Annotated in this window: 84 protein-coding genes (2 of these 84 only partly in view); 31 read left to right on the plus strand and 53 right to left on the minus strand. The window is 49.8% G+C overall.

Annotated elements, in window-relative coordinates; genetic code table 11:
- On the plus strand, positions 1 to 476 hold the end of the coding sequence (locus tag ACTJJJ_RS21905) for a DEAD/DEAH box helicase (protein ID WP_440703030.1). It extends 859 nt beyond the left edge of the window; only the last 476 of its 1,335 coding nucleotides appear in the window; its start codon lies off the left edge, out of view; it ends in the stop codon at positions 474 to 476.
- Between the two features lie 53 nt (positions 477 to 529).
- The gene (locus ACTJJJ_RS21910; protein ID WP_440703031.1) at positions 530 to 2,320 is read left to right on the plus strand and encodes an ABC transporter ATP-binding protein; all 1,791 of its coding nucleotides are present in this window, start codon (positions 530 to 532) and stop codon (positions 2,318 to 2,320) included.
- Between the two features lie 260 nt (positions 2,321 to 2,580).
- Here ACTJJJ_RS21910 and hemA read toward each other — a convergent pair whose 3' ends face one another.
- Positions 2,581 to 3,840 carry a glutamyl-tRNA reductase gene (gene hemA / locus ACTJJJ_RS21915; protein ID WP_440703032.1) on the minus strand — a complete coding sequence of 420 codons (1,260 nt, stop codon included), beginning with the start codon at positions 3,838 to 3,840 and terminating at the stop codon, positions 2,581 to 2,583.
- 273 nt (positions 3,841 to 4,113) lie between these two features.
- Here hemA and ACTJJJ_RS21920 point away from each other — a divergent pair, with 273 nt between their 5' ends.
- A complete protein-coding gene (locus ACTJJJ_RS21920) occupies positions 4,114 to 5,397 on the plus strand; it encodes a sensor histidine kinase (protein ID WP_440703033.1) in 1,284 nt (427 codons plus the stop codon).
- A 4-nt stretch (positions 5,398 to 5,401) separates the two neighbouring features.
- On the opposite strand, the gene ACTJJJ_RS21925 is transcribed toward ACTJJJ_RS21920, so the two are convergent.
- A complete protein-coding gene (locus ACTJJJ_RS21925; RefSeq protein ID WP_440703034.1) occupies positions 5,402 to 5,953 on the minus strand; it encodes a hypothetical protein in 552 nt (183 codons plus the stop codon).
- A gap of 51 nt (positions 5,954 to 6,004) precedes the next feature.
- On the opposite strand from ACTJJJ_RS21925, the gene ACTJJJ_RS21930 reads away from it, so the two are divergent.
- From ACTJJJ_RS21930 to gloA2, 5 genes are all read left to right on the plus strand, one after another.
- On the plus strand, positions 6,005 to 7,060 hold the full coding sequence (locus ACTJJJ_RS21930; RefSeq protein ID WP_440703478.1) for a LuxE/PaaK family acyltransferase: 1,056 nt from the start codon (positions 6,005 to 6,007) through the stop codon (positions 7,058 to 7,060).
- 227 nt (positions 7,061 to 7,287) lie between these two features.
- The gene (locus tag ACTJJJ_RS21935; protein ID WP_426295776.1) at positions 7,288 to 7,887 is read left to right on the plus strand and encodes a gluconate 2-dehydrogenase subunit 3 family protein; all 600 of its coding nucleotides are present in this window, start codon (positions 7,288 to 7,290) and stop codon (positions 7,885 to 7,887) included.
- A 64-nt stretch (positions 7,888 to 7,951) separates the two neighbouring features.
- The gene (locus ACTJJJ_RS21940; RefSeq protein ID WP_188935636.1) at positions 7,952 to 9,670 is read left to right on the plus strand and encodes a GMC family oxidoreductase; all 1,719 of its coding nucleotides are present in this window, start codon (positions 7,952 to 7,954) and stop codon (positions 9,668 to 9,670) included.
- Between the two features lie 126 nt (positions 9,671 to 9,796).
- Positions 9,797 to 11,002 (plus strand): acyltransferase family protein, encoded by a 1,206-nt coding sequence (locus ACTJJJ_RS21945; protein ID WP_440703035.1) that lies wholly within the window; start codon positions 9,797 to 9,799, stop codon positions 11,000 to 11,002.
- Between the two features lie 41 nt (positions 11,003 to 11,043).
- Positions 11,044 to 11,433 carry an SMU1112c/YaeR family gloxylase I-like metalloprotein gene (gene gloA2 / locus ACTJJJ_RS21950; RefSeq protein WP_188935638.1) on the plus strand — a complete coding sequence of 130 codons (390 nt, stop codon included), beginning with the start codon at positions 11,044 to 11,046 and terminating at the stop codon, positions 11,431 to 11,433.
- A gap of 15 nt (positions 11,434 to 11,448) precedes the next feature.
- Here the strand turns inward: gloA2 and ACTJJJ_RS21955 are convergent, their stop codons facing one another.
- Positions 11,449 to 11,931, minus strand: coding sequence for a hypothetical protein (locus tag ACTJJJ_RS21955; protein WP_188935640.1), 483 nt, complete (start codon positions 11,929 to 11,931; stop codon positions 11,449 to 11,451).
- A 350-nt stretch (positions 11,932 to 12,281) separates the two neighbouring features.
- Here ACTJJJ_RS21955 and ACTJJJ_RS21960 point away from each other — a divergent pair, with 350 nt between their 5' ends.
- From ACTJJJ_RS21960 to ACTJJJ_RS21975, 4 genes are all read left to right on the plus strand, one after another.
- Positions 12,282 to 14,573, plus strand: a complete 2,292-nt coding sequence (locus ACTJJJ_RS21960; protein ID WP_440703036.1) for a peptidylprolyl isomerase — start codon at positions 12,282 to 12,284, stop codon at positions 14,571 to 14,573.
- A 94-nt stretch (positions 14,574 to 14,667) separates the two neighbouring features.
- Complete coding sequence (locus tag ACTJJJ_RS21965; RefSeq protein ID WP_188935643.1) at positions 14,668 to 16,041, plus strand: peptidylprolyl isomerase; 1,374 nt, start codon at positions 14,668 to 14,670, stop codon at positions 16,039 to 16,041.
- A 56-nt stretch (positions 16,042 to 16,097) separates the two neighbouring features.
- Positions 16,098 to 17,060: an AAA family ATPase gene (locus ACTJJJ_RS21970; RefSeq protein WP_188935645.1), complete on the plus strand. Its 963-nt coding sequence runs from the start codon at positions 16,098 to 16,100 to the stop codon at positions 17,058 to 17,060.
- 111 nt (positions 17,061 to 17,171) lie between these two features.
- Positions 17,172 to 18,767, plus strand: a complete 1,596-nt coding sequence (locus ACTJJJ_RS21975) for an aldehyde dehydrogenase (NADP(+)) (RefSeq protein WP_440703037.1) — start codon at positions 17,172 to 17,174, stop codon at positions 18,765 to 18,767.
- Here the strand turns inward: ACTJJJ_RS21975 and truA are convergent.
- A complete protein-coding gene (truA, locus tag ACTJJJ_RS21980) occupies positions 18,757 to 19,506 on the minus strand; it encodes a tRNA pseudouridine(38-40) synthase TruA (RefSeq protein ID WP_188935649.1) in 750 nt (249 codons plus the stop codon). The two genes, ACTJJJ_RS21975 and truA, sit on opposite strands and share 11 nt — an antisense overlap.
- Before the next feature lie 104 nt (positions 19,507 to 19,610).
- Between truA and ACTJJJ_RS21985 the strand changes: the two genes are divergently transcribed.
- Positions 19,611 to 21,281, plus strand: coding sequence for a glutamine--tRNA ligase/YqeY domain fusion protein (locus ACTJJJ_RS21985; protein ID WP_440703038.1), 1,671 nt, complete (start codon positions 19,611 to 19,613; stop codon positions 21,279 to 21,281).
- A gap of 277 nt (positions 21,282 to 21,558) precedes the next feature.
- Here ACTJJJ_RS21985 and ACTJJJ_RS21990 read toward each other — a convergent pair whose 3' ends face one another.
- Positions 21,559 to 21,786 (minus strand): hypothetical protein, encoded by a 228-nt coding sequence (locus tag ACTJJJ_RS21990; RefSeq protein WP_440703039.1) that lies wholly within the window; start codon positions 21,784 to 21,786, stop codon positions 21,559 to 21,561.
- 174 nt (positions 21,787 to 21,960) lie between these two features.
- On the opposite strand from ACTJJJ_RS21990, the gene ACTJJJ_RS21995 reads away from it, so the two are divergent.
- Entirely contained in the window at positions 21,961 to 22,485 is a 525-nt protein-coding gene (locus ACTJJJ_RS21995) for a ferritin (protein ID WP_188935655.1), read from the plus strand.
- Positions 22,486 to 22,537: 52 nt separating this feature from the next.
- Here the strand turns inward: ACTJJJ_RS21995 and ACTJJJ_RS22000 are convergent, their stop codons facing one another.
- Positions 22,538 to 23,131 carry an HPP family protein gene (locus ACTJJJ_RS22000; protein WP_229222995.1) on the minus strand — a complete coding sequence of 198 codons (594 nt, stop codon included), beginning with the start codon at positions 23,129 to 23,131 and terminating at the stop codon, positions 22,538 to 22,540.
- 245 nt (positions 23,132 to 23,376) lie between these two features.
- Here ACTJJJ_RS22000 and ACTJJJ_RS22005 point away from each other — a divergent pair, with 245 nt between their 5' ends.
- Positions 23,377 to 25,617, plus strand: a complete 2,241-nt coding sequence (locus ACTJJJ_RS22005; protein WP_188935656.1) for an FUSC family protein — start codon at positions 23,377 to 23,379, stop codon at positions 25,615 to 25,617.
- 1 nt (position 25,618) lies between these two features.
- Positions 25,619 to 25,828 (plus strand): YwbE family protein, encoded by a 210-nt coding sequence (locus ACTJJJ_RS22010; RefSeq protein WP_188935657.1) that lies wholly within the window; start codon positions 25,619 to 25,621, stop codon positions 25,826 to 25,828.
- Here the strand turns inward: ACTJJJ_RS22010 and ACTJJJ_RS22015 are convergent.
- Complete coding sequence (locus tag ACTJJJ_RS22015; RefSeq protein ID WP_229222795.1) at positions 25,809 to 26,159, minus strand: DUF1801 domain-containing protein; 351 nt, start codon at positions 26,157 to 26,159, stop codon at positions 25,809 to 25,811. The genes ACTJJJ_RS22010 and ACTJJJ_RS22015 overlap by 20 nt on opposite strands.
- Before the next feature lie 52 nt (positions 26,160 to 26,211).
- On the opposite strand from ACTJJJ_RS22015, the gene ACTJJJ_RS22020 reads away from it, so the two are divergent.
- Entirely contained in the window at positions 26,212 to 27,084 is an 873-nt protein-coding gene (locus ACTJJJ_RS22020) for a DMT family transporter (protein WP_440703040.1), read from the plus strand.
- On the opposite strand, the gene ACTJJJ_RS22025 is transcribed toward ACTJJJ_RS22020, so the two are convergent.
- The 3 genes from ACTJJJ_RS22025 to ACTJJJ_RS22035 all read right to left on the minus strand — a co-directional run bounded on the left by ACTJJJ_RS22025 (position 27,081) and on the right by ACTJJJ_RS22035 (position 32,646).
- Complete coding sequence (locus ACTJJJ_RS22025; protein WP_440703041.1) at positions 27,081 to 29,543, minus strand: PAS domain-containing sensor histidine kinase; 2,463 nt, start codon at positions 29,541 to 29,543, stop codon at positions 27,081 to 27,083. The genes ACTJJJ_RS22020 and ACTJJJ_RS22025 overlap by 4 nt on opposite strands.
- Positions 29,544 to 29,592: 49 nt before the next feature.
- Complete coding sequence (locus ACTJJJ_RS22030) at positions 29,593 to 30,042, minus strand: response regulator (protein WP_188935664.1); 450 nt, start codon at positions 30,040 to 30,042, stop codon at positions 29,593 to 29,595.
- Between the two features lie 138 nt (positions 30,043 to 30,180).
- Positions 30,181 to 32,646 carry a TonB-dependent receptor domain-containing protein gene (locus ACTJJJ_RS22035; RefSeq protein WP_440703042.1) on the minus strand — a complete coding sequence of 822 codons (2,466 nt, stop codon included), beginning with the start codon at positions 32,644 to 32,646 and terminating at the stop codon, positions 30,181 to 30,183.
- Positions 32,647 to 32,844: 198 nt separating this feature from the next.
- On the opposite strand from ACTJJJ_RS22035, the gene ACTJJJ_RS22040 reads away from it, so the two are divergent.
- The 3 genes from ACTJJJ_RS22040 to ACTJJJ_RS22050 all read left to right on the plus strand — a co-directional run bounded on the left by ACTJJJ_RS22040 (position 32,845) and on the right by ACTJJJ_RS22050 (position 36,329).
- Entirely contained in the window at positions 32,845 to 34,173 is a 1,329-nt protein-coding gene (locus ACTJJJ_RS22040; protein WP_440703043.1) for an MATE family efflux transporter, read from the plus strand.
- 112 nt (positions 34,174 to 34,285) lie between these two features.
- Positions 34,286 to 35,911 carry an NADP-dependent glyceraldehyde-3-phosphate dehydrogenase gene (locus tag ACTJJJ_RS22045; RefSeq protein ID WP_440703044.1) on the plus strand — a complete coding sequence of 542 codons (1,626 nt, stop codon included), beginning with the start codon at positions 34,286 to 34,288 and terminating at the stop codon, positions 35,909 to 35,911.
- A gap of 247 nt (positions 35,912 to 36,158) precedes the next feature.
- On the plus strand, positions 36,159 to 36,329 hold the full coding sequence (locus ACTJJJ_RS22050; protein WP_440703045.1) for a hypothetical protein: 171 nt from the start codon (positions 36,159 to 36,161) through the stop codon (positions 36,327 to 36,329).
- A 65-nt stretch (positions 36,330 to 36,394) separates the two neighbouring features.
- Here ACTJJJ_RS22050 and ACTJJJ_RS22055 read toward each other — a convergent pair whose 3' ends face one another.
- Genes ACTJJJ_RS22055 through ACTJJJ_RS22080 form a run of 6 tightly spaced genes read right to left on the minus strand, consistent with a single transcriptional unit; the run spans position 36,395 to position 47,670 of the window.
- Positions 36,395 to 37,135 carry a thioredoxin domain-containing protein gene (locus ACTJJJ_RS22055; protein WP_188935670.1) on the minus strand — a complete coding sequence of 247 codons (741 nt, stop codon included), beginning with the start codon at positions 37,133 to 37,135 and terminating at the stop codon, positions 36,395 to 36,397.
- Between the two features lie 58 nt (positions 37,136 to 37,193).
- Positions 37,194 to 39,017 carry a sulfatase-like hydrolase/transferase gene (locus ACTJJJ_RS22060; protein ID WP_440703046.1) on the minus strand — a complete coding sequence of 608 codons (1,824 nt, stop codon included), beginning with the start codon at positions 39,015 to 39,017 and terminating at the stop codon, positions 37,194 to 37,196.
- Positions 39,018 to 39,039: 22 nt separating this feature from the next.
- Complete coding sequence (locus ACTJJJ_RS22065) at positions 39,040 to 41,349, minus strand: arylsulfatase (protein ID WP_426295789.1); 2,310 nt, start codon at positions 41,347 to 41,349, stop codon at positions 39,040 to 39,042.
- A 41-nt stretch (positions 41,350 to 41,390) separates the two neighbouring features.
- Positions 41,391 to 42,980 carry an arylsulfatase gene (locus ACTJJJ_RS22070; RefSeq protein WP_440703047.1) on the minus strand — a complete coding sequence of 530 codons (1,590 nt, stop codon included), beginning with the start codon at positions 42,978 to 42,980 and terminating at the stop codon, positions 41,391 to 41,393.
- Between the two features lie 35 nt (positions 42,981 to 43,015).
- Positions 43,016 to 44,584 carry a RagB/SusD family nutrient uptake outer membrane protein gene (locus tag ACTJJJ_RS22075; RefSeq protein WP_440703048.1) on the minus strand — a complete coding sequence of 523 codons (1,569 nt, stop codon included), beginning with the start codon at positions 44,582 to 44,584 and terminating at the stop codon, positions 43,016 to 43,018.
- Positions 44,585 to 44,610: 26 nt separating this feature from the next.
- Entirely contained in the window at positions 44,611 to 47,670 is a 3,060-nt protein-coding gene (locus tag ACTJJJ_RS22080; protein ID WP_188935680.1) for a SusC/RagA family TonB-linked outer membrane protein, read from the minus strand.
- 17 nt (positions 47,671 to 47,687) lie between these two features.
- On the opposite strand from ACTJJJ_RS22080, the gene ACTJJJ_RS22085 reads away from it, so the two are divergent.
- A complete protein-coding gene (locus tag ACTJJJ_RS22085; protein ID WP_188935682.1) occupies positions 47,688 to 47,873 on the plus strand; it encodes a hypothetical protein in 186 nt (61 codons plus the stop codon).
- 295 nt (positions 47,874 to 48,168) lie between these two features.
- Here the strand turns inward: ACTJJJ_RS22085 and ACTJJJ_RS22090 are convergent, their stop codons facing one another.
- Entirely contained in the window at positions 48,169 to 50,202 is a 2,034-nt protein-coding gene (locus ACTJJJ_RS22090; protein ID WP_188935688.1) for a PAS domain-containing sensor histidine kinase, read from the minus strand.
- Between the two features lie 190 nt (positions 50,203 to 50,392).
- Between ACTJJJ_RS22090 and ACTJJJ_RS22095 the strand changes: the two genes are divergently transcribed.
- The 4 genes from ACTJJJ_RS22095 to ACTJJJ_RS22110 all read left to right on the plus strand — a co-directional run bounded on the left by ACTJJJ_RS22095 (position 50,393) and on the right by ACTJJJ_RS22110 (position 57,573).
- Entirely contained in the window at positions 50,393 to 52,750 is a 2,358-nt protein-coding gene (locus ACTJJJ_RS22095; protein WP_440703049.1) for a PAS domain-containing protein, read from the plus strand.
- Between the two features lie 497 nt (positions 52,751 to 53,247).
- Positions 53,248 to 55,167 (plus strand): tail fiber domain-containing protein, encoded by a 1,920-nt coding sequence (locus tag ACTJJJ_RS22100; RefSeq protein WP_440703050.1) that lies wholly within the window; start codon positions 53,248 to 53,250, stop codon positions 55,165 to 55,167.
- Complete coding sequence (locus ACTJJJ_RS22105; RefSeq protein ID WP_440703051.1) at positions 55,164 to 55,859, plus strand: T9SS type A sorting domain-containing protein; 696 nt, start codon at positions 55,164 to 55,166, stop codon at positions 55,857 to 55,859. The genes ACTJJJ_RS22100 and ACTJJJ_RS22105 overlap by 4 nt, the downstream gene beginning before the upstream one ends.
- Before the next feature lie 157 nt (positions 55,860 to 56,016).
- The gene (locus ACTJJJ_RS22110) at positions 56,017 to 57,573 is read left to right on the plus strand and encodes a tail fiber domain-containing protein (RefSeq protein ID WP_440703052.1); all 1,557 of its coding nucleotides are present in this window, start codon (positions 56,017 to 56,019) and stop codon (positions 57,571 to 57,573) included.
- 78 nt (positions 57,574 to 57,651) lie between these two features.
- Here the strand turns inward: ACTJJJ_RS22110 and ACTJJJ_RS22115 are convergent, their stop codons facing one another.
- The 3 genes from ACTJJJ_RS22115 to ACTJJJ_RS22125 all read right to left on the minus strand — a co-directional run bounded on the left by ACTJJJ_RS22115 (position 57,652) and on the right by ACTJJJ_RS22125 (position 61,666).
- On the minus strand, positions 57,652 to 58,281 hold the full coding sequence (locus ACTJJJ_RS22115; RefSeq protein WP_440703053.1) for a hypothetical protein: 630 nt from the start codon (positions 58,279 to 58,281) through the stop codon (positions 57,652 to 57,654).
- 108 nt (positions 58,282 to 58,389) lie between these two features.
- On the minus strand, positions 58,390 to 58,974 hold the full coding sequence (locus tag ACTJJJ_RS22120; protein WP_440703054.1) for a Crp/Fnr family transcriptional regulator: 585 nt from the start codon (positions 58,972 to 58,974) through the stop codon (positions 58,390 to 58,392).
- Between the two features lie 115 nt (positions 58,975 to 59,089).
- On the minus strand, positions 59,090 to 61,666 hold the full coding sequence (locus tag ACTJJJ_RS22125) for a galactose oxidase (RefSeq protein WP_440703055.1): 2,577 nt from the start codon (positions 61,664 to 61,666) through the stop codon (positions 59,090 to 59,092).
- Between the two features lie 298 nt (positions 61,667 to 61,964).
- Between ACTJJJ_RS22125 and ACTJJJ_RS22130 the strand changes: the two genes are divergently transcribed.
- Complete coding sequence (locus ACTJJJ_RS22130) at positions 61,965 to 64,181, plus strand: GH92 family glycosyl hydrolase (protein ID WP_440703056.1); 2,217 nt, start codon at positions 61,965 to 61,967, stop codon at positions 64,179 to 64,181.
- A 45-nt stretch (positions 64,182 to 64,226) separates the two neighbouring features.
- On the opposite strand, the gene ACTJJJ_RS22135 is transcribed toward ACTJJJ_RS22130, so the two are convergent.
- Complete coding sequence (locus ACTJJJ_RS22135) at positions 64,227 to 65,243, minus strand: AraC family transcriptional regulator (protein WP_188935709.1); 1,017 nt, start codon at positions 65,241 to 65,243, stop codon at positions 64,227 to 64,229.
- Positions 65,244 to 65,463: 220 nt separating this feature from the next.
- Between ACTJJJ_RS22135 and ACTJJJ_RS22140 the strand changes: the two genes are divergently transcribed.
- Positions 65,464 to 66,099, plus strand: a complete 636-nt coding sequence (locus tag ACTJJJ_RS22140; protein WP_440703057.1) for a response regulator transcription factor — start codon at positions 65,464 to 65,466, stop codon at positions 66,097 to 66,099.
- On the opposite strand, the gene ACTJJJ_RS22145 is transcribed toward ACTJJJ_RS22140, so the two are convergent.
- Positions 66,086 to 69,199: an ATP-binding protein gene (locus ACTJJJ_RS22145; RefSeq protein ID WP_440703058.1), complete on the minus strand. Its 3,114-nt coding sequence runs from the start codon at positions 69,197 to 69,199 to the stop codon at positions 66,086 to 66,088. The two genes, ACTJJJ_RS22140 and ACTJJJ_RS22145, sit on opposite strands and share 14 nt — an antisense overlap.
- A gap of 405 nt (positions 69,200 to 69,604) precedes the next feature.
- Here ACTJJJ_RS22145 and ACTJJJ_RS22150 point away from each other — a divergent pair, with 405 nt between their 5' ends.
- Entirely contained in the window at positions 69,605 to 70,234 is a 630-nt protein-coding gene (locus ACTJJJ_RS22150) for a response regulator (RefSeq protein WP_440703059.1), read from the plus strand.
- A gap of 19 nt (positions 70,235 to 70,253) precedes the next feature.
- On the opposite strand, the gene ACTJJJ_RS22155 is transcribed toward ACTJJJ_RS22150, so the two are convergent.
- From ACTJJJ_RS22155 to ACTJJJ_RS22165, 3 genes are all read right to left on the minus strand, one after another.
- Positions 70,254 to 71,531 (minus strand): aminotransferase class V-fold PLP-dependent enzyme, encoded by a 1,278-nt coding sequence (locus ACTJJJ_RS22155; protein ID WP_440703060.1) that lies wholly within the window; start codon positions 71,529 to 71,531, stop codon positions 70,254 to 70,256.
- A 203-nt stretch (positions 71,532 to 71,734) separates the two neighbouring features.
- Positions 71,735 to 73,492 carry a response regulator gene (locus tag ACTJJJ_RS22160; RefSeq protein ID WP_426295804.1) on the minus strand — a complete coding sequence of 586 codons (1,758 nt, stop codon included), beginning with the start codon at positions 73,490 to 73,492 and terminating at the stop codon, positions 71,735 to 71,737.
- A gap of 103 nt (positions 73,493 to 73,595) precedes the next feature.
- Positions 73,596 to 74,024 carry a response regulator gene (locus tag ACTJJJ_RS22165; RefSeq protein ID WP_440703061.1) on the minus strand — a complete coding sequence of 143 codons (429 nt, stop codon included), beginning with the start codon at positions 74,022 to 74,024 and terminating at the stop codon, positions 73,596 to 73,598.
- Positions 74,025 to 74,397: 373 nt separating this feature from the next.
- Here ACTJJJ_RS22165 and ACTJJJ_RS22170 point away from each other — a divergent pair, with 373 nt between their 5' ends.
- Positions 74,398 to 74,919: a DUF4142 domain-containing protein gene (locus tag ACTJJJ_RS22170; protein WP_440703062.1), complete on the plus strand. Its 522-nt coding sequence runs from the start codon at positions 74,398 to 74,400 to the stop codon at positions 74,917 to 74,919.
- Positions 74,920 to 74,927: 8 nt separating this feature from the next.
- Here ACTJJJ_RS22170 and ACTJJJ_RS22175 read toward each other — a convergent pair whose 3' ends face one another.
- From ACTJJJ_RS22175 to ACTJJJ_RS22300, 26 genes are all read right to left on the minus strand, one after another.
- On the minus strand, positions 74,928 to 78,719 hold the full coding sequence (locus ACTJJJ_RS22175; RefSeq protein WP_440703063.1) for a metallophosphoesterase: 3,792 nt from the start codon (positions 78,717 to 78,719) through the stop codon (positions 74,928 to 74,930).
- An 18-nt stretch (positions 78,720 to 78,737) separates the two neighbouring features.
- Positions 78,738 to 79,604 carry an SdiA-regulated domain-containing protein gene (locus ACTJJJ_RS22180; protein ID WP_426295807.1) on the minus strand — a complete coding sequence of 289 codons (867 nt, stop codon included), beginning with the start codon at positions 79,602 to 79,604 and terminating at the stop codon, positions 78,738 to 78,740.
- Positions 79,604 to 81,640, minus strand: coding sequence for a polyphosphate kinase 1 (gene ppk1 / locus ACTJJJ_RS22185; protein WP_426295808.1), 2,037 nt, complete (start codon positions 81,638 to 81,640; stop codon positions 79,604 to 79,606). The genes ACTJJJ_RS22180 and ppk1 overlap by 1 nt, the downstream gene beginning before the upstream one ends.
- 12 nt (positions 81,641 to 81,652) lie before the next feature.
- A complete protein-coding gene (locus ACTJJJ_RS22190) occupies positions 81,653 to 82,945 on the minus strand; it encodes a Pycsar system effector family protein (protein ID WP_426295809.1) in 1,293 nt (430 codons plus the stop codon).
- A gap of 24 nt (positions 82,946 to 82,969) precedes the next feature.
- Positions 82,970 to 85,366, minus strand: coding sequence for a GAF domain-containing protein (locus tag ACTJJJ_RS22195; RefSeq protein ID WP_188935731.1), 2,397 nt, complete (start codon positions 85,364 to 85,366; stop codon positions 82,970 to 82,972).
- A gap of 105 nt (positions 85,367 to 85,471) precedes the next feature.
- Positions 85,472 to 86,749 carry an NAD(P)/FAD-dependent oxidoreductase gene (locus tag ACTJJJ_RS22200; RefSeq protein ID WP_188935733.1) on the minus strand — a complete coding sequence of 426 codons (1,278 nt, stop codon included), beginning with the start codon at positions 86,747 to 86,749 and terminating at the stop codon, positions 85,472 to 85,474.
- Positions 86,750 to 86,852: 103 nt separating this feature from the next.
- Entirely contained in the window at positions 86,853 to 87,581 is a 729-nt protein-coding gene (locus ACTJJJ_RS22205) for a methyltransferase family protein (protein WP_440703064.1), read from the minus strand.
- Positions 87,578 to 88,327, minus strand: coding sequence for a carboxy-S-adenosyl-L-methionine synthase CmoA (cmoA, locus tag ACTJJJ_RS22210; protein ID WP_426295811.1), 750 nt, complete (start codon positions 88,325 to 88,327; stop codon positions 87,578 to 87,580). Before cmoA ends, ACTJJJ_RS22205 begins: the two co-directional genes overlap by 4 nt.
- Positions 88,328 to 88,342: 15 nt before the next feature.
- The gene (locus ACTJJJ_RS22215) at positions 88,343 to 88,981 is read right to left on the minus strand and encodes a sterol desaturase family protein (RefSeq protein ID WP_188935740.1); all 639 of its coding nucleotides are present in this window, start codon (positions 88,979 to 88,981) and stop codon (positions 88,343 to 88,345) included.
- Between the two features lies 1 nt (position 88,982).
- Positions 88,983 to 89,552, minus strand: coding sequence for a DUF4833 domain-containing protein (locus ACTJJJ_RS22220; RefSeq protein WP_188935742.1), 570 nt, complete (start codon positions 89,550 to 89,552; stop codon positions 88,983 to 88,985).
- A 21-nt stretch (positions 89,553 to 89,573) separates the two neighbouring features.
- On the minus strand, positions 89,574 to 90,479 hold the full coding sequence (locus ACTJJJ_RS22225) for a PfkB family carbohydrate kinase (protein WP_188935744.1): 906 nt from the start codon (positions 90,477 to 90,479) through the stop codon (positions 89,574 to 89,576).
- Between the two features lie 49 nt (positions 90,480 to 90,528).
- Positions 90,529 to 91,236 carry an HAD family hydrolase gene (locus tag ACTJJJ_RS22230; protein ID WP_188935746.1) on the minus strand — a complete coding sequence of 236 codons (708 nt, stop codon included), beginning with the start codon at positions 91,234 to 91,236 and terminating at the stop codon, positions 90,529 to 90,531.
- Between the two features lie 104 nt (positions 91,237 to 91,340).
- Positions 91,341 to 92,339: a lysylphosphatidylglycerol synthase transmembrane domain-containing protein gene (locus ACTJJJ_RS22235; protein ID WP_440703065.1), complete on the minus strand. Its 999-nt coding sequence runs from the start codon at positions 92,337 to 92,339 to the stop codon at positions 91,341 to 91,343.
- A gap of 22 nt (positions 92,340 to 92,361) precedes the next feature.
- Positions 92,362 to 93,321, minus strand: a complete 960-nt coding sequence (locus tag ACTJJJ_RS22240) for a CDP-alcohol phosphatidyltransferase family protein (RefSeq protein ID WP_188935750.1) — start codon at positions 93,319 to 93,321, stop codon at positions 92,362 to 92,364.
- The gene (locus ACTJJJ_RS22245) at positions 93,321 to 94,190 is read right to left on the minus strand and encodes a hypothetical protein (protein WP_188935752.1); all 870 of its coding nucleotides are present in this window, start codon (positions 94,188 to 94,190) and stop codon (positions 93,321 to 93,323) included. Before ACTJJJ_RS22245 ends, ACTJJJ_RS22240 begins: the two co-directional genes overlap by 1 nt.
- Before the next feature lie 78 nt (positions 94,191 to 94,268).
- Complete coding sequence (locus tag ACTJJJ_RS22250) at positions 94,269 to 94,982, minus strand: nucleotidyltransferase family protein (RefSeq protein ID WP_188935754.1); 714 nt, start codon at positions 94,980 to 94,982, stop codon at positions 94,269 to 94,271.
- Positions 94,983 to 95,009: 27 nt separating this feature from the next.
- Positions 95,010 to 97,580, minus strand: coding sequence for a DUF5686 and carboxypeptidase-like regulatory domain-containing protein (locus ACTJJJ_RS22255; RefSeq protein ID WP_188935756.1), 2,571 nt, complete (start codon positions 97,578 to 97,580; stop codon positions 95,010 to 95,012).
- 112 nt (positions 97,581 to 97,692) lie between these two features.
- Positions 97,693 to 98,703: an NAD-dependent epimerase/dehydratase family protein gene (locus ACTJJJ_RS22260; protein ID WP_440703066.1), complete on the minus strand. Its 1,011-nt coding sequence runs from the start codon at positions 98,701 to 98,703 to the stop codon at positions 97,693 to 97,695.
- Positions 98,700 to 99,821, minus strand: coding sequence for a hypothetical protein (locus ACTJJJ_RS22265; RefSeq protein ID WP_188935760.1), 1,122 nt, complete (start codon positions 99,819 to 99,821; stop codon positions 98,700 to 98,702). The genes ACTJJJ_RS22260 and ACTJJJ_RS22265 overlap by 4 nt, the downstream gene beginning before the upstream one ends.
- Entirely contained in the window at positions 99,818 to 101,029 is a 1,212-nt protein-coding gene (gene spt / locus ACTJJJ_RS22270; protein ID WP_188935762.1) for a serine palmitoyltransferase, read from the minus strand. Before spt ends, ACTJJJ_RS22265 begins: the two co-directional genes overlap by 4 nt.
- 450 nt (positions 101,030 to 101,479) lie before the next feature.
- Positions 101,480 to 104,626 (minus strand): efflux RND transporter permease subunit, encoded by a 3,147-nt coding sequence (locus ACTJJJ_RS22275; RefSeq protein WP_440703067.1) that lies wholly within the window; start codon positions 104,624 to 104,626, stop codon positions 101,480 to 101,482.
- Between the two features lie 19 nt (positions 104,627 to 104,645).
- Positions 104,646 to 105,695, minus strand: coding sequence for an efflux RND transporter periplasmic adaptor subunit (locus tag ACTJJJ_RS22280; protein WP_188935766.1), 1,050 nt, complete (start codon positions 105,693 to 105,695; stop codon positions 104,646 to 104,648).
- A gap of 170 nt (positions 105,696 to 105,865) precedes the next feature.
- Positions 105,866 to 107,182 (minus strand): TolC family protein, encoded by a 1,317-nt coding sequence (locus ACTJJJ_RS22285; RefSeq protein WP_440703068.1) that lies wholly within the window; start codon positions 107,180 to 107,182, stop codon positions 105,866 to 105,868.
- 56 nt (positions 107,183 to 107,238) lie between these two features.
- Complete coding sequence (locus ACTJJJ_RS22290) at positions 107,239 to 107,850, minus strand: TetR/AcrR family transcriptional regulator (protein WP_188935770.1); 612 nt, start codon at positions 107,848 to 107,850, stop codon at positions 107,239 to 107,241.
- A 175-nt stretch (positions 107,851 to 108,025) separates the two neighbouring features.
- On the minus strand, positions 108,026 to 109,015 hold the full coding sequence (locus ACTJJJ_RS22295; RefSeq protein WP_188935771.1) for an FAD:protein FMN transferase: 990 nt from the start codon (positions 109,013 to 109,015) through the stop codon (positions 108,026 to 108,028).
- 150 nt (positions 109,016 to 109,165) lie between these two features.
- Entirely contained in the window at positions 109,166 to 109,354 is a 189-nt protein-coding gene (locus ACTJJJ_RS22300) for a hypothetical protein (RefSeq protein WP_188935772.1), read from the minus strand.
- 420 nt (positions 109,355 to 109,774) lie between these two features.
- Here ACTJJJ_RS22300 and ACTJJJ_RS22305 point away from each other — a divergent pair, with 420 nt between their 5' ends.
- Positions 109,775 to 111,349: an amidase gene (locus ACTJJJ_RS22305; protein WP_440703069.1), complete on the plus strand. Its 1,575-nt coding sequence runs from the start codon at positions 109,775 to 109,777 to the stop codon at positions 111,347 to 111,349.
- A 6-nt stretch (positions 111,350 to 111,355) separates the two neighbouring features.
- On the opposite strand, the gene ACTJJJ_RS22310 is transcribed toward ACTJJJ_RS22305, so the two are convergent.
- Positions 111,356 to 112,813, minus strand: a complete 1,458-nt coding sequence (locus tag ACTJJJ_RS22310) for a hypothetical protein (RefSeq protein ID WP_188935775.1) — start codon at positions 112,811 to 112,813, stop codon at positions 111,356 to 111,358.
- Positions 112,814 to 113,087: 274 nt separating this feature from the next.
- On the opposite strand from ACTJJJ_RS22310, the gene ACTJJJ_RS22315 reads away from it, so the two are divergent.
- Positions 113,088 to 114,803, plus strand: coding sequence for a hypothetical protein (locus ACTJJJ_RS22315; protein ID WP_440703070.1), 1,716 nt, complete (start codon positions 113,088 to 113,090; stop codon positions 114,801 to 114,803).
- A 64-nt stretch (positions 114,804 to 114,867) separates the two neighbouring features.
- On the opposite strand, the gene ACTJJJ_RS22320 is transcribed toward ACTJJJ_RS22315, so the two are convergent.
- On the minus strand, positions 114,868 to 115,343 hold the 3' portion of the coding sequence (locus ACTJJJ_RS22320) for an alpha/beta hydrolase (RefSeq protein ID WP_440703071.1). The gene runs 310 nt beyond the window's last position; only the last 476 of its 786 coding nucleotides appear in the window; its start codon lies beyond the right edge, outside the window; its stop codon occupies positions 114,868 to 114,870.

The following is a 115,343-nucleotide window of genomic DNA, read 5'->3' on the forward strand; positions in this document are numbered from 1 at the left end:
GGCAGTTCCATTCGGGCAATTACCGCATCCTGATCGCCACCGACATTATCGCCCGGGGGCTCGATGTGGCGGAAGTTTCGCACGTATTCAATTTCGACATTCCCGAAGTCCCGGAAAACTACATTCACAGAATCGGGCGTACGGGACGCGCCGACCAGAAAGGCATTGCCATTTCCTTTATTACTGAACGTGAAAAGCCATTTCAGCAGGAGATCGAGGAACTGATGGATTTCGAAATACCCATCCTTCCATTGCCCGAAGATTTGAAAGTCTCCGAAGTGCTGCTGCCCGACGAGGAGCCTAAAATTTTCATGAAAAACATCGAGCTAAAACGTCCTAAACGTGAGGACGTGGGGCCGGCGTTTCATGAGAAGAAGGCTAAAAACCAGAAGGTTAATGTCCGTCGAGACCATGCCAAAGAAAAAATGGCCAAATACGGCCGGCCGATCAAGCGCTCGGGAAAGAAAAGTAAGTAATCGTCAATTGCCAGATATTCAAATCATTTTGCGGGATTTCTTGTTGAACCTGCATGAATATCTGGCAAATCTTTCAAAGGCTACGACCTTTCGTCAAGCCGTACCACCGGCAAATCGCATTTGCATTATTCCTTACCTTACTCGGTGCCGTTACGGCACAGGTAAACCCCTGGGTGCTCCGCTACACCGTCGACACCGTGCAGTCGATGCTCAACAAGCATTGGGGCATTCAACAAGGCAAGGAGCTGCTTCTTCAGATCACCGCGATACTTTTCCTTAAAGAGATCGTCAACACGTTCATCGTTTTCGGACAGCGGTATTTCGGGGAAAAAATCCGGATCAAAGTTTCCAGCGACCTCGCACAGAATGCTATTAACCGCATCCTGACTTATAATCTGGCATTTTTCAGCGATAATGAGAACCAGAAAGGCAAGCTGCAAACCCGTATCGACCGGGGCGTGGAGAGCCTCACGAAACTGATCCAGAACTTCTTTATCGACATTCTGCCATTGTTTGCCAACGCGGTCGTGGCATTAGGCATTATGTTCTCTGCCAATTTCTACGTCGGCTGCATAGCGCTGGCTATTCTGCCGGTTTATTTCTGGATAAGTTTTAAGCAGGCCGGCGAGTTGCAGGGCGTAAGGCGCAAGCTGAAACGGCAACGCGAGAATAAAAGCAGCGGGCTCATCAACCTCATCGAATCGGTGATCGTGATCAAGTCCTTTGTCCGCGAGAAGCTGGAAGGCGAAAAGCAGTACCGCCTGCAAATGGAGCTGATGGATTCGCAGCTCAAAACGCGGAAAACCAACTTTACCTACGACGGTATCAAGAGCTTTATCGAGCAAATCGGCGTGGTACTGATCATCATTCTCACGGCTTACCTCGTGCTCGACCAGCAAATGTCGATCGGCGCCATCATGTTCCATATCCTGTTATTTAACAATGTGTCCGCCCCTATTCGCCAGCTACACCGGATTTACGACGAGATGAATGACGCGCTTACCTATTCGGAAGGATTCTTTGACATCCTGGATGCCAGTGAATCGGTGGAAAGCAGCGGAAAAACGGTGAAAGACCCGTTTCGCGGTGACTATATCCTACGCAATGTGTCATTCGCCTATCCCAATGGCACCAAAGCGCTTTTCGGGATCGATATAGAGATCAAATCCGGGCAAACGACTGCATTGGTCGGGCTCTCGGGTGCCGGCAAAAGTACGCTTATCAATCTGCTCGTGGGTTTTTATGCGCAGGATTCCGGTGAGATCATGCTCGACGACCAACCGCTAAAATCATATGATCTGCCGTTATTGAGGAATGCGATCGGAATGGTGCTGCAAAAGAACCACATTTTTAAAGGCTCCATCGCGGAGAATATCCGTTACGGAAAGCCGGACGCCACCTGGGAGGAGCTCGTGGAATCGGCCCGGAGCGCCTACCTGCACGATCAGATCATGGAACTACCCGGCGGGTATGAGACGGACGCGCAGCTGCTTTCCGGTGGCCAGCAACAGCGCATTGCCATTGCACGCCTTTTTCTTAAAAATCCACCCATTATCTTCCTCGACGAACCCACCGCCAGCCTCGACGCCATCGCCACCGAGCAGATTAAGAACAGCCTGGATGCGATCAAGAAGAACCGGACGGTCGTAATCATTTCACACAGCCTGGCACAGATTCTCGACTCCGATCAGATCTATGTCATGAAAAAAGGGCAGATCGTCGAATCCGGCAAACATGAAGATCTGTATGAGCAAAATGGTGTTTACAGGCAGATATTCAACGCTTCTGCCCGAAGCCTGAACCTCGGCAAAATGCTCGAAACCATGAGCAGGGAGCAGGATTAGAAAAATAAAAATATTTTTTCGTTTCAATGATCTGAAGCGATCTCTCAATCGTATGTGGTTGCAAGATGAAGAACAACCGATCCTGGCCTACGCGTAGTTTGCGCTACGCCGCGGTCGGAATTGACGATACAATTTAATTATTGTGGAGGGTAAGGTAATACATAGAGAGGGTGGCAAATGCCACCCTCTCTTTTTTGTGTACATAAAAAAACTCCCAGGCCAGGCCTGGGAGCTAGATATTGGAAGAGGTCTATGTGATATTAATGTTTTTCTGTCTCTTTTTCAAGGTTAAACAAGTCGTTCAACACGTCGATCAGCGTTTCGGCTTCTCCTCTTTTACACGCCGCTTTTAGTTGGAGAACAGGCAGTTTGAGGATCTTCTGCATCATACTGGTGGTAATGCGTTCCACTTTTTCCAGCTCCGATTCGGTGAGGTTCTTCGTAAAACGGGTCAACTCTTCCTTGCGGATCTGTTCCAGCGCGCCTTTCAGCTTTTGGATCGTTGGCGAAACGATCATCTCGCGTGACCAGTCGTTGAATTCAACCACCGCTTCGTTAATGATCTCTTCTACGTGCGGTACGGAATCGAGCCTGCGCTGCAGTGCTTCATCAACTTTCGAGCGGATCGAGTCGATCGTGTAAAGCATTACGCCCGGAACTTCTTCCACTTCCGGCGATACGCTGCGCGGTACGGAGAGGTCGATGAAATATTTGAAAGACATGCCGCGGAGGCGCACCATCATTTCCTTGGTAAAGAAAGGTTCTTCACGCTGGATGGACGATACGATAATGTCGGCACGCGAAATTTCGGATTCAATATCAGCAAAATCCGCCACCCGAAATCCCAGCTCAGCACCGAGCGCTTCGGCTTTGCTGCGGGTCCTGTTCACCAGCGTTACTTCCGCATCGGTGTTCTGGGATAGGTTACGGCATACATCCGTTCCGATCTCGCCAAGGCCCACCACAAGGATTTTGGGGTTTGGCATCAGCCCTTCGAGCAGCTCGACGGCCGCATAAGAAACGGAAGCAGCGCCATCGCGGAAGAAAGTCTCCTGCGCTACACGTTTGTTTGCAAAAAATATCGTGTGAAGCAGGCGGTGCAAAAACGGCCCGGCCATATTCAGGTCGGCCGACCATTGATATGCATGCTTGATTTGATTCGGGATCTGCATATCCCCTACCACCTGCGACTGCAACCCTGTGGCTACGTGGAACAAGTGCTGGACAGCCGCATTGCCTTCGGCGAATTGTTCGAAATATGCTTTGAAACCTTCTACATCCTCAACCCCTTTTTCGATCAGCAAAAGCTTGATAATGTCTTCGTTAAGATCGTTGGCGGCGGAGTAATAGATTTCGGTGCGGTTGCAGGTAGAGACGGCAAGAACGTCGGAGATATCGAAAAAATCTTTCAGACGCAGCATAATGCCCTTTGCTTCCGCCTCATTCAATGCAAGCTGTTCCCTGATAGCAAGAGGGGCATTCCGATGTGATAAACTGACTGACTTGAACTGGTTATACATCACTTTGTCTAATTCGATTCACAAAAATACTGTACAAAAATCATAATATGAATGTGGAACTATGACCGTTCACTTATTTAGAAAGCATTTAAATAAAACTGTCGTAAGTCATACAAATTTCACACCGCGAAGGCATTCAAAACATGATTTTGGTCATATCCCGAACTGATCGGAGACGGTGATGAAAAACGGTCATGAAGCCACTAAGGTCAAATTATTTACGTTATTTGTAGACTATAACATTAACATCGGGCATATTGTGCCCGACCCTGAATGATCAGCGAAACCCCAAATGAAAAACCACGTTTCAAGCTGCACCCCGTAGCCATCCTGAACAGCCAGCGTCTGCGTCGTTCATTGATGGACACTTACGACCAGAAAAGCTTCTACAAATACGTGATCGGGATCATCCTGCTCATCCTGAGTATCGGTTCGCTCTTTTATACGGATAAACTGGTGCAAGAGCTTGAAGAAAGGGAAGAAAGGGAAGTGCAGCTCTATGCGGAAGGTCTGCGTTACGTCGTGAACAGCCCGCTGGATGAGAATTTCAATGTGATTTATCAGGTTATCGAGGATGCTGTAAATTTCTATCAGATACCGGCCATTTATGTCGACGAAAACAATATCCCCAACCCGAACAAGAACATTAAATTCCCGGTTAAAATAAGCCGGCAGGAACGTGAGCGCATTATCCAGGAAAGGCTGGAAGAAATGAAACTCGAACACCCGCCTATTCCGGTGGAAATTGGCAAAGGGCGGTCCGGAAAAATTTATTACAGCAACTCCTTCCTGCTTACACAGCTTCGTTACTACCCATTTTTACAGCTTTCGGTGATGCTGCTGATCGGCTACCTGGCCTATCTCGCATTCAGTTCGGCACGAAAAGCGGAACAGAACCGCGTCTGGGTGGGTCTGGCGAAAGAAACGGCCCACCAACTGGGCACACCGCTTTCGTCACTCATGGCCTGGGTCGAGTATTTTCGCAGCGACCCGTCGATAGACCCGTCGATCGCCGAAGAAATTGAAAAGGATGTGATACGGCTGGAAATGATCACGACACGCTTTTCCAACATCGGGTCCGTTCCGACATTGCGGCAGGAGCCTCTCGCGGTGATTGTAGCCAACTTCATCAGTTACCTCGAAAGACGGGTTTCTTCCAAGGTGAAATTTGAAGTCCATAACCAACTCGCCGAAGAGCAAACCGCGCTGTTGAACAAGAACCTGTTTGAATGGGTGATCGAGAATATCTGTAAGAATGCGGTGGATGCCATGGGCGGCATCGGGGAAATCCACGTTACGCTGCAAGCGCCCCCGCGTGCGAAGGAAATCTGGATCGACATTGCCGATACCGGCAAGGGTATGACCAAGGCGCAGGCCAGCAAGATCTTCAATCCGGGTTTCAGCACCAAAAAACGGGGATGGGGCCTGGGACTAACGCTGGCAAAACGGATTATCGAAAATTACCACGCCGGCAAGCTGTTCGTAAAAAACTCTGAGGTGGGAAAAGGAACGACATTCAGGATTATCCTGAATGCCGATATTGTAGAAGAATCTTAAAAAGCTATTTCCAGAGTGGTACACTCACCACATCCGTCTCAACCGTCTGGTTGCTGATGTGGAATGCACGATCGATAATGCGGATTTTGAATTTCATTTTCGTTGGAACAGCAGTTCCCAATCTCCGGAAACGTGCATTCAAATCCAGTTTCCCCTTGATAGGACCCGACTTCCCGTCCGTTTTAAGCAGCGGGAAAAACTTAAATCTGTCACCAGGCAAAATAGACTCAGACCAGGTGCTATCCTTATTCTGTGTCATTGTAACCAGCTCATAGTTGCCTTCCAGATTCCAGCCCGGCACATTCCGGTATTTTCTTGTAAAGGTCGAATCCTGCACATTCGCATTAGACGCACCAAGATCGCCGTCGCCGTCTTCGAAATCAATCGTAATAGTTACAACTTCGGTTTCCTGTGGAACGCCAAGAACAGAGTCCATCCTCGTCTCCTGCGAGATGCCATTATAATATATTGTTGGGGTATCGCTGAAATCGGGAATGTCGACACAGCCTGTCGATGCAGCCGCCAATAGTATGAACAAGGAAACTTTCAGCTTCATATGAGTTCTATTTTTAACTTTGCTTTTTTAGTATCTACGAAAGTAAGCGGATTGGAACTTCAAAACAATAAAACCATTGCCGAAATACGGGCAGGCCTGCGGGAACAGATCGTAACCGTCGAACCGGTCGATTTTGAGCCGCTTGCGCTCAGGGTTTTCCGTTTTCAGGCCGAATACAATCCTGTTTACAAGGAATATATCCGGCACCTGGGCGTCGATCCCACGCGGATTACCGCACTGACCGAAATCCCTTTCCTTCCAATCCAGTTTTTTAAAAATCATCGCGTCGCTACGGGGCATTCTTCGGACGCGCATGTAGTGTTTCAGAGCAGCGGAACTACCGGACAGGCCACAAGTCACCACCATCTTTACGACGAACCGCTTTACAAAGCTATTTCCTATCGTATTTTCCAGCATACCTATGGCGACCTGAACCACTTTCATATTCTCGCCCTGCTACCTTCATACCTTGAACGAAACAACTCTTCACTGGTGTATATGATGCAACATTTTATTGAGGAGAGCGAATCGGAATATTCGGGTTTTTACCTTAATAATGCCGGTGAAATGCTGCACCGCCTGCACCACCTTGCTGAGAACCCCGACGGAAAGGGCGTTCTGTTACTGGGCGTTACATTCGCCCTGCTGGACCTGGCGGAGAGCAGCTTCGATCTTTCGTTCCTGCAAAAAATCGAACACTTTACCGTTATGGATACCGGTGGAATGAAGGGGCGCCGCACGGAGTTGCTGCGGGAAGAGGTACACGACATGCTGACGGCAAGTTTTGGCGTGCCTGTGATCCACTCCGAATATGGAATGACGGAACTGCTTTCGCAAGGATATTCACAAGGGAATGGCCTGTTCAATCCCGGGCATTCGATGCGCATTCTGCTACGCGATATCAACGATCCGTTTGCGGTCAGCGATCACAACCTGGGTTCGTCCAAAACCGGCGGGATCAACGTGGTCGACCTGGCCAATCTGGATACCTGTTCGTTCATTGAGACGCAGGACCTGGGAAGGTTTGGAGAAAAACCCGGCACATTTTATGTGATGGGGCGTTTCGACAACTCGGATATCCGCGGCTGCAATTTAATGGTAATCTAAGTCGTTCAAATGTCCAGATTCGCAAATAACGATCGGTTACATTTTAATGTAAATTTAATCCCTTAAAGTGCGCTCTTAAATAGCCTGATACAGCGCTGGGCCCTATATAGAATCATTCTAACCAACTAACGAGTCAGAATATTTCCTAAATTAGCAGGCTATTCAAAATTGCATTTATCAAATGTAGAATTACACTTTGGATTGTTAACCTATATTAAGTATATCAGATGAAAAGACGTGATGCCCTTGGTCGTGTGGCACTATTAATGGGTGGCACACTCTCCGCGCCCACCATGCTGGCTTTTCTGGAAGGCTGTAAGTCTTCTACGGAAACTGCCTCAGCGATGACCTTTCCGTTCTCCGCGGACCGCAAGGCACTTGTTTCGGAAGTGGCTGAAATTATCATTCCCAAAACAGACACCCCGGGCGCAAAGGATGCCAAAGTGGGTGAGTTTATTGAAATGATGCTGAAAGACTGCTATGAGGCCAAAGATCAGGAAAGCTTTAACAAGGGTTTGGCAGAGTTAGAGAAGAAGGATTTCCTGAAAGCGAAGCCAGAAGAGCAAACCAAGATCCTGAAAGAAATGGAGGCCAATGCAAAAGAAGAGCTTTCCAAAGCAGGTGAAGAGAAGAAGAAATATACTGAGGCAGGCAAGGAATATACCGACGCCGGTGTGCCGTTTTTCCGTCTGATGAAGGAATTGACGTTGTTGGGTTACTTCACGTCCGAGCCAGGAGCTACCCAGGCGCTGGAATACGTCGCCGTTCCCGGTCGCTACGACGGTTGCATCGACCTGAAACCGGGCCAGAAAAACTGGGCAATGTAATCCCAAAATATTCAAGTAAGTGGCTGCCAAGGCCATATTTAAAAAAATTTGAAGCATATTCATCATGAATCTGAACATAAAAGCAACAAAACAAGCCACTTATGACGCGATAGTGGTTGGTTCGGGCATAAGCGGCGGATGGGCCGCAAAAGAGCTGACAGAGAAAGGCTTGAAAGTCCTGATGCTCGAAAGAGGCCGGGATATCAAGCATATTGTCGATTATAAAACTGCCACCCTCGCCCCCTGGGAACTCGAACACCGCGGCCGGGTAACCACAGTGGCAAAAGAAGAATACTGGGCTGGTATGCGCACAGGCTATACCGCCAACGAAGAGCACCGCTACCTCTTCGAAAATGACAAAGAAAATCCATACGAAGAAACACGGAAATTCGACTGGATCCGTGCATACCACGTAGGGGGCCGCTCCCTGCTGTGGGGTCGCCAGAGCTACCGCCTGAACGCCGCCGACTTCGAAGCAAACGGCAAAGAAGGCATCGGCGTAGACTGGCCGATCCGCTATGCCGACATCGCGCCGTGGTACGACTACGTGGAGAAATTCGCGGGTATCAGTGGTGCCAAAGATGGCCTGGATGTGCTGCCCGACGGCAATTACCTGCCTCCCATGCAAATGAACTGCGTGGAAAAGCACGTAAAAGGCGAGGTGGAGAAGAAATTTGCAGGCCGCCACATCATCATGGGCCGTGCTGCGCACCTTACCCAGCCGCAGGCATTCCATACCGAGCTCGGACGGGCGGCGTGCCAGTTCCGTAACATGTGTATGCGCGGATGTCCGTACGGAGGCTATTTCAGCACGCAGGCAGCTACGTTGCCCGCAGCGCAGAGAACCGGCAACCTCACATTACTCCCGGATACGATTGTTTCGGAAGTAATTTTCGACGACAAGCTGAATAAAGCAACCGGCGTGCGCGTGATCAACCAGAATACGCTCGAAACGAAGGAGTATTTTGCTAAAATCATCTTTATGAATGCTTCTGCTATCGCTTCTTCGTCGATCCTGATGAACTCGAAATCGAAGCGCTTCCCGAATGGATTGGGTAACGACAGCGACCAGCTGGGACGTAACATTATGGACCACCACCTGGCAGTAGGCGCAAGAGGCGATGTGGATGGTTTTGAAGACAAATACTATTTCGGACGCCGTGCGAACGGTATTTATATTCCACGTTATCGCAACTGGGGCAACGACAAGCGCGATTACGTACGCGGATTTGGCTACCAGGGTGGTGCGAGCCGCGAAAGCTGGGGCCGTGGCGTAGGAACAGACGGTTTCGGTGCCGACTTCAAAAAGGAAATCTCACAACCGGGCGGCTGGACCATGAATATCGGTGGTTTCGGTGAAATGATCCCTGACGAGAAAAACCGTTTCACATTGCACCCGACGAGAAAAGACAAATGGGGATTGCCCGTTGTCGTTTTCGATGCGGCTTATGGTGATAATGAGAAGAAAATGCGTCAGGACATGATGAACGACGCTGCTGAAATGCTTGAAGCAGCCGGCCTCAAAAATGTGACTCCTTATAATGACGAATCGAAACACCCGGGTATCGGCATCCACGAAATGGGTACTGCCCGTATGGGTAACGATCCTAAAACGTCCGTACTGAACAAGCACAACCAGGTTTGGGGTGCTGAGAACGTATATGTTACCGACGGATCGTTCATGACCTCGGCTTCCTGCGTGAACCCGTCGCTGACCTACATGGCGATGACCGCGCGCGCGGCAGACCACGCTGTGAAGGAGCTTAAAAAGATGAATGTATAACGGATTCCGATCCGAATTGCAATAAAAACCTCGCAGGTAAATCCTGCGGGGTTTTTTCTTTTTGGAAGTAACCCATTCCGGCTATTTATTAGTATTGCCTAAAAACATTTCCTAAACCGCCTTATTTTGAGAGAAACCACTACCCTGCCGCCTCAACGAGTCTCGTCTGTCGACGCCTACCGTGGATTTGTGATGTTCCTGATGATGGCCGAAGTATTGCGGTTCAGCAGAGTTGCCGAGGCATTCCCGGACAGCGCTTTCTGGGCGTTCATGGATTTTCACCAGAGCCACGTGCCCTGGGTAGGCTGTTCGTTACACGATTTGATCCAACCTTCATTTTCCTTTCTGGTAGGTGTGGCATTACCCTATTCGATGGCAAGCCGCGCAAGCAAAAGCGAATCGGTTTCGATGATGTGGCTGCACACGATCCGGCGGTCGCTGATACTTGTGTTCCTGGGCATTTTCTTGCGCTCAATGCACTCAGAGCAAACCAATTTTACATTCGAAGACACCCTGACGCAAATCGGCCTCGGCTACCCAATCCTTTTTGCACTGGGATTTGCTTCCGAAAAGATCCAACGGGACGCGCTAGCCTGGGGCGCATTGGGTGTCATTCTGATCGGTTACGCGGCCGCATTTGCCTTGTACCCGCTCCCTGCCCTCGATTTCGACTGGTCGCAGACCGGTACTACCGCCGACTGGGAACATAACCTTAAAGGTTTCGCAGCGCATTGGAACAAAAATACCAATGCAGCCTGGGCATTCGACCGCTGGTTCCTGAACCTCTTCCCGCGCGAAAAGCCGTTCGAGTTCAATGGTGGCGGTTACAGCACGTTGAGCTTTATCCCTACACTCGGGACGATGATACTAGGTTTGATCGCCGGGAAATGGCTGAAATCGGCGACGTCGTATGCGTGGTTGCTGAAACGGTTTGTCGTAACTTCCGCTATACTTTTGATACTGGCACTACTGCTCCATTTCACGGGCCTTAACCCGATCGTGAAACGCATTTGGACGCCGGCATGGACACTTTTCAGCGGTGGCTGCGCATTTTTGCTACTTGCCGCATTCTATTTTGTGGTGGATGTAAAAGAAAACAAATCCTGGTTCTTCCCGCTGATCGTGATCGGGACCAACTCCATTGCGGCCTACATCATCGCCGACGGCTTTGGCAGCTTCATTCGTGGATCGTTTAAAATACATTTGGGGCAGCATTACGACGCCGTTTTTGGGGATGGTTATGCATCGCTGATCAGTGGTGCGCTGATCCTCCTGGTCGAATGGCTGATCCTGCGGTGGATGTACAAAAAGAAGATTTTTATCAAGATATGACTTGTGCACCTATCTTTGGGCATATTCTCAACTATTCTCACATGCTGAAACTGCAAGCTGTACATCATATCGCAATCATTTGCTCCGACTACCCGAAGTCGAAACAATTTTATACAGAGATTCTTGGATTTAATATTGACAGGGAAGTTTTCCGGGATGCGCGGGATTCGTACAAGCTCGACCTTTCGCTGAATGGTCAATACATCATCGAATTATTCTCGTTTCCGTCGCCGCCCGCACGCGTATCGCGCCCGGAAGCTTGCGGGCTCAGGCATATTGCATTCCAGGTAGATAATGTAGAAGAAGCGATCGCCGATTTAAATGCAAAGGACATTTATCCCGAACCGGTTCGGATCGACGAATTTACAGGCAAAAAGTTCACCTTCTTCGCAGATCCCGACGACCTGCCTATTGAATTATATGAAATTTAAGAAAAAAGTTGAAGGTCAGGCTGCCGCCGTAAGACCGTAGCTGCGGTGGGTACCCGATTCGAGCTTACAAAGCATTTCGTAAAACTCCGACGTACGCGTAAGGTGCTCATCCATGAGGCGTTGCGCCTCGGGTTCCCGATCGAGATAATGGCGAAGCGATTTGTAAAGTTGTAGCGTGGCCGCTTCAATTTTTTTGAGGCACGAAGCAACTTCTTCCTTGCCATTCGCATTTTCAAGCAATTGCAAGGAAGCATGCGAAGCGATCTGATTTTGATCTGCTAGCTCCTTGTCGTTGAGAAAACATTTGAAATAATCGTATACAGCACGGATTTCCTTCTGAAAGAGGACTGCGCTTACATGTCCCTGGCTGAGCACACGCCTGAACGGTCCCATACCATCTTTTTTCAATGCTTCCAGATACAGAACTTCCCGTTTCTTCTGCTCATTCCATAACGCCCTGATCATCAGAATGAACTCATTTCCTTTGCTCTCCTCCATATGCCGTAAAAGTTAAAGCGTTGTAGAAAAACTTCTCAAAAAATTGTACCCGAATTGGGGTCAAAGCCTCCTTTTAATGGTATTTAAACACTAATTCTTTTTTAAATCACAGAAATTGTTTATTAAACTTTTTTCAAAATATCAGGCACAATTTCGAACGCATTTTGTGGGCAAATTTCGCCATAGCTGTGTGCGGCGAGATGGGGAAATGGGGACTGACCAAACCACATACCTGCGGGCATTTTTTTGTCCTGACAAGAAAGCGGCTAACTTTGCTGGCTTTACAATATTTGAGCGCTATCGCGGTTTTTTTACTTAGCATCAGCGAAAGCCTAATACAAATTCTGAATATGTCCAAAATACAGTTCCATATTGGCCTCATTACGATTTCACTTGTCAGCGCGTGTAAAACCGCGGCCCCGCCCAAGCAAACGGTAGCCGAAACACAGCCGCTGCTCGAAATTGGAAAGGAGCAATTTTCAATCGATGATTATCAGGATTCCTACAATAAAAACAAGTTTGCATCCGATTCGACCAAAGCGCTAAGCCCTGAAGAATACCTCCCACTTTATACCGACCTGAAAATCAAGGTACTTCAAGCCAAATCAGAGGGAAAAGATACCACGCTGGATTACCGTGAAGAAATTGCTTCTTACCGCGATCAGCTGGCGAAAAACCATTTGGTAGATAAAGATTTAGTAGAAAAACTGACCAACGAGGCCTATAATCGTCTGAAACAGGAAGTTAGAGCATCGCATATCCTGGTTGGCGTCTCGGAAGACGCCTCACCTGCAGACACGCTCGAAGCTTACCGGGCAGCGATTGCCCTCCGTGGGCGCCTTGAAGAAGGTACTGATTTTGCCGATATGGCCGCACGTTTCTCGAAAGATCCGGCTGCGAAGACTACAAAGGGCGATTTGGGTTACTTTACGGCGTTCCAGACGCTCTATCCCATCGAAACAGCTGCTTACGCATTGCCTGTGGGCAAAGTATCGCAGCCCGTCAGAACAAAAGCGGGCTACCACCTCATCAAAGTCAACGACCGCCGCACCAACAGGGGCATGGTCCGCGTGGCGCATATCATGGTGAAAGTGGATACCGCCGGTACGCCGGCTCAGAAGGAATCGGCCAGGGCGCGAATCGAAGCGGCTTATACGCAATTACAGAACGGCACGGAGTGGAATATGGTGGTTGAAAAATATTCCGACGACCGCGAATCGAGAAAGAATGGGGGATTGCTGCCGATGTTCGGTACAGGCCAGATGGTGCCTGAGATCGAGGAAGCAGCATTTGCGTTGACCCGTCCTCAATCCTATTCCCAGCCGATACTGACCATGTACGGATGGCACATTATCCGCCTGGTCGAAAAACGTCCGATCGAAACGCTGGCGAATATGGCCCCGTCGCTCCGCAAAAAGGTAGTGACCGATTCACGCAGCAAAGTCATCGAGCAAGCTAACGCAAAGCGGCTACGGGCAAAATATGCCGTGCAGGAAGCCGCCGACCAATGGCAGCAAGTAGCCACACTGGCCGATAGTACACTCCGGACAGGGAAATGGGACTACCAACGGGCCGTTTCAGCTGATTGGTCGACAATTACGCTGTTCCGGATCGAGCAGCAGCCTTACGACGCTTTGTCATTTCTGAATTACGTCAAACGCAAACAGCAGCCCCGCCCGAAAGACGCATCGCCAGCCGTTGTTTTCAACCGTTTTTACAGCGATTACGTCACCGAATCGCTGGTGGAATATGAAAAAGAGCATTTAGAAGAGACCAATCCGGAGTTCCGCGGCCTGATGAACGAAATCCGCGAAGGCGTACTCCTTTCGCAGATTATGGAAGAGCAGGTTTGGCAGCGTTCACTTTCCGACTCCACCGGGCAGCGTGCCTTTTACGAGCGAAACAAGGAGCGTTACAACTACCCCGAGCGTGCATTCGCCACCGTCGTAGCGGCAAAAGACACGCAAACTTTGAACAGCGTAAAAAAAACGCTGGCAAGCAGCCCCTATAAACTGGAAAGAAAATCGAAGGAGCTGCTGTTCCAGGTAAATTCCGCAGAAATAGGCAACCAGCAGCTGGAAGCGCTGAATGACCTTTATATTATCATGGAAAAAAACGCAGATTATGTCGTTGAAATAGCCGGGTACCGCTCCGCCGACGAGCCGGAAATCATCTCGTCAACCCGCGCCCGCAATGTTGTGAAATATTTAAATGCACGAAACATCCCAATTCTGCGTATCATAGAAAAAGACTACGGTTCTTTCAGGCAATCGGCCGAGCCGGAGCGCAACCGCAGGGTAGCCTTCCAGTTTTACAGCCAGTCGAAAAGCGATGTGGAAAAGGTTTATAATACCGATGCTCCCGGGACAGTCACGATCCGCGAAGGCTATTTCCCGAAAACCGATGCGTTGTTCGCCGGTTTTAAATGGCAGGCTGGCGAGCAGACGGCAAACGGCAACGGAAGTTTCCTATGGGCGAATGTGGTGAGAATAGACCCGCCCCGCCCGAAAACTTTCCCGGAAGCGCGGGGAACGGTGATTAACGATTACCAAAAAGAGCTGGAAAAGCAGTGGCTTGCCAGGTTACAGGGAAAATTCCCGGTCAAAGTCAATGCACAGGAATTAGAAAAAATTAAGCGTTAGCCGTATTTTAGCATTTGTAAATCGAATCTGTTTCATTTTTAGGAGTTTAATTCAATAAAACCCGCAATAATCCAAATCAGCATACAAGGAAAATATGAAAGTAAATAAATGGATCGGGGCTCATTTGATAGCCGCTTTCATGCTCTTGATCAGCGTGATAAGCTACGGACAAGGTCAGCAGGGAGTGAGCCTGGACAAAATCATCGCGAGGGTCGATAATCACTACATCCTGAATTCGGAGCTGGAAGACATGTACAACCAGTACAAAGCCGAGGGAAGGACGGCGCCTGAAAAATGCCAGTTGCTTGAATCCCTGATCATCAACAAAATGCTGCTCGCGAAAGCGGAAATCGACTCCGTGTCCGTGGAGGACAAGGAAGTCGACGGAGAGCTGAATGGGAAGATGAACTACATGATCCAGCGCTTCGGTTCAGAAAAGAACATTGTTGAAGCCTATGGAAAAAGCATTGAAAACCTGAAAAACGAGCTTCGTCAGCAGGTTAAGGAGCAAAAAATCGTTGAGAAAATGCAGCGCACGATCTCGGGCAATGTAAAGATTACACCGGCGGAGGTCCGTAAATTCTTTAATGGCATCCCCAAAGACAGCTTACCTTACATTCCTTCGGAAGTGGAAGTTGGCCATATCGTCAAAAAAGGAACGGTTACGCGCGAGCAAAAAGAAAAACTGAGGCAGCAATTGCTGGAACTTAAAGCGCGGGCTGAAAAAGGGGAAGATTTCGCCATGCTGGCGCAGATTTATTCGGAGGATTTGGGTTCGGCCAAAATTGGCGGTGACCTGGGTTTTGCGAAACGCGGTGCGATGGTACCCGAGTTCGAAGGTGCTGCACTGGCACTGAAACCCGGGGAAATGTCCGGAATCGTAGAATCGCAATTCGGCTTTCACCTTATTAAACTTATCGAAACAAGAGGTGCGGAATACCACGCCAGGCACATCCTCCTTCGCCCCGATTACAATAAGGGCACAGACATGACCCAGGCAACGCGCGCGCTCGACAGTCTCCGTACGCTTATTAAGAGTGATACATTGAAATTTGCCAAAGCAGCCCTCAATAACTCCGACGACAAAGAAACTGCCGAATCCGGAGGCCTTATCCAGGACAGAAGCACAGGACAGTCGAAACTGACACTCGACGCCTCCATGGACCCGGCGCTATATTTTGCGATCGATACCATGAAAGTAGGCGATTTGAGTATGCCCGTTTCGTACCGTCTGGAAGACGGGAGCAGCGCCATGCGTATCCTTTGGTACAAAAGCAAATCGGAACCGCATACCGCTAACCTCCGCGACGACTACGAGAAATTGTCTCAAATCGTACTAAGCAACAAACGGAACAATGCGCTGGAAGAGTGGTTCAAAAAAGCGCAAGGCGACGTTTATATCAGCATCGAACCCGAATACAGAAATTGTAAAGTACTTGGGCTGACCGCCAACGCCGACGATTTATAGCGGTAAAACTGCGGTAATCATTGCTTTTAACGAGTAGGAATCTAACCAAACATAACGTGAAGTATTCATCGGACGTAGAAGCTGCCGAAGCTATGAAAGTAGCTTATGATAAAATCCGGAGTGAGATCGGGAAAGTGATTATCGGACAGGATGAAGTTGTTAAAAGACTGCTCACCGCCATTTTCTGCCAGGGACACTGCTTACTGGTAGGGGTTCCGGGGCTCGCGAAAACGCTTCTGATCCAAACCATTGCTTCTTCTCTCGACCTGAATTTCAACCGGATCCAGTTCACGCCCGATTTGATGCCTTCCGATATTCTTGGCTCGGAAACGCTCGATCAGAACCGCAATTTCAAATTCATCAAGGGGCCGATTTTCGCTAATATCATCCTTGCCGATGAAATCAACCGGACACCGCCCAAGACGCAATCGGCGTTGCTGGAAGCGATGCAAGAGTATTCGGTGACCATTGCCGGTGCGAAACACCCGCTCGACAGGCCTTTTTTCGTGCTCGCCACCCAAAACCCGATCGAACAGGAAGGCACTTATCCCCTGCCGGAAGCACAACTCGACCGTTTCATGTTCATGATCCAGCTCGATTATCCTTCGTACGCAGAGGAGGTCAATATTGTAAAGAGTACCACCACGGATGTTCGCTACGAGGTCACAAAAGTGATCAGCTCCGAAGAGATCACGGATTTCCAGCACCTCGTGCGACGCGTGCCGGTAACCGACCATGTGATCGAATATGCGGTAAAACTGGTGCATAAAACCCGCCCGAATGGCAGTCTCGCAATTAAGGATACCAACGACTACCTCGAATGGGGTGCTGGTCCGCGGGCTTCTCAGGCATTAATCCTCTCTGCAAAATGCAATGCATTGCTTTCGGGGAAATATTCGCCGGATATCGAAGACGTGAAAGCAGTTGCCTCGCCGGTTTTACGCCACCGCATCATCCGCAACTTCAAGGCCGAGGCCGAAGGTATTTCGGTGGACGACATTATCGGGAGACTGCTTTAAAGCATCTTTCCGGTCAGTAAGAATTTACGATTTTAATATGATGGGTTTGTGTCGTTCGCGGATGGCACAAACTTTTGTTTTATAGGCAAATCAATTATTCACATCATCATCATGGCGACGATTCTAGGCAAAAACTTCATAGGCTACGCTTTATCGGCTGAAAGCGAAAGGCAATTCAAGGCTTATGTCCCGGCAACAGACAGTTACCTTCCTGAAACTTTCCAATGCGCGACCGTTGAGGAAGTAAATAAAACAATGGAACTTGCTGAAAAAGCATTCGACAACTATTCACAAGTGCCGCCAGCGGAACGCGCCGCATTCCTCATCGCCATTACCGAAGAAATACTCGGATTAGGTGACCAGCTGCTCGAACGAGCCAGCCAGGAAACGGGCCTACCCATTGCCCGGCTGCAAGGCGAACGCGCCCGCACCGTCAACCAGCTGACGCAATTTGCGGAACTTTTGCGGGAAGGTTCGTGGGTGGAAGCTTCCATCGACACCGCCCTACCGGACCGCTCGCCGGCTCCAAAACCCGATATCCGCAAAATGCTGGTCCCGATCGGGCCGGTGATCGTATTTGGTTCAAGCAATTTCCCATTTGCCTATTCGGTGGCCGGGGTGGATCCCGGGCCTGCATTAGCTGCCGGTAACCCGGTCATCGTAAAGGCCCACCCCGCACACCCGGGCGTGAGCGATCTGACCGCACAGGCGATCGTACGCGCGGCCCAACGCACAGGCATGCCCGACGGCACGTTTTCCATGCTTTATGACGATGGATTCGAAGTCGGCACCGCATTAGTGAAGCATCCGGCCAGCAAGGCTGTCGGGTTTACAGGCTCATACCGGGGCGGGATGGCACTGTACCGGCTTGTGCAGGAGCGTGAAGAGCCTATCCCGGTATTTGCCGAAATGGGCAGCGTAAACCCGATCGTGGTTTTGCCCGAATATCTGAAAAACAATGCCGTTCAACTCGGTAAAACGCTGGCCAGCTCAGTGAGCCTCGGCGCCGGACAGTTCTGCACAAATCCGGGGTTAGTATTTACTACAAAAACAGAAGGACTGGAAGCATTTCAGGATTCCTATAAAAACGAAATCCTGCGCACGCCTTCGGCCACCATGCTGACGGCGGGGATTTGTAAAACCTATTCCAAATTGCGCGGAGAAGCGTTGGAGCAACCGGAAGTTTCAGCATTGGCTATTTCGGAAATCCATTCGGAAGCCCAAAACCAGGCAGAGGCGTCCATCGCGTTGGTTTCGGGCAAAAACTTTATTGCCAATCCAAAATTGCATGAAGAAGTTTTCGGGCCGTTCTCGCTGCTGATTGTCTGTGATAATACCGATGAATTATACGACGCTGTGTCGCATTTGAAAGGCCAGCTCACAGCCACATTGATCGCGGAAGAAGCGGAAGTAGCACAATACCCAAAAATCGTGCGGCAACTGGCCAAAATATCCGGCCGTTTTATCATGAACGGCGTGCCTACCGGCGTCGAAGTTTGCCCGTCCATTCACCACGGCGGGCCGTTCCCGGCTACGGCAGATTCCAAATTTACATCGGTGGGAAGACATTCAATTCTGCGGTTCGTACGGCCGCAATCCTTTCAGAACTGGCCGGATTCGCTCCTACCCGACGAATTGAAGAACAGCAACCCGCTGGGTATATTCAGACTGGTCGACAACGTCCAGACCAGGGAAGCTATTCACTAAACAGCGATTCGGGATAACCTACTTCCACAAGAAACAAACCTTCCGCCGGGGCCTGGGCTCCGGCGTTTTTTCTGTTACGCGAAAGGATTACCTGTTCAAAATCATCGACCGTGATTTTATGACGACCTACTTCCAGCATCGTTCCGACCAAAGCTCGTACCATTCCGCGCAAAAAGCGATTCGCCTTGACATGGAACACGAGCATGTTACCCGATTCCACCCAGCGCGACTCGGTGATCGTACAGCGGAAGTTATTTACGTTCGTGTGAATCTTACTGAAACTTTCAAAATCGTTATGGATCAGCAGCAACGCCGCCGCTTCATTCATACGGGCTACATCCAGGTTTCGCCGCATTTGAGTGGCCAAATCGAACAGGAAGGGATTTTTTTGATAGGTAATGCGGTATTCATATTTTCGGTGAGTGGCCACAAACCTTGAATGCACCTCATCACCTACCCGGATAATCCGTTGAATCGCTACATCTTTGGGAACCAGGGCATTCAGTTTATAAACCAGCAGTTCGGCATCCGCAATTGCTTCCGGCAAATCAAAATGGGCAAATTGTTGTTCTGCATGAACACCCGCGTCGGTGCGGCTGCTACCCGTGAGCTCGACGGGCATTCTCAGGATTTTAGCAAGGGCTTCTTCCAGCACCTGCTGGACGCCCAAGGCATTGTTCTGCTTTTGCCAGCCGTTATAGGCCGTACCGCGATAATTGAATTCTAGGAAATAGCGCATTTTGCAAAATTAAGCCAAACCTCGGGATTTACGATTTCGCACAGCCGATTGCGGAATTTGCGGGAAGAAGGTTAACTTTGAAAATTGGAAAATTTCATTTTAGTATGATTACGGAAGAGAAAAAAGAAGAGAAAAGCCTGAATTTTATCGAGGAGATTATTGACGCTGACCTGCAATCAGGAAAATATACCCAGATTATTACACGCTTTCCACCCGAACCTAATGGCTACCTGCATATTGGGCATGCTACAAGCATTTGCCTGAATTTCGGGCTAACCAAGCGGTTTCCGGGTTATACCAATCTGCGATTTGACGATACCAATCCGGTGACGGAAGACACCGAATACGTTGAAAATATAAAGAATGACATCCGCTGGCTGGGTTACGAATGGGAAAACGAGAACTATGCTTCCGACTATTTCGATACCCTCTACGGTTACGCGGTCACGCTGATCAACGAAGGACTGGCTTATGTGGACGACTCAACTTCGGAGGAAATTGCGGCACTAAAAGGAACGCCTACCGAGCCGGGTAAGGACAGCCCTTACCGCAACCGCACCGTTGAGGAAAATCTTGCACTTTTCGAACAAATGAAAAGCGGAGCATTTCCCGATGGCAGCCGTACCTTACGTGCGAAAATCGACATGGCGCACATCAATATGCTCATGCGCGATCCGATCTTGTACCGCATTAAACATGCGCATCACCACCGCACCGGCAACAAATGGTGCATTTACCCGATGTACGACTTCGCGCACGGGCAAAGCGACGCCATCGAAACTGTTTCACATTCGATTTGTACGCTGGAATTCGCACCGCACCGTGAACTGTACGACTGGCTGATCGCGAAATTGGGTATTTACCCATCGCATCAATACGAATTCGCACGCCGGAACCTCAACTATACTGTTACCAGCAAGCGTAAATTGCTCCAACTGGTTCAAGAAAATCATGTAAGCGGCTGGGACGACCCACGCATGCCGACGATCAGCGGGATGCGCAGAAGAGGTTACACGGCATTCAGCATCCGTGATTTCTGCGACCGCATCGGCATTGCCAAACGGGAGAATATGGTAGATGTAGGTCTGCTTGAATTCTGCGTTCGTGAGGACCTCAATAAAAAAGCATTACGCCGAATGGTCGTGCTCGATCCGCTGAAAGTGGTCATTACCAACTTCCCGGATGGCGTTACGGAAATGTGCCACAGTGAAAACAACCCTGAAGATATTTCGACCGGGAACCGCGATATTCCTTTCTCCCGTGAGATTTTTATTGAAAAAGAAGATTTCATGGAGGTACCTTCGAAGAAGTACTTCCGCCTCGCTCCCGGTAAAATGGTCCGTCTGAAAGGCGCATACATTATCCAATGCGATGATGTAGTGAAAGATGCAAACGGCGAAATCACCGAAGTGCACTGTACTTACATTGAAAACAGCAAAAGCGGGCAGGACACGACGGGCATTAATGTGAAAGGGACATTGCACTGGGTTTCCGCACAACACGCTGTGGAAATCGAAGTGCGGCTTTATGACCGCCTCTTCTCTGTCGAGGACCCATCGTCTGAAGAAGGTGATTTCAAAGACTACCTCAATGCGGATTCATTGCACGTCATAACCGGCTATGCAGAACCTGCATTGCTGGAAGCGCAAGAAGGCGAATCGTTCCAGTTCCTGAGAAAAGGCTATTTTGCCAAAGACCCGGATAGTACCGGGGAAAAGCTGGTCTTCAACCGGACATCGACTCTCCGGGATAACTGGACAAAAACAGCCAATTAATCAATTGCAGCATTCTGCATTTCCACCTGCCAAAAAAGATTTTCCTAGTATCAATCTTCAAAAATTTGATCTTTTTGCCGTCGACTTAAGTCGACGGCAATTGATTGGCATTGGAGCAAAAAATCTATTTAATTAGATTGCTTACAAATAAACTTGCTTGGCAAAAAGTTTGAATCTATCTTTGTGTAACAATTTCCACGATTCAAATTCCTTGCCGTCAGTGAATACCCAGAATGAATTGTTCAGTACCGCCAAAGGTTATAGCGTACAGTGTGATTTAACTTCCCGTATTGTCCTTCACTTTGGCGAAATCAAAGCTCCCTTTAAGATCCTCGATTTCCTGAATTTCCGCCGGTTTATCAACAGCATCGATATCCACAGCAAAATCTTCGATCTGTCGGATGAGTCTGACTATGAATTCGTTGAGGCTCCTCAACTCAATATCGGCCACAGGATGACGCTCTGTGAAGTGATCCAGCTGCGTGAACTTGTCAACGGAACGCACTTCGCGATTGAGCTCAATTCTATGCTACACCAGGTTCTCTATACAGAACAAGAATTAGTCTAAATTACTCATTCAGACTATATTAGACCGTTTCCAAATTTCTAAAACGATTTGGAATCATGAACTTTCGCATGATATTTGCACTTGTTAATACACGAATAAACAAGCAAAATCATGAAAGACTTACTAAGAGCACGTACTTCCCTCAAAGAGGAGATAGAAATACTTTTGAACAACCAGGTGAAGATGGAAGCAGAAGCTTCTGCCAAATATCTCGCTATGGCTTCATGGTGTGACCGCAACGGTTTCAAAAACAGCGCTAAGTACTTCCTTCATCAGTCCGACGAAGAACGCGGCCACATGCTGAAAATCTTCAATTACCTGATGACAGTGGGCGGCACGGCGATTTCTCCTGAGGTCTCAGGCGTAAAACAGGAATATCCTACGTTCAAAAGCGTATTTGAAACAGCGCTTCAAAGCGAGATCGCGGTAACGCAGTCGATCAACCGCATTGTTACTGCAGCGCGCAGAGAAGAAGATTACGCGACTGAAAACTTCCTGCAATGGTTCGTGAGCGAGCAAATTGAAGAAGAAGACAATGCACGCCGCGCGATCGAGCTTTTCGATGTAATTGGCGAAGATGGAACAGGTTTGTACGTGATCGACAAAGCGATCGGCAAAATCGGTTCTGAAGAATAATACAAGGCCTTACCTTAAAAAAAGCTGCCCGAAAGAGCGGCTTTTTTTGTTTTTAAACCCTGGTGAAATACCTCCGTTCCCACACCTTGTACCAGTTTTTGTTGGCAGGATACTTGCGGTGCGCCGCAAAACGGTTCACCATGACGGCCACAAAAAGCAGGATCAGCACGCCACTGAGTACGGGGCTTATTACATACATATAGCCAAGGGCTTTGATCTTTTCGGAGCCAATGTTGGCGATCAGCGCGGTAGCACCGCCCGGAGGATGCAATGTTTTGGTTACCTGCATCAGCACAATGGATACCGAAACTGCAAAAGCGGACGACAGCCAGACCTGGTCGGGCAGAAACTTATGGACCGTCACGCCTACGAGCGCGCATACGACGTGCCCGCCTATGAGGTTACGCGGCTGTGCCAGCGGGCTATTCACGATGCCGTAAATGAGTACCGAGGAGGCGCCGAAGGAACCAATAAGGAATAGTGAGTCGGAATCCGTGAATTGTTTGTCGTTGAGCAGGCCAATGAGGCCGATACCGAGGAATGAACCGAGAAAAGTCCAGAAATGGTCTTTGAAATCAATTAGTGTCTCTTTGTAGACGACGTAACGGACCAATCTTGCGTTACGCTTAATCCTTTTTCTCAAAATATGGAAACTTTTGGTGGAAGTTGCATTGAAAATAGAACTATAACGGGATAGCGATGGTTCGTAAGTCAGGGGAACAATCCAAATTTTCTGTGGTTCCCCTATCCTAATCCCTTCCAAATATACAAAAAACAGCCCAGCCCGAACGGATAAGCGCCCCGGGGCAGGCAATAAATTTTGGTACGCCTTTTGTTGGGTTGCGAAATTTAAAATAGTAGTATTGCAATAGCACACCGTGATTTCATTCCATGAATTACCTCGACGAGTTCAAAAAGTTTATTTCCAGCCATTATCTGTCGACTGGTGTGCGTCTAACCCTAGGGACGATCATCCCTAGCCTCATTTTTCATCATTACGGCATATTAAGCGATTGGATCGCGTTCCCGCTCGGTACGCTGCTGATCGGCGGCACAGATAATCCGGGGCCTTATCACCGGCGGCGCAATGCATTGCTTGTCGCCATTGCCACCTGCTTTCTCGTCGCCTGCATAACCGGTTATCTGCGGCATTTTCATTTTATTATTTTTCTTGAAATCATCGTATTCGGAATGTTTTTCTCGCTGGTTGGCGTATATGGTAACCGCGTGAACAGCATCGGCCTCATTTCATTGCTCGTTTTTGTATTTAACATTGATGACCATCTCAGCGGAGACATGGTTTTCCGTACCGCGGCGATATTCTCTGCCGGCGGGATCTGGTATTTCATATTATTTATGGTTTTGCAAAAACTCCTGCCCTACAAACTCATCCAGCAGCTTTTGGGAGAGAACTTTGTGGAATTGGGCAAACTGCTTTCGATCAAAGCCGACTATTACTTTGCCAAACCCGATTACGACGAGCTTTTCAACCGGATGGTACACCAGCAGGTGATTCTCCGCGAAAACCATGAAAACCTGCGCGAAATCCTTTTTAAAACGCGGGAAATCGTCACCGAATCGACTACGAAAAGCCGGATATTAATGCTGATGTTCCTCGACAGCATCGACCTTTTCGAACGAATACTGAATTCACAGCAGAACTACGCCAACTTGCACCGTGCTTTCGACCACACGAAGGTGCTGCGGCTATTCGGCACTTACATTACCTGGCTGGCCGCCGAAATACAGCAGATTGGCCTGGCCGTGCAAAGCGGCTACGCCTCGCACCCACGCCATGACCTCGACGAGGCGTTCAATAAATGTCAGCGCGCGTTCGAACGCATGCGGGAACATAAGATGAACCACGATAATATGGAGGACTTCATCATGCTCCGACAGATCCTCAACAGCTTGCAGGACGTCACCGAGCGCGTTAAGAAGCTTCACAGAGCGACCAAATACGAAGCCGACGTCAGCAAGGATTACAAACTGACCGTGGAAGCGGAAGATTTCACTCCCAAACAAGACTATCATCCGCGCATCCTGCTCGACAACCTTTCCTTAAAATCGAGCCACTTCCGGCATGCGGTACGGGTAACGCTCGGGTTGCTGGCGGGATACATTGCCTCGCTGTTTTTCGCCGTCGGGCATGGTTACTGGATATTGCTGACGATCGCCGTGATCCTGAAACCGGCATTCAGTATTACCAAGCAACGGAATATTCACAGGATTGGCGGGACAATCCTGGGTGTGACCGTCGGGTTTCTCTTCTTATATCTCATTGATGAAAGCACGCCTTTGTTCATCCTGATGATGGTCTCGATGATCCTGGCATACAGCTTCCTGAAAATCAACTATTTCGTGGCGTCCACCAGTATCACGCTGTATGTGATCCTCTCGTTCCATTTCCTTAATCCCCAGCATGTCACAGCCGTTTTGCAGGACCGGGTGGTGGATACAGTGATCGGTTCGCTGATAGCCTACATCATTTCTTCCTACGTTTTGCCGGTGTGGGAGCATTCGCAAATCAAACAATATATGAAAGAGGCGCTGGATGCAAACCGGAAGTATTTTGATATTGTCGCCGCTAAATTCACCGGAAAACAGCTGGATATCAACGAATTGAAGCTATTGAGAAAGAATGCGATCATCGCGATGGCTAACCTTTCGGATAACTTTCAAAAGATGCTTTCCGAGCCGAAGCGCCAGCAGATGAATATGGAGGAATACCATCAGTTCGTCGCGACGAGTCACATGCTTACCTCCTATATTGCCTCGCTCTCGACATACGCGCAGACTTTGGAATACGTGGAATTTTCAGTTGAATTTGAAATGATGATTCGGCAGATCGACCGGCAATTGCAGGCGGCCACGGACATTATTGATGGAAAAACCGGCAACAGCCTGGAAATCGTTCGGGAGTCGCTGCCGCAAAACCAGCGACTCGTCGAATTACTCGCCGATCGCAAGAAACAGATCAAAGAGCTGGGCATTGAAAAGGCTGATCAATCTCCGGTACGCAAAATGCTGTCGGATCTGAAAACCATCAATGGACTGTTTGAATTGATCAGCACCATTTCAATCGACGAAATCAAAATCCTTCAAAAAATTAAAACCGCCAAAGCAGCTTAGCATGTCTTCATTATCAGGAACAGAAAGAAAAAATATCACTCCCGGGCTCGCCGTCTCGATCGTGCTGAAAAAAGACCAGCGCAGTGGAAAACTGACTGAGGGTATTGTAAAAGACATTTTGACGAAGGCCCCTGTGCACACGCATGGCATTAAAGTTCGGCTGGAATCCGGCGATATCGGCCGCGTGAAGGTTATCGAAGCCGAAGATTAGCCCTGGCTTTTTCCAGTATTTCGTGAATGGTTTCGAGCGGCAGGTCTTCGGCCGGGTTTATGAGCAGGATTTTCATGCGCGAACGTTTTTCAGCGAGCAGCAACGGATGTTCCAGCAGGTAGCCATCCACAATGCCGAGGTACGGCGTGCCTGTTTTTTTCTCCTCCCACAAATAGCAAAGCCGTTTCGGGCCGAGTTTGTAAAAAGGCATCTTATATTGCCAATCTTCTCGTATTTGTGGATCAAAAGAAAGTACCAGATGCCGTAATGCCAGCAGGCAGCTCCGGGCCGGCTCGGGCTTTTCCATGAAATAACGGTCGATCTCGCGCAATGCCCCGTCGGGTTTAAGTGATTCCTTATCTTTGCCTCAATTTATCCGATTTATGTCAAATCCCCGCATTAACCTGATTATCGGGATCATCAGCATCAGTATTTTCCCCGTGCTTGTTAAATGGGCACCGGTATCGGGCATTACTTCCGCATTTTACCGCATGCTCCTGGGATTGCTATTTTTGTTCCCTTATGTGTTGTTTCGTAGGAAATTCACATTCCCCACCGGCGCACTTTGGCTTCCTATTGTGCTTTGCGGCATTATTTTCGCGACCGATATTGCCGTATGGAACCTCTCCATACATTACTCCAATGCAACACAAGCCACCCTGCTGACAAACCTATCGCCCGTATGGGTGGGCGTAGGAACCTTTTTGTTTTTGCCTGACAAACCCGGCCCCCGTTTCTGGCTTGGCACGTTGGTCGCGCTTACCGGGATGGTGATTCTGATAGGCCTGGACACATTTACGTCCATGCGGCTCGACCTCGGTTTCGCCCTGGCAATGCTTTCCGGTATTCTTTACGCCTCCTACATGCTGATCAGTAAAACGGTTTTGGACAAGATCGATATTGTCAGTTTTATGACGGTCAGCATGGCGGTGTCAAGCATTTACCTGTTTGCAATATGCCTCATTTTCGACCAGCCTATCTGGCATTTCGAACCGGTGATCTGGGGTGTTTTTGTGATTCAGGGATTGGTCTGTCAGCTGGTTGGCTGGTTGACGATCAGTTCGGCGGTGAAACAAATGGATGCGAAAAGCGTTTCACTCAGCCTTTTGAGCCAGGCGGTTGTAACGGGGCTTTTCGCATGGATGTTTATTGGAGAAAAAATAACTGCTCAAATGATCGGCGGAGGTGTCGTTATCCTGATCGGCATTGCCATTACTTACACGGGCCGAAAGAAAGCGTCGGCCACTACAAGCTAGCTTCCTGTCGCAAAAGGCAGATAAATAATGAACGTCGATCCAATTCCCGGCCTTCCGACAGCGTCGATCAGCCCTTTATGGTTCTCCACGATTTTTTTGCAGATCGCCAGCCCGATCCCGGTGCCTTCATAAGAAGAGCGGTTGTGCAGCCTTTGGAATACCTGAAAAATACGGTCCTTAAATTGCGGGTCGAACCCTATTCCATTGTCGGTAAATGAAATATATTGATAATGCCGGGCCGCATTGGCGCCGGCAAGCGGTATGGCCGCACCGTGCACTTCTCCCGAACGGATTTCGATGACCGGCGCCCTGTCCGGGCCTGTAAATTTCAGGGCATTGGCGATGAGATTCATAAAAAGCTGCTCGAATTGGTAGACAATAACGTCCCGAACAGGCAGTAAATCGCTTGTAATGATAGCATTTTCCGCCTGAATCGTATCGCACAGTTGTTCTTTTACATTTTGCAGTACCTGGTTCAGATCGGTACTTTCGAAGTGCTTTTCGGCAACATTGGCCCGCGAAAAAGCCAGTAAGTCCACGATCAGCTGTTGCATGCGCGTAGACGACGCCTGCATGCGGTTGAAATAATCCTTCCCCCGTTCCGAGAGATTGGCATTCTCCGTTTCGAGAATGCGCGTAGCGAACGTCTGGATCTTCCTTAACGGCTCCTGCAAATCATGGCTGGCCACATACGCGAATTGTGCAAGCTCCATATTCGTACGGATCAGCTCATTATTAGCGACTATCAATTGCTGCGTCCTTTCCTGCACTTTCGTTTCCAGCTGATCGATAAACAGCCGGTTGTCGTGAATATCAAGGCTCGTCCCTACCCACATTTCGATCGCGCCATTCGCGTTGTACTGCGGAATGGCCCGGCATTGGTACCACCGGTATTCGCCATCGAAGCGTTTCAAACGGTGTTCAAACATGAAGTCGGTGCCTTCCTTAATTGCCTCGTTCCAGAGAAGCTGGCTTTCTTCCTGGTCGTCGGGGTGCACGAGTTGCAGCCAGCCGCTCCGTTCTATCTCTTCGCCCGTATGCCCGGAGTAGTTGGTCATCGACCGGTTGAAATAATTGAGGTTACCATTCGCATCGGCCGTCCACACAAACTGCGGCAGGGAATCGGCCAGCGTCCGGAATTTATCTTCAATGGTTTTCAGCGCGAGTTCCGACTCCTTACGGTCGGTAATGTCCATCATTGTCCCGAGCATTCGCTGCGGCACGTGCGCTTCGTCGAAAAGCACCTTTCCTTGCGTCCGAATCCAGTGTACCGATTGGTCGCGGTGGATAATCCGCGCTTCGTAAACATAAACACCTGTTTGGAGCGCGGCCTGAAATGCCCTTTCCACAATGGCCTGGCGGTCCTCGGGATGTACCTGATCCCGCATTTCGCGATGGCTCAGCACTGCGGTTTCATCATAACCGAAAATCACTGCCAGCCTACCCGAATGAATGATTTGTCCTGTTTTTATATTCAAATCCCAGGTTGCCAGGCGTGTTCCTTCCGTTGCTAACGAAAGCCGGTCGGCCGCCTCGGCAAACTGCTGTCGTAATGTAACCTTGTCCGTAACATCGCTCGCCGACACCATAATACCCGAAACACTGCCGTCTACCTCGAAAATAGGCGCATATTGAAAGTCGAGATAATGCCTTTTCAAACCGCCAGGGCCGTCGACGTAGGTAACAGCCTCATTTCCGCGGTGGATCCTGGCAGTTTGGTAAACTTCATTCAAAAGTCCGATGAACTTCTGCTCTTCCAGTTCGGGAAAAATGTCGATAAGCCTTCTTCCGACCACCTCGTCGAGGCTACGCCGCCAGATATTGAGCATGCTTTCATTCGCGATGCTGATCACCAGTTCCGGACCTTTGAGAATGGCCTTTGCAAACTGCGATTGTGTGACAAGGTTTCGAAAATGGTTCTCGCTCCGTTGGAGTGCCTGTTTGGACAAAACCTGCTGAGTGACCTCGGTAGCCACCACAATAATGCCCGATGCATTGCCGGGATTATCGTCAAAAAGCGGTTGATAAACGAAGTTGAAATAGCAAATCTGAGGCCGCCCGAATCGCCGCAGCGTTACTTCGAACTCGTTGCCATGATAGGCAATGCCCGTATGGAAAACGTTGAGAAGTATCGGTTCGACATGTTCCCGCACCTCGGGAAGGCTTGCAAAAAGCGATTTCCCCACGAGTTGTTCCTCGGTGCGGTCGACAATGTGCAGGTAGGCATCATTGGCCATCTCCACCACAAAATCGTCGCCGCGGAGGATGATCATCCCCACGGGCGCCTGTTTTACGGTATTTCTGAATTTACTTTCACCATCGGGCGGCAAGCCGTCGAGCGCCGAACCGTCGGGCGCCGAGTTGTTGACAGCCGTGCGTGCGGGCGCTGGATTCACCTCATTGGAGTGAATGGCACCATTTTCAGAAGTCTGCTGATAGGATTGCTTCGACTTGTCCACCTGTTTTCAAGAAGATACTTTCAAAAATAAGCGGGCAAGTCGTGAGAAGTCAATATTGATAATGAAAGTTTTCCCGGGCTGGCGTCCAGCTATGCTTGGTCCAGTCAATATCAAGAATTTGCTTGATAGCCTGCTTCAATTTGGGAAACGACCCCGGTTTACGGATGAAAAAGTTGGCACCTTTTTCATGCACTTTCCTAACCATTTCCTCCTGGCCGGTCGTGGAGAAAATCACGATCGGAATATGCTCCCAAGCCTTGGTTTTTCGGATATAGTCCAGGCATTCGAAACCATTTTTCCGGGGCATATTCAAATCCAGGAAAATAACGTCCGGCGGAGGTGGCACTGTTTTTTCCATCAGGTCAATCAACTCAACGCCGTCGCTCGCTGTCAAGAGCTCCGCCGAAGTGCTTACTTCCCTGAGCGCGTCCTCAAACAACAGGCAATCATCCTCATCGTCGTCGGCCAGGAAAATAGATTTATTTGGTTTTGTGCTCATAGCCCGAATTTTAGTAGTCATGAAATAACATAAAGGTTGGTCAATACTTTCAACCTGTTCGAGGTACGGTAGCAATCAATCCCTTGGTAGGAGTATACAAGTTAGGCAATAAAAGCCGTAAACTAAATTTAATTCACATTAAAATTCACCCTCCAAGCTCTCCTTCGGTTTCTTTTTGGCCTGATGCAGACGATAGTTCAAAGTAAGGTTAATCTGCCTTAAACGCCCCTGAGAGCTGTTACGGGCGTAAAAATTAGCTCCTTCGGTGATCGACCTGAACTTCCTTGAATTGAATACGTCTACTACCGTGAGCGTCAGCGTGCCATTTCCCTTCAGAATGTCCCTTGTTGCGGCCAGATCGAGCGTCGACAGTGCTTTTCTGCGGCCTTGCGGGGTCTGCTGAGGCGCTTCATAATTACCTCTCAGCTGCACATCGGTATTTTTCCAAAGGGTAAACCGCGACATCGCACGCACAAACCAGCTGTAAGTATCGCTCTGGAACTCTTCATCCACTCCGGTCCCATCCGTGATCGCGCGGAAGAAGTTGGCGCTGCCGTCGAGCTTCCACCAGGGATACGGGTTGAACGAGCCGGCAAATTCGGCTCCGTAGGCATCCTCCGTTCCAAGGTTTTCCGGCCGGGTGTAAGAGCTGCCGTCGTCCTGTACCGAACGAATGCTGATGATCTTGCCGTTGGTGTGGCGATAGTAAATGGAAGAAGTCAGCGAGCCTTTGTTCAGGTATTTGATGTGCCCGAGCTCAAATGCATTGGTAAACTCCGGGTTCAGATCGGGGTTACCGCTCCAATAATTGCGGTTATCGCTGTAAGTAGCAAACGGGGTCAGGTCGTTATACTGCGGCCTGCGGACGCGGCGGCTATAACTCAGCTGCAATGCATTCTGCTTGGCAAAATCATAGGTAATATGCACGCTGGGGAAGAGGTTGGCGTACTTGCGTGCATTTACTTCATTAGTAGTCCTCAATGTAGTGGTAACACCCGTCCATTCAGCGCGAACGCCGCCCTGATAGGAAAACCTGCCGGTTTTGTTGCCGATCATTCCGTACAAGGCATTGATGTTTTCCTCGTAAAGAAAATCGTTGGTAAGCCCGGGCAAGGTCGTCCAGCCGCCGTCGCTGGTTTGCTGGGTCACGGTGTAATCGTTGGTCATATCCCGCGAGCTGCTCCGCCCGCCGGCCTCGATCTTACCGTCTTTCCCGAACGGATGCACGTAATCGGCCTGGAAAAGCAGCTGTTTCTCCGTTTCATAGTTTACGGCACGCTGCAACAGCGGCGGGATGCCCGACGGGCTGCCGTCCGGTTTGTACACATTCTCGTGGTAATACTGGTCCGAATCTTCCCAGTTATCGAGGTAGCGCACATCGGCGGTAAACTCCTGCCCCTTTCGGTTGAAAGTTTTTTTGTAGGTCAATGCATACTCCGAGTTCGGTTCCGTTTCGGTTTCGTCCTGGGTCCGCCGGGTGTAGCTCGTCATGTTGTTGAGGTTCGACAGATAGTCGCGGTAATTCAGTGTCGAAAACCGCTTGCCTTTGCTCGTGCGCCAGGTGTACGCGCCCGTGAGGACGTTTTTGGCATTGAAATAATAATCGATACCGCCCCTCGCGCTGTTGGCCATCCCTTTCAGGTTACTTTTCATATCGCGCTCCATGATGAAGGTCGAATCGTTGCGGTACAGCTCCTGGTACACAAAATTCCTACCCGGCGTATTCCGGTACGACATCGTATAGTTGATGAAGAAATTGAGGTTTTTCTTCCGGTAGTTCACATTCGCTGCGCCGCCGAAATTGGTAGGATGACCGGTAATAATGTCGAAAGAGCCGTTAATACCCTCTTTTCGCTCCTTTTTTAACACAATATTGATTACGCCGCCCATCCCCTCGGCCTCATACCGCGCCGATGGATTGGTAATGATCTCCACCCGTTCGATCATGCTGCCCTGCAACTGCGCCAGCCCGCTGGCACCTTTAATGCTGACCAACCCGGAAGGTTTGCCGTCGATGAGAATGCGTACATTGCCGCTACCTCTCAAACTGACATTCCCCTCCACATCTACGGCGACCGAAGGCACATTGGTAAGAATATCAACCGCGCTGCCGCCCGCATTCGCGAGATCTTTGCCGACATTGAATATCTTTTTATCCAACGACAATTCCATCGAGCTTTTCTCCGCCTGGACAGTCACCTCGTCGAGCGTTTTGGCCGAAGCCGCCACTTTTATAGAGCCTAAATCCAGCGGTGAATTGGCAGCACTCACTTTTATGTTAGTAGTGTAATTTGGTTTATAACCTATGAATTCGGACAGTGCATAATAGGTACCGGCCGAGATGTCCACAATGAAACCGCCCGTCTCGTCTGTGATCGCTCCCGAGACAAACGAGCTGTCGGCCGTTTTGAAAAGCCGGATGCTCGCATAACCCAGCGGCGCGTTGCTCGCACCGTCGATAATCTTGCCTGTAACCTTCAATTTCCCACTATTCTGTGCCTGGACCGGCACCATTGCCAACATCCCGAGAACCCATACCAACCCCACAAAACCACGCGACTTCCCCTGACGAAAGCCCTTCTTCAAACTGCTTCTGATAGCCATTATGCTGTTGTAATATTTTCTCAAATCCTTTAAAAGTTGCTACCCATACAAACCCTTTTACCCCGCTATTTTACTCTACCATAATGATATATTAATCTGTCATCATACAAGGTTAAAATGAACTTTCCGGCGGCAGAAGGTCCAGGGCTCCGGCGGTTTTTTGTACCTTTGCAGTCTTTTTGCATATCCACACAAGCCATGAAAAGCGAAGCATCACAAACTTTAAGATTAGCATTTCCCATTATCATCGGAGAACTGGCCCAAATGGCCCTCCACCTCATCGACAGCGCGATGGTCGGTGCGATCAGTTATAAACAACTGGCCGCCGCCGCATTGGTTATCAATGCGATGAACATCCCGTTCGTGATCGGGATCGGCATGACGATCTCGGTTTCCCAAATGGTATCCCTGGCCAACGGCCGCCGCGACGCGCAGCAGGTTTCACATTACCTGTTCAACGGATTCTGCCTTTGCACACTTACGGCGCTGGCTATTTCCATTACATTGCTTTTTGGTAAAGATTATCTGCGTAACCTCGGCCAGGATCCCGAGGTAGTGGAGCTGGCTATCCCGTTCATGCGGCTTATGGGTCTTTCCATTATCCCCATGCTGCTTTTCATGACCTTGAAGCAATTCGCCGACGGGCTGGAACATACACGCACAGCGATGATCTTCTCATTGGCCGGTATGCCTGTCAATATTTTGCTCAACTGGCTGCTCATTTACGGCAACTGGGGCTTCCCGCGCCTGGAACTCGAAGGTGCCGGCTGGGCGACACTCATTACCCGCAGCATGATGTTCCTTGCACTGCTTTTTGTGATTTTAAGACACAAAACTTTTGAAAAATACATCGCCGTAGGTCGCAACCAATGGTATTTCAGATGGCAAACCTGGCGCGAACTGTTGCATATCGGTGTCCCCAGCAGCTTGCAGATCGGTATGGAAGCGGGTGCATTTGCGGTATCGGGCATTATCATCGGAACCCTGGGCGCGGTGGCGCAGGCGGCGCACCAGATCGCGTTGAGCAGCGCGTCCTTCACCTTCATGGTATCGATGGGCCTCGCGCAGGCGGGTTCCATACGCGTGAGCAACGCGCTCGGGCGCAGCGACTGGGCGAAGATTTTTGTGATCGGCAAAAGTACATTGGTCACCGCATTGATCTACGGCACGATCTGCGCGATCACATTCGGTCTTTTGCGTAACCACTTACCTATCGCATTCAACGACAACACCGAAGTGGTCTCATTGGCCGCTTTGCTGCTCCTTTTCGCCGCCGTCTTCCAGATTTCGGATAGTACGCAGGCGATCGGCGCGGGGTTGTTAAGGGGTATTAAAGATGTAAAAACGCCTACGATCCTGATCGGCATCGCCTATTGGGTAATCGGTATCCCGGTGGGGTACACGCTCGCATTCCATTTCGGAATGGGAGCGAAGGGCATGTGGCTGGGATTAATCCTGGGATTAACGATGGCTTCGATCTTCCTGATGACGCGTTTCTTCAAAATGACAAGAAGAAATCAGGTTTAGATAAAACTTCGTCAAAATCCGACTTGTTGATAAGGATATAATTGCGAAACTTCGTCATTATCCAAGTGCGCGTTTTTTTATAATCAATTCTTATCCACAAAAATCTGATTCAATGGATTTCAATTCCACGTTAAGGAGCATCTTTGTTGAAGAAAAAGACATTCCTGCGGAGTTCAGCCTGCCATCCCTGATCCACCAGCGCGAGTACCTTTGCAATGGCGAAATGAAGACCTGGGACGGGCCGTTCCATGAAGTTTTCTCGCCGATTGCCGTGCAAACAGCCAACGGCCTCGAACGCAAGCTCATCGGAAGCTACCCCTTATGCACCGCTTCCGAAGCATCGGAAGCGCTGGATGCAGCCGTAGCTGCCTACAACAGCGGCCGCGGCGAATGGCCTACGATGGGTGTTGCCGAGCGCATCCACTGCGTTGAGCAATTCACAGGCCGGATGATCGAGAAAAAGGACATTATCGTTAAGCTCATCATGTGGGAAATCGGTAAATCATTTGCCGACTCCGTTAAAGAATTCGATCGTACCGTTGAATACATTTACGCCACCATCGACTCACTCAAAAACCTCGATCGCGATTCGTCCGGTTTCGACATTGTCGACGGCATTGCAGCGCAGGTAAGACGCTCTCCGCTGGGCGTGGTATTGTGCATGGGACCGTTCAACTATCCCCTCAACGAAACTTTCACGACCCTGATCCCCGCACTGATCATGGGCAACACATTGCTTTTCAAACCGCCGAAATTCGGTACGCTGCTGCATTACCCGTTGCAGGAAGCCTTCCGCGACTGTTTCCCGAAAGGCGTCGTGAACGTGATTTACGGCCGCGGTAATGCCATCGTTCCTGGATTGATGCAATCGGGCAAAATCAATGTGCTGACGCTCATCGGTTCCAGCAAAGTGGCGAATGAATTGAAAAAATCCCACCCGAAAGTGAACCGTCTGCGCGCGGTACTCGGTCTGGATGCTAAGAATGCGGCCATCGTTACGCCTGAGGCTGATCTCGACCTTGCTGTCAAAGAGATCATCACCGGATCATTGTCGTTTAATGGTCAGCGTTGTACGGCTTTGAAAATCATCTGGGTACACCGCACCGTGGCCGATGCATTCCTGGAAAAATTTAGCGCGGCTGTTGCCGAACTGAAATTTGGAATGCCGTGGGAGAAAGGTGTAGCGCTTACCCCGCTGCCTGAAACCAATAAAATCGAATACCTCAACGACTGCATCGCCGACGCGGAAGCGCACGGTGCGAAGGTGGTCAACGAAAACGGGGGCAAATCGGAAGGCTCGTTCTTCTACCCGGCCGTCGTCTACCCGGTCAACAGCAAAATGAAGCTGTACCATGAAGAGCAGTTCGGGCCAATCGTGCCTGTGGTACCGTTCGACGATCTCGAAGAAACCATCGAATTCCTCATCGACTCGACCCATGGCCAGCAGGTCAGCATTTTCAGTAACAATGCCGAAGAAGTCGCCTCGCTGATAGACCCGTTGGTAAACCAGGTAAGCCGTGTGAACATTAATACCCAATGCCAGCGTGGCCCGGACGTATTCCCTTTCACCGGCCGCAAGGACAGCGCCGAAGGCACCCTTTCCGTCCCCGACGCCATCCGCGCCTTCTCAATCCGCTCCCTGGTAGCCTTCAAAATGAACGCCGCCAACAAGCAGCTGATCAACGAAATCGTGCATGAGGACACCTCGAATTTTTTGAGTACGAAGTTTATATTCTAAGTTTTTTGCATTCGTTTTAATGCATTTCGCCCATTCGGTATTCCGGATGGGCGTTTTTTTGTGCCGGAGGATCACCGGTGTTTAAATTTGGAATAGACAATTTGTAGAAGTGTGCTTTGGGTTGTATTTAAGCACGCTAATTGCATGAACAAAGACATTTACCAATTCCGCTGCTCTTTGTCTTTCCAGGGATATGTTGATCGAAAATCAGTTCTGTATGAAGACTTTTATGGAAAAGCCAGAATGAATGGAAAGTGAAGACTGGATTGAAGCAATTCTCAGAGATAAAGAGAAATTCATCAGGGATGTAAAAAACTCACCAGCTGTGATCAGAAAGAATCGCGAAGCCGCTGAGATGTTATCAAAACTCAAACCACCTTTTCCCTGGGATGATGACTATGTTCAGAAGAAGGACTAAGAAATAATTGTCCGAAGTAAATCAGCCGCATCACGTAATAGTATGCGGCTGATTTACCCGCAATATCACAAATTCGCCTCCGCCAGCACCCTTTCAATCTCCCCTTTCGGCGTAACGCCGCTTTTCTTCCAAACTACCTGGTTGCCGCGGTAAAGAATCAGCGTCGGCAATGCAGTCACGCCCAGCTCTTTGGTAAGCGCTTTATTTTCGTAAGCTTCGATATTGATTACTTTCACCGAGCTGGCTTGCTCGTGTTTGATAGAATCCACAATGGGTGCCAGCCGCTTGCACGAGCCGCAATAGCGTGAGCCGAAATCAACCAGCACAAGTTTGTCGGATTTCAAAGAAGCCTGGTAGTCGCCCAGCGAAAGGCCCGGGCCGACGGTGGACACAACGGGTTTACCCAAACCGATCCATTTGCTCAATCCGCCCGGCAGTTCGGTGACGTCCTTAAAACCATTGTCGCGCAGGTCTTTGGCAAGTTTGCCGCTGCGACCATTGGCGATGGAATAGATGAAAGTCGGCTTGCTTTTGTCGAGCCTGGCGATGGCTTTAGAGAAGTCGGCTTCGTTGGCGACGCTAAAACTGGTTGCGCCTTCTAGATGGTTCTGCGCATACTCTTCCGGTAAGCGTGCATCCAAAATCTGAGCATTCTTGCCCGCTTTGGCCAGCCGGGCTTCAAATTCCTCGAAAGAAACGAGGTCACGTTTTGCGGTGTTCTGGGCATTTGGTCCGGTTTGTGCAACCAGGGCGGTATGTGCGGCAAGCAACCATACCAATGCGAAAAAACGTTTAAAAGTTTTCATTGAAACTGGGTTTAAAAGTGATTACTGCTTTCGGTGGTTGGCCTCGGCTATCGACTTTTTATTTTGCGTTCTTGTAGTTTTGGAGCAGCACCTTCGCTGCACGAATGTCATAATCGAACATTTCCGGTTTCTGTCCTGCAATCCGCTCCGCATTAGGAACGGCCGGTGCAGCATCTTTGCCCGTCAGATCGAGGATATTCAGGGCTTGTAGGCGAGCATACGGATTGTCGCTTTTCAAGGCATCCGTCAGCGCGACGACGGCCCCGGGCTTGTCGGCGCCTGTCACATACAATGCTTCGGCGGCAGCAATTCGCACGGCAACTTCCGGGTCCTTCAATGCTTTTTGCAATGCATCCCCACCCGACGCGGCTTTTAGTACCGTGAGGCCCGTGGCCGCCCAGTAGCGCACCGACGGGTCTCCGTCTCCCAGCGCTTTGATCAACGCCTGCGTGTGGCCGGGATTTCGGGAGGAAGCAATGTCTGCGGTAGCGGCAATTTTCTCGAAATTATACTTGCCACCTCTGGCATAATCATACAAAGGTGTCGTTTTGGCAATTTCATAGATGATCGCTTCGGGAATAAATCCGACGTCTTTATAGCTCGCGGTCCACTGTTTATTGGCCTTACGCAACCGTTCCAGTTCCTTCCTGTATTTCGGGTCCCCGGCCAGATTATGAATGTTGTGCGGATCGGCATCGACGTCGAAAAGCTCTTCTGCCGGCTTCTGCTCCCAGAATTTGGATTGCACCGCATTCAGTTCCCCCGCTTTGTAAAGATCTTCCCAGGATTTCACCGATGGTGCCCGCCAGAGGTATTCGAGATACTGGCCATAGATTTTATTTGGCAGATAATTCCGGATGTATCGAAACTTCTTGTCCCGTACCGAACGCGACATATCGATCCGTTCATCCATTCTTCCCCTGAATCCGAACGCATATTGCGGCTCCGGCTTCTGTTGTTTGCCCAAAAACGCGCCTCCCTGCATATAATCAGGCACTTTAATATCGACCAGACTCAAAACAGTTGGCGCGAAATCCAGGAAAGTCACCAACCTATCCGACACACTACCCTGTTTTTGATTTGCCAAATGCGCATACTTTGGCGGCAAATGCACGATCAGCGGCACGTGCAGACCCGATTCATACATAAACCGCTTGCTGCGCGCCAGCACGCCGCCGTTGTCGGCATAGTAAAATACAATAGTGTTGTCAGCAAGTCCTTCGTCTTTCAACTCCTGCAACAGTTTTCCAAACTGCCGGTCCATTTCTTCCAGCTTGTCGTAATACTGCGCCCAATCGTGTTTCAGCTCGGGCGTCGCAGGATGGTAAGGCGGCAACGGCACTTTCTCCGGATCGTGCTTTAATGCGGGCAATGGCTCGTGCAGTGAGCTTTCATGCGATACATTCAGATTAAATACTGCGAAAAAAGGCTGCCCCGGCTTGCGGTTTTTATAAGTCGCCTTGTTACTCGATTCGTCCCAGGCGTCGAGCTGGTCCGTCGTATTGTAATCCTTTTTAGCATTATTGGTCGTGTAGTACCCGGCCTCACGCAGGTATTTTGGGAAAAACTTCACGAAAGCGGGTGACGGGTACGTGCTGCGCATATGCTCGGTGCCGAGGGAGGGCGGGTACATGCCTGTAATGAGCGTATTACGCGAGGGCGCGCACACGGGAGCGGTCGAGAAGGCATTTTTGTACCGGATACTCCCGGTGGCGAACTGGTCCAGGTTGGGCGTCGTCGCGAACTTGTCGCCATAGCTGCCGAGCAGAATGGTGTTGTCCTCGCTTACGATCCAGAGGATGTTAGGACGGTCCTGTGCGATCACCGGATGTAATGCGATAGTCCATATCGCCCAAAGGATTTTGCGGGTCAGTTGTATCATTACCGTGATAATTACTTCACTACTATTTCGCGCCTAAAACCGCCTGCTGTGTCGGTGCGAGATCAATAGTGACCTTGTTGATTTTGCCTGTGAATGCAAAAGGCACTTTGTAAGTATCGCCTACCGGCGTCAGGTCGTCGAAGCCGACATTCACGCCCTCGTGCAGGTATAATGCATCCGAAGTTCTGGTGAGCGTTCCTTCCCCTACCTTCGCATTATTAACATACAAACTCACCACACCGCCTCCGTTCTCATCATATTGCACGCTGGCTTTCAGCTCGACTTTCCCGTCCGGCAAAGTAGCACTGGAAGAGCTCACTACATATTTGTTGCCATCGCCGACGGCATACACAAATTGCAGTTTCTGGTTTTGGATAAAAAAGCTCAAACCACCGGCCGCACCGCCTCTCGACAATAACACACCCTCCGTTTCAACACCCGACAATACCGCATCGGCGACGATCGAGAATGAACGTTTCAACGCAAACGGGCTGGCCACGTCGATGATCGTCGATTGACCGGGGTAAAGAACAACTTTATCCACATTGTTGTAGGCAGTAGGCAATGTAAACGGCTCGGTGCCATCCTTCAACGGGTACACATTGTATTTCAAAGCCTCGCTATCAAACAATGCTTTCAGCTCCTTCAACTTGGCCGGATTGGCAGTAGCGAGGTCATTGGTTTCGTTGAAATCGTCGGTCAGGTTATAGAGCTCCCATTTGTCTTTCTCAAAATCCTGTCCCTTCACGTGCAGCGATCCGGCTTTCCAGCCATCCTTATAAATCGAGCGGGAGCCGCGGATTTCATAGTATTGAACAGTGTGACGGCTTTTAGCACCCGCGTCGTTAAGGCTGTAAGCAAGACTCGTCCCTTCGATGGCGTCTTGTTTAATGCCGTTCAGCACCACCGGTGCCTTGATGTTCAGCAGTTCCAAAGTAGTAGGCAAAATGTCCGAAACGTGGCCATATTGGTTACGGATGCCACCTTTTTCCTTGATTCCTTTTGGATAAAAGACAATCAACGGGTTATGCGTACCGCCTTCCGAATTTGCATCCTGCTTCCAATGGCGAAACGGTACGTTGGTAGCCGCAGCCCAGCCAAGTGGGTAATTCACTTTCGAAAACTCGGTGCCGATCAGGTCGATCTGCTCGATGTTCTTTTTCAAACGCTCCTCCTCCGAAACGCCGGCGCCGAAATTGTTTACAGTTCCAACGAAGGTACCTTCCTTGCTGGCCCCATTGTCTCCTACCGACACGATTACGACCGTATTATCCAGCTCTCCCGACTCGCGGATATGATTGATAACCCTTCCGATTTCATAGTCGGTGTATTCCAAAAAGCCCGCGTAGGTTTCCATAAACCTTGCGTACAGCTTTTTCTCCTCGGCGCCCAGCGAGTTCCAGTCTTTCACACCCGGGTTACGCGGCGGCACTTTCGCCGTCTTCGGAACAACACCCAACCTGATCTGATTGGCCAGAACCTGCTCCCGGTAAGCGTCCCATCCCGCATCGAATTTCCCTTTATACTTATCCGACCATTTTTTAGCTACCTGATGCGGCGCATGCCCTGCACCGGTTGCTACATACAGGAAGAACGGTTTATCCGGATTACCCGATTTCTGGCTTGCCAAATAGCTGATAGCCCTGTCGGCGATCAGTTCGTTGAAATGCTTACCATCCTGGCGGTCCGGTTCACGGTGCGTGCCTTCCCAAAGCTCAGGATGCCATTGATCGATGCTGCCTCTCGATGGAAAACCATAGAATTGCTCAAATCCGCGACCAGTAGGCCAGCGGTTGAATGGTCCTGCGGGCGTGAGATCGGCCAGCGGCGTGATATGCCATTTGCCCAACGCAAACGTGTTGTAGCCGTTATCTTTCAGGATTTCGGCAATGGTGCCTTTCTCAAAAGGAATGAGCGCGTCGTAACCGGGTGTACCAATAGCGGTTTCCGGAAAAAGTCCCATATGCGCCGAATGCTGATTACGGCCTGTAAGCAATGCTGCACGCGTAGGCGCGCAGATGGCCGTGGTGTGGAAATTGGTGTACCGCAACCCATTGTTGGCGAGGCTGTCAAGCGTAGGCGTGTTGATCAGCCCGCCAAAAGTACTGATCGCTCCGTAACCGATGTCGTCCAGCAGGATCCAGACGACGTTCGGCGAGCCTTTCGCTGCCTTTTTCTTCTCCGGCCACGATTGCTGCGTCTCAGCCACCGTTTTCCCGATTTTGCCCTGGTAAGCGGGTGTCGGCGCATACTGTGCGTTCACACCGCTGGCAGCGAGCACAGCCAATGCACCCAGCGATAATTTATTCCACGGACGATATATTTTTCCCATGATAAACTGTTTTTGAATGTGTTTTAATCAATATCAAATTCCTATTTGATCGTATTCCAATCCACTACACCCACTTTCGCTGCCCATTCGAGGTATTCTTTTTCCAATTCCTTTACTTTCGCCGGATAACGGTTGGCGAGGTTATGATTTTCGCTGCGATCGGTTTTGAGATCGTACAACTCCCACGGCTGCCCGATCTCGGCGACGAGCTTCCAGTCCGACTTTCGCACGGCACGGCTGCCTTCGTGTTCCCAGAAAAGGGTTTTGGATTGTGTAGCCTGCGGGTTTTGAAATAATGGTGATAATGAACTGCCGGCCAGCGGCGTAAGCTTTTCATTTGCAAATGTTTCAGGATAGCGAACGCCCGCCAAGTCGAGCATTGTCGGCATGATGTCGGTAATGTGGCCAACCTGCGTGCTTAATGTGTTTGCCCTTATTTTTCCGGGAAACCAGGCGATGAATGGCGAGGCAATGCCGCCTTCATGGGTATTCTTTTTGAAAAGCTTAAAGGGCGTATTGCTCGCATTACCCCAGGGCGGGTCGTAGCTGTCTATAGAATGTGCTGATCCGGGTTCTCCTGTTTTTTGCGTAACATAATCCCATTCGCGGACGGTATCACCGCTTCCGCCGTTGTCCGAAACGAATATAACGAGCGTGTTCCGGTCGCGGCCGATGGCTTTCACTTTGTCGAGTACCTGCCCGATGCATTGGTCCATCCGGTCGATCATCGCGGCGTAAATGGCCATACGGGCATCCCATTTGTCCTTTTCCGCCTCTGGTAATGCATTCCATTCAGGTGCCTTTTCGTAGCGCGGCGAGAGTTTCCATTCTTTTTGAATAATACCCAAAGAAACCAGCTTCCGGTATCGCGCTTCGCGCAATGCGTCCCAGCCTTGCAGGTACTTACCTTTGTAACGGGCAATGTCTTCCGGCAACGCCTGGATTGGCCAATGCGGAGCGTTGTAGGCCAGGTATAAAAAGAAAGGATTTGGCTGGCCCTTAATGCGGTCGATCGACTGGACCGCAAAATCGGTAATGGCTTGTGTGAGATAGCGTGAAGTATCGTACCGCTGTATTTCGCGGCCATTCAACTGAAAGGCTACTTTCCGACCGTCGTTGTAAAGTGCCTCGGAGTTGAAGTAACTGCTTCCATTGTTTTGCAGGGTAAACGACTGGTCGAAACCACGGTTCACAGCCCAGGCCGACGGTACCAGCCCCACGTGCCATTTACCTGAGGCAATGGTGTTATATCCCGCGGTTTTGAGCAACTGGGCAATGGTAACGCTGTTTTTACTCAAATAACCCTGATACGCGGGCGTGCCCTTGTCCTGCACCATGTCGCCCACGCCTGCCTCGTGCGGGTAAAGGCCCGTGAGTAAGGCCGCGCGCGAGGGGCAGCAGCGGCCGCTGTTGTAGAATTGGGTAATGCGCAGGCCTTCCTGTGCCAGCCTGTCGAGATGCGGAGTGTGTATTTCGGAGCCAAAGCTCCCTAGATCCGAAAAACCCATATCGTCGGCCAGTATCAGCAAGATATTGGGCTTTCCGGACGCTTGTTGCGCAAGCGCAGGCGCCGGCGCAAAAACCGCCAGCGCCCCTGCAATGCCTATCCAAAAGGAAGCTTTTTTATTCATTCAATTTTCAATACCAACAGATTACAAATTCGGTGTTACTGCCAAAGCGGGTTTTGTTTCAGCAATGAATTGTTGTCGATCTCCGATTGCGGGATCGGGAAATAGACGTGCTTCGGAGCCGCATTGGTTTTGCCCACTTTCTGCTGATTGGCCACGAAAGTGCTGTTATATGCCGCGTCGCGCTGACGGATCAGGTCAAACCAGCGCTGGTACTCGTAGGTGAGTTCCAAACGGCGATCGAGGTATACGGAGTCGCGGAACTGGTCTTTGCTCAGGCCGGCAGTCAAATCAGGCAATCCTGCGCGTTTACGGACTTTGTTCAGTGATTTGTATGCCTTTTGTGTCGGGCCGTTCGCCTCGTTTTCTGCCTCTGCGTGGATCAAAAGCAACTCTGCATAGCGGATAATGGGTACATTAGCAGCCGACTGGTTGGTAACCGCCGTCGACGCGGGATCGGCCCATTTGTTCCAGAATGGCGTCGAATCGTTCGGTACCGCGGTATTCGCGATCGGCAATGCATATTTACGGCCGTTAGAAGGGCTGGTGAAGCTTCTAACGAACGTCACATCACGACGTTTATCGCCCGGTTTGAACAATTTGTAAATACTGAAAAACTTGTCTGTCCCCTGCGTGTAATAGCGCACCATGTGCGCGTAGTTGCCATTCAGACCCGGCACACCCGACAGGATCGCCCGGGGCCATTCGTTGTTGCCCTGCGCCAACGAGTTTGATTTGAACTGCGCCGAGAAAATATGCTCCTTGTTGTTCTTGAATGCAGGCAGAAAAACCTCGGCATAGTTGGCGACCAGATCGTAACCGTAATTACCGGTGCCACCATCCGCAGCCGACAATGCTTCTTCCGCCTTGTTCACCGCCGACTGGTATTTCGCACTCACTTTCAGCGGCAAAGAGGCTTGTGTGAGGTACACTTTCGCCAGCAGCGCCTTGGCCGCTCCCGCTGTCGCGCGCCCCACATTGGGCGACGCATACGTGGCAGGGAGCACCGCTGCGGCTTCGGTGAGGTCTTTCTCGATCTGCTCGTAAACGTCTGCCGAAGGAGATTTGGCAATGGCATAGTCAGCCGCATTGACATACTTCTGATATTCGAGAATCAGCGGAATGTCACCATAGAGGCGTACGAGGTTGAAATAATACAATGCACGCAGGAACTTGGTTTCTCCGAGCAAGCGGGTCTTCAATGCCTCGTCAAACTGGATGGCAGGTACTTTTTCCAATACCACATTCGCTTTTTTGATAGCTGCATAATGCTGTTGCCAGAGCTCATAAATACGCAGGTTGGTCGACGAATGTGCCAGTACCGACAGCGAGCGCACGTCGGGGTTGGTAGCGCCTGGTCCCGGGTCCTCGTCATCACCAGCCATGTTCATACCAGTGTTGAAAAGTGTATTATAAGGTGTCTGGATCGACGATCCGCCTGAATTCAGGAAGAAATACACCGCATTGACCGCGTTAACCGCATCAGCCTGCGTTTTGTAATACTGGTCTTCCGACAAAAATGCTTCGGGTTCCTCTTTCAGGAATTCCTCGCACGAGAGCGAAGCAAATGCCGTGAAACCCAACAGAATATATTTAAATGCTTTCATTTCAATCGATTTTGGAATGGTGGTTATCAGAATGTGAGGGACAGACCCACCTGGTAAGATTTGTTATTCGGATACACGCCCTGGTCAACACCCTTGTTGATCAGCGACTGGCCGTTCAGGCTGACCTCGGGATCGAAGCCGGTGTATTTCGTCCAAGTTTTTGGGTTTTGCGCCGATACGTACAGACGGAGGTTCTCAATGCGCAGTTTCGAAAGCAGCTCTTTCGGGAATGTGTAGCCGAATGAGAGGTTTTTCAGACGATAGTAAGTCGCATCTTCGATAAAACGGTCCGAAATCGTGATCGCGGGATCCTGGTAGGCCGCTTTCACGTCGGTATTGGTGTTGGTTGGCGTCCAGCGGTTGAGCAACACATCCGAGCCATTCACATAGCCGGTACCCAATTCGAGGTTAGCGCGGTTGGCATTGTACAATTTACCGCCGAGCGAAGCCTGGAAGAAAATGGTCAGGTCAAAACCTTTGTAATTGAATGTGTTGGTGATACCGCCTGTCAACGCGGGCTGGTTTTTAATCACCACGCGGTCGCCCGCCTGTGTGATCACGCCATCACCGTTGATATCCTTATACTTCTGCCCGCCCGGACTTTTGTTTTGCTGCGGGGTCAATGGCGCGTCGCCTTCCTGGATAATGCCGTCGGTTTTGTATACGATGAACGAGCCGAGCGGATAACCTACTTTGGCAATAGACGGGTTGGAAATCACCGGAATGATCTGGTCCACACCGTCGCCGAGGCTTAGGATTTTGTTCGTGTTTTTGGAAACAATAAAGATGGTGTTCCATTTGAATGCACCTTCTGTGTTTCTTGAATTGATATACAACTCAATACCCTGGTTGGAAACGGCACCGATGTTCTGGTAAACTACGGAAGCTTGGCCGTTATAAAAATCCGACAGACCGGAAGTACCGGGTACAGTGCGGGTCAGGAGCAAGTCAGTGGTTTTCTTGTAGTAGTAATCAGCGATAATGTTAATGCGGTTTTTGAACAAACCGAGATCCACCCCAAAATCTGTCTGGAATGTTTTTTCCCAGCCAAGATTCGGGTTAGGAACGGTATTCGGTGCGAAACCGGAAACGGTCGTGTTCGAGAAGTTGTAGCGGAAATAGGCCAGCTGCGACAGCGATTGGTACGCAGGAATGTTCTGATTACCAGTTTGCCCGGCGCTTAATCTGAGTTTCAAAAGGCTGATCTTTTTGAAACGCTGGAAGAATTTCTCTTCATTCACATTCCAGCCGATAGCTGCCGACGGGAAATAACCCCATTTGTTGCCGCTACCGAATTTGGAGGAACCATCCGCACGCAATGTGAGTGTGAACAGGTAACGCTCGTCGAAAATATAGTTGACACGGCCGAGGTACGAAGCCAGCGACCATTTGTTGGCCAGTGAGCGCGGCGCTATGCTGGTGATACCAGTCGCGAGGTTGTTATACTCAAATGCATCCGTTGCGAAACCCGCGGCTTCGGCAATAGCACCTTTGGTTTGGGAAACCTGCGCGGTAAAACCTGCCACTGCATTGATTTTGTTCTTTTCGTTAAACTCCTTGTCGTAGCTAATCGTGTTCTCGTTCAGCCAGTTGGCCGTAAAAACGGAACCTACGATAGCGTCCCCGCTCAATGCCTGCCCCTCCGAAGTCGTACTTGGCAGATAGCGGTTCTGCTTGTTACCCACCACGTCGGCTCCGATGAGCACTTTGGCTTTCAAGCCATCCGCAATGGTGTATTCCCCCGAGACATTTCCAAGGAAACGGTTGGTAATGGTTTCGTTCAGCTGGTTGTACAATGAGTTGATCGGGTTTTGCAATGCCGACTCAAACGGACTGTTCACCACAAAAGTGCCATTGTCCTGATAAATAGGCAACGAAGGCGGCGTTTGCAGGAGGTTTCCTACAATGGCACTCGGTGCTACATTAGCTTTGGTATTACTCGCATTCAGACTGGTAAAAATGCGGAGTCGGTCGCTGTATTGATGATCCAGGTTAATGCGGGCCGAGAAGCGGCGGAAGTCGGTATTTTGCAGGATACCATTCTGTTTGAAATAGTTACCTGAGATCGCAAGCTTGGTTTTATCTGATCCCGAAAGAATGGAAAGGTTGTGGCTCTGGATGGAAGCGCTGCGGAATGCGGCGTCCTGCCAGTCGGTACCCACGCCGGTAGTATCCAGCGAATAGCCCGAAATCGTGGGAATCGAAGCCGTTTTACCGGAATTGGCTGCCGCATCTTTCCGCAGTTGCCACCATTGCGCTGCATTCAGCAAAGGTATAGTCCGGAGCACTTTTTGTGAACCGTAGTAGGCGTCATAGTTAATGGATGACTTGTTTTTCGAACCGCTTTTGGTGGTGATAATGACTACCCCATTCGCGCCGCGTGAGCCGTAAATCGCTGTTGCCGAAGCATCCTTCAAAACGTCGATATTCTCGATATCAGCCGTGTTAATGGAAGAAAGCGGATTGATTTTCGAACCATCGGTTACACCCGCGTCGGTAAGGCCGTAGTCGTTATTGACAGGGAAACCATCGATTACATACAATGGGTCGCTACCCGCGGTAATGGAGTTGTTCCCGCGAATCTGCACGCTTACGCCCCCACCCGGCTGCCCGGATGTCTGCGTTACCACTGCGCCTGCGACGGAACCTTGTAAAAGGCGCTCCACAGACGCTACGGGCTGGCTTTTGATCTCGATAGGCACCGAAGCGACGGAACCCGTAATGTCTTTCCGTTTCTGCTCGCCGTAACCAACCACGACCACCTCGTCGAGCAGGTTAGCGGTTTTCAAAACGATTTCTACGGCTTCGGAAGGTTGTTCGTAAATCTCGATTTCCTGCTGCTGGAAACCTGTAATGCTGATTTGCAATGTAAAAGGGAACTCTTTGGCCGGCGGAATGCTGAACTTCCCGTCGATATCCGTCAAAGCGTATTTGGTGGAACCTTTCTCGACTACCGTCGCGCCGGGCAATCCCTGCCCCGATTCGTCTTTTACCACGCCCGTAATGGCGTCCTGTGCCACAGCACGGTAAAAACCTGTGAATACCAAGCCCGTCAGCAAGAACAGGCGGAATAGATGTTTGATCATTATTTGTGGTAAATAAAATGGATAATCTAGGCACAAGAGGGCTTACCTTCATGCATATACGTAACAGCAAGCAGACGGTGCTTGGCCATACGGATGCGCGGGAAGTTTCTGATCTGCATACGCCTAATATGCCGATCAGCAGGGTTACTGAATATTCAGGATATCGTCAGGGGGTCAACAACAGGAACAGCACAGAACTGTGAAACGAGGACAATTAGAAACCACCATGCTCTCGGGCATCCCCGAAAATTGGATTAGAAGTACATCTTTCGCTTTCATAGGTACGATACGAATTTTGGACAAATGCTTTTTGCCGGACTGGTGGTTAATCAGGCAAAGTCATTTTATATAGTCTATAAATATGATAGACAAAGTAAACTTATTGAAAATTAAAACGCAAGGGTTTTGAAAGAGAAACTTTCAGGGCGGCAGTATTTAATGCCAGATTATCAGATTATTACAATCCCAACATCGACATATCCAACTTTTTGGACTATTTCAATACTGCGCAAGGGTTGTCGGGATATAAACATGGAAGACGGAGCCTACACCGGGCTTACCTTCGGCCAGAATGTAGCCATGGTGGTTCTGTGCTATTTTCTTGCAAATAGCGAGACCAATGCCGGTACCTTCATATTCATTTTTGCCATGAAGCCTTTGAAAAAGGTCGAATATGCGGTTTTCATAACGCTGGTCGAACCCTATCCCGTTGTCGATAACGCTGAGCCGGCAAAAAGGCCCCTGCCCATTCTCATCTTGAACGATTTCGTGTGTTACACGCACAACGGGCCTCCTGTCGGGACTGCTGTATTTAATGCCGTTGCCGATGAGGTTCTGCAATAGCTGGTGAAACTGAACGGGAATCACCGGCAAAACCGGCAGTTGTTCTACCTCCACCGTTGCGTCTTTCTCTGTAATGAGCTCTTCCAGATCGCTTCTTACTTCATCCACAATGCTGGTAATATCAACCTCCACGAATTTGAAATTAACCCCGCTCGTCCCCGAATAGCTCAGCAACGCCTCTATCAACTTTTGCATCCGTACAGACGCGGCGATAATGCGTGCGAAATAGTCCTTAGTACTTTCGGAAAAATGCTGTGCTTCCTTTTCCATGATCCTGCTGCTGAACGCACGGATCTTCCGGAGCGGCTCCTGCAAATCGTGCGAGGCTACGTAGCTGAACGAAGCCAGTTCTTCGTTGTTCCGGCGCAGCTCCATGTTCTTTTTATGCAGGGCATCGCTGAGTTCACCATCTTTGGTCACGTCCTGCAATGCCCCGATCATCAAGTGATTCTCCCCCTCCTGGATGAAATTTCCGCTGAGCCTGAAATGTCGAACGTCGCCATTTCTGGCAATAACCCGGTAGGTGTTCTGAACGATCACCTTCGTTTCATAAGCCCGGATACCGTCGCGGATCGCCTGGTGCCGGTCATCCGGATGAAGAAATGACAGAAACTGCTCAAAAGACGGGTTGAATTCCTGGGGTTGGTAGCCGATCAGCCTGTAAAGATTATCGGAGCATTCGAGCTCGTTCGTCGTCACATTCCACGCATAGCTGCCTATATTGGCATTTTCCTCGGAATGTTTGAAAATCGAATTCTGTATTTTGAGCTGCCGGTTCAGGTCTTTGAGTTTCAGATCGGATTTGAGCTCTTCGGAGATATTCCTGGTCGTAACCGTCACGCTGTCTTCCAGCTTTTCGATGGAGGCGTCGAACCAATAGATATCCCCATTCCGTCTGACATCGACCTGATAGTTGTCCGGGCATCCCGTTGTCACACATTTTACCAGCTTTTCAAACACACCATTCCTAAAAATACCCGGATACACCTCGCGGCAGGTTTTTCCGGCAATGCCCGTCCCGTGTGTAGTGCGGCCGCCCGATGCGTCCTCATTAGAATACACAATACGGAAGTCCATGATTTTTCCCGCCGGGTTTCGTATGGGTTTGTAGGACGCGATGCTGTTCCCGGCCGTGTTAAGGATCGATTGCAGAAATTGCTCCGAATGTTTCAACTGCCGTGTCCGCTCCTCTACCTGCGTCTCCAACTGTTCGGAAAACATAATCTGGTCGTGAATATCCATGCAGCCTCCCACATAACCGATGAAAGTACCGGTTGTCGTGTAGCGCGGTACGCCTTTGTCGGAGATCCATCGGTATTGGCCGTCGTGCCTGCGCAAGCGGTAATCCATGCTGAACTCCTTGCGTGCGTCGAAATGTGAAACATAAATGGCAAGGCATCTGTCGAAGTCATCAGGATGGACCCCTTCGGCCCAGCCATTACCGACCTCCTGCTCCATGCTGCGGCCGGTAAAATCGAGCCAGCCTTTGTTGAAGAAATAGCAGAGCTTGTCGGGGCCGGAAAGCCAGATCAGCACGGGGGCCGTATCGGCAATGGCGCGGAAACGCCCTTCCATCTCCTCTATGTATGCGAGTGTGTCGCCCCCGCCGGTGTGCCCCAGCCGGGCCTTGTCCAATTCCGCTTCAAGTTCTTCAATGCGCTGTCGCAACGCATCCGTTTCTGCGTTCATATAAAGGTTTTCGCCATTTCAATACCCACCAATTTACGCGGGAGACGGCAAAATACCAACACATCCAGCACCACGGCTAAAAAAGTTTTCGGAATAATCGATTTCTGAAAAGAGTTGGCAAAATTGTTTTATCGTTTTTGAGATTCGGAAATTGTTTTAATTTTATACGAATTAATTCTATACTTCCAACATGCAATCCAAGTTCTCCGCCAAATCGCTCGATATGGTCATCGCCGGTATCAATGCCGGGCTATGGGACTGGGAATTCAAAACGGACAAACAAGTTTGGTCGGACCGCTTTTTCGAGCTTTTGGGATACGAGCCAGACGAAATACCTGCTGGATATAAACCATTTACCGAAATACTGGTTCATCCGGACGACAAACAGATTGTAGCTGACGCCATCCGCGAGCAGTTTGAAAACAATGTCCCCTACCTTGTTCATGTAAGGCTCAAAACCAAAAACAATGGCTACCGTTACTTCGAATGCCGCGGAAATGTGCGATTTGAGAACGGCAAACCCGAACGAATGGTAGGCTCTGTGAGCGACATTCATGACGATATCATGCAACAAGAGCAGCCGGGCAGGCTGGACGGCGTCTTACAAGACCTTACACAACGAAAAATTGTCGAAGAAAAGCTCAGTGTGATATTCCAGTATTCCACCGACGCCCATTTACTGCTGGATGAAACCGGCATTGTGGACTGCAACGAGGCGGCCGTAAAAATGCTGTTATGCAAGAATAAAAGTGAGTTGCTCTCCATCCACCCGGCCCGCTTTTCACCGGAATTCCAGCCCGACGGTCGGCGTTCGTCGGAAAAATCGGTGGAAATGGACCGGCTCGCCTATGAAAACGGCTACAACCGCTTCGAATGGATCCATCGGCGAATGGATGGCGAAGAATTCCCTGTGGAAGTCACGCTCAATCCGGTGATGATCAGCAACAAGAAGGTGCTGCTTGTGGTGTGGCATGATATTACCCATCGGAAACGGGCCGAAGAACTGATTCGCCGCAACGAGGCCATGCTCGCCGAATCGCAGCAGCTCACGCACAGCGGGAGTTGGGAAGCCGACCTGCTGACTGGCCAGAACTATTGGTCCGACGAAGCATTCCGCATTTTTGGCCTCGAACCCGGCAGCCCCGGGCCGCAAACCGAGCTCTTTTCGAGCATGATCCACCCCGAAGATCTGCCGCTGTACAAAGCGCACATCCGCGACGCGATTAACCACCTTGAACCCGCCAGTTTCGACCTCCGTATCGTGCTCCCCGACGGTCGGGTGAAATTCATTCATGCCATTGGAAAACCATTTACCGACGCCAGCGGCAGGGTAACCAAACTCTACGGGGCGATCATGGACATCGACGAGCAGAAGAAAACGGAACAGGAACTTATCAAGGCCAAGGAGCAGGCCGAAATGGCGGGCATTGCCAAGACGCAGTTCCTTTCCACGATGAGTCACGAGATACGGACACCTATGAACGCAGTGATCGGGTTCACCCATTTGCTGCTGCAACAGGACCCGAAGCCGGAACAGATGGAGTATCTCAATATCCTTAAATTTTCCGCCGAAAACCTGTTGGCGCTGATCAACGACATCCTTGATTTCAGCAAGATTGAAGCCGGAAAGATTGAATTTGAGGAAGTGGATTTCAACGTCCTCTCACTGCTTGAAAACATTCGCTCCGGTGTCCTGCAAAAAGCCAATGAAAAGGGCATTATGCTGAAACTGAACGTGGGAAGCGACGTCAATATCACGGTTGTTGGCGATCCCACCCGGCTGGGCCAGATCCTGACCAACCTCGTCAGCAATGCCGTAAAATTCACTGAAAGCGGCAAAGTGACCATTTCGGCTTCTGTTTCAAAGCAGTCGGACGAACACATCACGATCGATTTCCGGGTAGAGGATACTGGTATTGGTATCCCGCCTGACAAACTCGAAAATATCTTCGATAGCTTTACCCAGGCCACTTCAGATACCACCCGCAAATACGGGGGTTCGGGCCTCGGCCTGACGATCACGAAACGGCTGCTCGAACTGCAACAAAGCAAAATTCAGGTCGAGAGCGAACCCGGCAAAGGGTCGGCGTTCTATTTCAGCCTATCCTTTCCCGTCAGCAAAAAGCACCTCACCGAACAAGGCAACGGCACGCCTGCTAACCAGTTCAACCTGAGAGGTATGAAGCTACTGATCGTGGAAGACAACAATATCAATGTCCTGCTGATGAAGAACTTTATGAAACAGTGGGAGATAGAATACGACCTTGCCGAAAACGGTCTGGTAGCGCTCGAAAAAGTGCAAGCCCATGATTATGACCTCGTGCTCATGGACCTCCAGATGCCCGAAATGGATGGCTACGAAGCCACGCGGCACATCCGCCAGCTACCCGGGAAGAAGTATCAGCATCTGCCCATTATCGCGCTTACCGCTTCGGCTATGATGGACATTAAGGATATTGCATTTACAGTGGGCATGAACGATTATATCAGTAAGCCGTTTTCGCCGGCGGAGTTATACGCGAAGATTGCCTCCTACCGGAAGAAGTGAGATTTCCGGATACAGAATCCGCTACCCCGGCTTTCGCCTCAGCCGGCAGTTTTACAATTATCTTCCGCTTCCCTGCGCCCCCCTGCCGCGAAGTGTGCTTTCGCGGGAAGTTTTTCTGCATGCTTCCTTCACCGAACAGCAAGGAATCACAGAGCCGTAAAACCAAACAAATCAACAGTAATACAATAGCCCAGACGGGTGATTTCACACGTTGTGTCATAAAAGCGGGTTGGGGGTTGATAGACTAAGCAAGACTCGTCCCCAAATTTTAGACGCCGGCCCTGACACGCGGAAATATATTTAGCCGGCGGCTGGAAACGATTACTTACCGATTTCGACACCTACTGCCGCCTTGGGATTTGCGGCTCCGGGAAAACCGGAATTTCACCGCAGGCTATTTATCCGAATGCCGATAATTCATTGTAGTCCACATTCTATTTGAAACCCAGCGATATTCCGGCCGGATTAACAAAGTCGAACCCAAAACATTTACACACATGGAAAACTTGTCCGCTCGCGCATCGGGACAAATTGAAGCCGTCCCGATTACCTCGAACTCAAAAATCAGGAAAGCATTTTCCCGTAAACCCCGTCACATATTAGTCACTCTGCTGTCGGTTAGCCTGCTGCTTATCTCCCAGTTCACTAAGGCACAGGCGCCGCAGCAGTTTAGTTTTCAAGGGGTGGCGCGGGATGCTACGGGGAAGATATTAGCGAATAAGAGTATTACGGTGGGATTCGATATTCACCAGGGAAGCGCTAATGGACCTGTCGTATTCAGCGAGACTCATAATACAACTACAAATGCAAATGGAATTTTTAACTTGCAGATCGGATCTATTACAAATCTGGGGGACATCGACTGGGGAATGAATTTCCATTTCCTGAAAGCTATAATTCATTACGATGCGTTACCGGCATTTGTCGATTTGGGCACGACACAACTACTAAGCGTTCCTTATTCATTGCTTGCTTCCAAAGCAACGAAATCGATAACATCCGATACTGCTCTCGTCTCAAAAAAGTGGATCGACAATGAACCGATAGTTCAAACCGGAAATAGTGGCTTAGGATCTCCCTTGCCTGATGTTTCAAATGGCAACATGCTAATCTGGTATCCCAAAAATGCGGCCTTCAGAGTAGGAAAAAATGCCGGAAACAAATGGAATCGTGCCAACATAGGAATTGGTTCATTTGCAACCGGAAATGGGACTCTTGCGTCAGGAGAAAATTCCGCAAGTTTTGGAAAAGACACAGAAGCTACCGCCAATGGTGCATTCGCCTTGGGAAACGGGGCAAAGGCATCCGGAGACTATTCTTTTGCGGCGGGAAATGATGCCAACGCATCAGGAACTACCTCGACGGCAATCGGTGAGAATGCGGTAGCGTCATCTAACGGCGCGTTCGCGGTAGGTCTAAACAGCAAAGCGATTAACGTAAAATCCATAGCCATAGGTAATTCAGCCGAATCGTCAGGTCAGGATGCTGTTGCTCTTGGATTCAATTCGAAAGCAACAGCGGGGAATGCGCTTGCATTTGGAAACGGCTCCGAAGCTACCGGCCAGGACGCAGTTTCATTTGGCAATTCAATTGCCTCTGGCGTTCGCTCTTTTGCTGTGGGCGAAGGAGCATTAGCCAAAGCAGTAGGAGGCGTGACAATCGGGACTTACAATAACTCTGGTGATTTCCCGGGGGCTCAGGCGGCCGCAACGGATAGATTATTCCAAGTAGGACATGGCACCAGTGCAGCCCGTTCAAACGCATTAACCGTTCTCAGAAATGGCAATATCGGCATTGGAAACAACGCGATAAATCCAGAATATATTTTGGATATAGGAGGTCGAGCAAGGATTAAAGACAACGGAGGCAGCAACACCGCAGGTATCTACTTCAATAATTCCCAAAATACTACTGAGGGGTTTGTCGGGATGCTTAATGATAATGAAATAGGTTTCTTCATAGGAAATGGATGGCGTTTGATCGTGAACAAAAATGGAACGGTTTCGGCCGCAAGTTTTCAAAGTTGGTCCGACAAGCGCCTCAAAAAAGATATAAAGCCGATCCAAAATAGCTTGATGAATCTTCGGGAAATCAAGGGTTACAACTATCATTGGAAAGACAACAGAACTAACCGAAACCTGCAAACCGGCGTAGTCGCACAAGAGATTGAAAAAGTATTCCCTGAACTTGTCTCAGTTGGAGAAAACGGCTATAAATCCGTCAACTACATCGGCCTCATCCCGCACCTCATCGAAGCCGTCAAAGAACTCGACAAAAGAACAGACGAAATTACTCGATTGAAGAAAGAACTGGCGGAGGTGAGGGAGATCAACAAAAGGATGACAACACTGGAAGCCGAGTTGAAAAGTCTTTTGACGGGGAACACATCAGCCATCGGTAAATCGCACGCAAAATGAAAAAACTGCTTCTAACCATCGTAACTGGAACGCTGTCATGTCCTTTATTCGCCCAAAGCATTTCCCCAGGCGCCCTTTACGCCGCCAGTGGCTCCGGGTCGGCCAATGGCGTGAGCGTCAACTGGATATTGGGAAGCCTCAACTCGTTTTCAGATTTATCCGTTCTGCCGGTAAGGCTCATCAGTTTCGAGGGACGGCTGAACGCTGCTGGCCTTGCCGAGCTGCATTGGAAAACGGCCGGAGAAACGAACAACCTGGGTTTTGAAATACAGAAGTCACTGGACGGCAAGAGCTGGGAATTACTTGGCTGGGTGGATGGTGCCGTTGATTCCAAAACGGAGAAAAGCTACCAGTTCGTCGATCAGGAATTTGTGACGACAAGCTACTATCGTCTTCGCCAGATAGACACCGATGATTCCTACACTTACAGCAAAATCGTCTGCGTCATTCCAGATAAAGAAAGTCTCGACCGGTTTTACGTTTATCCTAATCCGTCACACGAGAACAAAGTGCGGGTACAAATGCCCGAGCGGACAACCCGGCTTCTGTTGTTCGACCAGCTCGGTACCAGGCTTGGCCAATTCGACACTCCGGGCACAGAACATACGATCACATTACCGCATACCGGCTCATATCTATTACAAATCGATACACCAGTCGGCAGCAAAACGACAAAGCTGGTTTTTTACTGAGGGTTAACTGGGGTTTATTCAGAGGCCGCCATTTTGGAGGTCTCTGTTTTGTTTTCCATAAAAAATTTCATCCAAGCCGGTAGTTCATCGCATTCGTTCCAGAATCCGCACGCGGTCATTTTTGTGGAATTATGTCAACTACTAACCTGCCTTTACAATGCTAAAAAGATTTCCGCTGTTTTTCCTCCTCTGCCTCGGTTTAAGCTTAAATCCTGCCCGCGCGCAAGCTCCTTACAAATTCAGTTTTCAAGGGCTGGCCGTGGACGACAACCTCCAACCCGTACAAAACTCATCCGTTACCGTCCGGATCAGCATTATCCAGACCCAGGTGCTGGGTCCCGAAGTTTTTCAGGAAATACATTCAACGCAGACCGATTTCAACGGATTTTTCACGGTTATCGTCGGCTCCGCTGGTGGAGATCTTTCCAAGATTGCATGGCCCTACGATATTTTCTTTTTAAAGGCGGAGATCGATGACGAAAATGACGGCAAGTTTCACTTCATCGGAATGAGCCAGTTGCTCAGCATTCCCTACTCGCTATATGCCAATGAATCCGGAAAACTCCGGGAAAATTTCCCTATTCTGCAAAAAGATCAAGGACAACTAAGCGCAGACCTGCCAATCGTTGGAAATGGCGCACGACTGATCTGGCACCCTAAAAAAGCAGCATTTCGAGCAGGTTTGACCAACGGCACCTGGGAAGACAGCAACATAGGCCAGGGTTCGGTCGCTGTTGGGTGGGATGCGGAGGCCAGTGGATTTGGCGCAGCGTCGGTGGGGAATTACTCGGTTTCTTCCGGCCATCAAGCTTTCACGATTGGTAACCATGCAAATGCGGTACAAGCCAATTCGTTTAGTATCGGAAACTTTTGTTACGCCTATAACCCTAATTCGTTCGCAATAGGCAATTCAGCGGCCGCGATGGGTGATTACAGCATTTCATTGGGCTACCATACTGTTGCCAAAGCACCGCACAGCGTAGCCATCGGGCTTTTTAACAACTCATTCGAACAACCAAACGGCGGACCAGGCGACCGACTTTTCCAAATAGGCAATGGGGTTGACCTCAACAATCGAACCAATGCCATGACAGTTTTACGAAATGGAAATATTGGTCTTGGCGCGAAAGCCGTTGCGCCCGAATTTGGACTCGACGTTGCATCGAGAATGCGAATACGGAATGACGGTAACACCGCCGGCCTCTATCTGAACAACTCCCAAAATAAGCCGGAAGGCTTCATGGGAATGAAGACGGACAAACAAGTGGGATTTTATCTAAATGGTGCATGGCAATTCTGGGTTGATGACATGGGTAAAACATGGACGCCATTGGGACAGCTCGGCTTTGCCTCCTCCGACAAGCGTTTAAAGCAGCACATCACTCCCCTCGAAGGCAGCCTCAACGCCATCAGTCAGATGCGCGGTTACCATTACCACTGGATCGACGCAGGAAGAGGGAAGGAATTACAGACGGGCGTAATTGCTCAGGAAGTGGAAGCGCATTTCCCCGAGCTTGTTCAAGAAAATGAAGAAGGTTTCAAAACTGTCAATTACACCGGCCTCATCCCGCATCTGATCGAGTCCGTCCGGGATTTGAAAAATCAGATAGCGGAAATAACAGCATTGAAAAAGGAACTGCACGAATTAAAAACGTTGATCGGGAGAAGTACAACGGGAAACACCACCGCAGGGAACGACGCCAAAGCAAAGTAACATTTTTTATGAGGGTTAAGGGTGATTCAAACAGAGGCCGCCGATTCGGCGGTCTCTGTTTTTTGTTCATGCAATGCCTCAATTGCATATTTCGGTTAGTTGCTGCCGTAACACCCGCTTCGTGAGTGAAGTGTAAGTGACAGCCGCGGTAACGCTGATCAACGACCACATGCCATAGTCTCTTACCATTCCGCCCGCGTCTTTCAGCCCGGCGAAATAAGCCGCGATCCCGCAGGCAGCGCCTGCTATTCCGCCCAGCAGAAAGGACAGAATACATTTCCAGGCCCACTGCCGGGGTTTAGGCAGTAACGGGGCTATCAGACGGGCATCAATAATACCGATCGCTACGTACATAAAAATGATATCGAAGGGAATGTACAATGTGTAATAACCAAGCCAGAAAGCGGCAGGCACAAACAACAGAAAGTAACTCAATCCTCTAAACGTGCCGAGGGAAAAACGTGATTGAAGCGCCCGATTTTGTAATACAACCAGTATTACCATAAAAGTTACGACAGAGACATTATGCATAATCAGTTGCGGCATGGTCAGCGCCTTGTCGTGCGGACCGGTAAAATAGTGCGCCAGGAACGGATGCAAAATGGCCAGTCCGAGGACGTTGGCACAAATGTGATTGAGGGTCCATGTTTTCAATAGCAAGGAGGTGTCATGGCCGCGAAGCGCCTGGCCCTCCACGGGAAGAGTCATTTCATTTTTCATTTTAAATGGCTGAATAGTTAATTGTAAACATCGCAGGAACTCCCATGCGATGGCACAAAGGTATCCCGCCTGTCGCCGGCAAATGCTTGACGATCGTCAAGAAAACACGGAGCTTGCCAGCCGTTTTCGTATACGGCTCAAACTTTCGGCACTGACGCCCAGCATGTTTGCCAGGTACTTCAACGGAACACGTCTCGTCATATCTGGTTCATGTTCCAGCAAATGCAGGTACCGATCCTCTGGCCGGTCCCAGGTAAGTCTCGCTGCACACTCGGCCGCTTGCTGCAAGGCCCGCTCGCCAACCATCCTCGAAAAACGCTCAAAAGCCGGGCATTCGACCAATAAAAGATCCCGGTCTGATTTGGAAAGAACAAACACAACAGAATCTTCCAGTGCCACAGAATTGTTCGTTGTAGGAGTCCCATGATAGAAACTGTCGAAATCTGTAAAGAACTGGTTTTCAAAGTTGACGTTACAAGTCTTCTCTACACCGTCGCGCCAGGTGAAATGGCGGATGGCACCTTTGCTCACGAAACCGATGAAGTCATACTGCCTTCCTTCCCTGATCAGAAATTGCTTCCGTTTCAATCTGACCGGTTTTAAATAACGTTCAACAATAGCCAGCTCGCCGGCAGACATCCCGGCCATTTCACGGCAAAGATTTAGCAGAGGTTCTGTCATAGGAAAGTTCGGATATTTATAAAAGAGCTATTGACCTATCCATCAACACAATAACTTTAACACAAAAATACCCTAACCCGGTGGTAGCAGAATACCGTTCACTAACTGCGGGCTATCAAGAATGCAGTACTTCCGGCATGTCTTTTCTGAAATCCTCCCCATAAATACGGTTGTACTCCCGGGCGAAGTTCTCAAAGGTGGTTTTCGCCAGCGAATGCTTGCCCAGGTGAGCTAATGCTTTGCATTTCAAGATCATCGCCTCTTCATTCACCGGATCGAAATAAAAAACATAATTGGCCAGTTTCACGAGGAATTCGGGATCGTCGGCGATCTTCACAGATGCGGCGTAACGCAGGTAAGCATCGACGATCTCATTCGAGATTTCCGATTTGAAGCTATCCAGCCACTCATATTCTACATTCGAGAGGAAATTGCCTCGCTTAGTAATGCTGGCAAGTTCAATAATGCTATGCTTGGTAAGCAGCTTCCGGTTTCCGAGCAGGGTGAGGTAATGCATGTAATCGACTTCGATTTTCCCGAAATCGATTTTGATCTTCCAGTAACCGGTCTCCTTAGATACCTGGCAATATTTCATCTTGTCGAGGATCGCTTTCAGCTTTGCGATATTTACCGACCGGTTGTTCCGCGCACTTTCCGAAGGTTTGTCGAACCACAAAAGCTCTTTCAACTTCTCCGAACTGATCCCGTCCCAGCGGATTGAATAAAGTAATATAACCAGGAACAACTCCTTCACCAACGGGCTGAAATGTTTCGTGATCTCATTCCCGTCCTCATCATACAGCTGCAAATTCCCGAACAGTAGAATACAACTCTGGTAAGGCGCTGCCTTTTCAACGATTTCGTCGTCCACCAATGCCTGGTGCGCAGCGGGCGTATGCTCCGACTCCGGTACCGGCCCTACCACCGGCGCCTTCGTCGCTTTTTGCTTGCCCAATTGCCCCGGCATGTAATGGTACAGCCAGTACACCAGCAATGCCGCAGCGAACAACCCGGCGATTATCCACAAACTACGCCCAGCAGAACTTTCCGTTGAAGCCGTTTGCGGCGCAACGGTTTCGAGCGGCGGAGCATAAAGCGAATAAATGGCGACCTTCGTCTGCAAATTGGCATCGCGGTAGAGCGTTACCGCCACGAAGCGGCCGTTTGCTTTATCATAGAATAGGTCGGCAAAAGACTCGATATCGATGAATTGGTACGGCACTTTCGAACCGACGAGCTTGAATTCCGGACGGGTAAGCGACCCTTTGATCAATTGCAGCTCGGAACTGAACTGATGTTTAGGGAATATCAATGCGTAGTAGGAGCTATCTTTTTCATTGATAATCATTGAGTTACCAAAAACAAAATCCTCCTTCGGTACTTTCAGCTCGTAGATTTTCCTGAACTTCCGTTGGGCACGGTCGAAATACAACAAGTCGTACCAGTTACGCGGGCTGAGCATTTGCTGGCCTGTGGAACTGCCATACCCGCCCATTACATACGCGCCGCCGGATGTAGCCCCCAGCGCGGCAAGGTACCGGGGTGTAAAGACGGAGTCTTTCAGCGCGATCTGCTGCCATGTTCCCGACGGCAGGTGGTAGCGCTGCACTTCCTTTTTATAAGCCAGATGCCCGTAGCCGCCCAGCATGTAAATAGAAGAATCGGCCGGAGAAAGGAATTTGTTCGCCTGCAGGTAATAGGTCTTGGCCTGGGCGGCGATATCGCTTTTATCCCAGCTGCGGGTGAGTGTGTCAAATGCCGTGACCTGCTTTTCGTTTAGAAAGATATTATACAAACGGTTCCTGCCGGGATCAAAAAGCACCTGATTATCAACATACACCGGTTGCTTTCCGCTTTGATAGGGCATGGTTACCAGCCGGTTACCAGCCAGACTGAACCGCACAAGCGAATCCTGCCCTATTACAAACACATTGCTGCTTTTCTCGTCAAACCCCACTCTGACGTAGCCTTTCAGCGTCACGGTTTGTAAAAGTTTCCATTCATAATGCAGCTTTTTGATCCAGATTGGGTTGGTCGCCAACGCTGCTTTTCGCCCGATTTCCTCGGTTGCCTTCGAACCGTCCGTTTCATTCAATGGCCAATTGTAGGCAATGCGGCCTTCCGAACGCAATTCCACGTGCCGGATCTTCATGGGCGGCAAGTCCGTCGTACGGAATTCCTTGTACTGGTTTGCGCCGAAAAGGATCTTGTAGCATCCTTTCGTTACATATTTTACAGGTTGTGAGAAATTGCGGTTACCATACAGGACGGTGATCTGTTGTTTTTGCTTCTGAAAACGGAGCGTAATGCGGTTCCATTTGGCGAAAAGATCGTCGCCCTGGAAATCGAAAGCGATGGGAGAGAACTGTTCGCCGATGATGAGCTTGAAATGGTCGTGTTTGACGGAGCTGTTGTCGTAAATCAGGTCGATATTCTGCTGGTCGTCGCCGATAACGCGGACGATATAGCCGAAATAGGTCTTCTTATTCCTGAGAAAAGACAGTTCAAATGAGAGTTCGAAATCGCCGTCCAGGCAAATCGGGCCATCCGGGCTCAGGTCGAGGCCCGTCCGTTTATCCTGCACCGCTTCAAAGCTCTCGAAACCAAGCCCGTACGACTGGCCCCGCACCTCGGAAAGGACGCATGACAACGCAATTGACCAAATACAAAAAAGAATAAACCTGAATTTCATAAGAGCGGGTTGAAAAGAAAACCGCGAAAAGTTTTCTCCTGGCAATGCATTTAAGGGTTCTGTTAATCGATTGTTAAGCTTTTCTTAATGAGCCCGTGTTTAATTCGCTTTTCGCTTGCCCAAAGCAACACTTGCACGATATCAATTTAAAGTTAAACAATAACCAGGGTTTTTAATAACCCGCCCAACACCCGCCTGCTTTTTCAGGAAAGCCCGGAACAAACTGTTATCTATACTTTGTAAAACAAAAATCAATCAGAATATAAGCGCCGAAACCGTAATTAAAATTTGATTAAGCATGATCCTACCTTTTAAAAAACTCACAACCTCCTCGTTCATACTTGCCATTTGCTTGCATTCACTGACCAGTCCGGCGCAAAAAAATCCTGAAAAAGACAACCTGCAATATGTTGACCTTCGCGTTGGAAACGTAGGACAGCTTCTCGAACCAACCCGGCCCACGGTGCAGCTGCCCAACCAGATGATGCGGATGTTTCCCGTCCGCCAGGACTACCTCGACGACCAGATTTCCAGTTTCCCGGCCATTATCGTATCGCACCGGCTTGGTCAGGCATTTGCCCTACGCCCTAGCATCCTGCCGGTTAGCGCGGCCTCGTGGAAACACAAAATGGCCTACGACCACGACCTGGAAGTGCTCCGGCCCCATTATTATTCAACTTATCTGATTGACGATGAAGTAAAAGTAGAATTTGTCCCCGGTAAAAAAGCAGGGATTTACCGTTTTGAATTTCCTAAAAACGGCCACAAAAGTATCCTTTTCGACCAATACAACAACGGAGAGGCAAGCTGGAAGTTTGACGGCGGAAAAGAAATCATCGCCCGTGAAATTTACCACGATGACATTCCCGTTTACCTCTACGGAACGTTCAGCCAGACAGGTAAAACCGATTTGCTGAATGGTGAAAATAAAGTATCAAAAGCCTACATTACATTTCCCGACAATACCTCCACCATTGAATTCCGCTATGCTATTTCGTTTGTGAGCGCAGCACAAGCGAAGAAAAATTTTGAAAACGAAGTAAAAAATACAGGGTTTGAAGACCTGAAAAAGGCTGGTGAAAAAATCTGGTCGGAAACAATCGGACAAATCCGCGTGGAAGGTGGTACCGAAGCGCAAAAACGCAGCTTTTATTCATCGCTCTACCGCACTTATGAGCGGATGGTGAATATTTCAGAAGACAATCAATATTACAGCGGTTATGATAAAAAGATTCACACCAGCAACCGGCCATTTTATGTAGATGACTGGACCTGGGACACTTACCTGGCGCACCACCCACTGCGCGTGATCCTAAACCCGGCGCAGGAAGAGGATATGCTGCAATCGTTTGTGAATATGTATGAGCAAAGCGGCTGGCTGCCCACTTTCCCCGTGCTTTTCGGCGATCACGCATGCATGAATGGCTTCCACTCGTCCATCACATTACTCGACGGTTACCGCAAAGGCCTTAAAAACTTTGACATTGCCAAGGCGTACGAAGCCATGAAAAAGAACGCCGAGCAAGCCACCATGCTTCCATGGCGGAATGGACCGAAATGCGAGCTCGACGACATTTACCATTCCAAGGGCTTCTTTCCGGCACTGAAACCAGGGGAGAAAGAGACGGTCAAACTCGTGGATGGCTTTGAGAAGCGTCAGGCAGTAGCGGTTACCCTCGGCGGCGCCTATGACGACTGGGCGGTGGGCCAACTTGCCAAAGACCTGGGCAAAAACGCTGATTTTGAAAAATTCAATGCCCGGGCCAGGAATTACAAAAATCTTTGGAACGACGAAAAGCAGATGTTCATCCCCAAAGACAGCCACGGCAAATGGATTGCCATCGATCCGAAATTTGATGGCGGAATGGGAGGCCGCGATTTTTATGACGAAAACAACGGCTGGACTTACAAATGGCAGGTGCAGCACGACGTGAACGGCCTTGTGAGCCTGATGGGCGGCAAAAAGAATTTCGAAACCAGCCTCGATCAGCTTTACCGTGAGGGACTGGGCCGCAGCAAATACGAGTTCTGGGGCAAATTCCCGGATGCGACGGGGTTGGTAGGACAATATTCGATGGGGAACGAGCCAAGCTTTCACATTCCATACCTTTATAACTTCACCGATTCTCCCTGGAAAACGCAGAAACGCGTGCGCTTCCTGCTCGACGTCTGGTTCAAAGACAATATATTCGGGATACCGGGCGACGAAGACGGCGGCGGTATGACGGCATTTGTGGTCTTCTCATCCATGGGCTTTTACCCGATCACGCCAGGCCTTCCGCTTTACACCATCGGCAGCCCTGTTTTCGAAAAAGTGACGATCGACCTGCCCGGCGGCAGGGAGTTCAAAGTAATTGCAAAAAATTGCTCGGTGGTTAACAAATACATCCAAAACGCCAAAATGAACGGCAAAGAGCTAAACACTCCCACATTCACGCACGAAGAGCTGATAAATGGCGGAACGCTGGAACTGGAAATGGGCCCGCTGCCGAATAAGAGTTGGGGGCGTGAATGATGAGTTTTGAATGACTGAATGATTGAATGAGGAATATTCGGTCATTCAATCATTCAAAATTCCCCTATACCCCGCCGGTGTCGTTCCGGTCCAGCGCTTGAATGCCCGGGAGAACGCGCTTAGCTCGTTGTATCCCAGCATGTAGGAAATTTCCTTGGCGTAATACCCTCCGGTTTGGAGATAGTGGAGTGCGAGCGATTTGCGTACATCGTCGGCTAATTCCTGATATGTAACTTGCTCGTCCTTCAACTTTCGTTGCAGGCTGCGCGGGCTAACGTTGAAATTGGCTGCCATTTCTTCGAGCGGAACTATGCCTAGATAAGCGTTTTTCCACAAATATTGCTGCACTTTATCCTGCCACGAATTGCTCGCTGATTTGGCGGGCGATCCGGCATTTATCTTTTGGAGGAGGCTTTCCTGTAATGCGTAGTTCGCAGTGAGGATGGGCATGTCCCAATATTTTCGATCGAATGTAATCGCGTAGCTGTTCTCCGAATGGGTCGGCGTGCAACGCAGGATGCGTTCGAGCTCCCGGGCAGTCTGCTCAGCAAAAGGCATTGCTACGCGCTGGGGTCGTATATGTGCGAGAATGAGGCCGTCGAGCTCGTGAACGGTAAAAACAAAGAAAAAATTGATCATTTGCCCGAATGCAAAAGGCGACGCAGCACGATGTTGGTCGTCGGGAATGAAACGAAGTGTGAATGTGTCGATGTCGCGCTCCACAACCACGCTAAACAAATCGGTGATCAGCGGCGTGAGGGCAACCGCCTGCTCTACGCCCTGACCAACTGTTGTGCTGCTCTTGACAATATCTCCGACTATTCCTAATGCCGCCAATTGAAGCGACTCGCCCAAATGCAGCCCAAATAGCGGGTCGCTGCTCAGATGACAGGCATTCAGCCAGAGATCATTGAACTGCTTACGGCTTATTTCGACCGGCCCGCCGGAAGTAAGCATTTCCAGGTCGATCCCCGAAATACGGCAAAGCTTTTCTAACGGAAGGTCGCGCTGGGCGGCATATGCCATAAAAGCCAGAATAAATTGTCGCTGCTGATCGTTCATGGCCTAAATTTAACGATTAAAAAAATATCCCTCCAACAGGCGCCGGAGGGATATCGATGATACTCAACGTTAATTAATGCACAAATTTAACAGGTATACAAGAGTGCGTTTATAGAGTTAAAACGTTTCAAGCGTAGATACATTTCTACAAGTCGAGGCTTCAAGAAATTTCTAGATTTGCGTATTACCCACGAATCCAATACCTCTTGACCGACAGTTTATGAAGATATTGATCGTCGAAGATCACCCGCTTATCCGGATGGGCCTGAAACTCCTGATTTCTGAATCCGAATCCAAGGCCACAGTGACCCAATGTGATACATTTCCAGAAGGTCTGATCTTGCTAGATCAGGAAAAGTTTGACCTTTTGATCCTGGATATTGATATTCCTGGCGGCGAGAACATCAAAATGATGAATATGATCCGGAGTAAACAGCCCGATATCATCATCCTTATCCACTCCGGGTACGATGAACAAGTATATGCACTACCCTACATCAAGGCAGGTGCAAACGGCTTTCTTTCCAAACAGGCGTCGCAAGATGAGTTCAAAACTGCCTTGAAAGCGGTTATGAGCAAAGGTAAATACGTAAGCTACCAGGTGCAGCAAATCCTGCTCAATACCATCAAGGGCAACAATTTTGGCAAAGTAATGAATCCTATTACCAGTCTTTCCCCCAATGAAATGCGGGTTATGCAACTGCTGACCGAAGGCAAATGGACGAAAGAGATTGCCGCCATCATGAATGTGAAGGAAAACACCGTGAGTACCTACAAGCGCCGGATTTTCAACAAGCTGGATGTCGTGGATTCGATCGAACTTTCCAAAAAGGTTTCGCTGCTTAAACAGTTCTAGCCGGGTTGAATTGCAGGGTAAAGCATGTTTGCTCCGCATCACTGCTAACATGCAACCTGACGTCAATCAGCTCCGCCACCTCCTTGACAATCAACAACCCGAGACCTGTTTTTCGCCCAAATGGCCTTACAACATCATCGGTTTCCTCGCGGTCGGGCGTGTTGATGATTTCGATGACATGAAGCGGAATCGCCGCTCCTGAATTGGAAATATGCATGACTACGCCTGAGCCTGTGTTTTCGGTCGCAGTGACGCTGATAATGCCGCCATGCGTAAACTTTACAGCGTTATCAAGCAGGTTATGGACCATGATCGCCAGCATCTGGGTGTCGGAAGGCACTGTCAGGTTAGCGGGCACTTCGTTCCGGAAAATGTTGCCTTTTTGTTCGCTGGCAGTTTTAAACAGCTCATATTTGCTTTCAACGAGCTGGCTCAAAGCTACATTCTCGAACTGAATGCTGTTGCCGTACACATGCACTTTGATATAATCCAGCAGCCCGCGCAACAGATCGCTCATTCGCCGCGATGAATTGGAAATCACCTGCCCTATTTCTGAAACCACCGCCAGTTCACCTTTATCGATCATCGCCGGGATCGAACCGGATGTGAGCATGATATAGTTCAGCGGCGACTGTATATCGTGCGTCATCGAGGCAAGCAACCGCGACAGCATATGCAACTGCCGGCTCATCTCGTTCTTCGATTCCTCCACGTCGTGCAATGCGAGGTTAAGGCTTTCCGTACGTTTTGCGACAATCTCTTCCAGCCGTACTTTCTCCCGGGATATATTGCGCAGGCGGAAGCTGTTGTACAGGTAAAAACCTCCCGCAACGGAGAGAACGAGCAATATTTTTGCCCACCAGGTCTGATACCAAAGCGGCGGCACGATCACACAAATCTTTCTTATCGTCTGGTTTCCCCTACCAAAACCATTCACTTTACGCACCAGGAGCGTATGTATGCCGTGGCCCAGGTTGGAGAATACAATGCTGAAATCATTACTCTGGATCGGTATCCAGTCCGAAGCCTGTATCTGCTCACCGGCATCCGCCAGTGCATAGGAAAGGTTCAGGTTGTAGGCATCGCCGTAATAAGGTGTCGAAAAGAAGAACCTTGCCTGCACGGGATTTGCCGGCAAAACCAGCGTATCGCCCAACGCATTTATCCATTGTCTGTTCACCAAAATCCTGTCCAGCATAATGCTGGCGGACGGCACTTTTTTGATCACCTCCCCCGGCCGGAACCAGATTAGCCCATTGAGCGAAGGCAGCGAAATAGTACCATCTTTCAGCGTGGAGGCGCAGGGCTGGCATCCGCCATTGAATTCATTCGTCAGAAAGCCCTCTTCCTTGGCGTGATACAGGTAAAATATATCAAACGGAGCCTGCGTATAGTCAATAAGGTCTTTGACGGCGATCTGGAAAAGTCCTTTGTCGGTTGGAATCCAAAAATATCCATGTCCATCGTCAACAATGCAATGCGGACTTCCGAGATAGCGGTTCCGGTCGAGCGGGAAGCGAATCAGTTTGTTCTTTTCGTAAAGCAGCAATCCTTCCCCGTTGGCAGTCATCCAGATTCGCCCAGCCTTGTCTACATACAAACTTTTAATGTAAATCCCGTCCGTGCTCTTGATGAGGTGAGCTTCTCCTGAATGCCGGTCGAATACATAGAGCCCGGTGGTGGTCGCCACCAGCATCTGCTCACCGAATGTATGCAGGTAGGTTCCCTTGATCGCATCCCTTATCAGCTTCGGCTGCGGGTCTTTTTCTGAAAGGTCCAGCCCGAAAATCCCCCGGGTGCCTGTGGCAATCCAGACTTTTCCGTCCTGGTCCGGATAAATGTGCTTGATTTCCGTATGAAGGTTCCATTTACGCAGCATGCGGTTGGCCTGCACATCCACCTGGTACAGCAGATCTCCCGTTTTCATCCACAGCAGCCCACCCTTATCATAAAACAAGCTTCGTTTATCACCGGTGTTTAACGCTTGCAAAATCGGTACCTTTTCTGTCACGATCACACCGGTAACCGGGTCTTTCCTGAAAACAACTCCCATCGGCGTCAGTATGCCCCGGTCTCCCTTCGGCACCGTGGCATAATAAACGTTTGCGACATCGGCTTCCGGGGACGTCAATGCCTCGAATGTCTGCCTCGTCAATACAAACAAACCCTTGGACGGGCTTCCAAGAAAGATCGTTTCCGTCGCCGGATCGCGGTATATCGACTGTATCACATGCTCGTCGAGATCGTACCCGTCGATCACCAGCCGGGTCGTCAACCCGCGCTTCCTGTCCTCCGTTACCATGTACAATTTCTTGTGATGGTAAAAAAAGAGCTGATCGGAAGTAATATTCCAGTAAACCTTCATGCCTTCAAACCGGTTGTCGTAACGGTTATCGCGTAAGAGGTCGCCATACACGCTAACCGGACGTACGCCCTCGGCAGTAATACCGAGCACGGCACCGGTTTCATTGCTGTAATACAGCTTGTCGCCGAGCATAAAATAATTCCACCACTGCAACAACTTATCCGGCGCGAACGCTGTGTGCGCCAACTTGCGGTTTCCGTGGTACAACTGCACTGAGGCACTGTCTATCACGTAAAATCTCCCTTCACCGTAACTGTCGGGAATAATATAGTGTACCGGGCCTGCCACTTCTTTCAGGTACGTAGGAATGCCTACCGAAATAAGCGTTTGGGGATTCCCGTCATCGAAATGCGGGAGTGTCATGATCTTGCTTTTATAGTAAAGCGAGTCGACTTTCGCACCGCCATTCTCGATCTTTACAAACTGGTTATAATCCGCTGCCGCATAGATCTCCTGTCCGGGCTTCTGCTGCCCCGGCCGGCCGGCGCCCGTCTGGTTCATCGACGGCGACAGCATATAAAAACGGTTGCTTGTTGTGCCGACGAACGATTTATCAAAAATATTGAACCGGAGACCGTCGAAGCGCGCCAGACCGTTTTCGGTTGCGATCCAGACAAAACCCTCGGCATCCGCAGCGAGACCCCTGACGCTATTTTGCGGCATACCATTATCATCCGTAAAGTGCTTTACGGTATATCCTTTCTGGGAAAAGGTCTTTTCCAAAAAGGAGAGCATGCAAATTAATGTCAGAGCAACTACTAGCCTATTCACAGAAAACAAAAAAAGGAGCCTTTCTTCATAGTCCGGCACATCGGCGCAATTCCACTCCCGAACTATTTCGTATATCTTAAACAAATATAGAAGCCTAAACGGTGTTATCAAACGTAACCGAAGAACTACTACACATGTAACTTAAATAAATTAAACAGTTACGGTCAGTGCTCTAAATAATTCTATTTTTAAATACAATTATTTGATTAACAGATGATTACGTGTAGCTTTTCTTGAATAGCAATAGAAATCTTTCTATGCAATATTTGTTCCAGCGCTACAAAAATAAAGGGACCGGCAACCTAAATTTATCGCCCGGGAACGGCTATCGGTTCCCGTTTGGGAAACATATTCTGACCCGCTTCGTTAATGAAACACATACTACTCGTTGAAAATCACTCCGTCGTAAGATTGGCAACCCTTTTCATTATACGCGATGTGCTGCCGGTGCTCACATCATGGGAAGCCGACAACTTCCCGGACGCCCTGCAGGTCGTGTCGGTCCAAAAACTCGACCTCATTCTCCTCGACATCAATATACCCGAGGGCGAAGGTTTTCAGATGATCGGAAAATTCCGGCGGCTCCAACCAGATGTACCAATTATGGTGTTTTCCGCGATCGATGAGGAAATATATGCGCTGCATTATCTCAAAGCCGGAGCTAACGGTTTTCTTTCTAAAAGTTCATCCACTCAAGAAATCCGCACCGCCATTGCTGCCGTTCTCATCAACGGTCGCTATATGAGCGAAATCGTGCAACATGCCCTCCTCAGCAGCAATATACCGGGAGCGCGCCAGGGCAATCCGCTCACTGCGCTTTCACAACGGGAGCTGGAAGTGATGGACCTGCTCCTGCAAGGTAAATGGACGAAAGAGATAGCCACGTTTCTAAATATCACAGGCAGTTCGGTAAGTACCTACAAAGCAAGAATCTTCGAAAAACTCGGAGTTACCACCGTAATAGAGCTCTACCAGCGGGTTGCTGCGCTGAGGGAGTGAGGCGGTGGCGTTTCCGCCGTCAGCGGCCCGCAGTCAACTCCTCCCGGATCCTTCGCGCCACAATCTTGTCTTCGCCAGGCTGTAACATCCAGGCTGTTACCCGGATAAGATTCGCCCCTTTAAGAGTTTCCTCCATAGCGGGATCAATTGAATCGGAGCCTGCCTGGTAATAATATAGCGGCAATCCGGAAAACCCTGCCTCTATCGACGGACTACCAAACCGCAGCTTGTCGCGCAGCTCGCGCCCGGTCAGTTTTACGATACTTTCGTCCCAGCTGATCGTCAAAGTCGGTGTGATATTTCCCAATTCTGGGATTGTGACTTTGGTCGTTATGCCGGGCAGATCTTTGACGGCACCTTCAATGCGTGCGATCTGTGCCTCCCAGTCCTTCCATTCGCGGTCGTGGTCGCCGGAAACAAACTTTTCGAGCGCCACATACATGCCCAGTATTTCTTCCTTGTTGACCTTGTGCCCCCGTGCGACCGTATATCCACGCGGAGGCGCATTCAGGCGTGCGGCAGCCACAATGTCCTTCCGGCCCATGAGTATTCCCGCGCTTTGCGGCCCGCGCATCGCCTTCCCGCCCGATATGAAAACGAGGTCGAAGCCCATGTCGTTGAATTTCCAGAGATTGGATACAGGCGGTACATCGGCGGCAATGTCGATTGACGTCGGTATATTGTATTTTTTTCCTAGTGCCACCCACTCCTCGTGCTTGATCTGCCCTTCATTGGCCGTAATATTCAGGAAGTGAAGCAATGCCGTTCTTTCACTGATTGCCCTCTCTACATCCGCGAGGGTCTCTACTTCTACCACAGTACAACCCGTATTGAGAAAAGCGTGGTTATAACGCTCGTTATGCGATTTCTGGCAAATCACCTCCGACTTCATACCTGTTCCTGCCAAATGCGGTAATTGCTCTACCTTACGCGCATCCAGGCCAGTGAGTACGCCCGCCAGGCCGAGCGTCATCGCTGAAAAAGCCCCACAGGTCACCATCGCCGCCTCCGAATGCACAAGTTTCGCGATCTTCTCCCCTACCTTGTCCTGCACCTCATCGATCATACAAAAATGCCGGGAAGTGCTTTCAATGGTTTCCACAACTTCGTCGTGCATAATGCACCCCGACATGTAGGTAAGTGTTCCGGCTGCATTGATGAACGAGCGAATGCCCAGCTCGGCAATTATATCCCGCTTTTTCTTCCGGGAAATCTGCTCACCCGTCACTTTGGCCACGGATAGCGAACTGATTAATGGCAATGTGGAGAGGCTTTGAATAACTTTTCTGCGTTTCATAGGTTTAGGATTTTGTAGAAACGCAAGATACGAATGAGTGAATCATTCAATCATTACCTTCCGGCAACGCATCGAGCATTTCCTAAATTATCTGCGCTCTGCGGGCCAGCTTTTCTACCCGAGGTCATGCACAGTCGGATGTTTTTATTTGTTGTACGGCAGAGGTTGGAACTCAGAGATATATCCTTTAAACCTGATAAATATTATTTTACAGCGATTCCGAGAAAAGGAAAGATATAGTTGTAGAAATCCTGGGGGATGAAAGGTTTGATAAAATACCCGGAGAAGCCGCTCGCCATGGCCCGCTCTTTCTCGTTTTCGAAGGCGGAGGCCGTAAGCGCGATGATAGGTACTTTCGGGTCAAGTTCGCGGATGAGCGCCGTGCTTTCAAAACCATCCATAACCGGCATGCGGAGGTCCATCAGCACAAGGTCGTAACGGTGCCGACTGAACATTTCGTAGGCTTCCAGGCCATTCGAAGCCGTGTCGTGGAGAATATTCCTGCGTTTCAGAAGCTGCGTGGCCAGCACCAGGTTGGTTTTATTATCGTCGGCCACGAGCACCCTTACATCCGGCATCTCTCTTGCAACCGTGGCTAGTACCGGCTGGTGCGGCACCAGGGGTTGTTCCGAATAGGGCAGCGACAACCGGAACGAGAACCTCGCTCCCATCCCTTCCTCACTTTCCAGGTGTATTTCGCTGTTGAACAGGCGCATCAGCTCCCTCGAAATAGCCAGCCCGAGCCCCGTACCGCTCACGCCGTCGGAATGCGTCCTGGCCCTTACCTGCGTAAAAATCTCAAAGATACCACCCTGCTCCGACTTCGGGATGCCTATTCCGGTGTCGGTTACGGCAAAATCGAGCGTTATGGCCTCGGGGGTTCGGGCTGCTTCTCTGACATCGAGCGTGACAGAACCCTTTGCAGTGAATTTGATAGCATTATGGACCAGGTTGGTCAGTACCTGGCTCAGCCGCATGCGATCAGCGACAAGTTGCGCCGGCAGCCCGGGATCAATCGAAAATGTAAGTGCAATCCCTTTCTCGTTGGCCTTTGGATCAAAGGTTTTTTTGAGTATATCAAAGAATTCGAACGGGTTGAACGGCTGTGGATCGAGCACCACGTGGTTGGAGTTGATCTTGTTGAAATCCAGCACGTCGTTGACGACCGCCATAAGATGATCTGCAGAAAATTTCAGGGTTTTCAGCAGATCGTTGGGCTTTTCGGCGTGCTCTTCTTCCTGCATCATTAAATGTACCATCCCTACGATCCCATTCAGCGGTGTCCGGATCTCGTGGCTCATCATAGAAAGAAAATCAGTTTTGGCACGGGTAGCCTGTTCGGCAATGGTTTTTTGCCGTTCCAAAGCATCGTTTTGCTGCTGCAGCGTGTAGCGGAAATAGAACTCGCGTTTATCTTTATTGTAGTTCAGTTTTATTACAAAAGGGAACACAAAATGCGCGACCATCACAAAAACCCCGCCTTGTTCGAAAAATACCGACAAGGATGTCTGGCTAAAAAAATAGATCGATGCCGGGTATAGCGTCATGCTCAGCCCTGAAACTAGCAGTGCATAACGCAAAGGCCAGCGCACGACCAGCCCGGCGAATATGATCGCGAGCGTGAGGTTGAGGCAAGATTGTACGTAGGAAAGGTGAGGTCTCGACAGCAGGAATGCATAAATACAGATCAGCGTCAAAAATGTATAAAAGCTCATTTGCTGCCCCGAGATTACCTTCCTGTAATTCAGGAGCATATAGCCCAGAATTACAAAACCCGATAGCACGTGTGCCGGCAACAGCGTGTAAAAAAACGGGTCGCCCGAGAGGAAAAAAGCGATCGACGACAACGGATTGCAAACCAGGAACGTAATGCAGAACAGCCAGTTTTGCACCCGGGTCTTTATTTCCGCCTCCTCTTGCCAAAGCTGCTCAAAAGATCCGGAATAGTAAATATCTTTCAAATAGGAGCTTTTTAGAACGTTAATTCGAAACTGTCCCTAAAAATAGTAAAGACAGTGCATTTTGGTACAAGATCCAGATTTAATTACTGTTGTGGTGAGAGGTTTATTCCGGTATCACGTTGTCGAAAAATTCACGCAGTTGTTCCGACCCGATGATCCGGCGGCAGGTTTCAACAGTGAGCGGTTTTTGCTGATAGTCGATAACCCGTCCGAAAGTGAGTGCACGGGCTTTCTCGCTCTCTTCGGTGGCTGAACTTACCATGACAATGAGGACTTTGGGCAGATAAGGTTTATCGCGGATCGCTCCCAAAAACTCCCAGCCGTTCATGATGGGCATATTAATATCCAGCAGTACCAGAAATGTGGTTTCCATTGCCTGGTTGGTGTCCAGGTAATCCAATGCTTCCTTCCCGTTGTAGCAAAGCACGGTATCGCACAATACCCCGCTTCTTTTGAGAAAAGTATCGTGGAGAAACAACATGATCTTGTCGTCGTCTACCAAAAGAATTTTAAGCCCGTCATTCGTCATCATTCTGAACTTTATCTGCTCCCGATTTTAAAAACAGTGCCAGACTGCCTCACGGCAGTCGAAGTGAATCCAATCGAATGCATTTTTGCCGATAAAATCCGGGCATGGGTGCCGAGGATGGGATAAGTCAGACAAAATATTCGATTTTAAATTGAAGCTGCTGGTGATCAGCGGGCCGTCATCCTTCCGTATGTTCACCAAACCGTTGAGAATTTCACCATTGAGGAAGTTCTTCCATACCAATTAAGGGCGTTTTTCTTTGCTCAATCGATTCCGGCTTCCATGGAAAAAGGTGCATTGTTCTGCTCGATATTATAAATCTTTTTTTCGCTGGCATAATAATTATCCGCGTTGTTCCCAAACAAACAAGAAGTTTATGCGCGGATACATATTTTTATTGCTAATGCCCCTGCTCTTCACCCTGACAAGTTGCGAGAACGACGACAATACCAATCCGGCTGTGATCGGCGAGCTTGATAAGCAGTTCATCCTGGCCGCTGCCGACGATGCCCTGTTCCAGGTGAATGCAGGGCAGGTAGCCGCTTCGGGTACGACCCAGAAGGATATTCAGGATTATGGTGAAGAAATGACGACCGACAACACGCAGACCGGGCGGGAGTTGCAGAAAATCGCCGGTACAAAAGGAGTGCAGCTCCCCACCACCCTTTCGGACGAGCGGCAACAGCAACTCGACAGCCTTGCTATGCAAACCGGGACGGGCCTCGACACGCTTTATCTTAACCAGATGGTGGCACTACAGGAGCGGGCAGTAAATATGTTAGAGATTGAAGGCACCTCCGGCAATGACCTTGAACTAAAACAATGGGCGTCTGATCGCCTGCCGACAGCGCGCCGGCTTGAAGAACGTGCCAAGGCCCTGCGTGATTCGTTGTATTAGTGGTCGGCCTAAAACCAAAACCCAAGCTGCACCGAAATCCGGGGCTTTTCCTCGTTTTTCTCCTTAGGTATAAATGCGCCGACAGCGATGGTCAAAGCGTCGACCGGGGCAAGCCAGATGCCGCCGCCGTAATTGTAATGCCATTTTTCGGACGATTGCCCGTCGAGCCACACGCGGCCATAGTCGAACCCTCCGAAAATACCGTAGGTAAGCGGCAAGGTCGGATTGTAGCTGCTGCCAAGGCGTAGACGCAGGTCGGTATCATGCCAGAGGGAGCTTTTACCGTAGAAGCGCTCGGTGCGGTAGCCTCTCAGTCCCAGTTTACCACCTATATTCGGCATTTGGAAAAACTGGAATCCGCTTCCGAAATTGACCCCGGTACCTACTTGCGTTGCCAGGATGAGGTTCTCTTTCTGGTCGAGCGCGGTGTACCACGCAAATTGCGCACGAAGACCGGTGAAGTTCCGGTCGCTTTTCAGGTCGGTCGTCCAGTTCACCGCCGCGTTGAAACGAATTCCTGTATGCGGTGAAAACAGATTGTCGACACTGCTGAAATTGAAAGTAAACTTAGCCCCGCTATAATATTTTGTTCTGAAAATGTCGTCCGGCAAACCGTTCTCTGTGCTGGTAATATACCTGTTTCCGGTTGCCTGAATGTCGTTCACTTCAAACACCGGTCCTAATGTAACGAAGCCATTATGACCTGCGAAACGTTTTTTAAGCGCCGGATAAACGTAGAATGCGCTCTGCCGTACACGGTAAAAATTGGCGTCGTCCACAGGCCGCTCGGTTTCGTTGCCAAGTCCTGCGTAATTGAATGCATACCTGGGGCCACGGTAGTAACTGTCGAGGTAAAAATCGAATTTTTTGAATGCGTTGATAAAATCACCGGTATAATTGACCTTAAAGCCCTGCGTTCTGACGGCAAAACTTCCTCCTATGCTTTGTACCGACGCGTACGGCTCTTTCTTGAACCCGTATTTGGTGATATTCACCGCCCCGCCGAGGAAGAAACCGTCGTCGGGGTTCGCTCCAAGCAGTGGCAGCGGCAACGTAATGTCATAGTTACTGTCGGCGCTGCGGCGGTCGTACACATTGAAGCGGTAAAGGCTCGTGCGTTTGTCCTTCGTATCGGGCCCGGGGATAATGGTATTGTTTTTCAAATCGTCATAAACGAATGTCTTCTTCCCGCCGCCGCTCACCCGTGCGCTATCCGCGAAGACGTCCTTGCCCAGCCCGCCAATCAGCCTTAGCTTAATGCCCTTGCGGACATCGCCTCTGACGATAAACTCGTCGTCGTCGCCATTTCCGTAGATATTAATGGCATGTGTGACGGCATTTTCAAAAACACGCTGGTAATTCTGGTGCTTGATGCGGCCTTCCTTACCAGTCTCGTACACGGTCACACGTGTGTGCGCGTCGTCTATGCGCTCGATCACAAACCGCTCCTCCTCCTCGGTACCGATCACATTCACTTCCTTGCTCACAAACTCATAATGCGTCCGTGCGATCTCCATCAGGTGCGCCCGTCGCGCTTTGAGCCCTTCGATCATTTTGGGTGATGCCATTTCACGCGCTTTGGCCGGCCAGTCTTTGAAAGAAGCCTCAATAGCCTCATCGGTGAGATTCTTCTGAATATATTTAACCTGCTCCTCCCATTGCTCCCAGCTCAGCTCGTTCAGGAAAGTGCGGTCGAAAAGGCGTGCGCTCCACGTCGTCCATTTCATGCTCTGGATCTCCGGGCCGTAGGTTTGCAGTTGCCGCAGGAAAGGCAGCGTCTGCCGTGCGATATTTGTCAGGAAACCGTCGTAACGCGAGAATGCCTGGTCGCGGTCGCGGGGGATAGGGCGGTATAATACGGTTCCGTCCTTCTGTTTTGTAGACGCCCATGCCCATTGGTCGTCGTGGCGGTCCCAGTCTCCGATGATGAAATCCAGCAACCGGGTACGAATAGCCCATTGCTCATCAACCCTGGCCTTACTGCTTTCCAGCAATTCCTCCACCAGTTCCGGCGTGCTCACGATCTTGTCAGGGTTACCGAAGAAATCGGCATCCTTCCATTTTTTCCCGTCAGCGCGCTCCTCTACCAGGTTCATCGTACCCCCAAAAAGACTGTTGAACGTTCCCAGGCCTGGCTGGGCTGGTACATAATACATTTTCGGATTGGTATGGTACACATTGATTGCACCCGCCAGCGCAGGCAGGTTCAGCGGTGCAAACGGGTTGGTCGACAAGAAGTTATCTTCCACAAGGTACTGTGCGGCAATCATTTGGTTGAACGGAAACGGCAGGAAGCGGCTTACGTCTTTGGTAAGCCCCCGCATGGCATATTCCTTGCCCTCACCGTCGCGTAGGCGCAGCGAGTTGGTCTGATTTCCCCCTCCCTGCTTAATGGGTATCACGCCGCCTTTGTAAGCGGCCAGATCCAGCACCGGAAAGCGGTATTGTTGCAGGTACAGCGGCCGGTAATGCTCGCCGAGCATGGCCTTATGCACTTTGCCGATCGGCTTGACCTCGTTGCTGACGATGAATTTCGTTGTCGAATCGGCATGCTGGTTGTATTCCGTAAATGCGATGGTAGAATCCGGTATTTCAATCTGCTGCTTGTCCTTGACCTTATGCTGAAAAACCAGTCTGGCATCTTTACCGTCGGGGGTAACTTCCCAGAATTTGGCCCAGGTTTCACCACCCGCGTAGAAACTTAATGTGGAAAACCCGAGTCTGGGAGATGCAAACATAGAACCTTTCCCGAGGCTTACCGGACTGTTTTTAGAGCCGCTGCCACTTACGATAAATTCCTGTCCATCATTCTCGATAAACTGCAATGCATGTTCATGTCCGCTGGCGAATATGAATTTGCCGTTTTTTTTCGCCCCCGCGAGCACGGCTGTGCGAAGGTCCTTGTAATGCTTGTTGGCCACATCCTGCCGAGAGCCGATCGTCGCCCGGAACAATGCGCTGAGGCTACCCAATACCGGCAGCGGAATGTAGAGGTTCGGGTTCAGCTCCGTCAGCGGGAAAATATGTTGCTTGATGGTGAACCTGCCCCCGTGTGGCCCGTATGTGTAGGGCGGATGGTGCATGGCGATCACGACGTTCTTGTTGCGGTATTTACGTACCACATTCTCCCACACAAACCGGAACTGCTCACGGTTCCTGATCTCGCAGCCGTCGTTGATCTTCTGGTCGCGGTCCCAGTCGGTAAGCCACCATTGCGAATCGGCGATGATGACGACCACATTGTCGTTCAATTCCACCACTTCAGGGCCCGAGCAGCCATTCAATGGGAGGAAGTAATCTTCGTATTCCTCCTTATCCTTTTTGCCGCGGCGCTCGTTGATGTATTTTTGAATGTATTTCTCCTGACGCTTTAATCCTTTCACGCCCCAGCCCCGCCAGTCGTGGTTACCAGGCAGGAAAATCGGATGCCCTTTGAAATTGTCGAGCGTTTCGAGTTGTGAGTTAATGCGAAATTCGGCCAACTTGCGCGCGGCGGAGTCCTCCGACGGCGGCATGCCCGATTCGTAGATATTATCCCCTAAAAACAATACAGAACTGTTTTTGGATTCGACACCGAGTTTGGTTTTGAGGTATTCCAAAACCGGGGCGCGGTTTTCGGGCGAATCGTTGCCCGCGTCGCCTACCAGGTACATGGTATGTCTCAGCTCCAATGCAGGATCGGGTGAAGCCGATTGCCATTGCGCACCTTCTTTTGAAAAACGGGTTTTATAGCTCGCGCAGGACGATATGCCTGCCAGAACTGTTCCCAACACGAGTAAACGGAGTAAATATCGATTCATAGGATGTCGGCTAAGGCCCTAGTGGCCCGATTTTCTGAATTTGAGCACATTTCCACTGAAAAGGTCGTCGCCCTCATTGGAAATGTAAAGGTTACCCGCATTATCGAATGCAATGCCTTCCGGCTGGATAAACATGTTGCTGTTCAGGTGGTGTGCGCCCTTCACTTTCCATTGGCGGTCGGTTACCACCACCAGCTTGTTCACCGCCGAGATAATGTACCATTCCTTCGTGATCGGATTCCGCGCAATGCCCGACGGCCGGAAACCGCGCGCTACCTTCCCGGTAATGGCCTTGATTTCGTCGACATTGATCGCAAACTTGCCGGATTCCGCGATCACCGAATCCGGTCCGGTTTTCAAAATGTAGCCCGAAACGCTGTTCTTGGAATCGTCACCCGCGCAGTTCTTACAAATGACAAACAGCTCGCCGGTACCTTCATCACCGTACATTCCTTCATATTCACCTTTGGGTAAAATACCTTTCACCTCTGCTACGCCCTCCGGCTCCTCGAAAACCGCCTCCGCCATCGGGAATGTGTAGATGGTACCATTGCTTTTCAGGATGTAGGCGCGGTCGTTGATGATCGAAACATCCTCATAATCTCCTTTTTTGCTGAATTTTGAATGCTGCTGCTTCGGTACCTCCCACGCAAGCCTGAACAGCTTGCCGTCCTCGTCCTGAATGGCGTAGACCGTATCGCTTTGCCCCTTGTCGAATGCGATACCTGATACTTCGAACAGACTTTCGGGCAGGTTGAACTTCTCCGGCTTGTTTAAATCGTACTCGCGGAAAATTTCCGTTTCCTTCTGCGCGGAGTTGCAACCGGCTGCCAGCAAGCCCAGCAACAAAACGGCCAGCAGTATAGATCTATATTGGTTTTTCATCAGAATGTCTTTTTTAAGTTCTCGACCGTTCCCGTCAGGTATTGGTAAATCGCCTCCTGCGACCGCACGCCCCCTGGGAGTGTGGTAACGGGCGCATTACGCAGCTTGTCGTCGATCCAGACGGCCTGCACGGTGTCGTCCCATTGCAGCCTGAGGATGTCGATGAGTTGTTTTTTCAAATCTTCGTGGTAGATCGGGAAACAGACCTCGATCCGGCGGTAAATATTACGGTTCATCCAATCGGCGGAGCCCATGAATACCTCCGGCCGGCCATTATTATGGAAAACAAAAACGCGCCCGTGTTCGAGGTAGCGATCTACAATGCGCTTGATACGGATGTTTTCACTCTGTCCCGGAATGCCTGGCACGAGCCTGCAAATGCTCCGCACGATCAGGTTCACGGTAATGCCCGCGTTCGAAGCCTCGTATAGTTTGTTGATCAGTACTTCTTCTTCCAGGTTGTTCAGCTTAATGGTAATGCCCGCGGGTAGGCCGTTTTTAGCATGATCAATCTCCCGGTCGATCAGCTCAATAAAGCGATTTTGAAGATTAAATTGCGCTACCAGCAAATGCTCGAAGCGCAGCACGTCTATCTTCTCCGGTTTTTTCTTTTTACTCAAAAAACCAAACAACTGCTCGGTTTCTTTCAACATGCCCGGGTGCGCGGTCAGCAGAATGTGGTCGGTATAAAAACGGGCGGTGCCTTCGTTGAGATTACCGGTCGCGAGCAAGCCCAGGTAAGAATGCGTTTCGTGTCTACGCTTCACAAGCGCAAGCTTCGCATGGACTTTCAATGCATTCACACTGTGGATGATCTTAACCCCCGCCGACTTCATTTTCTTCGCCCAGCGAATATTGTTCGCCTCATCGAACCGCGCTTTCAGCTCCACGAGTACTGTCACCTTCTTGCCATTTTGGGAGGCGGTAATCAGCGCGTGAGCGATCTTCGAGTCGTGCGCAACGCGGTACATCGTCGTATAAATCTCCTGCACGGAGCGGTCGATGGCTGCTTCGTTGAAAAAGCGGAGAATGGTATCGTAGGTCTGGTACGGCGCGTGGACCATCAGATCGCGGCGGGTCAATGCCTCGAATAATGTTTCCGGTTCTTCAAAACCTTCCAGATGCTGCGCGGCCGGCCAGGCGGGATAGGAGATCGCCGGAGAGGCTACCGGTAGCGATGAAAGGTCTTTCAGATTATGATAGCGCCCGCCTTCTACAAGCGACGCCTTTTTCAGATCAAAAACATTCACAATGTATTGCAAATGCCGCAACGACAAGCCGGGCTCATAAAGGAACCGGGTAGCGAAGCCGAAATCGCGTTTGCTCAACTGCTTTTCGACCTGTTCGGCCATATTTTCGCCTTCTTCGTCGAGCAAATCCAGCTCGGCATCACGCGTTACTTTAATATTGAATGCTTTAATATCGGTCGCATCCGGGAAAAGGACTGCCAGATTGCAGCGGATCAGGTCTTCCAGGAAAATAATGTACTCGCCGTCGGGCTGCCTGATTTTTACAAACCTGTCGAGCTGCGGCACGGGGATATTTACCAGGGCAATTTTCTCCTTGTCGCCGGGCAGTTGCAGCACCACGACAATGTAAATCTGGTTATTTTCGGGAAAAAAGGAAGTCTTGTCGTTCAGATAAACCGGCTGCAAAAAACCTGCTATTTGCGTATAAAAATAGCGGCGGGCAAATGCGGCAATCTGTTCGGAAATAGCTTCTTTATACAAAAAATGAAAACCCAACCGGGCCAATGCCGGAATGACGGACTTACCCAGAATGCGGCCGAATTCTTCCTGCTGCCGGTTCACCGTCGCCTCCGCTTCCAGAAAAGCGCTGCTGGTGGCGTCCTGCATGGCATTCTTTTGCAGGTATGGCATCCGCACCCGGTAAAACTCATCGAGATTGGAGGAATAGATCGATAGAAACCGGATCCGTTCCATCAGCGGGACGGCTTCGTTCGCGGCTTCCGTCAACACTCTTTCGTTGAAGGAAAGCCAGCTGATATCCCGGTTAAAATAGCGGAACGCTCCCATAAAGACGGCGGATCAGTGTTCGAAGAGAATGGAGGCGATCACAAACGCGATCACAGAAATGACAATTCCAAACATGAATACATTGTAACCAACACGCAGCAGGCGGTACTTCCTCCCGAGCACAACTCCCTGTGAATAAACATCTTTCGTAAGACTTCCATACAGAAACTCGCGGTCGTTCATCATCGTCTGCATGCCTTTGGAATACTCATCGAACGACATCCGGTAGAAATTCCCGAAAAATAGCAGGTTCACGCTTTTTGCATCGATATCATGCTGTGTGAATGTACCGCGGGGGATCGTCGGGCGAGTAGAAAGGATCGAGAATACCATGGTCACCATGCAAACGGTGAGCAGCATCATAGTCGGGAGGATGAGGTACGCGTTGTCTTCGAGCTTGCGAACAAGCACGCTCAGGAGCACCGAAATAATGATCGACGTGGTGGTGATCATAATATGCGCCTTGTTGTCGGCCATGTCGCTCAGGCGCTGGTGGTTGTTGGAACTGATCCGGAACATGGTTTCGATACCCTTGTCCGGCCGGTCGTCCTTTTTCTTTTTACCTTCGGCTATTTCGGGAATGAATGGTTTTTCGTCCCTGTGCTTGTTTTCTTCTTTATGCTTGATGGCTGGCAAGAGGGGCGCTTCGCTGGCTGCTGGTCCGGCATCCTCCACTACGGCACTTTCCTCCGACGCTTCAAGGGAGTCTTCAACGAGCTTTTGTTTGAGCTTTTCAAGGTTCTTTTTCTTCTGCTTATCGAGCAGGTCGCGGCAGTAGTCGGTCTGGTACTCGTGGTTTTCAAGGAGTCTGATCGTGCTTCTGCGCCAATCCGTCTTGTCGATCTTCCTGCCAAGGCGCTGCTCGGCTTCTTTTCTGACGAGCTTGTTCCAATCCCCGAATTCCGGTGTACCTAAATGGAACAGATCGGCGTCGCAAACTACCTGTTCGAGGAAATTAGCCGGATTTTGCGGCCAGACGGTCGCCAGAATGCAGCCCTGTACCTCGGAAATCACTTCCTCGTCCACCTCCTCAGAGCGCAGAAATTCAGCGGCCATTTCGGCGCCCCGCTTCTCGTGCCCTTCCGCCTCACCGGTGCTGTAACCCGTATCATGAAACCACGCGGCCGTCACGACAATGAAAGTCTCTTTGTCCTCCAACCGGTAATGATTGGCGATCTTGACGGCATTGGCCACCACAGACTCGGTGTGAACGAGGTTGTGGTAACTGAGTTGCGCGAGCGCCTTCGTGCCGAAAAAATGGTGGACATGATGCTTAACCTTGTCGAGCCGATGGTTATAGTTCATAGAACATTCAGTTATAATGCTTCGTTAATTCCAGTCCGATTCCAGGTTCACGCCCACACGGAGCGCTTTGAGGCCCGTAACTCCCTGCAAGTCTTCCAGATCGAAGAATTCCAGGTCATCCAATAAAGTATTTTTTTCTTGTAAATACCGGACATAGCCTACATATTCTTCGGCGGATTTACTGTTGAAATACACCAATGCAATCTTGCCCGGCTGGGTAAGCCGTTCGCCGGTACCTTTCACATGTACCTTGTCGATCCGTTTCTTGATCACCTGGTACCGGATGTTATAGGCGCCTTCTACATCGAACCGCCGCTCGTCGTCGCGGAAACTGATATCGATGCTACCCGAGTTGATGAAAATCAGCTGGGTGGTTTCAAGCGGCTTTTCAAGTTGCGGGATCAGCGAATGCGTGATCCGCGCGATGGCAGCCATGGTCGTCAGCTGCCACAGACGAATGTTTTTCAGGTAAAGTTCGCTGAAACGCTTTTCCGGTTCAATGGACTGGCCAATGTAAATATCGTATTCTATACCGTCCGTGCGGAATTTTTCGAAATAGCACGGATACGATTGCTGTATTTCGTTCCTGAAAAGATCGAGGTAGAGGTTAACCGACGAGTTGATCGCCTGCATCGACGCTTCAAGCTCACGGCGGTTGGCAAATGCCGAGCCATGATCCTCATCGATCATCTCGAAATACTGGTCGATGCGGTTCCTCAGAACCAGCTCTCCGGGATCCATTACTCCTGAGCCGAACATTTTCAGACTTTCTTCTTTGAAATGTTCCAAAAACGGGTGCGCCTCGTTTTCGAGGAAGTCCCGGATCTTCATTTCGTCGTTATCGGTGCTTTCGTCGGTGATGTCCGCAATCCATTTCCGGCATTTGAAGATCATCTCGTCGGCCAGCCCGAACCCGAGTTTTTGTTTAAGGACAGTAAAGGTTTCTATCAATACATTGAATTGAAGACGGAGATCTTCCCTGAGTGCTGCATTTCTTTCAAGTGTGGAGTTCCGGATGTCGATCGCGCCGTAAAGCGGAAATACGTTCCTGAACTGGATTCCTTCGATTTCAGCACTTTGCGGGTTAAGGGCCTTGTCGCGGAGGTAGTGCCAGGCCGTTTCGCGGAACCGCCATTGTACGGCAGGCTGCAAGGAGGTAAATTTGTCGCGGATCACATTATCGATCTGCAAATTGAACTCATCGATGTAGTTCGTCATCATCTGCGCGATCCACGGCAGCGCGATATCCAGCTTTGCTAGCAGGCGTTCATCGATCGATTTCTGCTCTTTGGAATACACTTCCAGGACCCCTACCACTTGCTTATCATGGTAAACAGGAAGCAGTGCATACGCCTCCACACCGTCGTTCCGGAGAATGCGGATGAAGTCCTGCTTTTTCGGGTCTTCCATACCCAGGTTGCGCAATAGCAGCGTTTTCGGTGCCTCGAAGTACTGCGTTGCCATATCCAGGTAGGTTTGCTCGGCGACGTCATTCTCGGTCGCAGCGCTCATCAGCTTGCTGAAAAGGATAGAGCTCCGGTCGAACACCAGTTTGTTATTGACCCGCAGAACTGCCATCAGGCCAAAGTCGATACCGGGGTTTTCGACCAACATTTTCAATGCGCCTGCTACGTGGTTGAAATACGTTTTGGGATCATAGGACGCACGGTCGAGGATCGTATTTTTGATACTTTCGACGGCGTGCTCGGCCGTAACGTCGGTGAGCGTGATTACCGAAAAGCCTTCGAAATGAAACAGGCTATGCGGCAGCAGGGTTGAAAACACATTGACATCAAAATTCTCCTGCAAATCGAAGCGCAAGGTGTCCAGATCAAGCTCGGGGAGACTGCCTTTGGCATATACTTCACAAAAACGATTGTCGATGTGCGCCCGGTAATACTTTTGCAGGCCCGAGGCGTCGTCCATCAAAGTAATGATCATGTCGGGGTGGTGCAACGGGGGAAAATGGTAGAGCTTTTCCAGAATGAAGGAATAAAGCATCTGCAATTTCTGCTTGTAGTTGACGCCCCGGTCCTCGATGAGGTCGCACCTGATATTGCCATCCTGCTGAAAGAGCAGGCTGTAAAAGCCCGAAGTGCCGTAGAATACCACGGGACTGACGGGAACACTCAACGCCCAGAAAACTTCCTTTTCGTTGGCGATAGGTGGCATAAGCATGCCATAGATCAAACTCAGTTCTTCCTTATAGTTGTTGACTTCTGACAGCGGAATATCCTTGCTGAAAGCCGGATTGGCTTTCAGCTTGTCGAGAACCAGCGAGAAAAATGTCTTTTTGACCGTTTCTTCCTGATCGCTTTTACTTTCCAGAAAGCTGATAAAGCTCCTGAAAGAAATGGATGAGTCAAGTTTCTGGAGACCGTATGGTGCGTTTTGAGTTACATCAATAGTGATCGGTTCCATTATTTGGTTTTTTGCACACTGAATGAATGCGCTGATGGCTTTCAGTTACTAAAATTCAGTGTTTTTTGTCAAACTGCCAACGATAAACGTCGAATTACGGTTCCATTAAACCGATTCGACCTTTTCCTGCGTTACCGAGGGCTTGATGATCATTCGCAGGGACTGATCTTTGGTGAAATAGGCAACCATCCAGTTGTACAGCGTTTTGATACGGTTACGATGGTTGATAAGCGCAATAAGGTGTATGAAAAGCCACGCCAGCCATGCGATCACGCCCTTGAAATGCCATTTGGGCGAGGGCAGGTCTACTACTGCTTTGGCACGGCCGATAATGGCCATCGAGCCTTTGTCATTGTATTTAAATGCATGCAATGGCCGGTGCTCAGCGATCCGTTCGAAGTTGCGGGCCAGGTTCTTGCCTTGCTGGATCGCCACCTGCGCTACCTGCGGATGCCCGGTTGGGAAGCCTTCGTCGGTACTTTGCAGGCAGCAGTCGCCGATTGCATAAATATTGTAGGTACTGTTTACTTTGTTGTACGCATCTACCAGCAGCCTGCGCCCGCGCCCGTAAGCTTCCGGCGGTATGCCTTCGAACACCCGGCCGGTAACTCCTGCTGCCCAGATGAGCGTTTTCGCCTCGATGCTGTCGCCTTCCGAAAAGTAAACCTTGTCGTCGACGAAATCGGACACGTGAGTATTGAGGCGGATTTTCACGCCGAGTTTACTGAGGTCTTTATAGGTATCCTCCTGCGATGCCTTGCTCATGGGCGAGAGCAACGCCTCGCTGCCGTCGACCAGGTATATTTCACTGCCTTTTCCGGCCAGTTCCGGGTATTCCCTGCGGAGAATGCCGTTTCGCATTTCGGCAAACATACCGGAAATTTCCACGCCCGTTGGCCCGCCGCCCGCAATTACCACCGTGAGCAGCTTTTTGATCTCCGCAGGATCGGTACTTAGGGTGGCTTGTTCCATTTGCATCAGCAGCTTGTTCCGCATACTGATCGCATCCTCGACGGTCTTCATCGGTGTCGCGTTCCGCTTCACATTTTCCATTCCGAAGAAATTCGTTTCTGCGCCAGTTGCGAAGACCAGGAAATCGTACGATAGCTCGCCGTTGTGGAGGATGATTTTATTCTCCCCCGGAACCACCTTTTGCAACTCCCCCATCCGGAAGTGAATATTTTCTTTTCCTGAAAAAAGTTTTCTGAACGGGTAACTAATACTCGATGGTTCCAGGAAGGCCGTAGCGACCTGGTATATCAGCGGCGGGAAGAAGTTGTAATTGTTCTTGTCGACCAGCGTTACCTCAAATTTCTTGCTTTTTGCAAGGTCCAGCGCCAGGTTCACCCCGGCAAATCCTCCTCCTACGATTACAATATTCATGGTGCTTAAATTATTAGGGGGTTGTCAATAAGTGCAATTCATCGGGCGGTTCAGGAGGGCGCGACCAATAGTGTGCCAGGCGGGTATTTTCGGATAGCGTTTTTCAAGCGATGCTGTCGGTCATCTTTCCCGACTTTTTCAAATGCCGGACGTAAGCGTACAATGCGCCGAGTACCAACACGATTCCCGCGAAAACAACAATCCGGTTATCAGCATTCCGAATAATCTCCGGGTACTTAAAAATCAATATGGCGACGATACCGATCAGCCACACGAGCAATGTATTGTATTCTTTTAAAAGCCAGCGCTTGTAATTGAAGCGCATGTCTTTGAACGTTTCCGAAATACCACTGAAATTGATCAGCCAGCGGTTCACCCGACTGCAATAGGCATCAAACTGCGTGCCGAATTTGTTCCTCAGAAAGTTCTCTTCGGCCAACACAATGGCCTGGTATATAAACAAAAACAGCGGCATTACGATTCCTACGTAGATCAGCGAATTGGCCAGAATGCCTACGCCGAGCAACATCAGAATATTACCTACATACAGCGGATTCCGGCAATGCCTGAAAATGCCCTCGGTTACAAGGGTTTCCGCATACACCTTTTTATCACGCCCGCCACGTATAATGTATGCGAGGCCAATGGTGACGCCCCTTATGATTTCCCCCGAAAATGTTACCAGCAAGCCCAGTATCACCGGGTATAAATAATAGGCAGGGCCGAATTGCCCTGGCGAAAAAAGCTGCGGCGACGGCAAAAACAGCAGCAGGTACAGAATGATAAACAGGTTATTTCTGTACTTGAAAAAGAAGTTACCGATCGCGATCATGATTTTTTGTGTGCTATCATTCCTGAAAAATTGTACCACTTGAAGAAAATTTCGCAGTCCGCGAAACCGGCCTCTTTCAGCAGAAGCATGTTTTCAGACAACTTGTACGGGATCAGTACATTTTCCAGCGCTTCGCGTTTCTGCGAAATTTCAAGCTCGCTGTAATGGTTCCGTCGCTTGTAGTTGTAATAGTATTTAATAAAATCACGATTGAATATGCTGCTTTCCGCCAGCACTTTCTCCACCAGCAGCAGCACGCCGCCGGGGTTCAATCCGTCGTAAATGTTTTTCAGGAGCCTTTCGCGATACAAGGGCCTTACGAATTGCAGCGTAAGGCAAAGGATCACTACAGAGCCATTGGTAATAGGAAGCTGCTGGTGCAGATCGCCCGGTACAAGGTCGTAAGGCCTTACGAAACCTGCCTCTTTAAGCTTCAAATCGCACTTATCGAGCATCTCCTGCGACTCGTCGATCCCGATGAACCGGATGTCCGAGGGAATGAGTTCGTCCAGACCAATCAGCGTAGTGCCGGTTGAACAACCCAGGTCGTACACAAATGTCCCTTCCTTCACATGGTCGGCAGCGATTTCGGCGAGCATCCGCTGCATCTCGTTGTAATAAGGTACTGACCTGCTGACCATATCATCAAAGACATTGACCACCGTGGTCCCGAACTTGAAGTCCGAAACTTTTGTGATTTCTTCTTTGAAGACCTGGTCTGAATTCTCACTTCCAAGGTTCTTCATAAGTTAACGTTACAGTTATATTGAGTTAGATTTCTGGGGCCGTCTTTCGTTCGAGTCGAACACTCTATCCCAAATATCTGAACTTACACCGTAACCTTTACTTGCATCCGAATAATGATGTTGCATGTGATGCTTCTTTAATTTCTTCCAGAACGCGGATTTGAAATTGGCATGATGCAACGCATAATGGCTCATATCATAAAACAGATACCCTGCCATAAACCCCGAATAAAAGGCCGCTACATAATATTCACTGAGAAAAACGGTGAATAGAAAGTAGAAACCCGTTGCCAGCGGAATGCTCACCGACGGTGGCATTACCAGCCTTTTGGCATCATTGGGATAGTCATGATGCACGCCATGGAAAATGAAATGGATTCGCTCCATAAACTTGCCATGGGGTGTAAAATGAAATACAAACCGGTGCATAAAGTATTCGGTGAATGTCCAGAAGAACAAGCCTCCGAGTACTGTACCTACAAAATTGTACCAGAGCATATTCCCCGGGCCTAGTGCTTTCCAGGAAAAGTAGCTGATCACCGGGACGAAAATGAAAAGCGGCACGCTGTAATGTACCTTCGAGAATGCCTCAAGAAAGTTGCTTTTAAACATCCTTGAAGATTCCGTTGCGTTGGATACATAGTTTTTAGGCATGTCAGGATGGTTTTATTCGCTGAATAATGGTTTTACCGGTAGCAATCTCGGTGCCTTTCAGCTCGATGTAGAGCACGTTTGGCGACCAGAAAGTACCGCCGTCGATCCGGATGAATACCCTGCTGAGAATGCACTCCTTCTTATCGATGCTGGTATAAACATGGTATTCGTTCCGCGTATCCCTCCGCAGGTAGAGCGGCAATTTGGAATAGGCTACCGAACGGAGCTCGTAGGCAGCATTGCCAATCGCTTTCGAATTGATACCATATGCAAATTTACGCTGCAAATAATTGAGCTCCTTGCGTATCCCGCCTTCCGGGTAACGGATCCAGAATGTGTTAACGGGGTTTCGTTCGCTGATTTTTCCCTGTTTGTCGACGTTGAGCTGGTAACAGATTGTATTCGTATTCGGATCGCGTTGAATGTAAAAAAGTAATCCGGGGACGTTGTTCGGGATCGGAAATTCATCCGGTTCCGCGGCGGCCGTGCCGGCTTTCTTGTCTGATAATCCTCCCGCATACGAAACAAGCGTCAGGCTGAGCGCCATCAGAATGTTGAGTACGTATTTCATGACTTTATTAATAAACTACTTTCAAAAAATGGCTTGTGCGATCATTTCACGGTCGCATTCGCCGTACTGTAATACTTCCTGAACCATCTCCGCATCCCCGGAGAACGGTCCCGACGACTGGATTTTCAGCGTCGCCATCGCCGCACCGAACTCACCCGCTTCCTGTACGCCTGCGCCCTTCACGCGCTGGCTCAGGTAGCCTGCCATGTAGGTATCGCCACAGCCGGTCGCGTCTACCACGTCGGTCGGTTTATATGCCGGGATCTGGTAAAAATGATCGTTTTTGTAAATCAACGACCCTTTGCTGCCGAGCGTAATGATGACTTCTTTTACTCCCAGATTGGCGAGATATTTCGCACCTTCGATCACGTCGCTGGTACCAGCCACCACTTCCATTTCAAACTCATTGGCTTTGAGAACATGGATATAGGGCAATGCTTCCTTTTTATCTTCCCAATCTTTGTACAAAACCTTCTGGTCTTTCACGTAGCGCAGGTAACCCTGGATATCGAGAGAAACCTTGCCTTTACCGGCCAGCATTTTGATCAGGTCCACAGTAATGTCGTCCGAAAGCAATGGGCCGAGGTGGAAATATTTCGCTTCGATGGCCGGCATTTGCGCTACGGTGAACGGTGCGGCTTTGTGCAGCACATTTTGTTCGCGGTGATCCTGGTTGGCGCTGTAAATGTTTTCGAAATAGACTGTGAAGGGGCTGTTCTGGGAAAATACCTCGATATTCTCTTCCCGCAAACCGGCAACGATATGGCTTTCTTTCTCGGCCAATGCAGTCACCAGCATATAGCGGACGTCGAACTGCCGGAGCGCCTTCGAAAAATAGAACGAAGTGCCCCCGGGCATATACTTGACAGACTGGGCAGTAACTACTTTATCCAAAGTGATGTGCCCGATGGTACATATGTCGTACATGGTACTGATGTCTCAACCCAAGCCTTAAGGCCTGGGTTATAGGTGATAACTAGCCCAGGCTCTTAATGGTGTCAGCCACCTGGGCAAAATCTTTAATTTCGGCATCGGCAACCGATGCCTTCGTTTCGGTATTGTCTTCGAATCCTGCTACATTCAGCCATACAGCCTTCGCACCTGTTGCTTTGGCGGCAAGAATGTCTTTGGAATACGAATCGCCTACCGCTACGCATTCGTGCGGAAGAAAGCCCTGCGCCTCCACGCCCAGCTGCCATATCGCGGGATCGGGCTTCCGGACGCCGACCACTGCCGATTCGACGACAGCCTGGAAATAATGCGCAATGCCAAATTCCTTTAAAACGCTATTCAGGTTTCCGTAAAAGTTGGAAACCATCACGAGGGGGTATTCGGCGGCCAGTTTTTCGAGAACGGGCGCTGCCTTTTCAACACTGGTGCGTGCGACGCGGTCGCATTCACGGGCGATGGCCTCGATGGCCTGACTGTCCAACTCATATCCGTTTTCTTTCAGATAGCCAAACTGCTGCTCTACTTTCAGGAACAGCACATCATAAAACACATGATGCGGCTGGATGATCGGATGGATAGCCAATGCCCTCTCGCCAAACTTGTATGCACTCGCAAATGCTTCTTTGTCAACCTTTACATGATTATGCTGATAAGCCTCCCACAAAACATTGGCCCAATGCAAGCCATTTGTGTCAATTGTGCCACCATAATCAAATAAAATTCCTTTAATCATTATCCTATCTCTTTATCAGTTCTCTAAAGAGGACTGCAATTGATTTTGTCTGTGCTTTGCCCCCAAAAGCCATCCCCTTGGCCCGGACTTTAGCCCGGGGATCACTAGTTAACAGGCACTGCTAGTTCTGTGTTGCTAGTCTGGCTGTTTTTAGTTTTTCTATTAATGAGGGCCAATCCGATGATAATCCAAACTATCTCTCTTATTCTCAAAACAACCCCAATAAAAATCCCTTGCGCTGCGGGCAAACCTACACTTCTTAATGCGAGTGCCAATCCTCCCTCTCTGGTCCCCAGCTGCATCGGGAAGAAGAAGATCAGGTTCGCGAACAGCGATGAGCCGGAGCTTACGATCAGCGACTGCGCCAATGTCATTTCCATTCCGATCGCGTGCGCCGTGAAATAGATTTCCAGACAGCCGATTACCCTTCCCGCAAACTCATAAAACAATGACGCGTAGAATGCGTTCCGTCTATCCGAGTACAGAACGCGAATCTGCTCGTCTACTTCGTAAAGTGTTTCCGCATTCTTCGTCGCGAATTCGCGGGCTTTGTGTTTAACAAAAGGTACCTTTTCCAGCAAACGGAACGTGCTTACAGTAAAGCCTTTTTTATAAACATTAATAAACCAATATCCCAAAACCAGCCCTACCACCAGCAATATCCCGCAACCTACCAGCATTACATCGCTCAAAGGAACCACCGCCACGATGAGTACAATCGAAGCCAGCCAGAATATGACATGCGAAAACATGTGCATCAGACTGTACAACAACACCGACGAAGTCGCTTTCTGAATGCCGAGCGTCGGTTTCAGTTCCATGATTCGATACGGTTCGCCACCCAATGCGACGAACGGCGTAATGTAGTTGATCGCATAGCCCGAGATCGTCAGCCGCAGTACGGCCCAGAACGACATGTTCGTCTCCGGCAGTTGCGGCTCGCGGATGATCGCGCGGAATGCGAGGGCATTCAGGATGTAAATCACCAGCCAGCTGCCGATCACCGGTAGGAACCAGATGCCCGTCCTGTTGATGTTCTCCCAAATCACGAGCAACCCTGTGCCATAGATCATATAGCCCAGCGAAAAAATTCCGATTGCCATGAAAAGGGCTTTGTACACCTTGCTACCCATTGTATTTGCCGGCGGTTATCTCCTTGTAAAAATGGTTGCTCACCTGCTCCTGCTTCACGACCATGTAAATCAGGATCGGGTTGAGGATGAATATGTCAAAAAAGAAATAGATCCATGATTGGTCAAGAAACAGCCACAGAAACAGGAATATCACCCGGGTGTTGAATTGGACGATATTGGTATATTTCATCAATGGCTTGTTCTGCGCACGGAAATCGGTAATGAGTTTCGCAGGTAGTCCGTTTTGATACTTTTCCTTCACGACCGCCAGCAGCTTCTGCAATTTGGGAGAGAAAAACTCCTGCTCTTTGGTATAGTTCAAATACAGCCTCGCTACGATTTTCATACCAAACTGCCGCGTCCAGCTCATTTCATCATATTCTCTTTGCAAATCGCGGCTATTGTCGAGCTCGCTGCCGTTGGTGCCTTTGATGAAAAACAAATGGACGTTGCGGTAGTAATCCGCCATGGCCGACTGGATCATATGTGACGCACCCGCTACCACGCCCGGCACCCATATCCACGCGCTCCACCCCTCTTCCATACTCCGCAAACAGATCGCGATATGAATGGCGATAAACCAGAAATCACCGGCAACACCATCCAGAATGCGGCCGAAACGGCTCTTGTCGTTCGTCATCCGCGCGAGCTGGCCGTCGGCACTGTCGAGCGAGTTAGCAAACATGAGCGAGAGCATCCCGATCACATTGATCCAAAGATTCTGCGGATAGAACAATATCCCCGCCGCCACGCCGAAAAAAATACTGATGATCGTCACCGGGTTCGGACGAATACCCACCTTCGCGCAAAACAATGCGATCTGGTAACCGATCGGCCTGTAAAACCAGATATCGATCTGCTCCTCGGTATCGTTCGATTTCAACGAATGCTCGAATGCCGAGGTCTTTTCAGGTTCTTCTGCCAATGGGCGGGGTGTGGTGGTTGTCTCCATTAGTTGTTATTCAAAAAACGTTGGTAAAGCCGACCGGCAATATGCCCCGCGGCCTGATCCCGGCACGGTGCGAAACTGGGCCAGTCGTTGAGGTCGATGATGCGGAAATCGCCGTCCTTCCCAATAATGGCATCGCCCCCGTAAATATCGATCCCCACTACCCCTGCCGCTTCGTTCGCGGTATTCTGCAAACCTTCGGCGCTGAACGGGTAATACACCGAATTACCGTTGATCTGCTGGTACTCCGCATATTTGTGGTGATTGGCGTCGTACGGGTAGAACCAGAAAAAGAAATCCGTACCCCTCACCCCGTAAAACTTCACCAGGTCACCGATCAAATGCTGGGAGATCACCGCGTCGGGAATTTCGCGCAATGCGTATTCCCTGAGTATCTCCTTGGCTTCCTCGCGCGATGCGGCAAACGACACATCTTCCTTATGGATGGCGTGGAAATCGCCTCTTTTGATCCAGTAACCTTTTCCTTTGATCTGATCAAAAACCTCATCTCCCTGATAATCGGTCGGTACGATGTAGCTGTCCGCTACGGGGATATGAGCATTATTCAATGCATTGGTCAGGTTGGTACGGAAGCAGTTCTCAATGCCGAATGCGGAGTTCAAAACCTGCGTGCCGTTCCTTTCCAGTTCCTGCAATCTGGCCACGACCTGCTTTTGGCGCGCCATGGTAAAAATCTTGCTGTAATTCACTGTTTCCATCGCCAGAAACTCATCTTCACAACAGATGGTAATGCGGCATCCCAGTTTTTCAAGCTCTTTGGCCGTCTGGGAAAAAATCGCATCGTCGTTCCCGATATGGTTGGGCGAAAACTTCTTGTTACGGTGCACGCCCAGAATTTCTAATTCGTTCATGTATGGTGTTGACCGGCAAAACGCCCCGGTCTGTTAGTAATAAATTGGTGTCAGTCGAGTGTGTGTCAATGTTTTATATTAAAAAGCCATTTCACCGCTCAGGAACAGCTCCGCCGTCTGGATGTCGCTCACGTGGTCCACGTCCACGATTTTGGTAAAGGGATAGGCTTTCAAATGCAAGCCATCCGCTACGAGCTGCCGCTGGAAGTTCCGCATCCGGCTCACGCCGTTTTCTACGGCCACATTCACGGTTTCGATCGCTTTCCGCCTGAGACAATAAATCCCGCCTGAAACAAACGGGGTATCGGTACTATTGTCGTCGGTGAAGGCGGTAATGCGGTCGTCGTCGTCAACTGCCACATAGAGAGGACTTTCGTCGTCGATGAATGCAGTCACGGCCATTTGGCCTTCCAGATCCTTATTGTCAGCAAACTCGGTGATGAATGCGCTGAATTCTTCTTCGCGGAAAACGGTATCGGTCGTTGTCAGGCAAACTTCGTTCAGCTCCGGGTCGCTTTTGAACAACTCGTAAACACTATGCAGCGAACTCGGTGTCGTTTTCTTCACAATTTGAACAGGCAGGTTTTCGCTCATGCCCATCAAATGCATTTCCAGCAGCGGCGATTCCTCGTTGACGATCACCATAATTTTCTCTGCATTATTCCGCATGAAAATCCCGATCAGCCGGTCGATCAGCATTTCGCCGTGCAGGCTCACCATCGGCTTCGGCAAAGTAAAACCTTCCTTCGCCAGACGTGATCCCTCTCCTGCTGCTATGATTGCGTAATTCATAATTAGTGTCCCTTTTAAATCAATGCCTTAAAAATCAAGCCTGAACCGCGCGCGGATACCCCATTCCGAAACATTCGGGTTGTCGAGATAGGTAAAACGTTTTACCAGATCCACTCGCAAGAGCTTGAAAATGTTGGCAATACCTACGCTACCCTCGATGTAAGGCTCGCGTGACAATGTGTAAGTAACCGGTTTACCGTCCTGATCGGTTGCAAAGCGGTAGAGCGACGGGTTGAATGCCGGATTGTTCTCGTCTCGCAAGCCGCCCATCAAGCCTTTGAAACTCACTACCTCGCGCAGTTTCAACCTTTTCAGCAATGGTATCTTGTTGAACAAAAAGCCGTTCAGGTAATACTGTACGTCCAGGCTCGCGTAATGGTCGCTCGCGAATTCCAGGAAGTTCATCAGGTTATATGAATTCAGCTGGTATGCGTAAGTCTGGTTGGCTCGGTGGATCGTCAACAGCGGGAATTGTATTTGTTTCCCAAAAATATAACCGCCCTCGGCTGTAATATCCGCGAAACCGAACTGCGACAGATAGAACCGTTTCTGGATATTCAAGGCCACATTATGGTAATTGTTTTCTCCTTCAAAAACCCCCTTCAAACCCGCATTATAGCGCAATGTAAAAATCGGGTATTTGTTGATGATCGGCGTTCGGTACAACTTGCCCTGGTAGTACTGCTCGTGCGGCGCATAACGAAACTCCACGTTTGCTTCGGTATTATTTAAAGTAAACGCGTTTTCGAGCTCGCCGCCCTCGTTCAGGCGCTCATAACGCAGCACGCCCGCGGGAGTTTGCCTCCATTGGGTAAAACCGATTTTATAGGAGAACCGGCTCTCAAACTCACGCACGTATTCCAGTTTATAAATATCATTGTACAACCAGCGGTTGTTATCCCCGCGTTTGAACGACAACAGGAAGTTGTCCTCCTGCACAAACTGCAACTCCTGGCCCGGGATCTTGGTATCGCGCTGGAAGCTCGCACGGATGTAATGCAGCGGGAAGTGGTATACGGATTTATTATTGAATGAATAGGTACCACTCAAAAAGTACTTCCATTTACGGTCTTTGAAACCGTAAGCCGCATAAGTTTCGAAATACACCCGCTTGCTCAGGTCGGTAGTGGTACGGCCACCGAAGCGGAGACGGAAACCTTCCACCGGGTTGAAGCTGTAAAATGTATTCACCGGCCCTATCTCCACTGCACCGAACGACTTGTAGCCCGACAGGAACAGCGTCGCAATGTCCATCGTCCGTTTAAAAGAAGGGATGGTCTGGAGCGTATCAATATTCTTGTAAATGTCCAGCTCGGTGCGTTCCAGCGGAATGTGCCGTTTGCTGGCCCAGAATGATTCGTTCGTTTTGATCTCCGGATTATACACGATCTCCTCGCCCGGGCCTCGGTAAATGCTATCCGGCCGCGGCTGGTTGATGGTATAATCCTTGAAATTCACCGTCCGCTGACCATACAAGCCGCCGTTCTTCTCGCCCAGCGCAAATTCCATCGCGAGCGTCGACTTATTCATGAAATAGCGGCCATCGACACCTTTCTCGAATTCCAGGCGCGCTTCGAGGTCGCGCATGAAGTTCAGGTTAATGTCCTTGTTGACGGTCAGGTAAGCGTTCTGCACGCCATATTTGCCGTCGAGGGTAACGTACAGTTTCCCTTCAAAAAGCATATCCGTCTTGTTCCGTGGAACGAAACCCAGCTCGATCAGCCACGGATCGGCGGTTTTGATCGTATCGCGGATAAAGAATTTATAGAATGTCGGTGCGGAGTTCGCGATCGGGCTCAGCAACAGGTTCGTGGCGATGGAGATATCGTTGTCGTAAATATTGATATCCTCATACAAACGGTTGAAATAGGCGCTCAAACCGTCGTTATCCACAAACTTCGCATCGAATTCGGCCCGGCGGTTGGCCAGCACGTATTGTTTCTTGTTGTAGGGGTTTTTGCGGAAGTAAACTTTGGAAAGCTTCTCCTGAATGTAGGCCGGAAGCATATTCTTGCCGCCCATTGCCGTGGAATCCTGGCTTTTGAACAAAAACTGGTAATTCCTAAAAATGCGTTTATCCTTGAAATCGTCGGAAAGGTTGCTCAATGCGAGCGAAATCTTTTCGTACTGTTCGTATTCCAAAAAATTGTTGCCCGAAGGCTTGTTCTCATCCTTGTGCGCGATTACCTCGCGGATGAGCTGTACCGCCGGATTGTCCTTGTTCCGGTAGCGGGCTTTTGTTTTAACGGTCACCTCTTTCAGCATGGAAGCGTCCACAGCCATCTTCACGTCGATCGTCTGGCTCACACCCGGTTTGATCGGCTTTTCAACGGCCATATAACCTACATAAGTGAATTTGATCGTCGCATGGTCTTCACGCAATGTCAATGCGTAACGGCCTTCGGCATCGGAGGCTGTCCCCATGGTTGTTCCCGGGATCAGGATCGACACGAACGGCAGGGTTTCACCTGTCTTCGCGTCTGTAACGGTACCTTTTATAGTTGTCGTCGACTGTGCGCTGGCCACGCCCGCGCCGATCTGCACAATGCTGATCACCACGAGTATATATAGCCATATCGACTTACTGATTGCTTTCATGTTGGAACGTTCGTCACGTGTTTTGGCTGCCCTGCTTGTTTTGAAATCATGTACGCTTCAACCACACCGACAGATTTGCCGGCCGTAGCGCATGATCAAGCGGGTACGCTAGTTAGAGCCACTTATTCTCCTTATACCAGGTCAATGTCTCTGCGAGGCCTCGGTGCAGATTATATTGCGGTTGGTAATGCAGGCGAGTTCGGGCTGCATCTATGCTGCAGATCCAGTTAGGGGCTGTGAGTTCTTTTAGTTTTTCCTGGTTCAAAACCGGTGTTGTTGATGAATTTGCATAAACAAGATCCAGGAGCCTGGCGATCGTTTCGACGAGCAGCAGCGGCAGGTGCGTGCGGAAAATCTGCTTTCCGCTGATGGCCCTGAACTGGTCTGCCAATGCGTAACGGTCGTATACCTGTCCGTCCGAGATATTGTAAACCGTTATTTCTTTCTCCGTTTCCCTCAATGCGGCCATAGTAGCCGTCACGAGGTCTGTTACATACACAAAACTCAACCTTTGCGGGCCTTTGCCAATGTAGGCATCGAGCCCTTTGCTGAGTGTTTTAAAAAGGACGAACAAGTCCTTTTCGCCGGGGCCATACACTGCTGTCGGGCGGATAATGCTCAGCGGCAGGCCAATTACTGTTTTCAGGTATTGCTCAGCCAAAAGCTTGCTTCGTCCGTAATCCGTCACCGGAACAGGCAAGGTTTCTTCTGTGATCGGCTGGGCCGCATTGTAAACCGCGGGGCCTAATGCCGCGAGGCTGCTCAAAAACACAAACCGCTTCAACGGAATATCCGCAGACACGGCAGCCTGCGCCAGATTCAGCGAATATTCCGCATTGACCAGGTTATAGGCAGCAGCGGTTTTGGCTTTGGTCACTCCCGCCGCGTGGATGATGTAGGCATATCCTCCATCTTCCAGCAGCTTCGTCAATTTATCTTTGGAACTGAAATCAGCATTCACATACACGAGGTCTGGCGCATCGGCATTAAGCTTTTTGAGGAAACTCAGGTCGCTGCTCGGCCTCACCGCCGCATGGACTTCCATGCCCGCTTCGAGTGCCGCCGCTACCAGGTGGTAACCTATAAATCCGCTGGCCCCTGTTATGAATAGCTTTTCCTTCATATCGGTTTCTCAAACAATCTGTACCGTTTGTACAGCTTCCCGTTGATCTGCTCGATGGCGTGGTTCATCAGGTAATTCTCTTCCAGCATCCATGAGCATTCTCCGCCCGTCACTTTGGTGCCGTAGGTGTTCTTGATAATGCGGCCATACAAACAGGCTTCGATACCCATTTTGCGGTAACCGTCGATCACCCCGAGCGTAAGCACGCGGATGCGCGTGATGTTCTTTTTACCAAACAGTAACTTAAAAATCCCGGTCGGCAACAAACGTCCGCGCTTGATTTTGATCAGAATCTGGTTGATATCGGGAATACCCAGTATAAATCCTACCAGTTCATTGTCTTTTTCAGCGACCAGACAATACCTCGGGTCAAGGATCATTTTCAGGTCCTTGGCCAGGTAATCAAATTCCGCCTCGGTAGTCGGTACAAAACCCAGGTTTTTGTCCCACGCCTTGTTGTACACTTCCCGGATCTTTACGACTTCATTTTTGAAATCTTTCAGATTCACCTGCCGGATCGTGATACCGCTTCTTTTGAGCCTTTCCTCCAATGCGTCGATCATCCGCACCGACTTGTCATTGGAATCCGCCACATTGATTTCGTAGGCCAGCAAATCGGTCTTCTTCGTCAAACCGGCCTTTTCCAGCAATGGCAGATAATAAGGCGCATTGTAAGGCATCATCGCCATTGGCGGCCGGTCGTAACCCTCGATCAGCAGACCGCAGGTTTCATTGGTTGACAAATTAACCGGCCCGACAAGCGTGTCAGCCCCTTTTTGCTTCACCCAGGCCGTGGCTTCTTTCAAAAGCGCATCCACCACCTTCTGGTCATTTACCGTATCGAAAAAGCCGAAAAAGCCGTCCTTCCGATTGGTAAACGCATTGTGGTTCGTGTTATAAATCGCCGCTATCCTTCCGTTCACCTTGTCTCCGTCGTAGGAGAGAAATAGTTTCACCTCCGAATGCTCATGGAACGGGTGCTTACCCGGTGTGAGCATGTCTTTTTGAGCAATGAACAATTCCGGTACATAATTCGGATCGTGCTGATACAGATCATGCGGAAAATCAATGAACTTGCCTAATTCCTTCGGAGTGCTTACGGGGGCTATGCGGGTCATAGTCTTTGTCTTTCGATAATTGCGTCAGGACAAACCTCACGGTAAATGCGGGACATTTTGTCGACTGCTTCCTCGATCTGGCTGAATGTATGTGTAGCCATCAGCGAGAAACGGATCAGCGACTGTTCCGGGCGTACCCCTGGTGAAACCACCGGGTTTACGAAAATCCCCTCGTCCTGCAATCTACGTGTCATGATGAAAGTCTTCTCGTTGTCGCGGATATACAGCGGCAGGATCGGGCTTTCGGTTGCACCCAGGTCGAAACCATTCACGAGCAGCAACTCTTTCGCGTATCTTGTATTGGCCCAAAGGCGCTCCATGTGGTGCGGCTCTGTTTCGATAATGTCCAAAGCAGCCAATGTGCTTCCCACGGATGCGGGCGTCATGCTCGCGCTAAACATGAGCGAGCGCGCGCGGTGTTTCAGGTAATCGATCGTAGCAGCGTCACCGGCGATAAACCCGCCCAGGGAAGCCAGCGATTTGCTGAATGTTCCCATAATAAGGTCGGTCGTTTCGGTAAGGCCAAAATAAGAGGCTGTTCCCGCTCCTTTATCACCGATCACCCCGAGGCTGTGCGCGTCGTCAACGAGCACCGTCGCATCGAACTCCTGAGCGATGGCATTCAGTTCGGGCAATTTTACGATATCGCCTTCCATACTGAAAATCCCGTCGGTAGCGATCAGCTTCACTGCCTCTTCCGGCAGCAGGCTTAGCTTTTTGCGCAGGTCGTTCATATCGTTGTGCGCATACTTGATCACTTTCGAGAACGACAGGCGGCTTCCATCGATAATGGACGCGTGGTCGCTTTCGTCGAGGATGAGGTAATCGTTCCGGCCGGTGAGACATGATAATGCGCCCAAATTGGCCTGGTAACCGGTGCTGAACAATACTGCACCTTCTTTTCCCACATATTTAGCCAGGCGACGTTCCAGCTCCTCGTGGATATCGAGGGTTCCGTTGAGGAAGCGCGAACCCGCGCAGCCTGTTCCGTACTTCTGGGCCGCTTTTTGCGAGGCTTCGATGATGTAGGGATGGGATGTAAGTCCCAGGTAGGAGTTGGACCCGAACATCAGGACCGGCTTCCCGTTAATAATAACCTCGGTATCCTGTCCGGACTCGATCGGTCTGAAAAAAGGATATACACCTTTTGCTCTTGCAATCGCCGGGTCTTTGAATTCGGCAATGCGATTATTTAAGATTTTACCCATAGTAATTTGTGTCAGAATCAACAGCTTGTTTTAGTGGGGTGCCTACCGGCATCAGGCTGCGGCCTGATAAAAGACATCAGGCAAGTCAGTTGGTATTGTAGCTTTTAATTCCCATGTTAGTACAATTAGATCGTGAGTCTGGATATTTGGATTTTTTGGCTTGTTGACCCGTCATCGATTGCCTTTAAATAATAAATTTCTGCCATTGAGAAACTCATATTTTGATTCGGCAACATTTCGGGTTAAGAGGTAAACCCAATCCCGGGCCGACTAGTTCATTAAAATACCCGTTCATTTTGTATTTTTCGGGTAAAAAGAAAAAAAATGTTTTGCCCCGTTTCCGTGCCCGGACCTGTAACCGTCAAGCTCTGACCGACTTTGCGTTTGCAGGAAGAAGTTAAAGTTACCGGACAAAACATTAATTTTTTCATGTTACCAGACTCAGTTTCTTTAAATTTCTTCCACTACAACGCTTTCCTGTACCCTCCCCGGCTTCGCACGCCACGCGTTCCATTTTTCTCCCAGCCTGTCAACCAGATAATATGCCATCGGCACCAGGTAGATTGTAAGGAGCATCGAGCTGGTCAAACCGCCGATCAGTACCCATGCGAGCGAGTTCTTCCATTCGGCCCCGGCACCTGTTGCGGTGGCTATCGGCACCATCCCGATCACCATCGCGATCGTGGTCATCAGGATCGGCCGGAGGCGTTCTTCGCCGGCAATGAGAATGGCCTGGCGGAATGGCACACCCAATGCCTTTTGCTGATTGGCAAAATCGACGATCAGGATCGCATTCTTCACTACGAGGCCGATCAGCATCAGCATACCAAGCATCGCGAATATTCCGATGTTCGACGACGATAATGCCAGCGCCAGCAGCGCGCCGATCACCGCAACCGGGATCGAAAACAGCACGACAAATGGGTACACAAAACTGTCGTAGAGCAACACCATGATGAAATACACGAGCATGAGCCCCGCCAACATCGCCAGCCCCAATGAACCAAAGCCTTCGCTCTGATTCTTAGCGTCACCGCCCCAGGTAAGTATAATGTCGTCCGGGAGCGGATTTTCCTTTAAACCGGCCTGAATATTACTCACCAAAGTTCCCGATCCAATCCCTAATGTATTGGCGGTGACTGTGACGGATGAGCGACGGTTTTTGCGCTCAACAATACTCGGACCGGTACTCAGGGTTACATCCGCAAACTGTGCAAGCTGCACGGATTGCTTAGCCACCGGACTGTAAAATGTAATCGCCTTCACATCCTCCGGGTTCTTGCGGTCGAATGCGTCGAGCATAATGCGGATATCGTAGTCTTCTCCCCCATCGCGAAATTTAGAATCGTCGTTACCGGCGAATGCATTTTGCATGGTTGCACCCACGGTTTGAATATCCAGACCCAATTTTGCCATCTTTTCTCTGTCGATATCCACGCGCACCTCGGGGTTACCAGCCTCTACCGAGACGTTGACGTCGTTTGCTCCCGGGGTTTTCCGGAGGCGATTGGCGAGGTCATTTGCCGCGGCCAGGATTTTATCGAGGTTGTCGCCGCTGAGGAATACTTCAATAGGCGCAGTTCCTGAATTTACCATCCCGATAGCTGCCGAATTGAATTCCACTCCCGCGAATTTCTGTTCCAGTTCCTTACGTACCGAGAGCATATAATCCTCTGTCGGCTGTGCATTCTTGCGTTCTTTTACTGGTATAAGCTCCACTGTAAGCTCCGTACGGTTGGTCTCGCCACGTCCTGAACTGTTCAGACCGGTACTTGCACCACCGACGTTCGCGAAAATCGTTTTTACTTCCGGCTTTTTGCGGAGGTAGTCTTCAATGCTTCGCGCGGTGAGGTTATTCTGTTGCAATGAGGCACTTTTATCGAGTTTCATCGTGAGCAGGAACTTACCCTGATCACCTTCCGCCACAAATTCCGAACCGATAATACCCAGGCCCATTACCCAGCCGGTCATGACCACGATCGCCACCAATATACCCGAGAAAGCCAGTTTGTGCCCTAGCACCCATTCCAGGGAGCCGTGGTACCATTTTGTGATTGCTGTCAAACCTTTTTCAAACCAGATCAGGAAAGCTTGCGCCGGATTTTTTGGGTTAAGACGTTCGACTTTCGCCATATTGGACGTCATCCAGGGAGTTAATGTAAAACTCACGAGCAAACTGACCATTGTAGCAAAGGCAACCGTCAATGAAAACTGCCTCAAAAGATCTGCAATCACCGAATTCACAAAGGTAATCGGCACAAAAACGACCACGATCACGAGCGTAATGGCTAATGCAGCAAAACCGATCTCTGTAACGCCGTCGATGGTAGCATCCCAGGCATTTTTCCCCATTTCCAAATGCCGCTGGATGTTTTCCAGGATCACTATCGAGTCGTCGACCAGGATACCGATCACGAGCGAAAGCGCAAGGAGCGTCATCAGATTGAGCGAATAGCCCATTACGTACATAAAAAGGAATGCGGCGATGAGCGAAGCAGGTACCGAAACCATGACGATGAATGCATTCCGGAAGCTGTGCAGGAACAGCAGCATTACCACGGCGACGAGGATTACCGCGATCACCAAATCATGCGTTACCGCTTCCACCGATTCCAGCGTAAATATCGAACTGTCGTAAGCGATCGCGAATTTAATTTTGTCTTTGGCATTGGCCTTCTCAATGGAAGCCAGCTTCGCCTGTACCGATTTGCTGATCTCGACGGCATTTGCATCGGATTGTTTCTTGATAAACAAACCAATACCGTTTCCGCCATTGTACCGGCTGATGCTCTCGGCGTCGGTCAGGCCGTCGGTGATCTCGGCCACGTCGCCTACCCGGATCGGGCTATTGTTTACCGGCGATGTGATGACAAGGTTGCGGATATCGTCGAGTGAGGCGAATTTACCGGCTAGCCGCAAGGTCATGTTCTCCGACGTGCTTTTCACTTTCCCGGTCGGGAAATCAAGGTTGGCCTGGTTAATGGCCTGTGTTACCTGCAAAAGCGATAGTCCGTAGAAACGCAGTTTATCATTATTTACATTAACACGGATCTCCCGCTGGTCGCCGCCGGTCATCGTAATCTCGGCCACGCCTTCTATCTGCTGCAACATCGGCAGGTATTTGTCTTCTACCTGTTGATAAAAAACTTCATTGGGCAGGCTCGAAGTCGCAAGCAGCTGCATAATGGGCTGGTCGCTCGGCGAGATTTTGGATAATGAAGGAGTCTCGGCGTCGTCGGGCAGGTCGCTGAGCATATTGTTCACATCGCGCTGGGCATCCTCCAATGCCTTATCGATGTCGGTACCCGCCTTAAACTGCACGATCACGAGCGACGCACTTTCCATCGATTTGGAAGTCACGTCTTCGATATTATCCAGGCCGGACACCGCGTCTTCTATCTTCTTGCTGACCTCGGCCTCTACCTCCGTCGGCGCCGCGCCTGGATATAATGTTGTAATGGTGATGGTCGGAACGGAGAATTCCGGCAGCAGCACGTAGCTAAGCTGGTTATAGGAAACCAGACCGCCAATGAACAGGATCGCGAAAAGCACGATGATCATCGACGGGCGCTTCAATATGGTTTCAATGAATTTCATGAGCTTATTGATGAAGTGTTTACTGTGCGATAACCGATGTCCCGTTTTGCAGGTTGATCTGCCCGCTGGTCACGACCTGGTCCCCGGCTTTCAGGCCTTTGGTAATTTCATAGTATTCGTTCGTGGTTGCACCTACCGCTACGTCGCGCAATGCGGCCTTGCCGTTTTCAACCACATACAATTGCGGCTGCTTCGCCGAGCCCATGATCGCTTGCCGAGGTACCGCCAATGCCTCGCCCTTCACGCGCGCCGCGCTTGCGATCGAGCCATACATGCCCGCTTTCAATGGATTGGTTGATGAATTCTGCACAGTAATTTCCACAGGATAGTTATGTGCCTCGTCGCCCTGAGCGGCAACCATCGTCACCCGGCCATTGAAGTTCGCATGCGGGTATACATCCGTGTGTACGGAAATGCTTTTACCTGTCCTGAATTCATTCACCGATTTCTCAGGAATATTCACAACCAATTTCAGTGAAGAAATATCAGTAATCTCGGCGATCGGTGTTCCCTGACTCACTACCGAGCCTTTCTCCACCATTTTGGCAGTGATAATTCCGCCAAACGGCGCAATAATGCTGGTGTTTTTGATTTGCTTGTTCAACTGCTTGATTTGCGCCTGCGTGCTGCGGATGCTCAACTCCGTCCTTTCGACATTCACCGCAGGAACCGCGTCGCCTTTCACCAACGCTTCGTAGCGTTTCAAGTCATTCTGATAACCTTCCAATGTCACTTGCAAAGCCTCCACCTGGTAATGCAGCTGCTCGTCGTCGATCTTAGCGATCAATTGCCCGGCGGCCACGTGCTGCCCTACTTCTACATTGAGTTTCACGATCTCGCCACCTGCCTGGGGACGGATTTCAGCCTTCCGGTTTGGGTCAAACGATCCCAAAAACCCCGATTCCTGTGAAAGATCGCGTAGTTCAGCCACTGCTACCTTCACCCCTACCTTGGGGTCAGGGTCGGGTACATATACTTTTTGCTCTGTTTTTTCCTTGTTGCTCAGCAACTTCGCCGCAGTAAGCCCTAGTACGGCAATAATTCCCAGGAAGATGAATAGACGTTTCATGAGTGTTGAATGAGTGAATTGTGAATGAGTGAATACCTTGGAGTGAAAATCCGAGCGAAGGCGACGAGAGAACAAGCAACATTCACTCATTCGCACATTCACTCATTAATTTTTAGCTGTTGATGAAGTGCCTGTCTGTTGATGAAGATGGCATTATTGATGAAGTATCTTTATTTCTGAACCAGTTGCCCCGTCGCTTTTTTCCATTCGAGTTCGGCTTTCAGGATTTGTACGAGCGAGGTCAGGTAATTGCTTTGGGCATCGAGAAGGCTGTTTTCGGCCTGTATTACGTCGGTGAGCGATACGGTACCTTCTTTAAATTGAAGCTGGATTTGCTTGTAAACCCGCTCCGCAAGCGCTACCTGCTCCTTTTTGGCATGGATGTTCTTTTGCTCCACGCCGAACTTGTTCCGCGCATTGTTTTCTTCCATTTGAATGGCCTCGCGCACCTGCCTCAACTGAACGTCGAGTTTCTCCCGGTCGATCTGGTTTTGACTGCGTTTCGCTTTCCTAGCCAGCCCGTCGAATACATTCCAGTTGAGTTGCAAACCCGCCCAGTAACCGGGCACGTCCTGGAAGGTCGAGTTTTCTCCGCCCTGTGCGTAGAACGCCATATTCGCCACGCCGTAGGCATTCACAGTGGGGATCAGCCCGGAGCGTATATTCTTGTCCTGCAACTCGTTAAGATCCTTTTGCTTTTGAAGCAAAGCCACATCCGTACGCCTCGTCTTATCCCAATCGGCATAATCCGGCAGCGTCACATTACGAACGCCAACTAATATACGCACCGTATCATTTTGGGGGATTCCAGTGTAGTATTTCAAAAGGTTGACCAGCTGATTGTAAGTATCTCTCAGCGTCGCCTGCTGTGTTTCAGTGGAAGTTTTGTTAATCAATATCCTGTCCACATCCACGCGCTGGCCAAGTTTATTCTGGTAAAGCAGGGCGGAAACCTTGTAAAGTCTATCCAGCGAAATAAGGTTACTATCCAGAAACGCCATCTGCTGGGCCACGGTAACCAGGTTGTAATAGGCATCCGTCACATTGTAGGCAACATCCTCTTTTGTCCGCGTGGTACTCAGGGAAGTCAGCTCGCGATTCAGGTTAGCCGCTTTCAATGCATATTTCACCGACGGATTATACAGTGCCTGAGTCACTTGCGCGGTTGTCGAAAGATTATAGGGTAATCCGAATGCGAGCGTACTGAACTGCCCTTCCGGTCCGCCGAATGCGCTGGCTGGCACTACTTGTCCCGGAATTTTGAAATACCGCTTGTAGTCCCCCGACACGTTCAGGCTGGGCAACAGTCCAGCGCGCACCTCGTCGATCTTCGCATTCGTTTTGGCTTCATCGAGCCGCGCGGCCTGAACACTGAAATCGTTTTTCATGGCCAGGTCCAGCAATTGGTTGAGGTCGTACTGTTGCGCCTGGGTCTGCTGAAAAAGCATCAGGCATAACATCCCCGTGACATGGAACAGGTGTTTCATGGCTAGAACAAATGTTTATTTTAAATGTTTGTTTAATGAAGTGGCAAAAAAAATGGCTACCCGATCACCAGATAGTTGCACACCATCGCCTTAATGTGCTCCTTTTGTTCTTCCGCGTATTTCTCGAAATCCGGGTCGGTCATCACGAAAAGCTCCTTATGGATTTCTTTCCCCATAAAAATAAACTCGACGCCGCATTTGATCAGTGGAAGGATATTTTCGAGCTGCATGGGCCGCAATGTCCCGTTGGCCGCCCCTTCCTCCAACTGCTTTTTGAAATAAGTCTCCCTGACCTGCCTGAAAATCGACATATCCGGAAAAAGTCTTTGCGGTGATTTGTGGATCTCGTTCATGATGAAAATTATCAGGTCGGGTTCCTTTTTCATCATTTCGAAGTCGTTGTCGATAATCTCCGAGATCTTGGTTTTTATATCAATGTCCTTGTTCAGGATCGCGAGCATGTTCTGAAAGTATTCTTCCAGCACATCTTTGAAAATTTCAAGAAACAACTTCTCCTTGCTTCTGAAATAGTAGTTCGTCAATGCAATATTCATATCAGCTTCCTTCGCGATATCACGCGAGGTAGTGCCGTCAAAACCTTTCTTCAGAAAAACACGCTTTGCCGCCTCCCTTATCTTATCCTCACTTTTTTCTGTAACGCACTTCACGATTCTGGTGTGTTAGGTTTTTGTTAATGATTGCAGCTGCTTAATTGAATCAACGGATCAAAGTTGTGCAATAGAAATAACAATGCCAAATGTTTTAAATGAAAAGTTTAAACAACCATTTAAAATATACATTTGAAACTAATATTTACCAGTTTTATCCAATTCTTATCACTTCCTATTCAAGCATATTCCACTCGGCCGTGCGCTCGCCTTGCTTTTCGACGAGCCACACCCTGCTGCCTTTGAAGTGTTTGAGGTATTTTTTGCTCCTTTTAATGCCCGCCACGCTGAATGCTGTCGCCAGCGCGTCCGCCACCGTTCCGTCGGGGGAGATGACCGTCGTGCGAACGTGAAAAAGCAGGCCGATACCTGTTTTAGGATCAACGATATGCGAGTAGCGAACACCTTTGTATTCCATAAAGCGATAAGTAGGGCCGGAAGTGGCGAGCGCCACATTGGACAGTTGCATGGCTTTCAGCGAATCGCTGCCGTTGGACACATTGATATTCCAGCCCTTCGAACCCGGAGGCGGATCGGTAAGGACGATTTTCCCGCCCGCATCCATCATGGCCGACGTGATGCCCAGTTTTTTGAGCTCCTTAATGGCTTCTTCGGCAGCATACCCTTTGCCGAGACCACCGATATCAAGCCGCATGCCTTTCTGCGTCAGCATAATACTCCGCGACCTGGCGTCCATTTTCAGTTTTGAATAGCCTGTACGCGCCAGCGCATCGCGGATCTCCTCGTCGGGCGGGAAAATTCCTTTACGGGTCGCGTGGCGCCACATCTGCACCACCGGCCCAAGCGTAGCGTCGAAAACACCGCCCGTTTTGGCACTGATGTCCTGTGAAACGGCCAATATTTCAAAAAGATCCTTGCTTACCGGCACCCATCTCCCGCTCCCGGACGTTGCCGACAGCCGGTTAATCTCGCTGCCGTCGCGGTAATCGCTCATAATCTCGTTCAATTCCTCCACCCTCTTGAACGCATTACCCGCCGCGACCTTCGCAATCGAATCATTAGGTGCGTAAAAAACGAGTTTGAAAGGGGAGCCCATCAACCCCTTTTCAAAAGTGTAGCGCATCTGCTGCGCATGTAGCGGGCATAAAGCGGCGGCCAGGCAGAAAAGAAACAGAGGGACTGAAAGCTTTGGAAATGAAGACATTGGAGTAAATACAAATAATTGCATGGCAAATTACTCCATTTCGCGCAATTCGCGGGCCGTGCTGCGGCGATAATTTGTGCCAGGGGCTATAACGACGAAAGGGGGTACGGACCTCCCGTCCATACCCCCTTCGCTTCCGGTACTTATATATTAGTAATCGCTATACTCGTCAATCCAATTGCTCTCCTCAGGTTGATGATGTGCATTAATAGCATCTTTAATCAGTCCTGCACCTATGAATGGCAGGGAAACAACAGTCGAAATAATCATCGCGAAAAACATAATAGTTGCAAAAAATAACTTCCCGGAATACCCAACAACGCTTGATAAGAAGTTCATACTAATGCAATTATTTATACTAAAATTCATATATCAAAGTTAAAAAAATAACCGTGCCAATCCAATAAATATGCTTATTTTAGGATATAATTTAATGTTTTACAGGCATTTTATTACAAACCTGAAAGGACTAGTAGCAAGGGTTCTACAAAGCCAAGAATCATTTCCCACTAAATGTAACCGAACATGAAATTAATTTTACACCAACATGCTTGCCCTGATTCATGAGTAAATTTTTTGTGGCTTTACTAAGAGTTATTTTTGCCGCCATTCTCGGTGCCGCCGCGCTACTTACTACCATTATTATATCGCCCCTTCTCCTGATTATGTGGATCTGGAAAATTCTCACGGGGACGCCTCCCCGTCGGTAAAACAGGACTTCCTATATTGCAGGTAAACAGAACCTGTCCAATCACGTTCATGAAAAGAAGAAACTTTATCCGGCTTGGCTCGGCAGCGGGGGTGTTTGCCGTCATGCCCGCATTTGCCTGGCAGCCCGCTCCCTCCGTATATGCGGAAATGACCGTAGCCGAAATGACCAAACGCATGCAATCGGGCAGGCTTACTTCGTTAGCATTGACGCATCACTACCTCGACGAAATTGCCCGCACCGACAAGGCAGGACCAAAACTTGCTTCGGTGATCGAGCTTAACCCTGACGCGCTGCGCATTGCGGCCTCGCTTGACAAGGAGCGTAAATCGGGTAAAATCCGCGGGCCGCTGCACGGCATCCCGGTTCTCATTAAAGACAATATCGACACCGCCGACCAAATGAAAACAACTGCCGGCTCGCTGGCGCTGCTTGATAATGTGGCTTCGAAAGACGCGTTTCTCGTAACGCGGCTCAGGGAAGCCGGAGCGGTGATTCTGGGCAAAACCAATCTCAGCGAATGGGCCAATTTCAGGTCGACACGGTCGTCGAGCGGGTGGAGCAGCCGCGGCGGGCAGACAAGAAACCCCTATGTACTGGACCGATCCCCGTGCGGATCAAGTTCCGGCTCGGCGGTGGCGGTGGCCGCCAATCTTTGTGCCGTGGCGGTAGGCACAGAGACAAACGGTTCCATCGCCTGCCCGGCGTCGATGAACGGCGTCGTCGGCATTAAACCGACCGTCGGGTTGGTAAGCCGGAGCGGCGTCATCCCCATTTCGAAAACGCAGGATACTGCCGGCCCATTCGGGCGGACTGTCGCCGATGCGGCCGCACTACTCGGGGCCATAGCCGGCCGGGACCCCGCCGATCTTACCCAACATACAGCCTCACAGCAGCTACCCACGGATTATGCCGCGTTCCTGGATGCCGATGGCCTCAAAGGCAAGCGTATTGGAGTCGAAAAGACGATGCTGAAAAAGCATGAGGGAATAGACGACCTATTGGCTAAGGCTTTGGAACAAATGAAAGCTGCCGGCGCCGAAATTGTGGAAATCGAGTACATGAAGGTGCAGCAGCTGCCGGGGGCGGAATCGCTGGTGTTGCAGTATGAGTTCAAGGATGGGATCAACCGCTATTTGTCCAAGTCCAATGCGAAAATCAAGTCGCTGGAAGGCCTTATTGCGTATAACAAGGCCAACAAGGCAAAAGTGATGCCGTATTTCGGTCAGGAGCTTTTCGAAACGTCCCAGGCGAAAGGCGATTTAAATACGAAAGAATACAAAGAGGCACTGGAAAAAATCAATAGCGTGGCCGGCACATTGAGCGACCTGCTCGATAAACACCGGCTCGACGCATTATGCGGCCCATCCACCGGTGCAGCCTGGTGCATCGACCTCGTCAATGGCGATTTCTGGACCGGTTACGGTTCCTACGGTCCGGCAGCGCTATCCGGCTTCCCGTCGATTACATTACCGATGGGCATGCTGAGCGGCCTGCCGGTAGGCATTTCCTTCCTCGGCAAGGCTTACCAGGAACCGGAGCTGATCCGCATCGCGTATGCGTACGAACAGGCGTCGCGGAACCGCGTGGCGCCGGAGTATGTGCGGAGTGTGGGGAGGTTGTGACGCCCCTCACCGCGCCAGATACCTTTCATAAAAGGACCCTTTCTGCCCCAGAAACTGATTGGCTTCCTGCTCCGAATAAACGGCTTTGCCCAGCTGGTAGAAATCCTCGTATTGATTATAGGGATAAGGCGTGAATTTCACCTTATCGGGGAAAAGTGATTGCATGATAACATTTTCCGTCAGCGCCCGCTTGATGTGCGATAAGGGAACGACCAAGCCCAGCACGAGGAAAATAATGATCGGGTAAGCGACGCGCATTTTATACCAGCCGGGGTGCTCTTGCGCCCATTCGGCAAAGCGGTGCAGTATAAAAAGTGACAACAGCGTGAGTACGGGCGTGCTTCCGCGCAGGAACCAGTCGTTCCATTTACCCATCCGGAAAAGGGATATCATGATCAAGAGCAGAAAAAGGCCGTGGATCACCGGAGCGTACTGGCTTTTGTGTAGCTTCAAAATGAGTACAATGCCGTAAAGTACCGCAAGGTCGATCACCACGCCAAAGAAATAGTGGAATGCAATTTCATTCAGCGGATTGAACTGCCAGATAAAACCGGACACAACGGAGTTTTTGCCTTGTAAAAAGAAAAAGAAGGTCGGTATAAAAAGCAAACCTGGCAGGAAAAGGTCGAGCATCGGCCTTGGGTTGAGAAAATACCGGGGCTCCTTGTAGTAGCGCAGGACGATCAACATCCCGAAGATGATCACGAAAACGATTGACGGGAAAATGCCCCAGATAAATATGGAGATGACGGCCAAAAAGCTCTTTTCAGGCTTTTTGAGATATACATAGTCATTGAAAAGAATGCATGAGACGATGATGATCGGTATGAGCTGGTTGGGAGCCCATTGCGTCTGGTAAAGAACCGGCCATATTTCGGTGAAAAACGGCGGTACGTGGTAATTGAGACCGATCGCACGCAGGAAAAGCACTTTGGTAACATGCCCCACCCCACCCAGCGAAAGGAAGAAAACCAGCGAAAGGTAGCTTTTACGCGTAAAAATAAAGATCCAGCAGATGCCTATAAAAAGGCCAACCGACGCCCACAGATATAAGGCAATGCCCGAAAGTTCGCCCAAACCTTTCGAAATCAGCGCTGGAACCAGAAAAAAGCCGAAGTAATGGCAGGCATAACGGCCATTCTCCTTAAAAGTAACCGGCCACGACTGATTGTAAAGGGTGTAGTATTTCGAATTGTGTGCCCAGAAATCAAATGCCTGGAAACAAAAGCCCCCTATCCCCGAAAACGCAATAATCGCCAGTGAAATGAATGCAATCTCGACCATATGACGGGGAGCAAGGTCGGTTTTCAGCGTCTTTTCCCGCTGGTAGCTGATGAAATACATAACCGCAAGCCCCACGACCAGACATACCGAAATGGGCATCCTGAACCAGCCGATTGAAAAAATCAGGTTGGGAAGCAGCAGATAACCCAGACTTAAATTGCGCAGTACAGTTGTTTTCATTCAGTTCCCTATATTCAACGGGCAGTTCCAAAAAGTGTTTTCAATGAAATCCGACAAAACTACTAGAAATATCTTGTCATCAGATACTGACAACCCCTTGCTTGTAACCGTTGCAACGTTAATATCATTTTAGTATTAAATATACCAAAAATCGAATGTAGGGAAGCAGGATAGTTCGCAAACGGCCTACCATTTATCCCGCGGGATCGTCACAAATTGCAAGTAACCCGCAGTGTTCCGAGCCTTTTCTGCCCAAATACCTAATCCGACCTTCATGGACAGAAGACAATTCGTAAGGAACAGTACACTGGCACTCTGCACATTACCTGTTATGCGGGCACCCAACGACCGGTTTGCCCGTCACATTCAGTCGGACTCCATGCCCGATTGGCTTCAGACGTTGGTGAAACAGGCCGACAAGAGCATTGAATCCTTGCTGACTTTTCAAACAACAGACTCCAAAAGCCCGGACCTCGGTGGTTTGCGCGATGGTTTCGACCTGCTGAATCCGCATAGTACGGCCGCATTGATCCAATATGGCGCGAGCGGCTTGTTTTCGCCGGGCTCTAAATTCTACCGATCCAAAGAACTGCTCGCCAGCATGGACCTGGCCGCATTGTACCTGATCAAAACCCAACATAGCGACGGCACCATTGACCTGCTTTCGACCAACTTTCATTCGACGCCCGACACCGGTTTCCTTGTGAAGCGACTGACGATGGCGTATAGGCTCATCGAACAATCGGGGACGGAAGGTGCCGACAAAATGCTGCTCAACCTGAAAACGTTCCTCGTACGCGGGGGCGACGCGTTGAGCGTGGGCGGCATTCATACGCCCAATCACCGCTGGGTAGTGTCGGCCGCACTGACCAAACTGAACGAGCTCTGGCCCAATCCCAAATATGTCGCGAGAGCAGAGCAATGGCTGGCGGAGCACATCGATATCGACCGCGACGGGCAGTATAATGAGAAGAGCACATTCATTTACTCCTCTCTTAGCGACCGGCTGCTTATTACTATTGGCAAAGGCCTTAAAAAACCGGAGCTCTTCGACGCCGTCCGGAAGAACCTCGACATGACGATGTATTACGTGCATCCTAACGGCGAAATTGTAACAGACGCTTCCGGGAGGCAGGACAAGGCCATTGTGGGCACGCTTGAAAACTACTATTATCCTTACCGTTACTTTGCCATCAAGGACAGAAACGGCGAGTATGCTGCTATGTGCCGCTTAATCGAAAAGACCGCCGCCATGAAAACGGCGGGTTTTCTGGATTACTTCCTAACCGATCCTTCGCTTTGGGCCGAATTGCCCGCCGATAAACCGGTGCCCGTCGATTATGTCAAAACTTTCCCGAACTCAGGCCTCGTGCGCATACGCAGGGACCGCTGGGACAGCACGCTCATCGCGAATAACCCGGTCTGGTTTACATTCATGAAGGGCAATGCAGTGTTGCAAGGTGTACGGTTTGCATCTTCTTTTTTCGGGAAAGGCCAGTTCCAATCTGAGAAAATCATTGAAAATGGGAAAGAATGGGTCCTGACGCAGAAACTCGACGGCCCTTATTTTCAGCCTTACCCGAAAGAATCCATTGTTGCGGATGGCGACTGGGAGAAAATGCCGCGGAATTTTCGGCCCCAAAGCGAGGTACAGATCCTCGAAACAAAGGTAATGATCCGGGAAACTCCGGGAGGAATGGAAATCGAAGTGGCAACGAACGGTACCGAACGTGTTCCGGCTGCATTGGAACTGATTTTCAGGCCTGGCGGAACGCTCAAAGGTGTTTCCAAAATTGAAAACACCAAGGATTCGTGGCTGCTAAAAAAGGCAGCCGGCTCTTATGAATTGGGGGGTGACACCATTTCTTTCGGTCCGGGGCTGGCGCTGCACAAGAACATCGCACTACGGGGAGCCTTGCCGGCTATGGAAGCACCTACTGTTTTTCTCACCGGCTTTACGCCCTTCAAGCATGTGATCCGCTTTTCGTGAGGCTCATTCTAAAACTGTTTCCAACCCTGGCGGCGGCCGCTACGCCTGGGCGTCGAATCAGTTCTTAATGTTTGCTGATCCAGTCGAGGATGTAATCGGCATCTTCTTTCCAGGTAGGCTGACCTAAAACGAAGTGGTTACGGCCAGGGAACTCTTTGTAATCCAGCACCGAGCCGTTGTTTTTGTAGGCTTTGAAGTTGCGGAGATTCAGTGAGGCAGGGATAATATTGTCGAATTCACCCGAGGTAATCAGCAATGGGGCGTGTGCTTTTTTGAAATCCACTTTGGCTGCGGAAGTAATACCGCCGCGGGCTACGGTTTTGGATTCGGGGATCACGTTCTCTTCCCAGGTTTTCATTTGTTCTTCGAGCGTCATTCCGTTGGTGAAAGCATATTGCCAGTCGGCGAGCGACATGAGGTAAGTTTTTTTCAAAGAGGTAAACAACCCGAACACTTTATAACCCGCTTTCAGGAAGGAGAATTCGTAAGGGATCACGCCTTGTGGGGGAACTGGGTGGATGGCGATACCTGCAACGCCTA

The sequence above is a fragment of the Dyadobacter sp. 22481 genome (assembly GCF_052044875.1).
Lineage (GTDB): Bacteria > Bacteroidota > Bacteroidia > Cytophagales > Spirosomataceae > Dyadobacter > Dyadobacter endophyticus.

Coding starts and splice junctions, on each gene's coding strand:
- ACTJJJ_RS22285 (WP_440703068.1), bottom strand. CDS start 107,182: ATGAAACACCTGTTCCATGTCACGGGGATGTTATGCCTGATGCTTTTT.
- ACTJJJ_RS22090 (WP_188935688.1), bottom strand. CDS start 50,202: ATGAACGCAGAAACGGATGCGTTGCGACAGCGCATTGAAGAACTTGAA.
- ACTJJJ_RS22250 (WP_188935754.1), bottom strand. CDS start 94,982: ATGAATTACGCAATCATAGCAGCAGGAGAGGGATCACGTCTGGCGAAG.
- ACTJJJ_RS22105 (WP_440703051.1), top strand. CDS start 55,164: ATGAAAAAACTGCTTCTAACCATCGTAACTGGAACGCTGTCATGTCCT.
- ACTJJJ_RS22230 (WP_188935746.1), bottom strand. CDS start 91,236: ATGATTAAAGGAATTTTATTTGATTATGGTGGCACAATTGACACAAAT.
- ACTJJJ_RS21955 (WP_188935640.1), bottom strand. CDS start 11,931: ATGGAGGAGAGCAAAGGAAATGAGTTCATTCTGATGATCAGGGCGTTA.
- ACTJJJ_RS22050 (WP_440703045.1), top strand. CDS start 36,159: ATGGAAAGTGAAGACTGGATTGAAGCAATTCTCAGAGATAAAGAGAAA.
- ACTJJJ_RS22005 (WP_188935656.1), top strand. CDS start 23,377: ATGAATTACCTCGACGAGTTCAAAAAGTTTATTTCCAGCCATTATCTG.
- ACTJJJ_RS21985 (WP_440703038.1), top strand. CDS start 19,611: ATGATTACGGAAGAGAAAAAAGAAGAGAAAAGCCTGAATTTTATCGAG.
- ACTJJJ_RS22035 (WP_440703042.1), bottom strand. CDS start 32,646: ATGGCTATCAGAAGCAGTTTGAAGAAGGGCTTTCGTCAGGGGAAGTCG.
- ACTJJJ_RS22170 (WP_440703062.1), top strand. CDS start 74,398: ATGCGCGGATACATATTTTTATTGCTAATGCCCCTGCTCTTCACCCTG.
- ACTJJJ_RS22010 (WP_188935657.1), top strand. CDS start 25,619: ATGTCTTCATTATCAGGAACAGAAAGAAAAAATATCACTCCCGGGCTC.
- ACTJJJ_RS22200 (WP_188935733.1), bottom strand. CDS start 86,749: ATGAATATTGTAATCGTAGGAGGAGGATTTGCCGGGGTGAACCTGGCG.
- gloA2 (WP_188935638.1), top strand. CDS start 11,044: ATGCTGAAACTGCAAGCTGTACATCATATCGCAATCATTTGCTCCGAC.
- ACTJJJ_RS22075 (WP_440703048.1), bottom strand. CDS start 44,584: ATGAAAGCATTTAAATATATTCTGTTGGGTTTCACGGCATTTGCTTCG.
- ACTJJJ_RS22280 (WP_188935766.1), bottom strand. CDS start 105,695: ATGAAACGTCTATTCATCTTCCTGGGAATTATTGCCGTACTAGGGCTT.
- ACTJJJ_RS22095 (WP_440703049.1), top strand. CDS start 50,393: ATGCAATCCAAGTTCTCCGCCAAATCGCTCGATATGGTCATCGCCGGT.
- ACTJJJ_RS22055 (WP_188935670.1), bottom strand. CDS start 37,135: ATGAAAACTTTTAAACGTTTTTTCGCATTGGTATGGTTGCTTGCCGCA.
- ACTJJJ_RS22300 (WP_188935772.1), bottom strand. CDS start 109,354: ATGAACTTCTTATCAAGCGTTGTTGGGTATTCCGGGAAGTTATTTTTT.
- ACTJJJ_RS22310 (WP_188935775.1), bottom strand. CDS start 112,813: ATGAAAACAACTGTACTGCGCAATTTAAGTCTGGGTTATCTGCTGCTT.
- ACTJJJ_RS22275 (WP_440703067.1), bottom strand. CDS start 104,626: ATGAAATTCATTGAAACCATATTGAAGCGCCCGTCGATGATCATCGTG.
- ACTJJJ_RS22240 (WP_188935750.1), bottom strand. CDS start 93,321: ATGGAGACAACCACCACACCCCGCCCATTGGCAGAAGAACCTGAAAAG.
- ACTJJJ_RS22305 (WP_440703069.1), top strand. CDS start 109,775: ATGAAAAGAAGAAACTTTATCCGGCTTGGCTCGGCAGCGGGGGTGTTT.
- ACTJJJ_RS22255 (WP_188935756.1), bottom strand. CDS start 97,580: ATGAAAGCAATCAGTAAGTCGATATGGCTATATATACTCGTGGTGATC.
- ACTJJJ_RS22030 (WP_188935664.1), bottom strand. CDS start 30,042: ATGAGCACAAAACCAAATAAATCTATTTTCCTGGCCGACGACGATGAG.
- ACTJJJ_RS21935 (WP_426295776.1), top strand. CDS start 7,288: ATGAAAAGACGTGATGCCCTTGGTCGTGTGGCACTATTAATGGGTGGC.
- ACTJJJ_RS22020 (WP_440703040.1), top strand. CDS start 26,212: ATGTCAAATCCCCGCATTAACCTGATTATCGGGATCATCAGCATCAGT.
- ACTJJJ_RS22220 (WP_188935742.1), bottom strand. CDS start 89,552: ATGAAATACGTACTCAACATTCTGATGGCGCTCAGCCTGACGCTTGTT.
- ACTJJJ_RS21975 (WP_440703037.1), top strand. CDS start 17,172: ATGGCGACGATTCTAGGCAAAAACTTCATAGGCTACGCTTTATCGGCT.
- truA (WP_188935649.1), bottom strand. CDS start 19,506: ATGCGCTATTTCCTAGAATTCAATTATCGCGGTACGGCCTATAACGGC.
- ACTJJJ_RS21965 (WP_188935643.1), top strand. CDS start 14,668: ATGAAAGTAAATAAATGGATCGGGGCTCATTTGATAGCCGCTTTCATG.
- ACTJJJ_RS21995 (WP_188935655.1), top strand. CDS start 21,961: ATGAAAGACTTACTAAGAGCACGTACTTCCCTCAAAGAGGAGATAGAA.
- ACTJJJ_RS22125 (WP_440703055.1), bottom strand. CDS start 61,666: ATGAAATTCAGGTTTATTCTTTTTTGTATTTGGTCAATTGCGTTGTCA.
- ACTJJJ_RS22235 (WP_440703065.1), bottom strand. CDS start 92,339: ATGGCAATCGGAATTTTTTCGCTGGGCTATATGATCTATGGCACAGGG.
- ACTJJJ_RS22120 (WP_440703054.1), bottom strand. CDS start 58,974: ATGACAGAACCTCTGCTAAATCTTTGCCGTGAAATGGCCGGGATGTCT.
- cmoA (WP_426295811.1), bottom strand. CDS start 88,327: ATGAAGAACCTTGGAAGTGAGAATTCAGACCAGGTCTTCAAAGAAGAA.
- ACTJJJ_RS22070 (WP_440703047.1), bottom strand. CDS start 42,980: ATGAATAAAAAAGCTTCCTTTTGGATAGGCATTGCAGGGGCGCTGGCG.
- ACTJJJ_RS21910 (WP_440703031.1), top strand. CDS start 530: ATGAATATCTGGCAAATCTTTCAAAGGCTACGACCTTTCGTCAAGCCG.
- ACTJJJ_RS21960 (WP_440703036.1), top strand. CDS start 12,282: ATGTCCAAAATACAGTTCCATATTGGCCTCATTACGATTTCACTTGTC.
- ACTJJJ_RS22195 (WP_188935731.1), bottom strand. CDS start 85,366: ATGGAACCGATCACTATTGATGTAACTCAAAACGCACCATACGGTCTC.
- ACTJJJ_RS22060 (WP_440703046.1), bottom strand. CDS start 39,017: ATGATACAACTGACCCGCAAAATCCTTTGGGCGATATGGACTATCGCA.
- ACTJJJ_RS22130 (WP_440703056.1), top strand. CDS start 61,965: ATGATCCTACCTTTTAAAAAACTCACAACCTCCTCGTTCATACTTGCC.
- spt (WP_188935762.1), bottom strand. CDS start 101,029: ATGGGTAAAATCTTAAATAATCGCATTGCCGAATTCAAAGACCCGGCG.
- ACTJJJ_RS22265 (WP_188935760.1), bottom strand. CDS start 99,821: ATGACCCGCATAGCCCCCGTAAGCACTCCGAAGGAATTAGGCAAGTTC.
- ACTJJJ_RS22140 (WP_440703057.1), top strand. CDS start 65,464: ATGAAGATATTGATCGTCGAAGATCACCCGCTTATCCGGATGGGCCTG.
- ACTJJJ_RS22110 (WP_440703052.1), top strand. CDS start 56,017: ATGCTAAAAAGATTTCCGCTGTTTTTCCTCCTCTGCCTCGGTTTAAGC.
- ACTJJJ_RS22085 (WP_188935682.1), top strand. CDS start 47,688: ATGGATAATCTAGGCACAAGAGGGCTTACCTTCATGCATATACGTAAC.
- hemA (WP_440703032.1), bottom strand. CDS start 3,840: ATGTATAACCAGTTCAAGTCAGTCAGTTTATCACATCGGAATGCCCCT.
- ACTJJJ_RS22245 (WP_188935752.1), bottom strand. CDS start 94,190: ATGAACGAATTAGAAATTCTGGGCGTGCACCGTAACAAGAAGTTTTCG.
- ACTJJJ_RS22065 (WP_426295789.1), bottom strand. CDS start 41,349: ATGGGAAAAATATATCGTCCGTGGAATAAATTATCGCTGGGTGCATTG.
- ACTJJJ_RS22190 (WP_426295809.1), bottom strand. CDS start 82,945: ATGAACTATAACCATCGGCTCGACAAGGTTAAGCATCATGTCCACCAT.
- ppk1 (WP_426295808.1), bottom strand. CDS start 81,640: ATGGGAGCGTTCCGCTATTTTAACCGGGATATCAGCTGGCTTTCCTTC.
- ACTJJJ_RS22135 (WP_188935709.1), bottom strand. CDS start 65,243: ATGAACGATCAGCAGCGACAATTTATTCTGGCTTTTATGGCATATGCC.
- ACTJJJ_RS22225 (WP_188935744.1), bottom strand. CDS start 90,479: ATGTACGACATATGTACCATCGGGCACATCACTTTGGATAAAGTAGTT.
- ACTJJJ_RS22295 (WP_188935771.1), bottom strand. CDS start 109,015: ATGTCTTCATTTCCAAAGCTTTCAGTCCCTCTGTTTCTTTTCTGCCTG.
- ACTJJJ_RS22165 (WP_440703061.1), bottom strand. CDS start 74,024: ATGATGACGAATGACGGGCTTAAAATTCTTTTGGTAGACGACGACAAG.
- ACTJJJ_RS22315 (WP_440703070.1), top strand. CDS start 113,088: ATGGACAGAAGACAATTCGTAAGGAACAGTACACTGGCACTCTGCACA.
- ACTJJJ_RS22175 (WP_440703063.1), bottom strand. CDS start 78,719: ATGAATCGATATTTACTCCGTTTACTCGTGTTGGGAACAGTTCTGGCA.
- ACTJJJ_RS22205 (WP_440703064.1), bottom strand. CDS start 87,581: ATGATCGCGATCGGTAACTTCTTTTTCAAGTACAGAAATAACCTGTTT.
- ACTJJJ_RS22080 (WP_188935680.1), bottom strand. CDS start 47,670: ATGATCAAACATCTATTCCGCCTGTTCTTGCTGACGGGCTTGGTATTC.
- ACTJJJ_RS22215 (WP_188935740.1), bottom strand. CDS start 88,981: ATGCCTAAAAACTATGTATCCAACGCAACGGAATCTTCAAGGATGTTT.
- ACTJJJ_RS21940 (WP_188935636.1), top strand. CDS start 7,952: ATGAATCTGAACATAAAAGCAACAAAACAAGCCACTTATGACGCGATA.
- ACTJJJ_RS22145 (WP_440703058.1), bottom strand. CDS start 69,199: ATGCTCTCCTTTTTGGAAAAGACCTTTTCCCAGAAAGGATATACCGTA.
- ACTJJJ_RS22040 (WP_440703043.1), top strand. CDS start 32,845: ATGAAAAGCGAAGCATCACAAACTTTAAGATTAGCATTTCCCATTATC.
- ACTJJJ_RS22155 (WP_440703060.1), bottom strand. CDS start 71,531: ATGAAACGCAGAAAAGTTATTCAAAGCCTCTCCACATTGCCATTAATC.
- ACTJJJ_RS21920 (WP_440703033.1), top strand. CDS start 4,114: ATGATCAGCGAAACCCCAAATGAAAAACCACGTTTCAAGCTGCACCCC.
- ACTJJJ_RS22045 (WP_440703044.1), top strand. CDS start 34,286: ATGGATTTCAATTCCACGTTAAGGAGCATCTTTGTTGAAGAAAAAGAC.
- ACTJJJ_RS22100 (WP_440703050.1), top strand. CDS start 53,248: ATGGAAAACTTGTCCGCTCGCGCATCGGGACAAATTGAAGCCGTCCCG.
- ACTJJJ_RS22150 (WP_440703059.1), top strand. CDS start 69,605: ATGAAACACATACTACTCGTTGAAAATCACTCCGTCGTAAGATTGGCA.
- ACTJJJ_RS21925 (WP_440703034.1), bottom strand. CDS start 5,953: ATGAAGCTGAAAGTTTCCTTGTTCATACTATTGGCGGCTGCATCGACA.
- ACTJJJ_RS22260 (WP_440703066.1), bottom strand. CDS start 98,703: ATGAAGGAAAAGCTATTCATAACAGGGGCCAGCGGATTTATAGGTTAC.
- ACTJJJ_RS22115 (WP_440703053.1), bottom strand. CDS start 58,281: ATGACTCTTCCCGTGGAGGGCCAGGCGCTTCGCGGCCATGACACCTCC.
- ACTJJJ_RS22180 (WP_426295807.1), bottom strand. CDS start 79,604: ATGAAAAACCAATATAGATCTATACTGCTGGCCGTTTTGTTGCTGGGC.